Consider the following 113,417-nt stretch of genomic DNA (forward strand, 5'->3'; position numbering starts at 1 on the left):
CCGCCACCTCCACGCACGCCACTGCCAAAACCCGAATGACCTGAATGAAAAAGCATAGGTAATTTATACTCAGCAATTACTTCGTATAAATGATACGCCATTTTATCTTGTGGATAAAAACCTTGTACTGTCGGGTGAAATTTAAAGCCTTTCACACCATAATTTTCTATTAAATCACGAGCTTCTCTTGCTCCCATTCGTCCTTTGTGTGGGTCGATACTGGCGAAAGCAATCATCACATCATCATTTTTCAATGCTCCCTCGGCTACTTCGATATTGGGAATGCGTTTTTTACCAATTTCAAATTCAGCATCTATCGTAAACATGACCAAAGCCATATTATGCTCTCGATAATAATCGGCAGTTTCCTGAATTGTCGGACGTTTACTTGATTTAAAGTACTTTGCAAAAGCCTCGTCAAACTCCGAACGATAATCGTCGTGCGGTTGACAACAAGATACTTCTGCATGAGTATGTACATCTAGGGCAATTACTTTATTTATATCTATCATATTTTCAGCATATTATCATTTTTATTACAAAATTTTATTTATACTTTCCCTCTGTAAGAAGTATCAATCACTAAGTCTCCATTAGCGACTCTACTTACACAAGCACACATTTTTTTGTTTTGCTGTTTTTGTTTTTCACTAAAAAAGAAATCACGATGGTCAATAGCGCCTGTACATTCCAAAATATTTACTTGGCATAAACCACATTCTCCTTTTTGACAATCATACATAACATCAATACCAGCTTCTTCGAGTGCTTTTAGCATACTTTGATTTTCAGCAACTTCAATTTCACGGTTAAAGCGTGGCAACTTTACTTTAAATGTTTGAGGAGCAAAAAGTCCCGATGCACCAAAGGTTTCATACCTCAAATTAGTATTTTCAAAAGGACTGTTTTCCCATACTTTCCGAATGGCATTCATAAAACCCAATGGTCCACATAAGTACACGCCCGTGTTTTTATTGGTTAATTCAAAGATTCTATTTACATCATACAATCCATCAGTATCGCTAAAATGAAGATGCAAGTTGTTTTCTAAAACTGCTTTTAATCTATCTATATAAGGCATTTCGGCTGGATTTACTCCTACATAAATCATATTCACAGTCGCCAGACCTTTCTTTTTAATTTCTTCTGCCATTCCAACGAGTGGCGTAATTCCGATGCCTCCAGCAATTAATAAATAATTGCTTACTCCATAACTCAATTCAAAATGATTGGAAGGTTGTGATATTTTAATTTGGTTATCTACTTCCAACGTCCACATATATTTAGAGCCTCCTCTACTGGCTTCCAATCTTTTTACGGCTATGGTATAAGCACCATCGGTCGGTTGTGTTCCAATAAGTGAATAACTTCTTATTTCTGGTTTATCATTGATGATAACAGAAACATCAATGTGTGAACCCACCGTAAATGATAATGCGGCATCAATGGGTTTCAACGTAATTTGCCTTACATTGTTCGCTTTATCTTCAATAGCTGACACTTTAGCATCTATCCAGTTATTTCTAAACCTCATCGAATTTATTGATTTTTTTGTTGTTCAGCTTCTACCATTTTGTCAGTGATTCTCCTTGACCACATCGCTCCAGCATCAATATTCAAATTATAAAATTCACGATTGGGGTTTTCATTGATGGCAATTTGTTGTGCTTCGAGTATGAGTTCATCTTGAAAAAAGATTCTCGAAACACCATCTCTTAACTCTGTAGTATTACTTTGGTCTTTTACGTTATAGTTTCTGCTGAAAGCCCAAAAATACATACAAGTTTGGCTGGTCATTGGCGTAATGGTGTTCAACACATAGCCATTTACTCCTTGCGAACGGTCACCTTCGGGAGCACCCGTACCTGCAAGAGCGACGCCAACATCTATCGTAACTGTACAAGGAGCTTGAAAATTGATGATTTGCCATCTATCTACTTTTTCATCCGTTTTGATTTTCTTGTTAAGCTGACTTTTCCAAAATGGTGGCGGGTCAATGCCAAGCATCCATCTTGAAACAGTAGCAGTATTTTCATCGTGAAAAACATCAAAAGGAGCTTCCGTTACATGTTCATCACCAATACTTTCTGAATGCACAAAGGTTTCGTGCGTTAAATCCATCAAGTTATCAACCACCAAACGGTAGTTACATTTTACTTCAATCATTTTGCCATCGCCCGCCCAATCTGGGTCGTCGTTCCAATGCAAATCAGGAATTTTAGCGACATCAGCAAGTGCAGGATTGCCCATCCATACCCAAACGTATCTATATTTTTGAACTACGGGATAAGCTCTTACGCAAGCAGAAGGATTAATCGTTTCTTGCGAAGGCATGTGTGTGCAACGCCCATCGCTATTGTATTCCAAACCATGATAGCCACAAATGACAGTATCATTTTTCAGTTTTCCTTTTGATAATGGCAATAGTCTATGCCAACAAGCATCTTCTAAAGCAACGGGAGTTCCATCTTTTTTCCTGTATAATAAAATAGGCTTATTACATACTTTACGATGCAATAAGGTATTTTTTACTTCAAAATCCCATGCGGCGGCATACCACGCATTCATAGGAAAAGATTCATTGATGGTGAATGACTGCATTTTGATAAAATTAAAAAAACGTTTTTTAAATTAATGATTACGCTTACTAGTTTTCTAGCCTAAAATCAAATCGGTTTTTCTTTTATCTTTCAAGTATCAAAAGGCTTATCTTAAAATAAAAATCTCCTTCGTAAGACCTTACTTTTCTTGTCTTGATACAAGAAAAGTAACAAAAGAAAATCAAGAATTTATAAACTCGCTCCGCTCAAACAGTATAAATTCATTATCGGACTACAATAAAAATTATTTATTCAGATTAATTTTGAACTTTCCTATTCCACAAATCCAGCTTTTGCCTTACTGCCTGTTTTTACCCAAGTACGCAATTCGTCAAAAGCTTTTCCAGTTTGTTTTGGTGTAAAGTTGCAATGTCCTTGTCCGTTGGTATATTTTACGGTAAAGTACTGGTCTTTATGTTGTTGATGAACCATGTTTTCAAAATTCACAACACCATAAGTAGCAGGAATCAATTGGTCGTAAACGGTGTGCATCAAAACCGTTGGAACATTAATATTTCCTGAGCGGTCGTATTTTGAAAAAATCACATCAGGATTTGCCGTTGCTGGCAAACGTTCTGCTTTTTGATTGACCAATAAATTATCTGGAAAACCGCTGTACAAAGTATTCGTATTATCGAATGGATTCCCTTGTGCTTTTTGTGCGACATCTCTCAACACATTTTCATTGAAAAATAAAGAGAAAGGTAAATCGTCTAATTTCAAATCAAAACGTTTAGCAAAAGCAACCGCCAAAGCCGAGTCTTTTGCAATAATTGCCTTTTTGATACCCATTACTTTAGCCATCATTCGGTTCGGAGCTTGAGCTTGATAAGGTTTTGAAAGGTCGAATATTTCTGAAAGCGAAGCAACTACATTCGGGAACAAACCATTGAAAGTAGCGTACATATCAAATTCTTTTCTACACTGTAAATACGGGCGACTTGACAGCGGACAAAGTGGCAATGCTCCATTATAATTTTTACCAAGATTTTCAATGGTAGCCAAAGTAATGCCTCCGCCCATCGAATGACCGACCATAAAAGTTGAATCTGGTTGACCATATTTTGAAACAAAGTACTGACGAAGAGCTTCTGTATCATCAACACCTTGCGGTAACGCAAAACCTTGATACTGATAGTCGGAAGCAGCTACAGCAAAACCTCTTTCTAAAAATGGCTGCATTCGAGTTAAAAACTCTGGATTCTGACTTTGAAAAGGTCTCGTTCCCATAAATTCATAGCCATGAGCGTACATGACTAATTTCCCTTTCCAATTCTGAGGAAAAAGAATTCTATACTTCGCTTGATTGATTGAGCCAGAGTCAATCTTGGCGATATTTTGAGCCATTGCAAAATGAGCAATGAAGAGAAGAAAGAGTATTTTTTTCATGTTATTTTAGCTTTTAGCTTTAAGCTGTGAGCAATGAGCCTTGAGCTTCTGGTTTTAGATTTTCAGTAATGAGATTTTTGACTGTAAGCCATGAGCCTAAGTTTTTTAGTTTTAGTAGCCATAAGTATTTATTTCAGTTTTAAAACTCATAGCTCACGGCTCATTTCTCAAAGCTTATAGCTACACATCTATTTCGCCGTCATACGAATTGCACCATCCAATCGGATGACTTCTCCGTTTAGCATTTGATTTTCAATAATATGTTTTGCCAAAGACGCAAATTCTTCGGGTCTGCCTAATCTGGATGGAAAAGGTACTTGTTGCCCCAAAGAAATACGAATGTCTTCGGGCAAACCAGCCAATAATGGCGTTTCAAAAGTTCCCGGAGCGATAGTCATTACTCTGATACCAAAGCGAGCTAACTCACGGGCAATCGGTAAAGTCATGGCAACAATGCCACCTTTTGAAGCGGAATATCCAGCCTGACCAATTTGTCCATCAAAAGCCGCTACCGAAGCCGTTGAAATAATGATACCTCTTTCGCCACTTTCTTCGGTCGGATTGTTTTGTAAAACAGCCGAAACTAATCGAATGACGTTGAAAGTACCGATAAGATTTATCGTAATCGTTCTGGTAAAATTGGCTAAAGAATGTGGTCCATTTTTACCAATTACTCTTTCGCCCGGTCCGATACCCGCACAAGAAATAGCACCATGCAAAGCACCAAAAGTACTGATAGCGGTGTCGATAACATTTTGTACACTCGCTTCGTCAGCTACATCTGCTTGAACAAAACGAGCTTTTTTTCCTAAAGTACTTTCAGCCTCTTCACCAGCTTTGGCATTGATGTCGAGCAAAACAGCGTTTCCACCATTGTCAATCACCATTTTTGCCGTAGCCAAGCCCAAGCCAGAAGCTCCGCCCGTAACGATGAAAGTTTTATTTTGTATGTTCATGTTTTTAGAAAACTATGTTAGTGAACAAATTTTATCGTAATAAAACCTCACCCCCAACCCCCTCTCCTGCAAAGAGGGGGCTTTTTTAGCTCTCAAAGCTCCCCTCTCAGCAGGAGAGGGGGTTGGGGGTGAGGTCTTTATTCAAACAACCTTTTAACAATTTCAGCTCGATGTTTCAAAACTGCTCTTTGATTTAGCGAACCTTTGTCGGTAATTTCGCCTACTTCTATCGAAGGTGCTTCAATGGCTACCACAGCTTTTTCGATTCGAGTGGAACTTCCTGTGGCTGTTTTGTTGAGTTTGATTAATAGTTCATCAACAAATTCTTTTATTTTTTGATGTTGAAAAGCTTCTTCGTTGCTTAATTCCTCGCCAATCAAACTTCTACAAGCGTCTGCATTCAGAAATAAAATGATGCCGATATACTCTTTGTCCAAACCTGCAATCACCACATCTTGCACTACAGGCGAGCCAGTTGAAACAATTTTCGATTTCAAAACGCCCACATTTACCCAAGTACCCGTTGAAAGTTTAAAATCTTCGGCAATTCTGCCATCGAAAATCAAACCTTTATCAGGGCAATTTTCATCTACAAATTTTACAGCGTCGCCAGTTTTATAAAATCCTTCTTCATCAAATGCTTTTTGGGTCGCTTCTGGATTTCTCCAATAACCTTTTGTTACGTTGGGTGCTTTGTAACGCACTTCCATTTTATCGCCATCGGCTACCAATTTTACTGCTAAACCTGCAATCGGAACACCCAATAAACCCGAATAACTACCGCCCCAATTAGCGAAAAGAGCAGAAGGACCCGATTCTGTACAACCCAAACCCGTAATAATTGGTATTTTTTCACCAAGCGTTTCTATAGATAATTCTTCCATTTTGTTCCAAACAGGTTGAGCCAAACTTGCTCCTGCATAAAAACAAATATTTAATTTTTGAAAGAAAGTACTTCTTAAAGTTGGCTCTTTTTCAAAATAAGGAATCAACATTTCAAAACCTTTGGGAACATTGAAGTAAGCCGTTGGCGAAATTTCTCGTAGATTTTGTACCGTAATTTCTATACCTTTTGGCGTTGGTTTACCGTCGTCTATATAAAGCGTTCCGCCATTGTAGAGGATTAAACCAAAATTATGATTACTCCCAAAAGTATGATTCCACGGTAGCCAGTCGATAAAAACAGGGGCTTCTTCGCCCAAAAAAGGAAAAGCTTGTGTGATTTGCTGCAAATTCGCACAAAGCATTTGTTGCGTGTTGATTACGCCTTTGGGCAAACCCGTTGAACCAGAAGTAAACAATATTTTGGCAACGGAATCTTTATGGACTTTATCAAAAGCCAAATCAACTTCCTCGCTTGCAGGTGTGTTGATTAATTCCGAAAAATCAATTTCAATACTTGCCTCTACCGAAACGAGCTGAGTATTGGGAAATAAGTTTTTTGATAAGGCTAAAGCTTTTTCAAACGTTTTTCCATTTTGTGCAAAAACCAGACGAGGATTCATCAGTTCTAAGCAATGTTGTAATTTGCCTAAATCGTTTGAAACCAAAGAGTATGCAGGAGAAATTGGCGTGTAAGGAATGCCAATGTGCATGGCAGCCAAAGCCAATAAAGCGTGTTCAATACTGTTTTCAGATAAAATCACAATGGTTTCATCTGCTGAAAAATTGAGCTTCAACAAGTATTGAGCAATAGATTTTACTTGGTTCAGCGTAGCCGAATATGTTAGTTTTACCCACTTATTTTGTGCGTTTCTTCTTGCGATAAAAACTTCATCGGGTTTATTTTCAGCCCAATGCACTAATTTTTGAGTAATTTTTTCTGGAAATTCCTCTAATGCTTGTTCCAAATTCAGCAGAATAGAACCATCTTCCCGAATCGTCTTTTTTGTCGCTGTTGGTCCAAAATGGATGTTTTTAAACATTGTAATTAGATATGAATTTTGAATTAGTAATTATGAAATGGTTGTATAGATTGAAATGAGTAATTATGAAAGACTATTTCGGATTTGAGTTTTCTGATTTTGGATAAAATTCATTAAAAGAATTCGTTCGATAAATCCGACATCTGAAATCCAAAAACAACAATCGGTCATAATTCATAATTCAAATTTCATATCTAATTCTCACCTACCTTTTTCGCTCTTCCTTCCAGAAAATCGCCCAAACGTTTTTTGGCTTCTGGCGATGAAGCGGCAATCGTCGAAATCAAAGATTCCATCATCAAACCCTCTGAAGCACCAGAATCTACAATTCTTGGCAACACGTGCATCAAAGCATAATTGGTCATTTCGGCATTCAATGAAATCTTTTTTGCCAATTCAATTCCCTTTTCTAAACCTTTGTTTTCAGAAACTAAGTATTGTGAAAAACCCATTAAAATTCCTTCTTCGGCAGAAATTACTCTTCCCGTAAACATCATATCCGCCATGCGAGCCGCACCAATCAATTTGGGTAATCTCACCGACGCACCACCGCCGACAAAAATGCCTCTTTGACCTTCGGGCAAAGCGTAAAAAGTACTTTGTTCAGCCACTCGAATATGGCAAGCCGAAGCAATTTCCAAACCTCCACCTACGCAAGCACCATGAATTACCGCTACCACTGGCACAGTACCAAATTGGATTTTTTCTAAAGCACGATGCCACATTCGTGAATGTTGTAAACCTTCTACAATGTCTCTTTCACGCAATTCCGAAAGGTCTAAACCAGCACTAAAATGTTGTCCTTCGCCATAAAGCACTGCACATTTCACGCCTTTGGGAATGGCAGAAAAAACTGTTTCCAAACCCAAAATGAGTTCGTCATTAATAGCATTTCGCTTTTTAGGACGATTGATTTTTACTAAAAGTATTTCATCTTGCTGCTCAACAATCAGCGATTCAGGGATATTCATATTCAGTTAGTGATTTAGTGAATTGTGATTTATTTAGTTGTGAATTAGTGATTGAGTGAGTTAGTGATTTTTATTTTTTTTAAAATCATTCACTCATTCACAATTCACTCAATCACAATTAAAGAACTTTCCAAACCTGTATGCTTACGCTATCAGGGTTTCGGATGCCTTTACAGATAAAAATGGCGTTGTTCATCCATTCGTATTTTCCAGCAGGAGCATCGAATTTTGGTACTGCTCTGAAATAATAATCGTTTGGAGAAACACTTTCTCCTTTGGCAATTTTTGCAGCAATTTCAGGGGTTGCTACTCGTAAGCCTGTGTTTTTGATATAAATCGTTACACCATCCTCAGTTTGGATTTGGTAATGTGCTTCCAATTCGGCAACGCCATCTTTTCTTACAATTTGCCAGTCGGCACCGCCTTCTAAAATTTTGCCCTTGATACTTGGACCTTCAAAAGTTCCTCCAGTTATAGGAATAATTCTTCGTAAACCATGAGGTGTTTCACCAACCACAATAGCTGGTTTCAGCAATACTTTTAGTTCGCAAACAAAAGCTAAACCTGGTGCTTCGGGCTGATTGCCCTGAGCAAAAGTATTAAGATTCAAAAAAGTTATTAGAAGTGATGAAAAGATAGCTTTGTACATCTTGTTTAAATTGACATTCATAGTTTTTTAGCGAATTATCAATCAAAAATCTAAAATATACTTCGTTTAGTCCAATATTTATTTTTAATATTGTTATAAGAAAAACTTATTGGAAATGGAATTAAGACAATTAAAGTACTTTGTAGCAGTGGCGGAGGAATTACATTTTGGACGAGCATCGGAAAAATTACATGTTTCTCAGCCTGCTTTGAGCCAACAAATACAATTATTAGAAGACGAAATCGGCATAGATTTATTCATAAAAGTACAGAGAACACAATTCAGAAGAGTAGCTCTGACAGAAGCAGGCAACGCTTTTCTGAACGAAGCAAAACATATTTTGGAAAGTAGTAACAAGGCAATTGAAACTGCTCGACGAATAGGGAAACAACAAAAAGAAATTACTTTAGGCATTTACAGAATGATGATTCGTACTCGTGTGGTAGAAATTATGAAAGTATTTGCCACCAATTTTCCAGAAATAGAAATAAAATTGGTAGAACTTCCTACATTTTTAGCGGTACAAGATGCTTTGAATAATGAAAGTATAGATTTGGGCATTACACTTTTGCCTTTAAAACACAACAGTTTGGTAGAAACTCCTTTCAAAACGGGCTATTTAAAAGTAATGCTTTCAGAAAATCATCCATTGGCACAAGCCGAAAACCTTCGTTTGGCACAATTGAAAAATGAAAAATGGATTGAAATCAATAAATCTTTACACACGGTTTTTGAAGACATTGAGCAAATGTGCCGAAAAGCAGGTTTTAGTCGGGAGTCGTTTATTGTACAAGAAGTATCGTCGATTGAATTGTTGGGCGGTTTGGTAAGTTTGGGCGTAGGCATCGCTTTTGTACCTTCTTTTTATGATGCTTCCAGAGTACAAGGCGTAGTTTGCAAAGCTTTGGTCAATGCCGACGGCTCGCCATTTTTAGAAGTAGCTATTGCCCAAGCGATGTGTTATAAAGCAAGTAAAGTTTCTCCAACGGTTCAGGCTTTGACTGCTTTGGTGAAGGATTTATAAATTCCGAAATCAATTTCTTTTTCTACTCCTCTACTTCTCAATCCTAAAACCTTAATAATAATTTCTTAATCTCAGCTTTTTATCGTGTCAATTCAGCGCTTTGTCGTAATTTTGTATGTATTTTTTGTACAAAATAGTTGATTCATCAGTTTTTAATCAACTACAACAAGATGACTGAACAATTTCCGATTGTTGATGTCTATATCCAGCAATAATAATTACAATAATGCTAAACGTATCAAATGTATCACTCCGTTTTGGTAAACGGGTACTTTTTGAAGAAGTAAATATCAAATTTGTAGAAGGTAACTGCTATGGTCTCATCGGAGCCAACGGTGCTGGGAAATCTACTTTTTTAAAGATTCTATCTGGAGAAATCGAATCTCAAACAGGTTCAGTAACGATGAATCCCGGAGAACGTATGTCAATGTTAAAACAGAACCACTTTGAATATGAAGATGTACCTGTTTTACAAGCGGTTATCATGGGAAATAAGCGTCTTTATGATATTATGGTTGAAAAAGATGCCATTTATTTGAAGGAAGATTTTACAGAAGAAGATGGAAACCGTGCTGCTGACCTTGAAGCGGAATTTGCTGAAATGAATGGTTGGGAAGCAGAATCGGAAGCAGGACAATTGCTAAGTGGTTTGGGCATCAAAGAAGATTTGCATTATACTTTATTGAAAGACGTTTCGGGTTCTGAAAAAGTGAAAGTGCTTTTAGCACAAGCGTTGTTTGGTTCACCAGATATTTTGTTATTAGATGAGCCTACCAACAACTTAGACATTGAGTCTATCCTTTGGTTAGAAAACTTCTTGACAAACTTCAAAAATACCGTAATTGTTGTTTCTCACGACCGTCACTTCCTTGACAACGTTTGTACGCATATTGCCGATTTAGATTTCGGAAAAATTCAATTGTATGGTGGTACTTATACTTTCTGGTACGAATCATCACAATTAGCAGCTCGCCAACGTGCTGACCAAAACAAGAAAACGGACGAAAAACGTAAAGAATTAGAAGAATTCATTCGTCGTTTCTCTGCCAACGTAGCGAAGTCAAAACAAGCTACTTCTCGTCAGAAAATGTTGGATAAATTACAAGTTGAAGATATTAAGCCATCATCAAGACGTTATCCGTTTATCAACTTTAAGCCAGAACGTGAAGCAGGCGACCAATTATTATCAGTTGAAGGCTTATCAGTAAAAAATCCTGAAGGCGGTTACTTATTCAAAGACGTATCATTTACTTTAACAAAAGGCGATAAATTAGCAGTACTTTCTCGTGATTCTTTGGCTGTAAGTGCTTTGTTCGATGTTTTAATGGGCGAACGTACTGCCGATGAAGGAACATATAAATGGGGAGTAACCACAACCCAATCTTATTTACCTAACGACAATGCGAAGTATTTTGAAGATAGTTCTTTGAATTTAGTAGATTGGTTGCGTCAATATTCAACAGAAAAAGATGAATCATTTATTCGTGGATTCTTGGGAAGAATGTTATTCTCTGGTGATGAAGCTTTGAAAAAATGTACAGTAATTTCTGGGGGTGAAAAACAACGTTGTATGTTCTCAAGAATGATGCTTTCGGGCGCTAATGTTGCCATTTTTGATGAACCAACCAACCACTTAGACTTAGAATCAATTACCGCTTTGAACAACGGGATGGTTGATTTTACAGGAACTATTTTATTTACTTGTCATGACCACCAACTTACTCAGACAGTAGCCAACCGTATCCTTGAACTTGGTTCAAAAGGCTATTTAGACAAGTTGATGAACTTTGATGACTATATCACTGATGCAAAAGTAAAAGAGCAGAAAGAGAAAATATATTAATTGATGTCGGATTTCGGTTATCGGATTTCGGCAATTACAAATCAGTAGATTGTGGGTTCGAATCCCTACGAACCACAACAAAAAAGCCTTTTTGCAATATGTAGAATACCTCACTTACTTCGGTAAGTGAGGTATTTTTTACTTAATTTCTTATTCCTTCTAAATCAGTAAAAAAAATCCATTTTTAAACTATTAAAAATCAGAAACTTACAAAAAAGTTTAAATTTTTCTACTTTTTTGTTTTGGATTAGAAAAATAACCTACTACCTTTGCAGTCCCAAACAACGGGAAAAAGATTAAAACAACACGGTTTCGTAGCTCAATTGGATAGAGCACCTGACTACGGATCAGGAGGTTTGGGGTTCGAATCCCTACGAGACCACTCCCAAAAGCCTTTTTGCAATATGCAGAAAGGCTTTTTTTATTTGTTCCTTTTGATGAACCTTGATAGGAAGAATTAGAACTTAACATCTCTAGTAACCTAAATTCACCAAAAGAAAGTAGCTATTCTTTTCTAATTTATCGCCTTTTCAGAATTACCATTTACTATGTTTTTAATCTCCTCAATTCCCGTTTAATAGAAATTTGTTTACTCTTCATTTCACTTTACAAAAAAACTTCAAGATTAAGTTATATTTGTCTGCCATTTAATAATTCTTTATCTGCTTACTTTAAATTAGATTGGAGCTGAAAAATTAAAAATTTCTCCTCCAGATACTTTTTAAGTATTATATCTATCAAAATTAAACTCTTGCAAAGATTTTGTCAAAAAATGACTAAATTGGTTAAACCATCAAAGTAGAATAAATGCCACCCTTTAGGATGGCATTTGATTGAATTTCCATCAAGGAAAAAACTCTTGGTACACAGTGTATCGAGTTAAATCCTAGCGATGATGGGAAATATCACAAAGAAAGCGAATGAGGGGATGGATATTACCATCAACAATGGGTCTTCTGGTAAGGTTAACATTACACTTAACTAACTAGCAACATCAGAAAAACAAACAACAACTACAGACAAAGTAACGAAAGGGATTTCAGTACTCTCTAACATTTTCAAAGTTATTGATGTTCTTGTGAATTTATTCTGATGTTAAATTCCCTACCAAGTTAATAATTGGTAGGGTTATTTATTAAGAACTACTTGATAATACACTAATTACTAATATGACTGAAGAAGAAATTGTAAGATTTGAAGCTAATGGCTTTTTTATGAATGAAATGAGTATTGGTGAAAGTGGGAACAAAGTTCATAATTATAGGATTGCATTTTTCACGCCAAGAATTTTTAAATCACACTTAGAAAATAGGTTACTTGATTTTTTTTCCCAAAAGTCGAAGTCATATTTTTTGGATGAAATAAATATTCTCTTAGATTCAGTATATAATGAATCATTTTTAAAAAATGACGAAGAAGGAACATATAAAATTTGTTTAGAAACAAGTAAGTATTACGTTCAGCAGTTTATCGATGAACTTCCTGTGTTAGTAACCTCAAAGCATCAAGTTAATTCTGAAAATCAAAGAAATTCAATTTTTATAAGTTATTCCCATGCTGATAAAGATTATGTTACTTCGTTTAAGAGACATTTCGCAAACCTTATAAGAACACATGATTTGGATTTATGGGATGATTCAAAAATAAAGCCCGGGCAAAAATGGGAAGAAGAAATAAAGAAAGCCATGCAAAAAGCTAAGGTTGCAATCTTTGTTACAAGTGCTGATTTTTTTGCCTCAGACTTTATAGCTAACAAAGAGTTACCCGAACTTTTAAGAGCAGCAGAGGAAGAAGGTGCAAAAGTACTTAGCATCATTGTAAAACCTTGCGATTTCTCTAATACTCCACTAGGAATTTATCAGGCTATGAATAACCCAACACATACACTTCTACACATGAATGAATTACAACGAGAAGAACTTTGGGTTAATTTGGTAAGCGAAGTTCGAAAGATTTTAGAGTTATAAAAAGCCAATGATAGACACTGAGAATTATAGTTTGAATTAATAGATTTTACAACCATTTAAAACTCAACCAACATAATATGACTGACGAGGAAATTATTAAAAGCGAAGCACATGACTTTATCTTTCGTGATGAACCACGTCGTCACACCAAAAGTCACAGTGTTGAATTTATATCAGAAATAAATGGACATTATTTCAAAGAAGAGTTAGATATTCGACTATCATTTTTTACAACTGCTTTAAATAAAAGTATTTTCCTTAATGAGGTTAAAGATTTACTTCAAAAAAAACTGAATGGATTTGAAAACCCCAATTCACCCTATTCAATTCGTGCTGCTATAAACCTTCAAAAATCTTTATTTTTCGTAAGACAAATACTTGATGAGTTACCAACAATCTTAAAGAGTGGGAAAAGTAATTCAGAACAATCTATCCGGGATACAATTTTTGTAAGTTACTCCCATAATGACCGCAAATATGTAGATGATTTTAAACGTCATTTCAAAAACCTAGAAAGAACTCATGCTATTAACCTTTGGGATGATTCTAATATTAAACCAGGGCAAAAATGGGAGGATGAAATAAGAACGGCTATGGCTAAGGCTAAAATAGTAATTTTTGTTATTTCTGCTGATTTTTTTGCATCTGATTTTATAGCTAATAAAGAACTCCCAACACTATTAAAAAGAGCCGATGATGATGGAGCAACAATACTTAACTTATTCATAAAACCATGCGATATTACAGATTCTCCTCTTGCTTCAATTCAAGGATTGAATGCACCAAGTCACACAGTTTTGCAAATGTCAGAACTAGAGCGGGAGCAATTGTGGGCAAGTATGGTAACACAAGTACGAGAAAGATTATCATTATAAAATATAATTGTTTCACCAACAAATAATACATAAAACATAAGCAACTGAATTATAGCATTTTATATTATTTCATAAGGTTTCTCTGCGATACCACAAACAACAAAGCCTTTCTGCATATTGCAGAAAGGCTTTGTTGTTTTTCCAAAATCTCTACAAAAAATATACTCCCTCCCATCTCAAAATAAATCCAACGATAATAGTAACCAAACCAGCTTTCGTGGAGATTCTCAGTAAGTTATTCACAAAACTAAATAGCGTTTTTTTCTGTGTAGAAAATACACATACCGCATTCCAATCTATTTAGGCTTGGAAGTCCTCATTTCCAAAAAAGATTCCCAAATTAAAATCAATATCTATATGCTTACTAAATCTGTACACATCGCTTTATGTATTGTTTTACTTATTTCAATTTCATGTACCACAAAGCTTGTTGAAGAAATTACTCCTACTCAGAATATCGCTGGAACATGGAAATTTCAAAGTGCTAATGGCTCTGCAACTGTTGGTGGCAAAACAATAGATTTAACCGATGATTTATCAATCAGTGCCAATGAAGCTACTCAGCATATCACAAGAATAAGCACTTGGGTTTTTAGAGAAGGCGGCACGGGTACAATGGATGGCGTAAATTTCACTTATATAGTATCTGGAAAATCTCTCATAATTAGTAAGAATACAGAAAAATACATGCAATTAAGTGTTACATTAAAAGATGGGATATTAGAAATTAGTGAAGATGAAAATGGCTTGAAAACAATCATTGATGAGTTTAATAAATTACTTACAACTGATAAAATCACAAAATACTCCCGAACCTTACAGTACAAATCTCTACAGAGTATTCTAAGTACAAACGGAACGCCAGATTGTTTGCTTAAAACCTACACGAATATCAATGAATCTACTGTAAACGAATATACTCATACTTACAGTGATGAACATACACTGGCTGAATTGAATGTTAAAACCTTACGATTATCAGATAGTGCTGTATTTAATGTAAAATATACTTATTTGGAAAATAAGGCTAACCTTGGCTCTGATATAAAGCCTTATGTAACCATTCTTAGAAATAGCCAGCATTATTCTAAAGTATATTGTGATAAAAATGGAAGAGTAAATAAAAGAGAATATTATTATTCTGGACAGGATAATTTCCCTAGTGAGGTTGATAACGAGACTTATGATACGAATGGAAATAACATTAAAACCACTAAGTTTTTTTATGACGCTACTAATGGAGAGAAATTTGAGAGCCGTTTTACCATTTATGAAGCAGAGTACCTCAATGGAAATTACATTAAACTCTTTTATACCGACGAAAGTACAAGTAGATATTTAATCAATGAATTTACAACTTGGACATTCAATGCAATCAAAACGAAAGTCGTCTATCCATTTAATTATGGTAACCTTAGCTTTGGAGCAAATAATAAAAATCATCGAACAAAACTAATTTATTATGACCCATCAGGAACAGTAAGTACACAATCCGCAGTTGTTTATACTTTTGATAGCAAAGGCTATATTTTATCTAGCGAAGAGACTTTTACTGGAAGTAGTATAAAAAGACGAAATATTGATTATGTTTATCAATGCAAATAACCATCAAATTAAAAGCCTTGTTAATACCAATAGCAAGGCTTTTTCATTTCCAAATATCATAAGCAAACCTTGCAATTACACCCGTTACAACAATTAGAAAAAAGATTCTTACAAAAGAACTACCTTTTAATAAAGCTAATTTAGTGCCTATTACTGAACCGATAATGTTAGCAATACCTAAAGGAATGGCTACTTCAAAAAGTACATCGCCAGATGACATAAAGAAAATGATAGCTGGAATATTAGAAGCACAATTTAATATTTTGGCATAAGCAGAGGCATGAAGAAAATCTAAACCAAAAATTGATACAAAGGCAAAGATTAAAAAACTTCCCATACCGGGTCCAAAAAATCCGTCATAAAAACCTAAAATTGCACCCGTTAATAATCCGCCAATTAAAAACTTTTTGCCTATATATTTGGGCGTATGGTCTGTCCCTAAATCTTTTTTCAAAAAGGTATAAATTAGCACCAAGACTAATAATACTAGAATAATAGGTTTTAACACATTTTTATCCAAAGAAGTAACCAACCTCGCTCCCATCAAAGCAAATAATCCTGTGGCAATAATAGACGGAACCATTACCTTCCAATCTACTTTTACTTGTCGGATATATTGTGAAGCCGCTACCAAAGTGCCCGAAACAGATGCTAATTTATGCGTACCAATAATAGTAGGAATAGCATATTGTGGAAGAAAAATCAACAAAGCAGGTAATTGAATCAAACCTCCTCCGCCAACAATGGCGTCTATAAAACCCGCTAAAAAAGCAAAACAAGAAAGTAATAATAAAGTTTGAAGTGTAATATCGTGTATGGGCATTTATTAGGGTTTTGGTTTTTCATATTGTTGCCAGACAAATCTGTCATCAATATTAAGCATCTCTATTTCGAATGTCTTCAATATGGTCTATCAAATCATATCCTAGTTTAGGAATATATTCTCCAAGTATTGTATTTAGTTTTTTAATATCTTCTGGTTCAGCATTGGTCAATTCAGGATAATTATCAATCAAATGTGCGAGTACCACTTGCTCCAAAGTATCTAAAAACTTACTCTTATTAATAGGATTTTTAGGAATGAGTGCCTCAAATTTACTAAAGAACGCTCTAAAATCAGCTTTTTCTTCTTCAGTCTCTGGAGTATTCCTTAGGTTAGTTTGTCTCTCTATTTCAGCTTCTATATTGTAGTTTTTTTTAACAAATAAAATGAAATATTGTTCAAAGTCAAAGTCTTCATCTTGTAATACAGCAAGTACTTCTTCCTCTTTAGGACCATACCCACCCAAAGATTTCCTGATTTGTTGGATGTATTTTCCTTGCTCAGGGTAATGCTTTTTCAAAAAAGGGATAAACGAATGGAAGAACACACTAAAACGTCCTGATTTACCCTCTTGATGAGCTGTAATTTCAAATGAAACAAGGTTATCTCCGAATAGATTCTCAACGTTGATTTCGAAATTTGTGTAGGTAGTTTTTATGTTTGTAAAATTTAAAGGTCAATTTTCTTAAAATGGATGTATTCAAGGCCTATTTATATATTTTTACTTTTCTAGCATTAATTTTCACAACTCAAACTAAGTACCAAATGGTTAACAAGATTCTATGCGAAATAATGTAATTAAGTAATACAAAAATATATTTCTATATATTTTTATTTTAATTGGGAACTTGCTACTTTTGAAATATTCTATAAACTCGTAATAAGACCATATCATTTACCTTTTCTACTTATTATAATGACTGTATTTGAATTGCTATACCTAGAAAAAACATCCTATTTTCTCTTTCGCTCGAATTTCATTCAGCTATTTTCCCTTGTACCCTTGTATTTATTGCTTTTAGTTTTGCTAACCTATGATTTTCATGGGTAATTCCTTTTGCATCTTTTAATTTAATATTTATATCTCATGAAAAAACTAGTACTCCTCCTCTCGATGCTTGCATCCGCACCATTGTTTGCTCAGAAAGTAGATTTAGATCGCTTTCATTTTAATGTAGCCTATCAAGTGCTACCCAAAGAAAATGTTCCATTAGAGAAACGTACATTCGGTCTGCATGTAAAAAGCTCTGATTTATTATCAAAATATGTACCCGAATCTAGCATGTATGAACAAATCGGTATTGACGGCTGGAAAAAAGTTGAAAGTGACCCAACTGTTGGAATTGACTTTGTTTTGGAAGACTTTGTTTACAAAGGCGTAGAAGTAAAATCTGAAACTATCAATGATAAAGACAAAGATGGAAATATCAAAAGCTCTACTACATACTATTGGTTAGAAGCTAGATACAGTGCAAGAGGCTATGCCAAATACAAAGGACCATTTACTCCGATTAAAGAAGTCCCAAAAGTAGAAGAAGTAAAAACAGTCAATCGTTTTTTAGCTAATGCTGTAATCAACAAACCTACCGATAACAATTCTGGTGACGATCAACAGATTAATCTCAATAAAGAAATAATCCATACAACAAACAAAAAAACTGTTAGAGATGTAGCTGTTCAGGAATTTAATTCAAGCAAAGATGCCATCTATGAACAAACAGTTAGAAATTTTGTAAAGGGTTCTATCAATACTATCAATTATACCATTAACAAGAATTATGGTTTTCCTGTAATTAATACCAGAGATGTTTTGTGGATTTTAGATGCAAAAAGTGAGGAAGGGAAAACTCAAGCTGAGGCTATTGAAGCCGTTAAAGAATTGTTCAATGGGATGAAAGCCGATGTGCCAACAGATCAGCTTGCTCAAAATTTACAACCATTGATTGATTATTTCGAATCGTTAAAAACAAAGTATGCTGCCGACGACAAACCAAGTCGTAAAATCCGCTACTCAGCATATTTTAATCTTGCTAAAATTTACTATTATCTAGATAATCCTGATAAGGTTATCAAAGAAGCTGAAGGTTTAATCAAGAATGATTATGACCCCAAAGATGGGAAAAACCTTATTGAAGATGCTGTAAAGTTGAAAGATTTGTTCAATCAAACAAAATTCTCTTCTCGTCATAATCCAAGCCTCAAATAACTTTCGAACACTATTTATTAATAAGTTTTATTAATCCATCATTGCTTAAATCTTCTTGAAAAAGGAGGTGTAAGCTAAAAAAGATAAATTATGAAAAAGATTTTATTCCTAGTAAGTTTTTTATGTAGCATCGTCGGTATGGCTCAAGCTCAATTTTTTAAATTAGCCGGTGCAGAATCAAATAAAAAAATTGGATTAAGAGGTCCCGTTTCTCCAGTCGATCTTAGTTATGCTGACTATAAGTCTTATGCGTTAAAAACTAGTTTCAGCAGTGGTTTAGAAGCCTCTTTTAAAGCTAAAAACTTAGCTTATTCTGAGGGCTTTATCAATGAACATATTTCGGTTTTCGGATTAAAGAAAAAAGATAATGGAGACTTCACCATTACTTATAATCTAAAAAGGTATGAATTAGTTTTAAATGAAAGCTATCTTGAAGCAACTTATCAAAATGCCCCTGCATACTATATTGGTTTAGAATCTGAATTAACGATTCAAGATAAACAAGGGAAGGTAATTTACAAGAGATATAGTACTCCTAAAGTAAAAATGTATGTTACTGATGTTAAATATCCATACGACTTATTAGCTTATAATGTTGTGCTAGGAGATTTCTCTCAATTATTCAATGAATTTGAAAGCTATTACCTAAACAGCCCTAATATTAACCTTGAATATTTTGAAGTAAAAAAACGTAAGAAATCAAAGTCAACTTTCAATGTAGAAGAGTTTAACCAATCCACGCAAGTATTATCAATGTTACTTGATGTTGATAGAAACAACTGGTCTGGACTATTTGGAGAAGCACAAAAATATTGGAAACCATTGTTTGAATTTACTGATGAAGATGAAGATTTACAACAAGATATAAGATTCAATGCTTATTATAATTCAGCTTTGACCTCATTAATGCTTGGTAAATTTGATGAACTCGATAAATACTTGCCTGGAGTAAAACAGTATGACAAATCTTTTTTAGGAATGCGTGCCAATTTTAGTGCCCTTGAAAAAACAAAGCAAGAAATTAAGGATGCTCAAAATTCAGTAAAAGAAGTATCTAAAATTGAACCTGTAGCATCAGAACCTTTTGTATATGAATACAAAAAAACTCCCAATGCCTTCAAATATGCTGAATTAGAAAAAGCTGAAGTTACAGATGATGATAATAACAAAATTGCTGGAACAGTAAGAGTATTGAGTGATTTTCCGCAAATTGTTGATTTGAGAACTGAAAAAACTCGTTCAGGGTTAGGACAATTGACAGACCAATTAGGTTCTGATAAAAGTTCTGTTTGGATTTATATTGATGGAGAAAAGAAACCTAAAAGAACAAACCTGAAAAAGCTTTTTTCTATTAAAGATAAAGATGGTAAAGTATATTTAGTCGGAAAAACAGGGCAATCATCTAATATGTTAACGAGTATGAATCTAGTGAACAATAAACACTACGCTCTTTTCGACGAAGTAAAAGCTAGTAAAAAACTATCATTGTATCAAGAATTCTTTCCACAAGACAGCTATGCCTTCAAACGCCCACAAGATGAATCATTCTTTGTAGCACCTGAATTTATGGGCAGACGTAAAGCTTTGAAAGAATTCTTTGCTGACTGTCCTTCAATTGTAACAAAAATAGATCAAGGGGTTTATGACTTTAACAATAAAGAGACATACCTAAAATTATACAATGAATATACTGAGGCTTGTGGTAAATAACATCATGCAATAGTATAATCATTCTTTCATGAATAGAGCGTTTTAATTAGCTAAAAGGCCAGTTAAAACGCTCTATTTTTATGAATACTAATAAAAATTTAGTCTATATTATTTCTTGAATAATTCTATCTTAAAATCTTCCATCAAAGTAGCACCTACAATAAAAATTCAATTTCTAGCCTCTTCATTTCCCATTAATTTTTCCAAAAAATGTAATGATACTCCAAGAGCTATACGAAATCACTCAAAGTAAACTCTAATGCACTCAGAGTACTATACAAGACCAATTTGAGTGAACTCTAATGCGCTCAGAGTGCTATACAAGACCACTCTAAGTGAACTCTAATACACTCAGAGTGCTATACAAGACCACTCTAAGTGAACTCTAATGCACTCGGAGTGCTATACAAGACCACTCTAAGCGAACTCTAATGCACTCGGAGTGTTCTATAAGACCACTTTAAGTGAACTCTAGTGCACTCAGAGTGCTATACAAGACCACTCTAAGTAAACTCTAATGCACTCTGAGTGTTCTATAAGACAACTTTAAGTGAACTCTGGTACACATATGTGGACTAACAGAGGAGGGATCTTAGATATGAGACTAGCAGAGAATACAAATTACTTCTTGCTTGAAAAGTTAAAACCTACTGAAAGGAATAATTGGTCACCAATTAGGCTATCGTTGTTATCCTTTGAAAAAGCAAGGTCTAGGTTTACTAATTTCTTAATCACAACGCCAGCACCAAAAGTTGTAAAGCTGCGGTTGCCTTTTTCTTCAGATTCTAGAAATTTACCCATCCTCAAAAACAAAAAATCATTGTAGTTGTACTGCAAACCCAATGACCAAGTGATTTCTTTTAGCTCTTCGCTGAGTCCGCCAGGGGCATCTGAAAACGAAGCGACCATTCCAGATAAGGCCGAATCGTTGTAATGATTGCCAGTAGGTGTTGGTACCAATAGTTTATTGGCATCTACTGTAAAGCCAATTTTATTTTTAACATCCAACTTATAACTTGGTGCTATGCCTAATTTTAGGTTGGTCGGCAAAAAAGCTTCCTGTTTATTATAAAAATTAACTTTCCCGCCAATATTGGCAATATTAACACCGTAATTGAATGAGAACTTTTTAAAGACATCGGTATCAACATGCGCTAAACTGATATCAAAAGCAACATTATTCTTGGAAGGTATATCAACATTAATAGATGGTAACAAATCTATTCCATTTTCATGCATATACTTCACACCCACCGCCATTGATACTTTGTTTGATAAAAGTCTAGTATAATTCACTCCCCAACCCCAACTTTTAGATGAAAAATCAGTCGAAACTCCTGTATTAGTTACATAGCTAAAAGTACCATTTTGGAAAAGAGTAATATTACTAGATAATACACTTTTTTCACTCAACTGCCAATATCCGCCACCTCGCAAGATATACATATCACTTACAAGTTTAGGTAGCCACTTCGAACCTGTTAAAAAAAAACCGTTTCTATTGGGTGAATGTACCAACATGGCTGGGTTGAGATAGGTAGCTGTTTCGTCGGTAAAAAGAGCCATCCCTCCATAGCCCATTGAAACAGACATTGGGTCTATGTTGATCAGCATAAATTGGTGTAAAGCATCTGGAACAGAGGATCTTGTGCTTTGCGTTTGTGCTTTTATTGATTGTGTGAAACCAGCAATAAGCGTAAAAAGTAATAATGTTTTTTTCATGGTTAAATTTCTTACTCCTCCCTTGTCAAGATGATGATTCTTCAGAGAAACTCAATTTCGTCAACAGTCAGTTAGTAAGTTTTGTAGTGTTCATTAATTAGTGATAGACTTATTTGTTTTATTTTTTAAACTGTAAGGGCGTATCGCATACGACCTTTTACTAAACGAATAACAAGTAAATGACAAGGACGGATGCAATTCACCCCTACGTTTGTTTCATTTTTCTTTCCAAGTCTAAAGACGTGGAACAGCGGAGGCTAACGATAAGATATTCCCACGGTTATTCTATAATGCCTGCTTTTATTTAACTTTATTAAGCTTTATCGATTCTAGCTTATACCCTTGCAGTAATGCTCTAAGCCCGGTTTTGCATTGCAAATGCCAAGTCCTAAGGTAATAAAGCAAGACTCATTTCGATTGTTTAGTTTGTCTTAGCATGGCTATTATTATTACCTCATTTTTAATCAGTAAGGTCGTATCGTATACAACCTTGTGACGAATAAACAATAGAACGACAAGTATAATGATGGTAGGGGCGAATGGCATTCGTCCCTACCATCATTATCTAAACAGCAGGCTCTTGCTGAGATAAACAATGGAAACTTCCTTGTCCCCAAATAATATCTGTGGCATCTAAACCTATCACTGGACGGTCTTTGAAAAGCCCAGAAAGTATATCTAAAGCAATATCATCATTCTTACATTGATAAGTAGGAACAATCACACCAGCATTGGTAATCAAAAAATTAGCATAAGAACCCGGTGTTCTGAATTCATCAATCACCACTGCCGAAGGCATTGGCAACTCTACTACATTCAATTGCTTGCCATTTACCAAACGCATTTGTTTGAGCAACTGTAAATTATCATTCAAAACTTCGTAGTTATCATCATTTTTATCATACTCTACTGCCGCCACTACGGTATCGGCGTTCACAAAACGAACGGTATCGTCCACATGACCGTCTGTATCATCACCCACAATGCCATCATTTACCCAAAGTACTTGTTCTTGCCCATAATAATCGCACAAGTATTGTTCTATTTGAGCTTGATTCAAATGTGGATTTCTATTCGGATTCAACAAACACGAGCGACTGGTCAATACACTTCCTGCTCCGTTAAATTCTACCGAACCGCCTTCCATAATAATTCCGGGAGTAACAGCATTCAAACCACGATATGCTGCAATTTTCGTAGGCAAATTATTATCATCATCAAAAGGAGGATACTTTCCACCCCAAGCATTATAACCCCAATTTACAATCATACGTTGTTTGGTTTCAGGATTAATCAAAAATGCAGGGCCGTGGTCTCTACACCAAGCATCATTTGTTGGGTTGATTAGTATTTCAATTTGTGTTTCGTCAATACCATACTTGGGCAATTCATCCAAAATAAATGATTGTAATTTTTCATCATTTACATTCAAACAAACTTTTTCACCCTGAGTAATCGCCTTGATAAAATTGAAGTATTGAGGATACATTTTGGCTAATTTATCATCTTGCCAAGAGTGGTCGTTATGTGGGAAAGTAAGCCAAGTTGCTACGTGTGGATGCCATTCGGCAGGGAAAAAATATCCTTGAGATTTTGGAGTAAGCATTTTTAATTTGTTTAAGGTGCAAATATACTTAATTTGAAGAAGGATATTTTGATTTGAAGATTTGGAAATTTGAAGATTTGAAAATGGGTATTTAATTTAAAAACTAACTATGGTGTATTTCTCATTTCCAAATTAGCAACTCATCAAATTGATTAAGAGTATGTGTCATTTTCAAATTTCTAAATTACTTATGGAGTAAGTATCATTTTCAAATCTTCAAATTTTCAAATTAGAAAACAATCCCTCTTCTATTCACTTTCTTAATCGAAGCGATTTTCTTACTTTTTAGTCTCTCCATTTTAGAGGAAAAAGTTGGCTCGCTGGCTTTGCGTTTTTTAGGAACAAAAAGTGCTTTCTTGAGTAAATCATAGAATTTCTTTATCACAACAGATTTATTCCGTAATTGCGTTCGCTCTTCTTGCGACACAATGATTAATTCTCCTTCTGAATTAATCTGATTTTTTAGTTTTTCTTGTAGTGTATTTTTCTGAATTTCGTCTAATAAAACGGAATTGATTACATTGAATCGGAGTTCTACTTTAGTAGCAACTTTATTGACATTTTGTCCGCCCGCTCCGCCACTTCTTGAAGCTTGGAATTGGAATTCAGGACTAAAATCTTGTTTTAATAATTCGGCTAAAGACATATTTTTAATTGTGATTGAGTGAATTGTGAATTAGTGATTTAGAGACTTTAAGACTAAAGGACAAAAGAAGCAAGATTGAGTGTATTTTATTTAATTTTTTATTTCATTTATATTCACTTCCAGTCATGCGATAAGTAAACATCTTTTTTAACAAAATTGATTCCCGACATCTGATTGCTGAAACCTGATTACTCAAAGCTGACAGCTCAAGGCTCGAAGCTCATAGCTAAATATGCAAGAAACAAACATACGAAAAATAATTCATATCGATATGGACGCTTTCTATGCTTCTGTGGAGCAAAGAGACAATCCTGCTTTGCGAGGAAAACCTGTGGCTGTGGGTGGTTCTCGTGAGCGTGGCGTGGTGGCGGCCGCCAGTTATGAAGCTCGTAAGTTTGGCGTTCGTTCGGCGATGTCCTCAATGATGGCTGCTCGTAAATGTCCAAATTTAATTTTTGTAAAGCCTCGCTTTGAAAGTTATAAAACGGCTTCAAGACAAATTCGAGAGATTTTTGCAGAATATACTCATTTGATTGAACCACTTTCTTTAGACGAAGCCTATTTGGATGTTACAGAAAACCTGAAAGGCATCGCTTCAGCAACCGCAATCGCCAAAGAAATCAAAGAGAAAATCAAGGAAAGAACACAACTGACGGCATCCGCTGGAGTTTCTTACAATAAATTCTTAGCAAAATTAGCCTCAGATTATAAAAAACCTGATGGACTTTTTGTGATAAAACCCAATCAAGGAGAAAAGTTTGTGGAAGATTTAGAAGTATATCGTTTTCATGGCATCGGAAAAGTAACAGCCGAGAAAATGAACAAAATGAATATTTTCACGGGTTTAGATTTACGGCAATATGATGAAAGCGTCTTGACCAAACACTTCGGAAAGGCTGGGAAGTACTACTATAACATTGCCAGAGCCATTGATTTCAGACCAGTAAATACTGAAAGAATACGTAAATCTGTGGGTTCCGAAAATACTTTTTGGCGAGATTTAGAAACCAGAGTAGAATTAGAAGCTGGTTTAAAACCCATTATTGACGACGTTTGGAAATACTGCGACCGCACGCAAGTATATGGCAGAACCGTTCATTTAAAAGTAAAATTCAAAGACTTTCAAATCATTACCAGAAGTAGAACCACACTCTCTCCTATTTTTGATAGTTCATTCTTCGAAAAAATCGCTTTTGATTTACTTGAACAATTATATCCAATTCCTAAAGGAGTACGTCTCTTAGGTATTTCACTCTCCAATTTAGAATCTGCCGATGATATGATAGGGAAACAATTGACTTTAGAGTTTTAAGAAGTTCAATTGCATTTACATCAACAAAACCTCTTCCAAACACATCCATTCCACATTTAACACGCATTTTAATCTAAGAAATTTTCAATTTTTGTTTGAAAATTTCACAAAATTTATATATTTGTGATAAAATAGTATAGCTTATTTAAATACTTTTATCCAATATCCTCATTTATAAAATTAGCGTAAATCCTTACTTAATATAAATCTAAAATAGTCATAAAATAACGGTAAAAGTATTAAAATTATGCACGCAACTTACAACATCAAACCTACAGAAATTAATGATAGTTTATTGAAAACTATTAAAGACCTCTTTAAAAATGAAGAGCAACTAACAATTACTGTTACTTCTGAAAAGAAGCCTAAACCAAATGAAAATCATCAAGATGAGTCAGAAAAGGCTTACTTTAGTTCATTCGGCAGTTGGGAGGATGAAGTAAATACCGAATACCTCATTAAAAAAATATACTCCGACCGAAAAAGCAGACCTCGTGATATAGATTAAAGCTTTTTCTCTATATCAATCATTAAAAAACTATTATACAAATTTTAATACTTAAAGATATTGCGAGATTCTTCGAGAACCTCGCAATATCTTCTAAATTCCATCACACTTGAACATGATAATAAGACCCTATGGTAAATATTTAGCCATCCATACGGTGGCATAACCACAGTCTGGGTCGTTAATCACATGTTTCAATGCCTTAAAATGATGTTTTTCTAACAAGCTATGGTATTCGTCAGTATCTAAAGACGCATGAAATAGGTTTTCTCCACCACACATTCCCCAAGCTTCACCGTTTTCGGTACCAGAAGTAAACAGTAAAATACCATTAGGGTTTAGGTGTTTTTCAAAAAGCGTAAACATCAATGGTTGATCGGCGACCGGAAGATGGAAAAAGCTATGCCATGCAATGATGGCATCGAATTGTCTGTTTATGTCTAAATAACGCATATCTTGTAAAATAAACGTTGTTGTTGGGAAGTTTTCTTTGGCAATATCAAGTATCTTGCTACTGGCATCTACGCCAGTAACCTGTACGTTTTGATTAACTAAGTAGGCTAATATTGGTTTTCCGGTACCGCAACCCACATCTAAAACAGTGCCTTCAGCGGGTAATTGAGCTATTAAATCGTCTAGGTATTTTTTCTCCATTAATACCTCATCCCTATTTTCTGAAAACCAAGTAGCTATCTTGTTATAGACCTCGTAAACGTTTTTTGTTTCCCCTTTTTCCATACAACATCTTTTTAATGATTGACCAAGCATTACTAATGCAAGATAGTATAAAGCATTAAAAAACTTGGGGTTGGTATTTTCAGCCCTTCTTGACATCAATGCACCAACAAGATGAGTATCAGCACAATTTAGCTGTTGCCTTTACACACAGACATATTGAAAAACACTAGGCCAAGCTGGGCTAGTTGTGTTGCCAAATCGGGCGGTCAGTCATGGGAATTGACAAGCAACAGCTATTTGTTAACCACGTATTAATCATACGAGATAGTATAAAAACATTAATAAGCCCTACTATTAATTAGTAACCAATAGTAATTTTAAACAAAGTTATACCAAAGCTAGATACTAATGCAATGGTGCTAACTCGTTGCTGACTATCCAATGTATAAGTTATTTTATTAGAGAAGTCACCATTTATCACCGACTTAGGAATCATTTTAGAAGCAAACAGCGCAACAATCTGTCCATCACTGTATGACAATTTTAAAAACTGTGTATTTTCCGTGAATTTATACAAAGGATTTTCTACCGTAGTAAATTCTCCCAAACTACATATAGTTTCAATATTACTTTTGAATTGATACTTTGTCAACTGTCCATCACTCTGATACTCAAACTTTTCAAATGTTTTTGCCCATTGAGATGGGTTTGTATAATTAAGGGTTGTCAACTGTCCTTTATTATTATAAATCCACTGCATATATTTTTCTAATATAATTTCTGAGCCATCTGTATTGTATTCATATTCATACGATTGACTTCCATCGGCATAATCAGCACCTTTATAACTATATTTTTCAGTTTTGATTTGGTTTTTAGCATTTCTGGTAAATTCATAAGTTCTTACAAAATCCCTATTGGTAGAAGTATTTAGGCTTGTAATTGTATAAGAAGTTAAAAGATTGTCTTTCCAAGTGTAAGCATAGATATTGGGGTTTTTACTGCCATAAGTTTCGATTTTTACCGTTTTGGGGAGCGACGAGACTGTTGCTTGTGGTTCAATATCATCTGATTTTTTTGAAGAGCAACCTCCTAAAACTAAAATAGCAAGAAGCAATAGTGTAATGTTTTTGTAGCGTTGTAACATGATGGTAGATATTGTTGGTTAAAATGATTTTATAGTAGAAAAGCCTTTTGAATAACCATAGGGTACTCAAAAGGCTTTTGATATTAAATTTCAGAAACGATTATTTCTTATACGTAACCGACTTTACAGCTTCAATAGTACGAGCAACGCTTGGAAGAATAGCTTCTAACAAAGTTGGTGCGTAAGGAAGTGGTAAATCTAATGAGTTCACACGAATTACTGGTGCATCCATGAAATCAAAAGCCCAACGTTGTACGTTATAAGCGATTTCTGAAGATAAAGCAGCAATTGGGTTAGCTTCTTCAACTACTACACAACGGTTTGTTTTCTTTACAGAAGCAATAATTGTTTCGTAATCAATTGGTCTAACTGTTCTTAAGTCAATTACTTCAGCATTGATGCCTAATTTAGTTAATTCAGCTACTGCTGGCATTACTACTCTTGAAAGCATTTTACCGAAAGTAACGATTGTAACGTCTGTACCTTCTTTTACGATATGTGCTTTACCGATTGGAGTTAAGTATTCTCCATCTGGCACAAGACCTTTATCGCCATACATCAATTCAGATTCCATGAAAATAACTGGGTCGTTATCACGGATTGAAGATTTTAATAAACCTTTTGCATCAGCAGGATTTGAAGGAACTACAACTTTCAAACCAGGAGTATTAGCAAACCAGTTTTCAAAGTTAGATGAGTGTTGTGATGATAATTGACCTGCGTTTCCGGTTGGTCCACGGAAAACGATTGGACAAGAGTATTGTCCACCAGACATAGACATCATTTTGGCAGCCGAGTTGATTACTTGGTCGATGGCTACCAACGAGAAGTTAAAAGTCATAAACTCAACTACTGGACGCAAACCATTAGCGGCTGCACCAACAGCGATACCCGCAAAACCTAATTCTGCGATAGGTGTGTCAATCACACGGTCTGGACCAAATTCATCCAACATACCTTGTGATACTTTGTAAGCACCATTGTATTCGGCTACTTCTTCGCCCATCAAAAACACTGACTGGTCTCTACGCATTTCTTCGTTTAATGCTTCACGAAGCGCCTCTCTGAATTGTATTTCTCTCATTGGTTATTTTTATCGTGTTCAGGTTGAGAATCGCCGAAACGATTCTGTCTTCAAAATCTGCGTAAAATTAGATAACAAACCTCAGACTGCCAACGGCGAAATAGGTAAATTATCACTTAAATTGATTGAAATGATTTTTTAAAGGATTTGAAGAGTTATGAATGACGTTATGTTAATGGTCTTATCGGATTCCTTAATATCTCAGTCGGGTTACAAAATCCCTCAGTCGGGATGCGTAATATCTCGGTCGGGTTACAAAATCCCTCAGTTGGGATGCGTAATATCTCAGTCGGGTTACAAAATCCCTCAGTCGGGATGCGTAATCCCTCAGACGGGTTACAAAATCTCTCAGTCGGGATGCGTAATCTCTCAGTTGGGTTACAAAATCCCTAAATCAGGTAGCTTAATCTCTCAGACGAACTACAAGTTCCCAATGTAGGGAGAAAAAATTATTGATTGATTGGATATTTCGTAATAAATATTTAGTTTTAAACACAACTGAACTTAAAAATAACAGAACAAGGTCAGAGTCATGTGATACAATACCACTAACTTAAAAAAATTAGATGCCTAGCGGTTATACGTCGTTATAACCAAGCTAAGTGACTATGAAATGAGACAACCAAGAGAGCCCCCTACTTTATATTTTTGGAGAGTTAAACCCTAAGAGTATAAATTCCCTTATTATTAATATGGAGACCAGTGACCATTTCTAAACGGGGCGACACCGAAAAGCCAAATGAGTAGGGATTTTAATCAAAAAAAATGGAAAAGATAATAACTTTATTTTTAGTAATTCTTCTAACGAGTTTCTGTAATGCTCAATCTGTGATTGTTAGTGCTTCAGAACCTGATGCAAAAATTATTGTTGATGGTCAAAATTTAGGAACGGGTACTTTAAAAATTAAAATACCAAGAGAAACTTGCGTAAATGTAAAAATACAGAAAGTTGGTTTTCTAAAGTACGAGCAAGTTTATTGTTCTAAAAGAGGAAGCACCCCTCCTCCTAAACAACAATTTTTTGAAATGAAAAAGGATGATGCTGAAGAAGCTTCAATTAAGACAGACCAAGCGAACGTTGACTTTTCAGTTATTGTAAATGATAAATTTAATACTTCAGACGGCTGGAAACTTACAACACAAATTGTAACGGATTACTTTGACGCCATAGAAGTTAGTGATAAAGAAACCTCTTATTTACGGACAGCATGGAGTATTCAATCGTTTGAACAGAATACTATTAGAACAAGATTAATCATTAAATTAGCTAATTCTAGCCCTCTGACCTTCAAGGTAAAACTCGTTAGCGAGTATTCTGGCAATGCTGGAACAAGTGTCAAAGCAGATGAACAATTTAGAGAATGGGATAGGATATTAAGAAAGTATCAAAATATAATAAGTGACTTCAATACTCGTCTGGGAGGCAAATAAGAAAAGGCAGGTATTTTGAAACATAAGAAATTAGCCCATAATAAGCTAGTCCTTTTTTCTTACTTAAAGCCAGATAATACGACTATACATATTTTGTAATTTAGTTACAGATACTTTTCGCCCTTGTTGGTGATAAACTAGCAAGGGCGAAAAACTAAATATAAACCCTAATGAAAAAATTATTCTTTCTCTTTTTAAGCTTAATAGCATTTTCTTTTACCACTAATGCCCAAACTCGTTTCGGCATAAAAGGTGGTGTTAACTTCGCCAACCTTGCATTTTCTTCGGGAGGGATGTCTTCTAATCAGAATTCAATTACCACCGCTCAAATTGGAGTTACATTTGAATCAAGACTCTCTGACAGAATCATATTACGAAACGATGTGCTTTTTTCACAAAAAGGGGCGATTACGCCAAGTAATATAGCCGATTATAAAACCACCATAAATTACTTAGAAGTACCTTTTAATTTTTTATATGAGCCGACATACTACTCTTTCATAGGCGTTGGTCCTTATGTAGGTTATGCCATGACTGGAACAATTTTATCAAATGGACAATCATCTGACATTACATTCGGCGATGGTGAATTTAAAAGACTAGATTACGGTTTAAATTTAACTGTTGGCTATGAAGTCTTTGAAGGTTTGGTTTTAAGTGCTAATTATTCTCTGGGTTTAGCAAATATTATTGATAGTAACACAGCATCTTTTAAAAATAAAGTAATAGGAATCTCAGTTACAAAGTTTTTCAAAGGCAAATAGTGTTCAAAGCTGTTGAACTTATTTTTTGTTTTCGTAAGAAAATAAAAACATATTATGAAATACGCTCGCCTGACGTAGTGTTATACTACGTCAGAGCGTGTTTTAACGAATGTTACATTGCAAAAACAATAAGCTCGTTTGTTTAATCCAAACTATTTCACCTTATGCCGTAACTTCTATGAAACCTAGTACGCTATACTCATTACTTATCATATCCGTTCTTTCTGCATGTAAACCTGATTCAGTCATAACAGAAGAAACACCTGTTTCCATTATCACAGAGGAGATTTCTTTACCCGTCAAAGACGATATCCAATTGCCCCCCGTAGCTTTCACACCAGATATTGAGTCGCTTCGACAACAGGGAGATACCTCAACAATTAGAATGGTAGCACTCGGTGGTTCATTTCCATCTGGTAGTCGAAATGGAGGATTGTATAGAGAAGGTCAAATGACATCTATCCCACAGCTAATCGCCCATCAGATGCAACTTCAATCATTTATCTCTCCATTATTTGAAAAAGAACAAGGTAATGGAAGCGGTTATCTAATCTATGACCGAAAAGCTAGTCTGCCATCTTGGAAAAAAGTAACCAACCAAACCGCTATTATCTCACAGACGCCACTAGTATTCACGCCCTTCAAAGGAACCCATGTAGATAATATATCTTGGCCAGAAGGCCCCGGAACCAATTCGGATTCATCAAATAGCTATTTTTATTATCCTAAAGGCAAAGAGCCGTATTTCAGTTATCTATTTCGGTTTTATGCTGACAAAGGAACAAACGAAACTCCATTTAATTATTTTGCCTACACAATCCAAAAAAAAACACATCTGCTACTTCACTTTGAAGACCTAGATTCATGGATTGGCTGGGCATGCCATACTCAAAATTTTGCTATTCAGAATAGGTTACATGAAGGATACTTTTACCCAAAACACACATTTATTAGAAACTACACAAAAGTAGGGCTAAAAATGGTGTTATATAATATGCCTGATTTTCTTGATTTCCCATACTTTCATTTATATCAAGCAAATCAATTAATGCTTAAAAACAATACAACTGGGCAAGCATTGAGCGACAGTGCGCTATTAATTCCTAGGGATGGTATAAAAAAGGCATTTGCAAGTAATCAAAAAACTATTTTGCTGGATGAAGATGTAATTTCTGCGGATGAAGCCAAGCAATTCAGAATTATAATCAAGGATGTATTAAACACCAATACAACCGAGCATTTTGCCAAACTGTATAACCTACCCATTGTGGATATGTATAGCCTTTATAAAACGATTTTAGCGGGTAAATACCATACCGAAGATGGCTTGTTTATTGACCCATCGTTCCCTAATGGCAATTTCTTTTCGGAAGACGGAATACACCCCACTGCTATTGGTAGTGCAGTAATTGCCAATGAAACGATTAAAAAAATCAATGAAAGATATAATACCAAAATACCACTTATTAACGTATCTCAACTTGCGAAACGTTTATGATAAAAGCTGATAAGTAATGAATTCAACTAAGGATTTTCCGTAAAAATGAATAGTATATATGTATTAAAAATCAAAGAGATGGGAAAGAATATAATGTTTGTAATACTCAATATAGTTTGTTTTATCTTACTTCGATATTTAACCATTTTAATAATTTTTCTAATAGGAGGCTATGCCAGTAACCAGTTTATAGATTCTTATTGGTACTTCTTTCCCTCATATTTTTTACAGGTTCTTGTTTTAATTATTACAAATAAAACTAAGAACAAGCTACATTATATTGTTATCGGTATAATTAGTATTTTATATTTAGCTTCATGCTTACGGCTCATTCCAAGTGTTATTTTACCATATTAATAGCTTTAATAAAATGTAGCCTCAAACTTACCTTCTGAACAAGTCTTCAAAACATTGATAATAATTATTGGTTTGGAGAATAGAATAATTTTCACCTCTGATGTAATTAGTCTAGTACTTATGCCTTTTCACAAACTAAATCAAGTGAAGAAAAGCTTCACAAAAACACTTTCCAATTTCTTTCTATCCATTCTTTCTCACAAACAACTCAATTCAGAATTTTATTCTGTTTGACACTCCTATTTCAGCAAAAAACCAAACGAATCCTATCTCGAAGATAGGATTTTCCATCTTTTGATAAGCTATCCTATCTCAGAGATAGCTTCTTCAATCTTTTTGATAAGTTGTCCTATCTTAGAGATAGCTTCTTCCGTCATTTTAATAGGTCGTCCTATCTTGGAGATAGTTTCTTCCATCTTTTTGATAGGTTGTCCCGCCTTAGAGATAGTTTATTTTGTCCGTGAGCCGATTAATCTCATTATTCGGCTCATATTTTTACTATATTTGAGCCGAATACATATTTTAATCGGCTCATCATGTATAATTGGCAATTTGCTAACTGGACTCAATTTGAATAATCGTAACCAGAGATTAGTACAAAAAACATCTTGATTCAAACAGGCAGCGGACGAAGTACTAGCTATTATATTTATTTGGAGTGAGGATTCAATTTGACATTTGTTTCATTACGCCAAGTGAGGAAGCCTAATCAATGGTGAATAGTCTGTTTTCCACATATCAAGTTCAAATAACCTTCCTTTTTCATCAACATACAAAGAAGCTATTACCGTTACACCATCTTCATCTAAGAATACGTATTCACTAATTTGTCCACCAAACTGACCGTTTTCTGATACAATACCTTCAGGATATAAGCTAAGACTTCCCATTTTTCCATCATCCATTGAAGAAACTAACAAATTGGGTTTCCAGTCGTCAGAAATTGTCACAGGAGCATTTGCAATCAAGTACGCTAAAAGCATTTCTTCATTGGTTGTGGCTTTCCTTATATTCATAAACCTGTACTTAGGGTTATTGATTTTGTCTTCTTATTATTTTACTCCTATTTGAAATAGATTCTCTTTAATAAAGTTTTGCAATGTAACATTGCAGAATACAACGACGTAGTGAAACACTACACCGAGCGGAGTTGCTTAATCTCCCAGACGGATAAAAGACTCCTTGTTCCCGTATTTCTTTTTGTTTAGTCTAAACCAATAATTTAATTGGATAGATAATGTATTTGAAGTTACTTTGGTTGGATATGTTAAACCTGTAATAGGTGAAGTGTTCTTATCCCTTATATCAGAGATACCTAAGTTGTATTTTACATTCACCGAAATTGGCAATTTTAAATATGACTGCAAATTCAAGTCAGCAGCAGCCAGAAATCCCCAATTAAAAGAACTATAATTTACGATAGTCCCATTTTCACATTTACAAGAATCATTCCCTAAACTTTTCGTTGTTATATAGGGTGTAAGTATCTTTCCTAAAAATACGCCTGCTCCAAGAGACAGACTTCCAAATTTCAAATTTATGAATTTGAGTTTTGAATTGATGGTTAAATCCGTCTGAATAAATGGAAGAATAAAATCATCTTGATATAGCTGTGGATTACCGCCAAATGGATTGTAATATTTACTCGTACGACCAATAGTTACAAAATCGGTCTGTAGTTTAAACTTGTAGTTTGAATTAATATTTTTTACGACTCCAAGTCCAAAAATTGGTCTTATCAATGTTTGATTTGTAAACAATCTATTTGTTTTTCCATAGTAAGAAGTGATAACTCCAATTTCTGGACTAATTTCCCAACTTGATTCCATTTTATCTTGTGAGATACCTGTTGAACAACTTATTGTGAATAAGAGAATTATTGACAGAAGTAACCAGTTTTTTTTCATATAAAATATAGGTCAAAATGAGATTGATAAAAGAATTTTGGGAGGAAAAATTACTTCCAGTTTAGGTACTCATTAATGTTGTGTAGTAACTCAACTACAGAGTAGCTACGACCAATTTGGGAAATAATATATCCAACTGTTATATTTTATCATTAACAGCAAATATTATAAAATCATGTTGTTCATTGTTAATGTGTTCTTTTGTTAATTTTACTTGACTATTAATAAATAAATTTGGAATATGTGCATTACTATTTGTGATAATATCATCTAACAATTCCAATTCAAGCTCTGAAGGTTCATTTGAATAGTATGCAGTCAGTAATATTTTGTTTGCTTCGAGGTCAATGTCCATATATATTCTCTTGAGATTATTTGTTATTTTAAATGCCAAAAACCTGAGTATTGTTAAATACAACTCGAATTTCTTCTGTGCTTCTATCATAATAATTAATTTGAATATTTTGTTGAATTTAGATGAATTGAAACCACCAAACAAGTAAGTCCATTACTGGTCATTTCATCCGCTACGACCAGCCTGAGTTAATTTTATATTATCTTTTTAAGTCAGGCCTTTAGGTATTTTCTTTAAAAATGAGTAGTATATGATACCAGATAATCCCACTAAACTTATTAGAATTATTGATATTAATTGTGTGTAACTATTTTCTTCAGGTAAAAGTATAATAGCTGCACCTTCTAGGTATCTAATGTCAACAATATCGCCTATACTGTGATTTTCACAATAATTCCCCAAATTTGTGTTGAATAAATATTACCCTTGTCCTCAACTTTCATAAACCATTTAACTTTGGTTCCCAAACATGAGGCTGGTTTTTCAACAATTTTCATTTTAACTATTTTACCTTTTTCATAAACTTCTATTTGTCTAAATACTGATTTTATAAAAAAGAGTGGAAAAATAAAAATGATGATACCTGCAATGATATTTACTCTTCTCATTTTGAAATGGTTAAATTATTAACTTGTAGTAAGGTTTTCATTTATATCATCCAAACAAAATCCCCACACAATCCACCGCCACAGCAATATCCAAATCTCTAAAAGTATTGATTAAACATACCTTCTGAAAAGTAGCAAGGTCGCTTGCTTGGATGATTCTTTCTTTTACTAATCCTTTGTCTAATAATTGTTGTCGGCGAGTGCCTTTCAGCAGTGGTGTTGATGGGACAAACCATTGGCTTCCATCATAAAAAGCCAAACAAGCAATGGTGCAATCTGTTATCAAACCATTTTGTAGAATAATTACTTCATCGGCTTCGGGGTTTTGTTGAAGTAAATTGCCAAACACTTGTCTGTCAGCATATTTGTACGAGTAGTCAATGCTTGGAACAGCTACTACTTTTAGCTTAGTAATATTTTTAAAAGTATAAGGAGCAAAAGTAACTTCTTGGATTTCGCTTTCGTAAAGTACTCTACAACGCACAATTCCTTCACAAAAATCCGCAGGAATTTGGATGATTTCTTCCAAATTCACATAACTTTCTATTTGAAATAAAGCTTTTCTGGAAGCATTAAATCGCTGGTTGTGGTATTCGATATGCTGAAATTTTCCGTCTTTGATTTGTATGGTTTCTAATAATTGCATAGCTTGTAAACATCTGTTCGTCAATCAAACCCAAAGATATGAAACATCTGAATGATTTATTGTTACTCGGCGACCCACGTTTGTATGAAGTTTGTGAACCTGTTAGCAAAGAAGAATTGCCTTTGGTAAAAGAATGGGTAGCAGATTTGCACAATGTGATGGAAGAAATCAGAGCCAAGTACAATTTTGGCAGAGCCATCGCTGCCCCGCAATTGGGCATTATGAAAAGAGTAATTTACATGAATATTGATAAACCTGTGGTTTTTATCAATCCTGTTTTCGATAATATTAGTGAAGAAATGTTTGAAATGTGGGACGATTGTATGAGTTTTCCGAACCTTTTGGTAAAAGTAAAACGCCATAAATCGCTAACGATACATTATTTAAACGAACATTGGCTAGAACAATCTTGGCAAATGGAAGATGACCTTGCTGAACTTCTGCAACACGAATACGACCATCTAAATGGAGTACTTTGCACCATGCGAGCGGTTGATGATAAGGCTTTTAAGTATAGGATGTAGCTGTGAAGTGAGGAGTTTTGAATGCGGAGCGAGGAGTGTAAAACATTCAGCACTCCGCACTCAAAACTCTCAATTCCTAAAGTGTTGTATAATCAATAAACCCTTCGTCTCCAGGAGTATAGAAAGTATCTCCATTTGGAACGGCTAGTTCAGCTCCTTGTTTCAAACGTTCTACTAAATCTGGATTTGAAATAAATGAACGACCAAATGCAATTAAATCTGCTGCTCCAGAAGCTAAATCTGCCTCGGCACGAGCTACATCGTATCCACCAGAAAGTATTAATGTTCCTTTAAAAGCTTTACGAACATTATCAATTACCGTCTGAGGAACTGCTGGCGCACCCATTGACTCATGGTTTACCAAATGAGTATAAACAACGCCAATTTCATTTAATTTTTCAGCAATGTATTGATAGTCAGTATCAATTGTATCAAAAAACCCTACATCATTAAATACTCCATAAGGAGAAAGACGCACACCAACTTTGTCTTTTCCAATCGCTTCAACTGTTTGCGAAGCAATTTCTAATAAAAACTTAGCACGACCAGTAATATCACCACCATACTCATCTGTACGAATATTTGATTTTGTATTGATAAATTGATCAATCAAATAACCATTTGCTCCGTGGATTTCTACACCATCAAAACCTGCTTCAATAGCATTTTTTGCAGCTTGTACATATTCCGCAATCGTTAATTTGATTCCTTCAATAGTTAAAGCTAAAGGTGTTGGTTGTGCTTGCATTCCTTCAGTATCAGTCCACATTTGTCCTGCGGCAGCTATTGCCGAAGGTGCTACGATAGAAGCACCTGCTGGCATATTTGCTGGGTGAGCTACACGACCACAGTGCATCAATTGAATAAATATTTTTCCACCTTTTGCATGAACTGCTTCCGTTACGTTTTTCCAACCTGCAATTTGTTCTGGAGAAAAAATACCCGGAATACGAGCATAACCTAAACCATTTGGCGAAGGTGAAGTACCTTCTGTAATGATTAAGCCAGCTGAGGCACGTTGTGCATAATAAGTAGCAATTGATGGAGTTGGGATGTTTCCGATAGCTCTTGAGCGTGTCATTGGAGCTACAACAATATGATTGGCTAATTCAATGTTGCCAAGTTTGGCAGAAGAGAATAATTTAGAACTCATAATGATATTTTTAGATTGTTAACACATCGAAACTTTTCGATACGTTAACAATCTAAAAACGTTTAAGAAAGTTCCTGAAAGAAAGCTGAAAGTTTTTTAAAATTATCTCTGTTCAAAGAAATCTTATGAAACTTCCCTTCTTTTTTAGATGCTACTAATTCGCTTTCAATCAATATTGAAACATGATGTGAACAAGTAGATTGCGAAAGACCTATCAATTGTTGAACTTCTCCACAATACATTTCTCCTTTTTGAGATAATGTCAATAGAATTTTCAGACGATAACTATCAGCTATCGCATTCGTGGTTTTTTCAACAAAATGAGTAATCTCTTCTTGCATATTTTTTATTTGAGTAGCCTATGTAAAATAAAAACGATGTTCTTAGAAAAATTTAAAGCTCTGTATTTTAAATTCAAAATTCATAACTCATAATTCATCACTATTAATTTACTTCTGCCATGAAAATACCAGAAGTAGCATCTTGTTTGAACGATTTCATAATCCAACCTCCGCCAACTACGTCGTCACCTTCGTAGAAAACAGCCGCTTGTCCCGGTGCAATACCTGAAACTGCTTCGTGGAAATGAGCTTTTATTTTATTGCCTTCTTGCCAAATTGTAGCGGGTGTTCCAGCATCTTTGTAACGTACTTTTGTAATGGTTTCAATCGGATTATCAATAGAAGCGTATTTTGATAGATTCAATTGACCAACCACCATGCCGTCTCTTTCTAAATCTTTATCACGCCCCAACACTACTTCGTTAGTTTCTTTTCTGATTTCAGTCACAAAAGCTGGATAGCCCAAAGCGATGCCTAAGCCTTTTCTTTGTCCGATAGTATAAAATGGATAACCTTCGTGTTTTCCAAGAATTTTTCCGTCCGTGTCCAAAAAGTTTCCGCCTTTTACTCTTTCTTCCAAGCCTTCTACTCTTCGTTTGATAAAACCACGGTAATCGTTGTCAGGCACAAAACAGATTTCGTAGCTTTCAGATTTATTCACCAAGTCCATAAAACCTCTTTCTGTAGCCATTTCTCTGATTTTGGCTTTTGTCAAATGTCCTAAAGGTAATTTTGTACGAGCCAAACTTTCTTGCGAAACGCCCCAAAGTACATAGCTTTGGTCTTTCCAAGTATCTGCACCTTTTGAAATAATATGTCTGCCGTTTTCTTCACGGATATTGGCATAATGTCCAGTGGCAATAAATTCGCAATCTAATTTATCCGCTCTACGCAAAAGTGCATCCCATTTGATGTGCGTATTGCACATTACACAAGGGTTTGGCGTGCGCCCTTCGATGTATTCGCCCGTAAAGTAATCAATTACGGCATCACCGAATTCATTCCTAATATCTAAAATATAATGTGGAAAGCCCAAAGAAACGGCAACGTTTCGGGCATCGTTGATGGAGTCTAAAGAACAGCAACCTGTTTCTTTTTTTGTTCCGCCCGAAGAGGCATAATCCCAAGTTTTCATCGTCATTCCAACGACTTCATAACCTTCTTCGTGTAGCATTACTGCTGCTACCGAACTGTCGATACCGCCACTCATGGCGACTAAAATTCTTCCGTGTTTGCTCATTGCACTGCTCAGGTTCAAGGCCTGACGTTTAAAAATATTAAAAAATGTTATTCGTTACCTGTGTAACTGTTATCTGTGTACCCGTTAACTGATAACCATTAACCGAATAATGTTACAAATTTACAATAATATTCAACATCATTTCTGATTTTTTGGTTCTGGATAGAAAGCTTGGTAGTTTTGCATCAAGTTATTGGTGATTGGCAATTAGTGATTAGTTTTTCTAATATGTCATTTAATCAATTATAGAATTACTCATTTTGTACTTCCTAAAATCGAATAGCAAAATCTATTTTTAGCTATTACAATTTATCAAACAAAAGCTCAAGGCTGATGGCTCAGAGCTGACAGCTATAAAATTATGCTTAAAACAACTGTAAAAGTATCAATGTTAAATAACCTTTCTGACGCACGTTATTGCGCTGGAATGGGAGTTGATTTGTTAGGTTTTTCGATGGATGAACTTGACTTTGAAAAATTCAAAGAAATGCGTGGCTGGTTGGCTGGCGTGCAAGTGGTTGGAGAAACAGATTCAACAGATATATCAAAAATTATTGAATTAACTGAAAACTACCAACCGGACTATTTACAAGTAAGTGCTTGGGAGAATTTGGCTGAAATTCAAAGAATTGGTTTGCCAATTATTCTAAAAGTAGATTTTGCGACGGCAAATCTTCCTGCTTTGTTTCAAACTACGAAAGGAATGGTTGAGTACTTTTTATTGGAAAATTCTGACGAATTTGGCGTAATTGATGAAGCAACTTTAAGTCAAGTAGATGCTTGGTCGTTTCAATATCCAATCTTGTTAGGTTTTGGAGCGAAAGAATCAAATGTAAATGACCTTTTAGAACAAACCCAATTAAAAGGATTTGCCCTAAAAGGAAATGATGAAATCAGACCGGGTTTTGGCGATTTCGATGAATTAATGAATATTTTGGAAGTACTGGAAACAGATGATTAAGGTTTCATTGGAAATTTATCATCTCTATGATTACTTACTTTGAAAGATAGGTACACTCCCATACCTAATAACATGATGGATACAATTGCTAGCGCCATAATTGTAGATTTTTAAGGTTAATAAAGGTTTATTTCTGAAAATACATACGTTAAAACGTACTTATTAGATTTAGATTAACACCCGAAAATAATTGAAAGCTATTGATTTTCAACAATTTCCGCAGAAATTGTATCCATTAATTTATTAAACGGTAAATTTGAATCTAACCAATTGATTTTCAGCCCATCATTTTCCATTTTCCTAAAGTAAGTCATCTGCCTTTTTGCGAATTGATGAATGGCTATATTCAGCTTCTCAACCATTATTTCGTAAGAAATTTCTTCCTTTAAATATTGCGTAATAAACTTATACTCTAGTCCATAAAAAATAAGTTTTTCAGCAGGAATACCCTTCGATAAAAGTGTTTGTACTTCTTCTATCATTCCATTTTCTAAACGATAGATTAATCGTTTTGTAATTTTTTCTCTGCGAAGTTCTGTTGTTGGGTTTAAACCAAAAATTGTAGCTTTGGGAATTGCTTGTGGTGTAATTTTAAATGCAGGATTGTTCTTCAAAAAAAGATTTATTTCAATGGCTCTGATTAATCTTTTCTTGGTTGAAGTATCAGATTTTTCTGAATAAACACTCTGGTTTTCTTCAAAAATTCTCAATAATTCTTCGGTAGATTTTTCAAGTAATTGCTCTCTCAACTTCAAATCTATCGGAATTGAAGTAAATTCATAACCTTTCAAAACAGCATCTAAATACATGCCTGAACCTCCGCAAAGTATTGCTTTTTTGCCTCTTTGAATAATATCAGTGTAGGCTTTCTGAAAATCTTGTTGAAATTGATAGATGTGATAGCTTTCGCCAGCGTCGATGATGTCGATTAAATGATAAGGAATTTTCTTGCCATCAATGGTATATTCATCCAAATCTTTACCTGTACCAATATCCATTCCACGATATACTTGTCTGGAATCGGCACTGATGATTTCTCCATCAATCTGATGAGCCAATTGTACTGCTAAATGTGTTTTTCCACTTGCAGTTGGACCAAGAATAACGATGAGTGAAGACATTTTTTAGCAATGAGTCGTGAGCTTTGAGCCTAATGTTTTTCTTTATAAAAATAATTTCAAAATAATCTTTTGTCTTGCGTCTTGTTTCTCAAATCCTAAAGATTTGTTTTAGCAATGAGCTATTAGCATTGAGTTATGAGTTTAATTTTTTCTTTATAAAAAGTTAAGCACAAAAATCTTTTGCCTTGCCTCTTTTAGTCCTCAAATCTCCTCAAAATCTACATTAATAATCGCCAAATAGCTGAAAGGAAAATACCAAGAATAGCAAATGGTGTAAGTACTTTCCAAGTAAGATACATCAATTGGTCAACACGTAAACGAGGGAAAGTCCAACGAATCCACATTTGTACGAATACTCCTGCATACGATTTTGCAATTAACCAGAAAAATCCCCAAATCGCACCCGACCAAGTATTGGGTTCGCCAGAAGTCCAATCGGCTAATTTCAGAAAACCAATATTTGGGAAAGGCGTGTTCCAACTTCCTAAGAAAAGAATTGCACCTAAAATACTTACCAAAAGCATCATACCATACTCCGACAAAAAGACTAAAGCCCAACGCATACCAGAATATTCTGTGTGGAAACCTCCCACTAATTCAGATTCCGCTTCGGGTAAATCGAAAGGAGCTCTGTTACATTCAGCCAAAGTAGCAATAAAGAAGATAATATAAATTGGAAAGAAAAAGGGAACTCGAACAATATTCCAAGTTAAGAACCCTCCTACTTTAGAAACATCAATGTCTAAAAATTTTAAGCCAAACAAGTAATTGGTTTCTTCAGTATAAATTCCTTGTTGCAAACTGATTTCTTGCAGGTTAAGACTTTGAGAAATCATCGCTACGCAAATTACTGTCAAGCCCAAAGGTACTTCATAAGAAACAATTTGTGCCACAGAACGCATCGCACCAAACAATGAATACTTATTGTTGGAAGCCCAACCAGCCATTAAAATACCAATAATATCTATCGAAATCACAGCCAATAAGTAAAACAAACCAACTTCAGCTTGTGAACCTTGAAGATATTCGCTTGGTCCTAAAGGCAATACGGCGAATCCTGCAAAAATGGCTACGAAAATAATACAAGGGGCAATCAGGAAAAGACGCTTGTTAGCCAAAGCTGGCACAATGTCTTCTTTTTGAAGTAATTTTATTAAATCGGCAAGAACTTGTAGCAAACCATATTTCCCAACTTCCATCGGACCCAAACGGTCTTGCATGAAAGCTGATACTTTCCGTTCTGCATATACACCAACTACAACATTGGTCAATACTAAACCCAAACAAATCAGTAAGGCTATAAACATTTTTGAATATTCTTGGGTGAATTTGAAAATTTGAAGATTTGGAAATATCAGCATCCTGTCCATTTTCAAATCTTCAAATCAATTGATAATTATCCTACCAAAGTAGCAAGGGCAATTGTTGCTTTTTCTAAAGCTTGTTCGAAGTCTTCAATCAAGTCTTCTACAGCTTCTAAACCAACGGCTACTCTTACTAAACCATCTGTAATACCAACTTCTGCTCTTTGCTCTGCTGTTAATTTTGAGTGCGTTGTTGAAGCTGGATGCGTAATAATTGTTCTAGTATCACCTAAATTTGGAGAAATCGAAGCAATTGTAATGTGTTTCGACATCTCGTTTACCATTTCAAAACCTCCTTTTACATCAAAAGTAAGAATTGCACCACCCATTTTCATTTGCTTTTTAGCTAGTTCAAATTGTGGATGTGAAGCTAAAAACGGATATTTTACAAAATTTAATGCTGAATTATTCTCTAAAGCATGCGCTAATTTCAAGGCATTTTCAGAGTGTTTTTCCATGCGTAAATGGATTGTCTCTAAACTTTTTGATAAAACCCAAGCATTGAATGGAGACATTGATGGACCTGTATGGCGTGAAAAGAAGCGAATTTCTTTCACCAATTCCTCTCTACCACAAACTACTCCACCTAATACTCTTCCTTGTCCGTCGATATATTTTGTAGCTGAATGAATTACTAAATCTGCACCCCAATCGGCTGGTGTTTGGATAATTGGTGTTGCAAAACAGTTATCAACCGCTAAAATCAAATTATGTTTTGCTTTTAACTGACAAATCGCTTCAAGGTCAATTAAATCTAGTCCTGGATTTGAAGGACTTTCGCAGAATAAAAATTTAGTATTTTCTTGAATGGCCGCTTCCCAAGCTGCAAGATCATGACCATCCACAAAAGTGGTGCTAATGCCCCATTTAGGAAGAATTTTACTTAAAATTTGGATACAAGAACCAAAAAGCGCCTTTGAAGCAACAACATGATCACCCGATTTTAACAATGCTGCCATCGCTGCAAAGTTGGCAGCCATACCTGTAGCAAAGGCGATACCAGCTTCTGTGTTTTCAAGCATACACATTTTATCTACAAATTCATCCACGTTTGGATTCATGTAGCGAGAATAAATATTCCCTTCCATTTCATCAGCGAAAATGGCACGCCCTTGTTCTGCATCTTCAAAAGTAAAACTTGAAGTAAGATATAATGGAACAGAATGCTCACGATTTTGAGAACGTTCTGCTTGTATTCTGATGGCTTTAGTCTGTTTTTTCATCGTATTCCGCAGTAAAAAGAATTTCAAAAAGATAAAATATCAGCCTCTAAATGAATAGATTTTGATAAGAACCGCAAAGATAGAACAAAAAAGCTACCAAAACATAGATTTAATAGGCTAATGCTTGATGATAAACAATAAAACTGAGTGACGAATTTCGTTGTAAATACTCTAAACCCAAACCGAGATTAAAAGCAATTGTTCTTCAAAAAAAGCATTTACTCCAAGTACTATCTCCATTCCAAATAATAACACCAAGTATATTTAGCTTTTTTGTAAATAATACTAATCGTACCACCAACATCATCGACTGCGAACTTTATTGAAGGCTTGAAGCTTACTTCTGTTTTTTGAACATTGGGAAGAAATTTGCTCCTTAGTACTTTCTTTGCAATACCTTTTACTTCTTCTTTATCAATTGTTTTACTAGTCTTGATAATAACTTCTCTTAATTCACAAGCCTCTGGAATGAGTAGTAGAATATCTAAGTCAGCTTGGTTCTTGTTTTTAGGACTGATATTGATACTTTTAGAAATATAAGCCCCACAAACCAAACTGAGAGAATCATTACCTTCGTACAGGTTATTCATTGAAAAACTTTCGTCAGTATTTATTGCTTGCAAACCAAGTGTATTGTGTTGTAAGTTTCTGAGACTAAATCTTACAAAAGCTAAAGGTTTACCAACAGTCGAATCCATCAAGAATCCCTTTGTAACACAAGGATTTACATGAAATTGTGAAAATGTTGAATAGATAATAAAGAAATAAAAGATGCCAGTAAGGATTAGTTTCTGTTTCATGACATGATTGAGGTTTGTTAAAATCATGTCCAATATTAAGTTAGTGATTGGCGACAAAATGACAAATGTGCTGAATACAGCAGAAAATGGGATGAACATTCTCCATTTCTTTATCTATGAAATGAATAATACTTCCTATTCGAACATATTTAACAAGTAAAAAACAGAAACGATAAAATTCAACATTTCTTCAAAATTAAACATGACCTTTACCTCATGAAAATATTACTTATTGAAGACGAAAAAGAGATTTCTAACAGCATTAAAAGCTATCTTAAATCGAACGATATTATCTGTGAAGTAACGCACAAAGTTCAAGATGCTTTAGAGAAAATCGCTAGTTATGAATATGACTGTATTCTGTTAGATTTAATGTTGCCCGATGGCAATGGTTTTGAAGTTTTGAAAACATTGAAAAGATTAAATAAATCTGATGGTATCATTATCATTTCTGCCATCGAATCTTTAGATACTCGTTTAGAAGGTTTTAATTTAGGCGCAGATGATTTTCTGACCAAACCTTTTCATTTATCTGAATTGCTGGTAAGGATACATTCTTTGGTAAGGCGAAAAAACTTTAATGGCAATAACCTCATTAAATTCAACGAAATTGAAATTGATTTTTTTGCTAAAACAGTATCCGTCAATGATATAAAGATTGATTTCACCAAAAAAGAAATTGATTTATTACTTTATTTAATTGGTAATCATAAAAAGGTACTTTCTAAAAGTGCTTTAGCTGAACATCTTTCTGGCGACATGGCAGATATGCTCGACAACCACAATTTTGTGTATGCTCATATTAAAAATTTGAAGAAGAAATTAAACGAAGCTGGCTGTCAGGATTATATAAAATCTGTTTATGGCTTAGGATATAAATGGGAAGCATGAAAGGATTACTCCATAAAACCTTACTTTTTTATAGCATTTTCACAACAATTATTCTGTTGTCGAGCTACCCTTTTGTTTATTGGGCAATGGATAATCTTTATAAAGAAGATGTTGACGAAGCGATTTTCCAAAGAAAAGATGAATTTATTGCCTACAATTTACCAAGCCTCAAGATTGAGGATATTCAACAATGGAATCGTTTTAATAGAGATATTAAAATCTTGCCTGATACTGTTGCGAGCAAAGATTTCAATCATATTATTGAGCAAAAAAACTATGACGCTTTAGTTTCGGAATGGGAACCATATCGAATTTTATACACTAAAATTAAGATTCAAAATCAAGCGGCTGTACTAATGATTCAACTTAATTTGGTTGAGTCAGAAGATCTAATCGCTACGCTTGGGCGTTTTTATTTAGGTATTTTATTCGTTTTGCTGGCGGTTATTTTATTGTTTGCCAAATTCACTTCTAAGTATTTGTGGAAAAGCTTTTATGATACTTTACAAAAAATAGAGCAATTCAATATTGAAAAACATGATGCTCCTACTTTTCAACAATCTAATATCAAAGAATTTGAACAATTGAATAAAAGCCTAAAGAAACTCATCACGGCAAACATTCAATCTTATCAATCACAAAAGGAATTTATAGAAAATGCTGCGCATGAACTACAAACGCCTTTGGCAGTTTTTCAAGGTAAAATTGATACGCTTTTACAACTTTCGGATGTTACTCAGAAACAATTTGTGATACTGAGTTCGATGAACGATACCGTTTCTAAGTTAAATCGTTTGAACAAAAATCTTTTGTTACTTTCCAAAATCAATACTCCTCAATACAATGAAACTATTCATTTTAATTTGGCAGAATTGATTAAAAAACCTTTAGATTTCTTTACGGAACAAGCTATTGCCAAAAATATTAAAATCACACTAGAGATTGATGATACTGTAATGGTAAAGGCGAATCTTGTCCTTACAGAAATTTTAGTGAGTAATTTGTTCTTAAATGCTATTCGTCACAACGTCAATAAAGGTAATATTCACATTTCGCTCAGTAATCATACTTTAGTTTTTGCTAATGCTGGCATTCCTGAACCTTTGAATAATGACAAATTATTTACTCGTTTTTCAAAAGCAAATCCATCTTCTCAAGGCAATGGCTTAGGTTTAGCCATTATTAAAACCATTGCAGAACTCAATCAGTGGAATGTTACTTATACCTTTCAAAATAATCTGCATACTTTTTCTATAGTTTTCTGAAAACTCAAAATTTCTTCTAATTTGAATTATAGCTTTGCTTCAAATTAATATTAAAAACAATGAAGAAAATCCTTATATTATTTTGCTTTAGCATATTAAATTCCGTTGCATTTGCTCAAAAATCAGGAAGTATTGCAGGGAATTTAACCGCAAATCAAGAACCTATAGAATTTGCGACGATTACTTTATCTAAACTTCCAGATTCTACCAAAATCGTTTACTTCACTAGTTCGGATTCTTTGGGGCATTTTTCTTTTGAAAACATCAATCTAGGGAACTATTTGATGAAAGTAAGTTTGATTGGCTACAAAACAGCCATTCAGAACATTGATTTATCAGAACAAAATAGTCCTTATATTTTAAAAGATTTGAGGCTATCAACAGATGATAAACTTTTGAACGAAGTCGTAGTTACTTCTCAAAAGAAACTCATAGAAAAAACTACCGAAGGTTTCATCGTCAATGCTAATGCTAATATTACGCAATTGGGCGGAACAGCGACTGACCTTTTAAAAAATACGCCTACCGTATCTGTTGATGCTGAAGGAGCTATTACTTTAAGAGGAAAAACACCTTTGATTTTAATCAATGGTAGAAATTCAAATCTTACCAATACCGACCAAATTCCCGCAAGTAGTATTGAAAGTATTGAAATCATTAACAGTGCTTCGGCAAAATATGATGCCAATGCTGAAAGTGGAATTATCAATATCAAACTCAAAAAAAATACGCAAAATGGCACAAATGGAGCCATTGCTATTGGCGGTGGATTTGGGTCAAGAGAAAGAGCGAATAGTGCTTTGTTGATTAACCATAAAACTGATAAATGGAATATTGGCTTAGGTTATGATAATCGCTTTGCTGGTAGAACGAAACGTATCACCAGTAATCGAACAAATTTCAATTTACCCGATAAATATTATATCAATCAAGATAGAAATGATGAAAGAGTAGAGCGCTTGCAAAACCTAAAATTAAACTTAGATTTTGCACCAAATGAAAAAAACGCTTTCGCTTTTGAAGCCATCGGCAACCTTGAAGGACAAGACAATGATGAATTACTGAACAGTATCATACAGAAACAAAATAATAGTTTTAATACGGGTAATAATCGCCATTCATGGGAATATAAGCGTTCAAAAGTGGCTGAGTTTGCGTTGAATTACAATCATAAATACGATAATCCACAAAAATCTTTATCTGCAAGTATTACTTCTTCTATTGAAAATGGGAAGGAAAATACCGATATTTCAACACAAAATATCGACGAAAATGCGAATAATATCGGAGCGATTTTCTGGCAAAGAACACACAATTATGAAAACGGTGTTATTTCAAATGCCAAACTAGATTATACTTTGCCTATTTCTGAAAAAGGAATCTTAGAAACTGGTTACAAAGGGATTTTCCGTAGCATTAAAACTGATTTTGAAATGGCTGATAAACTTGAAAATAGCTACGTTATCAATCCTGCTTCTAGCAATATTTTTAACTTTAACGAACAAGTTCATGCGGTTTATGCGCTTTATCATTCATATTTCGGAACGGCTGAACAACCTAAAGTAAAGTATGAATTTGGGCTCAGAGCAGAACAAGTAAACAACAATGGCGAAACGCAAAACAACAGTACGCATTTCACAAACAATTATTTGAAGCTTTTTCCAACGGCTAATATCAGTTACTTTATCAATGCCGATGAGTTTTGGAAGCTTAGTTATGGTAAAAGAATTAACCGTCCGGGTTTGGGGCAATTAAATCCTTTTGTGGATATAACAGACGCATTGAATCCGCATAGTGGAAATCCGAATTTAAAGCCTGAAATTATTCATGCGGTAGAAATCAGTTATAATAAAGAATGGGATAAAGTTTCACTTTCATCAAATGTGTTTTACAGACATGCCAATAATACGATTAGGAACTTTTTCATCGCTCAAAATGATGGCTCAGTACTTAATTTGCCCAATAACATCGGAACTGCCGATAGCTATGGTTTAGAAAATATCTTTACCGCTAAACCAACGGATTTTTATGATTTAAACGCCAGTATTTCATTATTTCAACAAAAATTAAATGGAAGTAATGTATCAAGTGATGCTATCCAAAGCTCTTTTAACTGGTACGGAAAGTTAATCAATAATTTTGCGCTTAGTAAAGGTGGAAAATTACAAGTAATAGCCAATTATAATTCCGCAGCGACTACTCCGCAAGGTAGATTGATAGCCCTATACAATGTAGATTTAGGCTTTCAACAAAAACTCGGCAAAGGAAATACCCGATTGGGTTTAGTGGTAGTCGATGTTTTTAATACATTAAAAAGTGGTTCTAAAAATTTCACCAACGAATTTACAAGTTCACGTAGCCAAAAAGCTGATACAAGGGCAGTTATGCTTACTTTAGCTTATACTTTCAAAGCTGCTTTCAAAGAAAAACTATTAGATAATAAGTTTTCTAAAGAGTTTTAGTATTGTGTTATCACTAATTGGATACAAACTCCTACTTCTTGAAGTCTCCAATTTCGAGAAGTAGGAGTTTTAATTTCAGCAAATTTTCTTTTAGCCTAATCTCTCCTATTTTCCATTTCTTTTCCTTACTTTTGAATCATTAGACTCTCTTTATAAAATATTGTTTATCAATCTTGGCTTTATCAAAAAAGCCAATTGTTTAGTTTCTTCAGAAACTGAGCTGTTTTTGTATTTTCATATTTTATAAAGAATATCATGAATCAAATCATAAAGCTTGCCATTATTGGTGGCACAGGCAAATCAGGAAAATACCTTGTTCAACAATTACTTAATCAAGGTTTTCAATTCAAAATGCTTCTTCGGAATCCTGATAATTTTCACATTACAAGTCCACAAATTGAAATTGTTCAAGGCGATGCTAGAAACCCGGAAGCTGTCTTTAATCTTTTAAAAGATTGCCAAGCTGTTATCAGTACTATCGGACAACCAATAGGCGAAAGTTCTATCTTTGGAGATGCCAGTAGAAATGTTTTGCAGGCTATGGAACAGTTAGGGATTAACAGATATATCCTTTTAACAGGTTTAAATGTTGATACTCCATTCGACAAGAAAAGTCCCAAGACAAAATTTGGGACAGATTGGATGAAAGAAAATTATCCTAAAACTACTTTAGACAAACAACTAGAATATGAAATGTTGGTAAAAAGTGAGATAGATTGGACTTTGGTTAGGCTTCCTTTAATTGAACAAACGACGGAAAGAAGACAAGTAGATACCAGTTTAGAAGATTGTATTGGTGATAAAATCAGTGCTACAGATTTAGCAGATTTCCTCATCAAGCAATTATCAGATACTACTTTTATCCGAAAAGCTCCTTTTATTTTTGAGGTTTAAGTAGCAATATTTTCCTTATTTGATTTTATTAGGACAGATATATTTGTCCTAATAAAATCTATCTCAAAGATAAGACGACCTATTAAAATGATAGAAAAAGCTGTCTCAGAGATAAGACCATCTATCTAGGAAACAGAACAACCTATCAAAAACATAGAAAAACCTATCTCAGAGACAGGACAACCTATCAAAAAGATGGAAAATCCTATCTCTGAGATAGGATTCGTTTGGCTTTTTATTCAAAAATGAATCACAAACCAAATAATATTCTAAAATCAAGTTTTGACAACTTTTAAAAAGTTATCAAAACTCTTCGAGATGCTTTTCTAAATCCCGAAGGGATGTTAGGATTATAGCAAGGTTTGAAAGGTTGATTACAGAACACTGAAAGGGTGAAACAGCTTGGGAAGAGGAATTATATTTTTGGTAATTTTTAACGAAATTGAAATATATTAGCACAAGAGAATCTATACTTTATACAAAAATGGAGCATAAACCTGCCACACAAAGTACCCCTTTATTAACTGATGTATTGGTTATTTTACAAACAGCCAGACAAAAAGCATATACAGCCGTAAATACGGCTATGGTTCAAGCCTATTGGTTAATGGGCAAAAGAATTGTAGAAGAAGAACAGAAAGGAGAACAAAAGGCTACATATGGAGAGGCTTTACTTAAAAATCTGTCTGTGGCACTAACAGCAGAATTAGGAAAGGGGTTTTCTTATGCCAATCTTAGAAATTTCAGACAATTTTATCTTACTTTTCCTGATGCTGAGATTTGCTACGCAGTGTGTAGCAAATTAACATGGAGCCATAATCGCTTAATCATGCGTGTAGAAAACCCTGATGCAAGAAACTATTATTTACAAGAATGTTCCAACCAAAATTGGAGTACTCGTACTTTAGAACGAAACATTAATACATTTTACTACCAACGTTTACGGTCTTCACAGCAAAAACAAATTCAACAAACAACCGAAAAAACAGACCTAAACGATTTTATTAAAGACCCTTACGTTTTCGAGTTTTTGAATATACCAGAGCCAATTACTTCATCAGAAAAAAACATTGAAAGTGCCTTGATTGAAAATTTACAGGCTTTTCTACTAGAATTGGGAAAAGGTTTTTCATTTGTAGGGCGACAATTTAGAATCTCGACTGAAACAAGTCATTTTTTTATTGACCTAGTTTTTTATAATTACTTGCTAAAATGTTTTGTATTGTTTGACCTGAAAACGACCAAACTAAGCCACCAAGATACTGGACAAATGGATATGTATATCCGTATGTTTGATGACCTTAAAAAACAAGATAACGACAACCCAACCATTGGTATAATACTCTGTACTGAAAAAGATGAAACAGTAGTAAAATATAGTATTTTGAATGAACACAAGCAACTATTTGCCACCAAGTATATGCCATATTTACCTACAGAAGAGGAGCTAATCGCTGAAATAGTTCGTAAAAAACGAATGATTCAAGAAAGGGATGAGAGATTATAAAATTAAAATAGTTTTGTAGTACTCCCTTAGGGATTGTAATTATTAGGTTTGGCAAATTTAAAATTTGCCAAACCTAATAAAGTTTACTTCGCTCGTTCAATCGTAAATTGGACAAGTCCTGCAAGGGATTTTCTATAGATAGAATCTGGGAACGTTGAAAGAATATTTTGTGCTTCTTCAACGATGTTTTTCATTACTTTAGTAGCATATTCCAATCCGCCAGATTGTTTTACAAATGATATTACTTCTGCTACTTTTTTAGGATTATCCGATTCGTTTTTGATGATATTGATGATGTTACGCTTGGTACTCCAACTAGCTTGGTTCAAGGCGTAAATCAATGGAAGTGTCATTTTCTTTTCTTTAATATCAATGCCTAATGGTTTTCCGATTTCAGCATCTCCATAATCAAAAAGGTCGTCTTTAATTTGGAAAGCAATACCTACTTTCTCTCCGAACGAATGCGCTTTGGCAACGGTTGCTTCATCTGCACCTACAGAACTTGCACCAGCCGCACAGCAAGCAGCAATCAAAGTAGCTGTTTTTTGTCGGATAATTTCAAAGTAAACATCTTCAGTAATGTCTAAGCGACGAGCCTTTTCTATCTGTAATAATTCTCCTTCGGTTATCTCTTGAAAAGCGGTAGAAATGATTTTCAGGTTTTCGAAATCATTATGCTGAACAGAGAGTAAAAGTCCTCTAGTCAATAGATAATCTCCTACCAAAACAGCGATTTTGTTTTTCCAAAGGGCATTTACCGAGAAGAAGCCACGACGGTAATTAGAATCGTCCACCACGTCGTCATGCACTAAAGAAGCAGTGTGCAATAACTCGATTAAAGCGGCTCCACGATACGTTTTTTCAGTGATTGTACCACAAATACCAGCCGATAAAAATACAAACATCGGACGTAACTGTTTACCTTTTCTTTGGACAATATAATTCATTATCGTGTCCAAGAGCATCACCTTTGTTTTCATAAACTCCTTAAACTTTCCTTCGAAGGCATTCATTTCAGTAAGGATCGGAGCTTGTATTTCTTTGATAGATAAATTCATAATATTTTTAAATGGCTTGCAAATTACGCTTTTCTCTAAAAAAATGTATATTGCTTGAATTAATAACCTGAAATTATTTTTTTAGTTCGTTAATTGATGAATCGTTCGTTTCACAAAATTGTTCATTCTAAACGTTGACAGAGTATCTATAAAACAATATTTAACCATGAGTAAAATTTTAGTTTTGGCGGGTGGGTCAGTAAAAGGTGCGTATCAGGCAGGAGTTGTAAAAGCAGTTTTTGAAACAGGGTTTTCTCCTGATGCCATCTATGGTATCTCGGCAGGTAGTATGAATGCCTCTTATTTAATCAATAGTTTTGGCAGACAAAGTATCGAAAATGATGGTTATATCGACTTTAATCAGGCAACGAAAGATTTGAATGACTTTTGGGTTAATAATATTTACGCTCCAGAATGCTTGTCACTGAGACGTGGCACTTACGAACTAGGACTTAGCGCCATCCGTAGAAACTTTGAAGGTTTATTAGATACTACACCATTAAGAGAAATTCTGGACAATAACATTTCGATGAGGAATCTAAATGCCAGTCCTGTTCAATTAAAAGTTGGTGCTGTCGATATTATTAATGGAAATATCGTGTATGCCAATCCTTCTTATGATCATTTCTTAGACTATATCATGGCATCTTCAGCCATTCCAATTTTGATGCCCGTTGTGAATATCGGAGGACAAAACAATATGGCATTTTTAGATGGCGGTATGCGTGATGTAGCTCCTGTTAAAAAAGCCATTCAAGACGGTGCTACCGAAATCATTTGTGTGGCTTGCCATACTAGGAACATTGATGGTGGATACTTTCCTTATGGAAACCTTTTGGCTTTGGTAGATAGAGTAATGGACATTGCCGTAAACGAATGTTTGAATGCAGATTTAGATTGGGCAGAATTTAGAAATGAATGTTTACCCGCAGATGGTTCGCCAAGTGAATTTGGCATTTTGAAAGGACAATCCAGAATAAAGCTAAAAATCATTCGTCCACAGCACCATTTGAATATTGATATTCAAGCATTCAATAGAGACGACATCAAAAGAATGTTACTATTAGGCTATGAACAAGGAATGGAAGAAATGAGAGAATATAAGAAGTAGTTGTGAGTTTTGAGTTGTGAATTATATAAAAGCTCATTGTATTTATAAAGATTAGAGTGGCATTTCACTAAATGTAAGTCTCGTGTATAAAGATTGAAATGGCATATCACTAAATGTAATTGTCGTGTATAAAGATTGAGATGACATTTCACTAAATGTAAGTCTCGTGTATAAAGATTGAAATGACATTTCACTAAATGTAATTGTCGTGTATAAAGATTGAAGTGACTTAACACTAAATGTAAGTATAATAACGCTAAAATGGATTAACATAACGCCAAATTCAAATGCTATATATCAATAGTAATTACTATATTGACATAAGTAAATACAGCCATAATTTGTATTATATCAAGAAAACTTACTGTGTAATAAGTTTTTTGTAATTAGTGCATTTAATATTTTTGATTGAATTTGGGAATGGCATAGATTCATATAAAATCACTAACAGTACAATATCAATAGTACAACTAAAAATAGGAGTAACATAAAACAATACAAAACTTTCGCATATTGGGGAGTTAGTGACAAGTTTAGAAAACCGTTATCATCGACAGTTAAATGACAAAAAGAGCATCAACACTTCTAAAGGAAATAGTCGAAATGGAAACCTTGAGAATTAAAGACACATTTTCAGGACCAAGTTACCACGCTATTCAACATATTCTTAGACGGCTTGACTTTGTTATGCTTTTTTACAACGATGCTCCAGGCAAGACAGAACAAGAAGTAGAAGAACTTCGTGAATTTTACAATTATGGTTGGGCACCAGCATTAAAACCATTTTACAACGACATCGACATTAACACATTTGAGCCGTTCCCTGAAATGTATAAGGAAGCTATGAATTGGGCTGACGGTATAATTCAATTTTCCGGACATATTGCATTTCTAAATCAACTAGTAGAATATGAAAAAGCAGACTTGATTAAACTTGAGACTCCAAAGGAGAATGAGTTTTCGTTTAGTTATGTTGTTGAAAATGCAGGAATAGAGTATTATGACCGTAAAAGCAGAGACTTTTTCAGAGATATGATTGTTGAAAGAATGATTGAAGAGAAAAAGAAAAAAGACAATCTAAATGAAGAGGAAATAAAAATTAAGCTTAGAGAAATAATCAGAAATCCTAGCGGAAAATACATCAGCTATGACGCTACTCCAGAAATAGACGACTATTACAAGAAGAAAGGACACTATTTTGTACTTAGACTTCAAGGATATGATGAATTCGGTGAGAACGATATATTTGGAGGCATTGAATATTGGAAATATTTAGACCTTGTTGAGACGATTATAGGAGTTGCAATAATGCATACTGAAGCTTGTTTAGAACTAACTAAAATAAATCCGAAAGTAGATTTACACAATCTATTGACTTATACATTTTACAAAGACAAAACTCTCGACATTTATAAAAATTATTTTGGTACGTCACAAAGCGAAATGGAGCAAATATTTTCATGCATTACACTTAACAAAGAAAATTTTAGCTACTATTTAGATTATCCTGCGGCATCTCTACCAATGTATGTTCAAGTATCCGAGAATATGCTTGTAAGGATTGTTTCAGGCTGTCTAGGAAATCCTTTTGAGTTATTGAATAGAGAACTAAAACGAAAATTTGAAAAGGACTATTTTGAAGCAGTAAACAAAAGAGAAGACAGATTTAGAAACGAATTATTCCATTTATTTCCCTATGAAAAATTGATAAAAATACCGAAAGGAATTAACATTAATTTAAACGGCAAAAAAACAGATATTGATGCAGTCATATTTGACACTAAAACAATGACACTTGGTTTGTTTCAGCTAAAATGGCAAGACCCATTTAGAAAATCAATGAGAGAAAGATTTAGCCGTATCAGCAACTTATTTAACAAAGCAAGTGAATGGGTCGAAAAAGTTGAATATTGGTTGACTAATACTGACATCTCAAACATAATTGAAACTCTTGAATTAAGGAAATACACCAGAGAGGACGTTCACATTAACGAAGTTCATGTATTCGTATTATCACGAAACAATATAAATTTTACAAATGTTGACGGATTAGATGAAAGAGTAGCTTGGGGAACTTGGTATCAAATGATTGAATCTCAGGCAATCGTTAAGAGTTCATCCGACAATGTAATTAGAGACGCATTTATAAAGTTGAAGACTTTAAGTCCGAAAAATAGAATGAAAACCGAAAAAATTCCCGAATTACCAAGCTTTGAGACAACTTTCGGTAAATACAGAATTTACTATGACAAAGAGAATAAAACCAGCCATTAACACGGGTTTTGCGTCAGGTGGGGTGACGTGTAAACTTGGAGCTTTGTGTTCAAACTGGTCGTAGGTTAAGCGAAGCATTCCCTACAACCCTTACTGGTTCAAGTGTTAAGCAAAGCGTCACTTGGACTTTTAAATTATTTCAGTTTGAAACTGAAATAATTTAAAAGTCCAAGCCACAGGCTTGAACCAGTAAGTGCGACAGAAAGATGAGAGAAAATGTGTAAATTTGCAACTGAGATTCAAACCCGATTTATATGTTTAATACAATTGAAATAGACAGAACCAACCTGACAATTATGGGGGTGAAATTTTCAGACTTGCGAACATTAGATAGCACTGCCAATGCCATAGGAAGTAATATGTTTGAAGGCTTTCAACCAACAGCAAAAGGAATTGAAATTATACGTGACTATGTGACAGGGAAAATTTCATTAAGTGAAGTGGTGGCATTTGCTAAACAAAAAGCGTATGTCTAACTCATACAAATATATAGACCCAGACTATACTTACACTAATCCAAAATCAGGACTATTACGAAACCTACAAGACATTTCAGACTCTGATATTTTACTCTTCGTTGAGAGTGCTGCTGTAACAAAACGACTTCAAGAACTTTATGAAAATCCGATAAAGGTTAAGGGAGTAGGAAGTCTATTTGCAATTCACAAACTGCTTTTTCAAGACATATATGCTTGGGCAGGGAAAAAACGAAAAGTGGAAATAAGTAAAGACGGAAAACAGTTTTTCCCTACGACACATTTTGACAATGCTTTTCGATACATTGACTCACTAATAGCTGATTACAAAGCCATTCCTAAGAATAGTAAAAAACATTTAGCCCAGAAGTTAGCAGAAATTTTAGACAATGTAAATTACCTCCACCCATTTAGAGAAGGAAACGGACGAACACAAAGAGAGTTTTTAAGATTGTTGGCACTTGAAAAGGGATTAACCTTGAATCTCAACCCGCCAGACAATAAAAGTGTTTACGAGAGATATATGAAAGGGACAATTGAGGGTGATTTAGTAATATTGACTGAACTTATTTTTGAACTGATATAAATTGACAAATGTTGTGGAGAGCGGTATATGACAAGGATACCCTCGCTTGTCTAAGTGTTTTTCACTTAGACCTACAAATAAATGCAGTCTCTGACTGCAACCACATGGTAACAATTTAATATTTTATAAAAAGCAAGCCATTGCTCATGCCTAACGAGCAATTTCATTAAAAACATCCGCCACAACAAGTTTTATGAGACGCTAATAGAGTAAAGAACCTAATGAAAAACACATTACATTTTCAAATCATCGAACCTGATAAATCAATTACTGATTTTGTCTATTGTTTTTCTTCTTTGCAAAATTTTTCAAATCAACACGAAGCGGTGGTAATTCCTAATGGAAAAATTGATTTAATATTTTCAAAAACTAAAGAAAATCAAATCATTATTGCCTTATTAGGTTTAGAAACTAGACCCAAATACCCCAATCAAGAAGTCTCAAACTTTTTTTCAGTTAGCTTTAACCCACTTGCCATAGAATATCTCTTCAATCTTTCAACAGCCAACATCATAAATACTGGAACAATATTGCCTAGTGATTTTTGGGATTTCTGTATTGATGACATAAACGACTTTGAACGTTTCTGTAAAAAAATTACACAAAAAATACACAGCCTTTTACCTGATAAAATAGATGAACGCAAACGTAAATTATTTCAATTAATTTTTGAGTCAAATGGCGAAATACCTATCAAGGAACTTTCCGAAAAAGTGCTTTGGAGTCAACGACAAATCAATCGTTATTTCAATCAACAATTCGGACTTTCTTTAAAAACATATTGTAAAATACTTCGTTTTCAAGCCTCACTCCCTCATATACATAAAGGTGAACTATATCCGCAACTAAATTTCACCGACCAATCGCATTTTATTAAAGAAATCAAACAGCTTTCAGGCGTTTCACCAAAAGAATTACATAAAAATAAAAACTACCGTTTTTTACAATTTTTAGTCTGTGAGTAAGCATAATTTTACAGTCTAAATTTTAAAATCATGTTGTTACAAAATAAGCAAATAGCCATCATTGGCGGTGGTCCGGGTGGACTGACATTAGCAAGACTTTTACAACTTAAAGGTGTTAATGTAAAAGTGTATGAAAGAGATATTGATAAAAATGCAAGAGTACAAGGTTCACCTCTTGATCTGCATGACGATTCTGGTTTAGCAGCTTTACGAAAAGCCAACTTATTAGATGAATTCAAACAAAATTATCTAGTTGGTGCCGATAAAACTACCATTACGAATGCAATGGCAGAAGTAATTTTTAGCGACCACGAAACCGAACAAAGTGAAGATTTTGGACACGAACATTTCCGTCCTGAAATAGACCGAGGAGCATTACGGAAAATATTATTAGACTCATTGCAGCCTGAAAATATTGTTTGGGATAGTCACTTTTTATCGATGGAAAAACAAGGTGAAGGTTGGCTATTACATTTCAAAAATGAGAAAAATGCCTATGCAGATATTGTGATAGGTGCAGATGGAGCAAACTCAAAAATTAGACATTATATCACTGATATAAAACCTTTTTACTCTGGCATTACAATGCTTGAAGGTAATGTATATGAAGCTGAAAAATATGTCCCAAACATTTCTGCAATACTACGTGGAGGAAAAATAATGGCTTTTGGCAATGAAAAAGATATTTTGATGGGACAAAAAGCTAATGGTGAAATTGGATTTTACGCAAGTTTCAAAGCAGAAGAAAATTGGGCTATTAAAAGCGGTTTAGATTTTTCTGATAAATCACAAATACTTGAATGGTTTAAAACGACATATTCAGAATGGAGTAATGTTTGGCATGAGTTATTTGAAAATGCAACGACGCCCTTTATTCCACGACCAATCAATTGCATGCCATTAAACCAAACTTGGGAAGCTTTACCAAACGTGACAATCCTTGGTGATGCTGCTCACTTAATGCCACCTTTTGCTGGTGAAGGAGTAAATATGGCAATGCTTGACGCCTTAGAATTGAGTGAGCGTTTAACAACGAATCAACATAATTCTATACAAGATGCTATTTCTTTTTATGAAACAAATATGCGGAAGAGGGCTTCAAGAATGGCAAAAGAATCACTTGAAAATGGGGAACGAATGCACAGTGAAAATGCACTAACAACAATGACCACCTTTTTTAGTCAACAAGAATAAGAAAAAAATGCCGTTGCTAGTGAAAATACAAGCAACGGCAAAGAAATAATTCTAAATACTGCATTTCATTCCTAATTCAGCATTCAAAACTCACAACTCTTAATTACACCGACATAATATCTTTTTCCTTATCAGCAAATACTGCATCTACTTTAAGAATATAACTATCAGTCATTTTTTGAATGCGCTCCTCTCCTGCTTTCACAGCATCTTCAGAAACACCTTCGTTTTTCAATTTTTTAATTGAACTATTCGCATCTTGACGAACGTTTCTTACATTAATTTTCGCCGTTTCAATTTCCGCTTTTACTCTTTTTACTAAATCACGACGACGCTCTTCAGTAAGTGGAGGAATATTTAAACGGATAATTTCGCCATCGTTCATCGGCGTTAAACCAATATTTGAGTTACGAATTGCTTTTTCACATTCAGCAATCATTTTTTTCTCGAAAGGTTTAACAACAATTGTACGAGCATCAGGCGTATTGATTGATGCAGCTCCAGTAAGTGGAGTCATCATTCCATAATAATCTACTTGAATACCATCTAACATTGAAGGCGTTGCTTTTCCTGCACGAATTTTAGAAAGCTCAATTGCTAAGTGCTTGAGCGCTCCATCCATCGTTTCTTTGGCTGCATCAATGTAAAATTCTATTTCTTCCATTGTTTAATTTGGGATTTTCTATATTGATTACAAGGTTTTCGATTGAATTAGAAAATCTTCATCGGTTTACCTAAATCATTAACTAATTAAAGTTCCTACTTCTTCTCCTCTTGCTAAATCTACTAAGTTGTTACTTTTGTTCATATCAAATACAATGATTGGAACTTTGTTTTCTTGGCATAAAGTAAATGCCGTAGTATCCATAATTTTCAAACCTTTGCTGATTGCTTCTGCAAATGAAAGATTTGTATAACGAGTAGCAGTTGGATCTTTTTCTGGGTCGGCAGTGTAAACGCCATCTACTCTAGTTCCTTTTAATACCACATCTGCTTCGATTTCAATCGCACGCAAAGCCGCAGTAGAATCTGTTGTAAAATATGGGTTTCCAGTTCCAGCTCCGAAAATAACAATACGTCCCTTTTCTAAATGGCGCATCGCTCTACGACGAATAAATGGTTCACAAACAGCATCCATTTTGATAGCAGTTTGTAAACGAGTAAACATACCGTGTTTTTCTAAAGAACCTTGAATCGCCATGCCGTTGATAACAGTAGCGAGCATTCCCATATAATCTCCTTGAACACGGTCAATACCTGCTTTAGCTGCTGCTGCCCCACGAAAGATATTTCCTCCGCCAATCACAATGGCAATTTCAACGCCTAATTCTTTTACTTTCTTAATTTCAAGAGCGTATTGCTCTAAAATTGATGGGTCAATTACTTCACCATCTGAACTGAGGGCTTCGCCTGATAGTTTGAGAAGAATTCGTTTATACTTCGGTTTGTCCATGATTTAAGGTTTTTTTCGGAGGCAAAGATATACTTTTTTTTTATTTGGCGTGGAAAATTGTCGCTTATCAGGATAAAGACTTACTCAAATTCTATTAAAACCTGATTCTTTTCCACATTCTGTTTATTATTTACTTTAATGCTTTTTACTTTACCGTCGCCAGTAGCTTTCAAAACATTTTCCATTTTCATGGCTTCTAAAATCAATAATGAATCTCCTTTTTTAATGCTATCACCAACTTGTACTTGTATTAATACGATAAGCCCCGGCATGGGTGCTTTCAAATCATTTACTTTGGCATTGGCGGCGTCTGTCATTCCCAATTGTTCTAACAATATATCAAAACGGTCTTTTACGTTTACAACAAATTGCTTTTTGTTCAAACTAAGTAAAAACGTCTTTGCTTGATAATCAGCTTCTAGTACTTCAGCATTGTAAGAACGATTTTTATAGAGAATATGAAAATGATTTTTACGGATTTCAACAATGTCCCAGTCCAATGTTTGACCATCAATGATAGTGGCTGAATTATCAGCATGAATATTAAATGTTTGCTGGTTTACGATGGCTTTCAACATGAGAAATTTATTTAAGATTTGTTCACCAAATATACACCAATAAGAATAATACTCATGCCTAAATAATGCTGAAATAATATAGCTTCACCGTCTATCACTCCCCAAAGAATCGCAACGATTGGAATAAGATAAGTAACAGAACTTGCCAGCACGGCACTCGTCATCTGAATTAAACGATTGAAAAGTACCATCGCAATGGCTGAACCTAAAATACCCAGCAACATCGCAAAAACTAAGGCTTGAATAGCATTGGGTTCTTGTAATTTTGAAATGAAGTCGGTCGAAAATAATACGCCAGCAGCAATTGGTCCGATGGTCATGAAGATACATGAAGTAATCAAGAATGAGTCGATTCCCAAACCCGTCAAATATTTTTTAGTAATGTTCAGATTGATTCCATAAAGTAAAGTAGCGGCAATCACAAAAAGTGCATAGCCATTTACATGGAAACCAGTAGCACCCGCCAAAATCAATAAAATAGCACCAATAAAACCAAGTACAATACCAAAGCTTTGTCGCTTGGTGATTTTATTTCCAAAGAAGCCCGCACCAATAACCAAGGTAAACAAAGGCGTTGTAGAATTTAAAGCGCCAGAAACGCCACTATCAAGTTTTGAACCAGCCAACGAGAACAGGAAAGCTGGCAGAAGATTCCCTAATAAACCTACTAGTAAAAATACTTGGCTTTAGCAAAAGGGATTTTCTTGAAATTGATAATAAAGAATGGAAGAAAGAAACAAAAAGCCGAGAAAATACGAAGTGAACCGACTTGGGCGGGGTCAAAAACGACTAAACTTTTTTTGACTAAAATAAACGAACTCCCCCAAATGCCCGCTAAAAGTGCTAATAAGCCCCAAACAAGTAAAGGATTTTGAAGTTTCGTGGAGGTTGTTGTTGAAGTAGTAAGGGTTGTTTTCATAAAAAGATAACCCTTGCAAAATCAAGAAAGTTTCTTCAAATTTGAAGATAACCCTTTAGTGATAAGTAGTTTGTAGAAAAATTTAAAAAGGCGAAGTAAAATTCACATTTACTTCGCCTTCTTTTAAGCTTTTACGAGCAATTCTTCTTCGCCATAAAATATTGATACTTCGTTGAGAATTCCTAAAATTTCTTCATAGTCCATCGAAGTAACTAATCGCATTCGGAACTCTTTAAAATGTGATATTCCTTTGAAGTAATTAGAATAGTGTCTTCTCATTTCAACGATACCAACATGATTTCCTTTCCAACGAATACTAAAATCTAAGTGTTTTTTACAAACATCAATTCTATCTTGAATTGTTGGCGGAGCAAGATGTCCTCCCGTTTTCATAAAATGTTTGATTTCATTGAAAATCCAAGGATAACCAATGGATGCTCTTCCAATCATGATACCATCTACTCCATAACGATTTTTGTATTCAAGTGCTTTTTCTGGTGAATCAATATCTCCGTTACCAAAAATCGGAATTCTAATTCTTGGATTTTCTCTTACTTTGGCAATCAATCGCCAGTCGGCATCACCTTTATACATTTGTACTCTGGTTCTTCCATGAATCGTAAGCGCCTCGATACCAATATCTTGTAAACGTTCGGCTACATCTTCAATATTTTTAGTTGTATCGTCCCAACCCAAACGAGTTTTTACGGTTACTGGTAAATGTGTAGATTCTACAACAGCTTTTGTCATCAATACCATTTTAGGAATGTCTTGCAATAAAGCCGCACCAGCACCACGACAAGCCACTTGTTTAACTGGACAGCCATAATTGATGTCTATCAAATCTGGACCAGCCTTGGTAGCAATTTCTCCACAATTTCTCATGGTTTCTATATCCGAACCAAAAAGCTGAATACCAATCGGACGTTCGTATTCAAAAATATCTAATTTCTGAATGGATTTCGCTGCATCACGGATGAGCCCTTCAGAAGAAATAAATTCAGTGTACATTAAATCAGCACCATTTTCCTTACAAACTGCACGGAAGGGAGGATCTGAAACGTCTTCCATCGGAGCAAGTAGCAAAGGAAATTCACCTAATTCTATGTTTTTAATCTTGACCATTGTTCTTTTTCAATTATTCTCGGATGATTTTTTATACATCCTTTGAGTGAATATTAATTTAAACAGCTTTTTACTCTGTTTTTGATAATTGTCCACTGCTAATTTTTACGTAAATTTACAACCATTATGACAGAATTCGATACTTTTCGTCCACAAACTGAACGCCCCTTTATAGCCAAGCTAATGATTTTAGTGGGTTTGACCTTAATTTTCTTGTTTGTTGGCTCCACAATAGGACTTTTCGCTCTTTCAGCCATTACAGGAATGCCCATTACTGAAGCAGCTAATTTCCAACAACATCTTAACGATTATCCCAATACTTATCTTGGAATTATGGTTCTTCAGATGCTTTCAACACCGATAGCATTTATTGGTGCTTCCATGTTTTATTGGTCGGTTATCGAAAAACAAAGCATTCAAACTTTAAGTTTCCAAGCTACTAACTTACAAGTATTGATGCTTGTTGCTATTTTAGTAATTGGTTTTATGCCTTTTGATGCTGTTTTTATCGAACTGAATCAAAAAATGCAATTGCCTGCATCAATGAAAGGAGTTGAAGAATGGATGAGAACATCTGAAAAATCGATGGAGGGGCTCACTAAATTTTTGACTAATTTTAATAATCCAGCACAATTTGCCTTGGCAATTTTTGTTGTTGCAGTACTAGCTGGCGTTAGCGAAGAGTTATTATTCAGAGGCATTTTACAAAATCTAGCTTTAAAAGCTTTCAAAAATCCACATATAGCCATTTGGTTTGCGGCTTTTTGGTTTAGTTTTATTCATTTTCAATTTTTCGGTTTTATTCCAAGAATGTTATTAGGTGCCATGTTTGGCTATTTGTATTACTGGACACAAAACCTGTGGCTATCAATGTTTGCCCATTTTGTAAATAATGGCTTTACTTTGTTGATGGCTTATCTTTATCAAATGAAAGTAACTAAAACTGATATTGAACAAACAGAATCTGTACCTGTTGGCTTAGCATTGGTTTCATGTTTGTTTACTGTGTTATTACTCCGCTGGTTTTGGCAACACAGTATTTACAGAAGTGACGATTGATTTTATAGATGATAGTCTATAAAGAAATAGACAAACGAATCAGAATTCATCACCGCTACAGCGGATTGCTCATAATTCATAACTTTTACTTAATGAATGATTGGAAGAAAATTTACGAATCTGCAAATCCATTTAAAGCAGAATTAGCCAAAGCCTATTTGGAAGATGAACACCAAATCAATGCGGTTATCGTCAGTAAAAGAGATAGTTCTTATCTCATCGGGCTGTGTGAAGTATATGTTCACCAGAAAGATGCTGTTTTAGCCAAGTTTTTATTGGATAATGAAGGAGGATTGGAAGAAAGTAAAGAAATTGCATAAGTATCACTAATTAAAAAATAATCAATATGAATGAAAAACTACAAGGAATGTCGAATCTGAAACAAAGGGTAATTGCAGCGGTTGTGGCTGTTCCTTTTTTGATATTTTGCATTGTTTTTAGCGATTGGACTTTCTTTGGGCTTTTTGCTATTATTGCCATCTTAGCTCAACTTGAATTTTATAAATTATTGGGGCTAGACGGCGACGAACCTTTAACTTATTACGGTACCTTTTGTGGCTTTGTATTGGTTTCAGTTACTTTCCTCATCGAAAAAGGAATTATCCACGAAGCCAATTATTATATACTTTCACCTTTGATGGCTTTGATATTTTTTATCAAACTCTATAAAGCACAAGATGAAAAACCTTTTAAAAATATCGCTTATACTTTTTTAGGTGTTATTTATGTAGCATTGCCATTTGCCTTAATTATCATTTTGGCATTTTTAAATAGTACAAATTTTAGTTGGCAACGTCCTTTAGGTTGTTTATTTTTGTTATGGGCAAGCGATACAGGCGCTTATTTTGCTGGAACAAAGTTTGGCAGAACCAAGTTATTTGAAAGAGTATCACCCAAAAAATCTTGGGAAGGAAGTGTAGGTGGATTCTTAGCTTCCATGCTTGTTTCTTTTATTCTTTCAAAATACTTTACGGACCTTTTAACTTGGCAGTGGTTTGGTTGCGGTGCTATTATTGTAGTAGCGGGTACTTATGGAGATTTAGTAGAATCATTATTTAAAAGAAGTATCAAAATAAAAGACTCTGCTTCCACCATTCCGGGGCATGGTGGTTTTTTAGATAGATTCGATGGTTTGTTACTTTCTATTCCATTTATCATTACTTTTTTAAAGTTGTTTCCGTAAATTTAGCCTGAATTCTACTAGACTTACGAAACGTTAAAAACTGTTAAAGCAACACAAGATTATCATTTGAAAGCGTTAAATTGAGTAAGTTTACATAAAATTCATCATCTGAAAGTGAAACGATGCTATTAAAATTAAAATACATATTTACAATTGCTTTTATCATTTGTCTATCTCAATACAATAGCTTTGGACAAGGACAAGACAAATCCGTGATTTTTTCGGGTAGAGTTGTTGCCGACCGTAGTTCTGAGTTTCTACCGAATGCTTATGTTTTCAATCCACAGTCAGGAAGAGGTACTTTGACAGACGATTTTGGTAATTTTTCATTGTATGTATATCCTGGCGATAGCGTTGTATTTACTTATGTTGGCTATAAAAAGAAGTATTACATCATTCCAAGAACCAACGACCAAACTCAAGTAGCCACCATTTTTATGACTGAAGATTCTAAGATGTTGGCAGAAGTAAAAATTTATCCATACAGAACAGAAGATGAATTTAAAAAAGCATTTCTGGACATGAAATTGGATAATGAAGCAGGAAGAAAAGCTTTAGCGAAAAACCTTGAGCAATCGAAATTGAATGTATTGGCTTTAAGAGCGGGATTGAGTGGCGCAGGAAATTTCAAGAACTTTTCAGACCAAATGACTTTCTCAGCTGCTAATAGAAGCTTCGTGCAAAGTCCTTTAATGGCATTTACCAACCCTTTTGCTTGGGCAAATTTCATTAAGTCAATCAAAAATGGAGATTTAAAAAAGACTGAGTACAAAAAAGCGTATGAAGATGCTCCTTCTGAGGGAATTTCTCGTCAGAAATTCTTGAAAGAACAAAAAACTGGAAATTAGATTGAATGTTATTTTGCTTAGTTACATTTTCCAGTAATTTTCACAGCATTTATCAATTATAAAAACTTCCAGAAAAACAGTTTAAATAAACTGTTTTTTGGAAGTTTTTCATTTTTATAAACATATTTAACCACTTTGAATATTGGAGTTTATTACTGAATCATACCGAATTAGAATTACCGAAGTAGATGCCCACAGCAATCTGACGATTCCTGCATTAAACGGACTGTTTCAAGAAATGGCTTGGCGTCATTCAGTTGTTGCTAATGTTTCTGCCCCAGATTTGAGTGCCCAACATAATATTACTTGGGTGCTATCTCGCATGAAAATTTGGATTGAACAATTGCCATCTTATGACGAAACCGTTGTTGTAAAAACATACGTTCAAGAAATAGACAAGTATTTTTACTATCGTGATTTTAAAGTCTATAATGCCGCTGGCGTTGAAATAATTCGTGCCAATGCCTTGTTTGGCTTGATTGATATTGCTCGTCGTAGAATAACATCTGTGCCCGACTGGATGCGTGCCATCACTCCAACTTGTGGAAGCGAAAAGCCCGTACAAAAGGTTGCTGGTAAAATTTCACCCTTGACTACTGTTGAAACACAAAGAGCTTTCGATATTCGTTGGCATGATATTGATTCAAACCAACATGCAAATAATAATCGATATGTAGAATGGTTGATGGAAAGTGTTCCTACCAATGTGTTGAACGATGGAGTACTAAAAACTTTTGAAATTATTTTTAAGAACGAAAGTCTTTTCGGAGATAAAATCATCACACAAAGCCAAAGAGGAAAAGATGGGTTTATTCACAAAATGGTCAATCAAAACGGACTAGAATTGGTGACAGGTGAAACTGTTTGGACTTTGTAAGCTATCAGGAATCTGAACTTTGAGTCATTAGCGTTGGATTACCAAGGCTGATGACTCAAGACTACAAAGTAACAATTCCTAATTTTATTGCCTCCACAACAATTCCTACTCTTGTCTTTACTTTCATTTTATAGAAAGCTTGTTCTCGATAACCATCTACAGTTCTAGCACTACAACACATCAAATCTGCGATTTGATTGTAAGTAAGTTCTGTACAAGCATGACGAACAAATTCAAGTTCACGGTCGTTCAAACCTAATTCTTTGATGGGATTTTTAACTTTTTCAGGATTCAAGCTTTTCAATAATTTATCTGTAACGAATTCTGTGTAGTGAAATCCTTTATTAATAACATTATCTAAAGCCGTTCTAAGTTCAGAAGGTTTACAACCTTTCAGTAAATACCCTTTAGCACCATTTCTTAACATTCCGACAATCGCCTCCTCTTTATCGAACATCGAAAGTGCTAATACTTTTACTTCTGGATAATTATTTTTTAACCATAAAGCCGTTTCGTAGCCATCCATTTCAGGCATATTGATGTCTAGCAACACAACATCTGGAATCATTTTTAATTTAAAGTGGTGTATCAATTCTTTTCCGTTACCAACCTCGAACATCACTTCAAAAGTTTCCATTTTTTGGACTAAACCTGCCAAAGCATTAGCAAATAAAGTGTGGTCATCTACAATGGCGATTTTGTATTTCATCTTTCAAATCTTAGTGGTTTAAACAAGAGTTGTGAGCGGTACGCCGCAGCGGTGACGAATTTTGAGTAGTCGTCTCTACAGTTTAAGATATTAATAACGTAATTGTAATTTGTGTTTCTTTTCCAATTTCAGAACTAATCTGGCAAGTCCCTCCTATCAGTTTTACTCTTCTTTGAATATTTCTAAGTCCCGCCCCCGATTGATTGATTTCATTTTGCTGAATTCTTTCGATATCGAAACCTTTTCCATCATCTTTGATGGTAAGTTCAAAATTTTCGGGACTGTAACTTAAAAGTACTGTTAAATTTTGGGCTTTAGAATGCTTTAGAGCATTATTTAGAACCTCTTGGGCTACTCTAAATAAAACAATTTCTCGTTCATAACCAAGCGAATACTTTTCACCAATAATATTGATTTCAGTAGCAAAGCGTTTTGTTTTACGGATTCTAGCAATTTCGTGCGAGAGACTTTCTTCTAACCCAAATTGTTGTACAAAGTCGCCATCAAAGCTTTTTGTTAAAGCACGTAAATCATTGATAGACTGATTGATAATTTCGTTCGTTTGTTTGATATAACCATCCTTATCATCGCCTTCCTCTTCCATGACATTCAAATTAATTCTAGCCACAGAAAGCAACTGACCAATATTATCATGCAATTCTTGAGCAATATCCTGTAAAGTCTGGTTTTGGATTTCTAATTGAGATTTAAGAATCTCTTGTTCGTAAGCGATTTTAAGAGCTTGCTTTTCTTGACGGTGTTTTGCTTGGCGTTTTTGGAAGAGAAAAACAAAGGAAATAATAAAAGTAACTAGAATACCAAAAATGATAATCCCAACAATAAACGTAAGTAGAATTTCATAATTACTTCCCATGTTGGTCAGAGATTGTATTTTGTTTTACTAGAAATGCAACGATAAATGAGCTGTAGTAGATGTAGTTAGAGAAGTATCTTATATTCATTAAAATAGAAATAAGTATTTTATTCTGTTTAATATCAGAATCACTTACAAAATTTAGAGTTCCCAAAATAAAAATATTTGATATGCAGAAAATAATTAATCCAGAACTTATCCAAAATAAAGGATAATCTTTCAGCTCATTATGTGTTTGTATTTCCAATAAGTTCTTAAAAAAATAAATTGATAGAATAGAAAAAGAAAGTAATTCAATATTCATATAATATGAATTAAATGCTGGCAAAGGTTGAATCCACAAGCTTAGAACTAATCCTAAAACTATAAAAAAAGGTATTAAATTCAATAATATTTTATCCTTGATATCATAGTAATATGCATAGAATACCAAACAAAATTGGATAGGAGTAAAAATGTGGTAAACTATATAGTTGGACACACCATAAAATGCGATAATAGGTCCTAAAACTTCTGCAAAAATCGTACTTAACAATAGTAATAAGAATATCTTATTACTATTGTTAAGTGTTTTAATTTTTATTAACCCCACAAATATGCCGACTAATAAAACAAATATGTAAAAACAATATTTAATATCATTCAATTTCGTATAATATTTAAGTTCTTAAATCTATTCTAGTAGTTTGATAACAATATCAGGGATATGGTATATAATATCTTCCTGTAAGGTTTCTCCATTCTGCTTCAGTAAATAAGTCGCCTCCTCCACCCGGACAATTAATGGGACAAGGTCCTAATTGATCCTGTACTTCTAACTGTGGTGAATTATAAGGTACAGTTTTATCAATTAATAGCTTTCTATCTTTTTCGATTGTTACAATCATTGATAAGATATTTTTGCCTTGATACATTCTTAATCCAGGATATATTCTTACTAGCAAAGACCCTTTTCTATAGTTTGGTTTATTAACAGTATCTATGAGGCTATATTTTTTAAGAATTTTGTTGAAATCATACAAATCAAGAGCATAACTTCTTCTAAATAGAAATGCTGTTGAATCAGGCTTCTTTTGCATATAATCGTACAAAGCAGTAATCATATCCATAGATTCTTGTATAGGGGTATCTTGATCTGGGCTTTTGTAAGGATAATATGGTAGAAATTGAGAATTTCCTTGAAACTCTTCTTTATTTTTAGAGAATAAATATTTTTGGTATCCATACGTAAGCAATCCTCCAACAAACAATCCAATAAAAGCAGTAATTAGTGGGTTTTCAAATAGTTTTTTCATGATAATTTAAGCGGTTTATGTTTAACAATTGATTTAACTATTTGAAACTACTATTTAATCATCATTTACACAATAGGCATTTTTACTAAAACCATCAAAATCAACAAATTAAAGGCTTTTTCAGGTAAAATACCGTATTTCTACGCTATCAATACGGGGAAAATACGGGGTCATTTTTTAGTCTTTTTATACCTTTTTTGATACTAAAAAACTGATAGTTGAATCCTACTTATTTCCACCATGCTAAACCATTCCCCAAAATCTTATGTTAATTTTGAAGTGTTATTGAAAACCACCTCAATATTTCAAATAAATTAATGAGAAAAGAAGAAAAAAGCGGGCAAATATTTGATATACAAATCCTTAAAAGAATTTACAGTTTCCTTACTCCTTATCGCTTAAGGTTTTGGTCTTTGGTTGTCATCATCATGGTTTCGGCTTGTGTGGTACCGCTTAATCCATTGTTAATTCGCCATACCATTGATAATTATATTGTAGCTGGCAATTATCCGATGCTTGCTAACATGCTTTTGTTGATGATTGGAGTTTTACTCTTACAAGGTTTTCTGCAATTTGTTAGTGCTTATATGGCTGGTTGGTTAGGACAAACCGTTATTCGTGACATCCGTGTGCAACTATACGAGAAAATACTTTCACTTCGACTAAAGTTTTTTGATGATACGCCCATCGGTCGTTTGGTAACTCGTACTGTTTCGGATATTGAAACTCTTAATGATGTATTTTCAGAAGGTTTGGCGGCAATTGCTGGCGATATTCTGCAATTGGTTTTAATTACTGGCGTAATGTTTTGGACAGATTGGCGTTTGACTTTGATTTGTCTTTGTACCGTTCCGTTTATGGTGATTTCCACGTATTTGTTCAAAGAATATATTAAGAAAAGCTTTAATGAAGTACGTTTGGCAGTTGCCAATTTGAATTCCTTCGTGCAAGAACATATTACAGGAATGAACATTGTTCAAATCTTTAATTCCGAGAAATTAGAGTACGATAAATTCCTAAAAATCAACGAAGTACACCGTAATGCACATATTCGTTCTATTTGGGCATATTCTGTTTACTTTCCAGTTGCCGATGTAATTTTAGCTGCAGGAACGGGTTTGATTGTTTGGTTTGGTTCAAAACAAATTCTGACACACGATATGACTTTGGGGACACTCACGGCTTTTATCATGTTTATGAACTTGTTTTTTCGTCCGATTCGCTTTTTGGCAGACCGTTTTAATACGCTTCAAATGGGAATTGTTTCTACCGAAAGAATTATTAAATTGTTGGAATCCGACGAATATGTGGTGAACAACGGTACTTTTAAAGCCGATAAATTAAAAGGAAATGTGCGTTTTGAAAACGTTTGGTTTGCTTACAATGACGAAGAATATGTGTTGAAAGATATTTCTTTTGAAGTAAAACAAGGAGAAACCATTGCTTTAGTCGGAGCAACAGGCGCTGGGAAATCATCAACAATTAATTTATTAAGTCGTTTTTACGAAATTAATAAAGGTAAAATTTTTGTGGACGATGTCGATTTACAAGACTATGAATTAAATAGTTTGAGAAGTAAAATTGGCGTGGTTTTGCAAGATGTATTTTTGTTTTCTGACACGATTGAAAACAATATTACTTTAGGCGATAAAAGCATTACTAGACAAAAAATCATTGAAGCCGCAAAATTGGTTGGTGCGCATGATTTCATTGAACGCTTGCCTGATGGCTATGGTTACAATGTGATGGAAAGAGGTGCGACGCTTTCGGTTGGACAAAGACAATTGATTTCATTCGTAAGAGCGTTGGTTCACGACCCGAAAGTAATTGTGTTGGATGAAGCTACTTCGTCTGTCGATACAGAAACAGAAGAAATGATTCAGAATGCTATCGCTAAATTGATGAAAGGCAGAACGGCTATCGTGATTGCTCACAGACTTTCTACCATTCAGAATGCACACAAAATTTTGGTATTAGATAAAGGAGAAATCAAAGAAGAAGGTACACACGATGAGCTTTTAGAAAAAGATGGCTGGTATGCAAGTTTACATAGAATGCAGTTTGTAACGGCGTAGATTAGCTTTGAGATGTAAGCTTTGAGCAGTGAGCTTTTAAGTAAAATGAATTGCTAAATTTATTATCGTAATTTTTCAATAGGGCTTGACTTAAGTCCAGCCCTATTGAAAATAACATTAATATTTCACACGGAAATCTGAAATTTATATTCCAAAATCCACAAATCGGATTATCCTATAATCTTCTTTAAACTTGCCAAGATTACCACAATTCCAACCATAATCATCAAGGCTTTTACTGGCAATTTACTTGATAAACGTGCTGCAATTGGTGCTGCTACAATTCCGCCAAGTATTAATCCTAAAATTACTTGCCATTGCGAAAAGCCTATGACAAAAATAAAAGTCAACGAAGACGAAAGTGAAATAAAGAATTCAGCCAAGTTGACCGAACCAATGGTATATTTTGGATGACGACCCGAAGCAATCAAAGTAGAAGAAACAATGGGTCCCCAACCTCCACCGCCAATAGAATCCATCATTCCACCAAACCAAGCTAATGGCCCAATCATTTTAACATTTTTCTTTTGTTGGCGTTTTACCAAAGCTTTCTGAATAATTACAACACCCAGAATTAAAGTATAAACTGAAACCGCAGGTTTTACATAGTGCATATAACTTTCGGCTAAAGTAGAAAGTGCATAAGCACCCAAAACTGCCCCAATTACACCTGGAATTAATACGGCTTTAAATAATTTAGAGTTTACATTTCCAAATTTCAAGTGCATGTAACCTGAAACACCACTTGTAAAAATTTCAGAAGCGTGTACACTCATCGAAATAACCGCAGGAGAAACGCCAACATTCGCTAAAAAAGTAGAAGCTGTAACACCATAAGCCATTCCTAACGCTCCATCAATCATTTGAGCAATAAAACCACCTAGAATATAGTATAAAATATCTGAATTGATTTCCTGTAAGCCTGTAGTGATATTTTGAATGGTGAGATACGTAAAAACGAAATATCCTACTATCATTAAAGCCAAGGCATTGAAAAAGTGTATGGCTACTTCATAAATTGTTCTTTCTCGTTTCCAAATTTTAATAATTGCCTCCTCAAAAGGATTTTTAGAAGACTTCTTTTTTTCAACAACTGGTTCTAGTTGAGCCGGCGATTCTATTTCCATAAAAAATTAAATTCTTTGTTTCCTACAAAGTTAATAGAGTTAAATTAATCTACAAAACAAGTAGAGTAATTATTTTAAATTTAATCTTTAGTAAATAAATACTTATTTTGTTATTCAATAAAAATCATTCGAGATGAAGTGGATAACCCGTGAAAAACCCAAAATTGATAGAATTGCCTGTCCGTGGCTGATAAAGAAATATATAGACACTGAAGCTGAATTTATTTTTGTGCCTTTTGATGAAGTTATCACTCAAGCTACCTTGTTGAATGCAATTCCTTTTGATGTTCCGAATGTTGAATTATCGCACCAATTGGGTTTATGTACTTTTGATAGCTTGATTGAAAAATATGCAATTGAAGATGAAGCTATTCACACAATGGCGACAATTGTACGTGGAGCCGATACAGACAGACATGACCTTGCTCCACAATCAGCAGGTTTGTGGGCAATCGCTGCTGGAATGGCGCACAATATTCAAGACGACCATGAATTGCTAAAACAAGGAATGATAATTTATGATGGTTTATATAGTTGGGCGAAGTATCTGCAATCTGTAAAGCATTTCCAAAATCCTTTTGAAAACCTATTGGTCAACGTTTTTCAAAAAGTATTTCAACCTGATGCAAGAAATAATCGTAAAACGCCAACTTGGGCAAAGGAGTTGAAAGACATCATTCAAGATCAAATTGATACAAATCTTACTTTGAGTTTGAAAGAAATTTCTAAAGAATTGGAAGTAAACCCCGCTTATCTTTCCAGAGAATTTTCTAAATACTTTGAAGATTTATCATTTGGCGAATACATCCGAAAACTAAGAATTGAAAAGGCAATTGATTTAATGAGTACTTCAAATCATTCGTTAACAGAGATTGCCTATTTAACAGGCTTTTCCGACCAAAGTCATTTTACTCGTATTTTCAAAAAACATACAGGCGAAAATCCTTCTATTTTCAGAAAAAACATTTCTAAAAGTAAGTTTGATACAAAAAGTTAATTACGTTCTATTTTACAGAGGATTAATCTTGGAGTTTTGTAAAAGTTAAATTTTAATATTTTTACAATGCCAGCTTATTCACTTCAATCATTGATTTTATACTTTCTGAAATTAGGTACAACCGGCTTTGGTGGACCAGTTGCTTTGGTGGGTTATATGCAGAGAGATTTAGTAGAAGATAAAAAATGGATTAGTGAAGAGGAATTTAAAACAGGATTAGCTTTGGCACAACTTGCTCCAGGACCACTGGCAGCACAGTTAGGCATTTACTTAGGTTTTGTACATTACGGCATTATAGGAGCAAGTTTGTGTGGATTAGCTTTCGTTTTACCTTCTTTTATTATGGTAGTTTTGCTTGGCATTGCCTATCGTTTGTATGGAGGTTTATCGTGGATGCAAGCTGTTTTTTATGGCGTTGGAGCTTCTGTAATTGGAATTATTGTATTGAGTGCCTATAAATTAACCATTAAATCTATCGGCAAAATTTCATACAGTTCTTTTCGTGTGCATTGGCTGTTGTGGTTATTTTATATTATTGGAGTCGCTGTAACGGCTATTACCCAAAAAGAAGAAGTTTTACTTTTTATTGCAGCGGGCTTGGTATATATGTTGGTAAAAGCTCCGCCAGCTTGGTTAAAAAACAATCCTTCCCCAAAATCCTTACTGGTTTTAGGCTTTATTGCTGATACTTCTGAATCAAGTACTTTAACGAAATTGGCATTATTTTTTGCCAAAGCAGGTACTTTTGTTTTCGGTAGTGGTTTGGCTATTGTCCCTTTTCTTCATAGTGGTGTGGTATCGGAGTATCATTGGTTAGATGAGAAACAATTTGTAGATTCTGTGGCAGTAGCCATGATTACCCCCGGTCCTGTCGTGATTACCGTAAGTTTTATCGGATATTTAGTAGATGGTTTCTCAGGGGCTTCAGTTGCGGCAATAGCTACTTTTTTACCTTGCTATCTACTTACTGTTTTGCCCGCTCCTTATTTCAAACACTTCTCTAATAATCCATCTATCAAAGCTTTCGTACAAGGTATTACTGCGGCAGTGGTTGGAGCTTTGTTGGGAGCTGTAATCGTTATTGCTACTCAGAGTATCACAGATATAAGTACTTCAATTATTGCATTAACTACAGTTTTAGCATTAATTTATATCAAAAAATTACAAGAACCTTACATCATTGCTATTGCGGCTTTGATTGGGCTTATTTTAAAATCTATCTAAATGAACAGAAAACAATTTCTTCAAAATAGTTTGATTGAGCAAGTAAGCTCCTTCAAACTCTCTTTTTACCGCTTCTTTGAATGAAAGCGGTTTAGATAAATTGACAGATGTCAATAGTAGTTTTATTCAACAATGCCCAATTCCAAGATTTGTTTTGAGTCCTTAATCTAAAATAAACATACAAATTATTCCCAGAATGAAAACAAAAATTACCTTACTTATCTTATTGTTTTTTTTAACTAAAAATGCTTTCGCCCAACAAACTTCAGTCGAAAACTCATACCCAAAAGTAGCGGGCTATATGGGAATTTTGCATCCGCTAAATACTTGGTCTGCTGATGGTACGAGTACAGGAAACTTTGGGGCGATTTACACAATTGGTTTCCCGACAGGTATCAATATTCTGAAAAGTGATAAAATTGGCTTTAGCTTTGAATTTGTGCCAACGATTCGCTCTGAAAATGGCGTAAGTAAAATGAACAATTTTCTATTTCATCCGGGAGTAATGTTTCGTTTTAAACATGGACTTACTTTGGTGACACGAGCGGCTTTTGAGACAAGTGGAAGATATGGCTTTACGCCAGTACTTAATAAAGTAGTGAAGAAAAATAAACACTCTAATTATTTCATAGCAATACCTTTTCCTGTTCGTTTTGGAAACGACAGACCAACTACTTATACATTGGGCTTTCAGTTTGGAGTAGGCTTTTAAATTAAGAGTGATGAATTGTAAGGGGTGAATTATGAAGTCTAAATGCCAGTAATTAAATTACTTCGTTTATTTTACTGGTGCTTTTTATTGATATTTGTGAGCAAAAAGAATTCCTTTTTGCTCACAAATTATTAAGCCAATAATTTCAATGCTTCTTGAATATATGACAATCCTTTTTCAGAATATGTTAATGATAATGCAAACTGATGTCCATGTGCATCCATTTTCAACAAAGATTTTTTCAGAATATTGATTACTTTTTCAGCATCATGTTTTGTATGAAATTCTTCATACTGAAATTGTAAAAAAACAAGACACAAAGCATTTTCCATTGTTTGTACTTCGGGGTCAGTTTTGATTCTCTGTTTAAGGACAATCCTCTCAACTTTAGCAATTTCATCTAAGTCAAAACCAACATCAAGTAATATTTCTTTCGCTTTTAAGGCATGAAAAAGCCCCAAATCTTTACGCCAAGTTAAATACCCAACTCTTCCATCTGGATAACTTTCTCTAGCTATTTCCCAACGTCCAATATGCTGGCATCTCGAAGCAAGTAATAAAGCTTGGCTTGCTTCTGGTTCTAATTTGAGTACCCAATTGTACAATTGAATCGCCAAAAAATATTCTTGAGGATAGCTTTTTTCCTCCCACTCAAAAACATGTTTATCGGTTTTGTTATATTCATCAAATTTTTGAAAAGCATTTGCTAGTTTTTCCATTATCTTAAAATTGGTTAAGTAATTATCCAGATTTTTGGGTTATTAAAGTAAATCTCACAAATAAAAATTTACTAAACAATAAGGCTTTATCCTGATATTTTTAAAATTTCTGTGTAGGTATTCACATATTTGCCATAACACACTGGTAAAAAATGGGTTATCCAATAATTTACAAATATTAATAATTAATAAAATAGCATCTAATACTTATTTTCAGTAACTTAAGTGACGAAAATTCAACATAAATAAAACAATGCGTATAACAATGTAACTTTTTTTCATTAGTTTGCATTAAGATTGATTTGGAACACCACGCCAGTCAAGTCTTATTAAAACTGCTTTCAATTCGATATGAATAATTTCACTCCGCCAAATGAATTTATTACAATTCAAATTGAAGCCCTACAGGAAAACGATTTTGATCTCGTTCTTGATGTCGCTTCAAACATATTTGACTCTTCAGTCATTTGCCTCTCTTTTTTAGGGGTAAAAAGGCAATGGTATAGGTCGGATGATGATACTTCTTTCAATTTCGATTTCAATCTAAGTAGCTACTTAGTCCAATATCAATTCAGCAATTCTGATGATATTTTCAATATCAAGCATCCTCGAGAAGCCTTTTTTATAGAAAACGGTATAGCGTCTATCATTAGTAAAACATTGTATTTATCTAATGGCGCAATATTAGGGCATATTTCTTTACTCAACTCTTCGATTACTGAGCTTTCAGCCAAAGAACAAAAAATATTAAGAACGCTTTCCCAAAAAGCAATTGCATTAATAGAACAAAACCAGCTTAATTTAGAGGAACTCGTTTTTGAAAAAAACCAGTTAAAAGTATTACTAAGTACTACCAATGATTATATCTGGTGTATAGACAAAAATCTTAACCTAATTTCTGCCAACAAAACCTACATTGATACCATCAAAAAACATACTGGAAAAATACTAAAAGGTGGAAATTCATTTCTATTAAAAGATTATTATACAGATGAATTAATCGAGTTTTTTAAAGAACAAAGCCATAAGGCTTTGTTAGGAAATGCTTTTTCAGTAGATACTTATATTCCTGCCACTAAATGGTATAATGAGCAATGGATGGAAATATCATTCCAGCCAATTTATGAGAATGGACAAGTAGAAAAATTAGTTATTAATGCCAGAAATATTACTAAAAGGAAAAAAGACAAAGAGAAAATAAACAAAAGTAAAGAACAATACGAGTTACTTTTCCTTTCTAATCCACAACCCATGTGGATTTACGATATTGAAACCCTTGCCTTTTTAGAAATCAATAATGCAGCCATCAAACATTATGGTTATTCAAGAGAAGAGTTTTTACAAATGACACTTTTGGATATTAGACCAAAGGAAGATGCTTATAAATACCTCGACCATTCGAATCCAAACGATGAACTAGAGGCAAATCAGTACGAATGGAGGCATATCAAAAAAAATGGAGAAACAATTTTTGTACTGATAACCACACATGGTATAATTCATCATGGAAAAAGAGCTCGCCACGTACTCATTAATGATATAACAGAACAAAAACTTTATCTTCAACTTCTTGAAAATGAAAGAACCAATACGGCGGCACTCATCAATAGTACTGATGATTTGGTTTGGAGTATCGATGAAAACCAATGTTTAGTTACAGCCAACGATGCTTATTTAAACCTGATTGAACATTTTGGTGGCACTAGAATCAAACAAGGAGATTGTATCAATAATATCAAAGGATTTGATGATGAAGTAAATCTATACTGGAAATCACTTAATGAAAGAGTTTTATCAGGCGAAACCTTTACCCATGAATTGTATTCGCAAAATGTAGATTCTATCTGGGGTTCTTGGAGTGAAATCAGATTTAATCCCATCAAAGACGGCGATAAAATCAGAGGAGCAGCGATGTTTGCCAGAAATATCTCTAATCGCAAAGAAATTGAACTAGCACTTGAAACCAATCAAAGAATTTTACTAGAGACTAGCGAAGTAGCAAGAGTTGGTGGTTGGGAAATAGATTTAGTCAATCAAACGGTTTCATGGTCAAAAATCACTAAAGAAATTCATGAACTTCCACTAGATTACGATGTAAAAATAGATGAGATACTTCATTTTTATCGAGAAGGTGAAAACCGAGAAAGAATTAGAAAATTAATTGATACAGTAGTTGCTGAAGCGAAAGATTTTGATTTTGAAACCCCAATTATCACAGCAAAAGGCAATGAAAAATGGATTAGAGTAAAAGGTGGAGTAGCAACAATTGAAGGCAAATCGGTTAGGATTCATGGAATGATTCAGGATTTAGAAGATATTAAAAAGTTTGAAGTACTTCTAAAAGAAACAAGTGAAATTGGACGTGTAGGTGGTTGGCAGTATGATATTCCTACTAAAAAAGTTACGTGGGGCTCTATCACAAAAAAAATTCATGAAGTACCAATCGACTATGAACCTACGTTTGAAAGTAGCATGAGTTCCTATAAAGAAGGTGAAAGCAGAAATGCCATCATTGAAGCGGTGAACAATGCAATACATTCAGGAACACCATACGATTTAGAAGTACAAATCGTTACTGCTAAAGGAAAAGAAAGATGGGTAAGAGCTAAAGGAAGAGTAGAACTAGCCCAAGGAAAACCGATCAGATTGTATGGAATGATTCAGGATATTAACGACCAAAAGAAACATCTTGGAGAAATAGAAGCACAAAATAAACAACTCAGAGAAATTGCATGGATGCAGTCGCACGTTGTGAGGGCGCCAGTGGCACGTATCATGGGAATTATCAATTTATTAAACGATTTTGATAGTGTTGAACTAAGTAAGGAAGAACTTCTGCAAAATATTCTTGATTCTGCTTATGAACTTGATGGAATTATTCGAAAAATCAACAACACGATTAAAACAGATCACAACAATATTTTAATATGAAACTCAATTTATTAATAGTAGATGACGACAAAATGGTGCAAACGTTGCACTCGATTATAGCAAAAAAAAGTGGACTTACAGATTCTCCAATAAATTTTGCCGATGGACAACAAGCATTTGATTATATTATTAAAAACAATGGAGATGATGCCTATTTAATATTGCTCGACATCAATATGCCTGTAATGAATGGATGGGAATTGTTAGAAGCCTTGAAAAAACAAGCCCTGAAAAATCAAATTTTTGTGGTAATGGTAAGTTCTTCAATTGACCAACACGACCTCGACAAAGCAAGTACTTACGAACAAGTAATTTCTTATGTATCAAAGCCTTTGACTAAAGATATTCTGGAAGGATTAAAAGCCCAACAACAAGTAAAACCCTTTTTTGAGCATTAAAATTAGACTTCCAAGTCACAAAATGGAATTAATGAAAGTTTAATCTTTTATTAATTCCATTTTTTTTGAAATTTATTTTAAGTATTTATACTTATTTTAATTTTATTTTTTAGGACTAAAAATGTATTTATAAGCTTAAAAAAGGCTGTTATTTCTTATTTGTAGCTTGAAATTTAATACTACTTTTATATAAAAACATTGATTTCATCATTCCAAGGGCATTTTTACAGCCAAACACTTTATAAAAGTTCAAAAATATTTTTTGTTTTATCAATTTTCTCCATCCTACTATTTCAAGTAGCAATTAGCTATACTTCTTCTCACCTAAAAGATAATTTCACAAAATAGCCTATATTTTCTATCATATTTCATTAAAAAAAACTGTAAATAGCTAAAAACCAGTTAAAAACTTCAGCTTTCATCCTTCAAATCCATCATTTGGCAATCAAAATTTTTGGTTGCAACTTTCGTTATCTAAATACAATAAGTGTTTTTACTCACACTTATTACAAGGCTCAGTAAGATTTCATTTCCAATACTGAGACTTTCTGGAAAAGTAAATTCTGAAACAAAACATACAAAACTTAAACATTACATTGTCATGAAATCTAAATTTTTTTGGGCGGGCTTGTTACTGGTAGCAAGTTATGGTTCGTTCGCTCAGGAGGTTCCTTCAGGTGACCCTGGGTATAGCACAAGCAATTACAAACATCCTAATAAAGCAGCAGCGGCAGCTAAAAAAAATAAAAAAGGTTTTCCAATCAGTGAAAATGTCGCAATAAATAGGAATTACAAACAGGCAGGTACTCAAACAACCGAAAAGGGCTTGAGTATTATTAGAAACCAGCCAAAAGAAGAGTACTTAACTTGGCAAAACCCTAAAATGCCTTTTACTAAAAAAGTAGTAAAAGACGCTGAGTTGGCGAACGATACCATCAGAAAGAACGATACAACTATCGACTAATTTTCTGATTCCTTATCAAGCAACCTCCTTGTGAACGTTTTCAACAGACAATCATAAGGAGGTTTTTTATTTGACACAAAACAAAAATTGAACTATTTCGATTCAAATTAATACTTATCTAATATTAATGACCGTAAACTAAAAAATGAATTAACATTTGGGTTCGGCATACTAAATTACATGAGTAAATAGTTCTACACCACTCTATTTATACCTCAATAAACTTCTCTCATTACTTTATCTTATAAATTCAGATTAATTTAAGTTGTAACTCTTCCTTCAATCTCCCAAAAATCCTAAGTCTTATTTCAAAAAAAAAATAATTCTCTTTCATCCTTCACTTTTAGGCTTCTATCAAAAACACAGTAAAATATTGCCGAGCTTTTTATTTTTTATCTCTTTGTTAACAAACTTTTATGTAAGTTGTAATATCAATCAATCACGCTTTATATAATCCTTATATTTAAGAGTCCTTTTATTGATTCAATGGCATTAAAATAATCTGAATAAAAGTGAAGAGCACATCAAACAAAAATCAAACTATTGAAAAAAGCATTGATAATTCACCTGTAGCAATGTTTCAGTTGGTATTGTCTACTGATGGAAAAATATCATTCCCTTATGTTAGTAGGGATATTGAACACATATTTTTCGAGGCAGATAAAGCTACTTTTCAAAGCACTCCGTCTATCTACTTTGCATCTATATTCGAAGAAGATTATCAAAGTTTTTTCACCACTCTTGAAAATTCTCAAAAAGAGCAATCTAATTGGTTTTATGAATTCAGAATCAAACAGGACGAACATGATTTTCGTTGGATACGAGTATTGGCAAATCCAGAAGTAAATGTTGATGGCTCAATTATTTGGCATGGCTATTTCAAGGATATTTCTATTCGTAGAGCAACAGATGAGAGTTATAAAATGATAGAAAAACGCTTTAGCTCTATTATTGAAAACTTCACTGAAGGCTTTGCATTAGTGGATGTTGAAGGTACAATTTTAGAGATTAGTCCATCTGGTAAAAAAATATTGGGTTTCTACAACGACGAAAATACAAGTACAATTAAGAATAAATTAAATATCCATCCTGAAGATATTGCAACATTGGCTAATCTTTTCTTAGCTGTAATCGCTAATCCGACTCAAACGGAAAAGATGGAATTTAGAATTATTATGCCCGATGGTACTGAAAAATGGCTTGAAACTACTATTCACAACTTACTTGAAAATCAAGCTATAAAAACAGTTTTACTGAATTTTAGAGATATTAATGAACAAGTTTTGGCAAGAAAACAAAAAGAATTTGATGCCAAAAATTTAAAATCGTTGATTGATAATACCTCTGATATTGTATGGAGTGTAGATACGTCTTGTCGTTTAATTTCCTTTAATACTGCTTACGAAAAATTAGTTTTCGAGTACATCCAAGAAAATATTTTTCCGGGAAAAAATATCCTTGAAACGCTGACATTTAGCCCATCTCATTTAGCGCTATTTACTTCTTATTATAAAAGAGCATTTGAAGGAGAAACCTTTACTGTGCAATACAATATTTCTTATTTAAAAGATTTATGGAGAGAGGTTTCATTTTATCCAATTAAACTTGATGGTAAAGTAATAGGAACTGCCTGTTATGGCAAAGATATAACCGAAAGGAAACTTTACGAAGTTGCTTTACAAAAAACGAATGAACAATTATTGGCTGCACAAAATATAGCAAAGTTAGGCTATTGGGAAGTCGATTTGGTAGGAGAAAATCATTTCTGGTCGGATGAAATGTATCATATTTTTGAAATTGATTTTGCACAAAGTCCACTCAATTTAACTGATGCCTTTAACTATGTTCATGAAGATGATAGAGAAAAATTACTTGAACAGCATCAATTAATGATGACAGAAAACAAGTATTTAAATCTTGATTTTCGTTTAAAAATGCCTAATGGACAAATAAAATACTTGGTTATGAATGCCAAGCTCAACAAAGACGAAAATGGAAAAAATATTCAAATAAGAATTACTTCACAAGATATTACAGAAAAGAAAAAGGCAGAAAATGATGTTATCCAACGAGAAAATCGTTTGAAAGCTCTTATTGAAAAAAGTACTGAAGGTATCGCAATTGTAAATGCCAACAAAGAAATCATAGATATTAGCCCTGTCGGAAAAAAAATATTTGGGATCAACAGTATTGAAGAGTACGATAGGAATTCTGTTCATCCAGATGATTTAAAAGAGCTAGGTATCGTTTTTGAACAAGTTTATAAACAACCCGATTATTCCCCGACTGCAAGTTTTAGGTACATAAAACCAAATGGTGAAGTATTATGGATTGAAACCCACTTTAATAATCAGTTAGCAGAACCCTCTATTGAAGGTATTATCATGAATTTCATGGATATTACCAAAATAAAAATAGCCGAACAATTACTTAAAAGTGAACAGTATTTGTTGAGGACAATCATCGACAATTTGCCTCTAAATGTTTATGTAAAAGATTTAGCATCAAGAAAAACCTTAATCAATAAAGCTGAGCTTGAGTATTTAGGATTCAAAGACGAAAAAGAAGGGCTTGGCAAGAATGATTATGAAACATTCACCGCAGAGTATGCTAAAATATTTATTGAAGAAGATCAAACCGTTTTCAAAACAGGAAAAGCAATTATCAACAAAGAAACGTTGATTGAAGACCCAACAAAAAAACGGGTATGGTATTTATTATCTAAAATACCACTTGTTAATGAACAAGGTGAAATTGATAGATTAATTGGAATTAGTATTGATATTACTGAACAAAAACTTGCACAAGAACAACTCAGTGCAAGTGAATTAATGTTTAAAAATCTCGCTAAAAACGTACCGGGAGTGGTATATCAATTATGCGTTGAAGCTGATGGGACGACACATTTTCCGTATTTGAGTGCTAAAATTCAAGAAATATTTGGAATTGACTTTGATAGCAAGGAAAAAGATTTAGCCAAACATATTTATTCAGAAGATAAAATTACTTTTTTAAATTCTATTTATGTAGCAATGATTAGTAAAAGCAATTGGAGCTATGAAGGAAGAATACAAGCTGATAATGGTGAAATAAAATGGTTTCAAGGGATGTCTAGCCCGACAATTATGGGTGATAGAATAATTTTCAATGGAATTCTGATAGATATTTCCGAAAGAAAAAATGCAGAAGAATCTAAAAAACAGCTTCGCCAGCTAGAACTTTCATTGGAAAAGGAAAGAGAGATAAACTTGTTGAAATCTAGGTTTATTTCTTTTGCTTCGCATGAATTCAGAACTCCACTGGCTACGATTGTCACCAGTATTGACATTCTAGGAATTTACACCAATATGTTATCGGATGCTGAAGTCAAAGATAAATTAAAACATCATCTCAACAGAGTTACTTCACAAGCAAATAGGTTAACCGAAATGCTTTCGGATGTGATGTTATTGGAGAAATCAGCCAATGATAAAATTAATTTACAATTAGAGAACATTGATATTATATCTTTGATTAAAGAACTTAACAACCAATATTATAATGAAAGAAAAGACAACCGAAAATTAGAACTGATTTTGCCTACAGAAAGTAAAGAAATTTTTTCTGATGCTTCTTTGTTGAAGCACATTATCAATAATTTGATTGATAATGCTTTTAAATATTCTAAAGATGCACCAAACCCCAGTTTAATACTCGCAATTAACGACAAGGATTTTAAAATCATTATTCAAGATTATGGTATTGGTATTCCTTTAGAAGATCAACAGCATTTGTTTGAGATATTTTTCAGAGCCAATAATGTTTTAAATATCGACGGTACAGGCTTAGGATTGAACATTACAAAAGAATTTACTCAAAAACTTGGCGGAACGATTAGTTTCAAAAGTGAAGTAGGTAAAGGAACAGAATTTACTTTGGTATTTCCTAAGCATTATTCTTGAGTGCTAATGTTTAAATTAGCAAAAATATCATTTATTGGTGACAACAAAAGCGAATAATAGCAAACTCAACAAAATCAAAAAAATGATTAACTTGCTAAACAATTATCCCTGAATTCAAAAACTCCCCATGTCGGCAAAACGCAATCCCGCAATTCTATTTATTTTTATTACTATTCTTATTGATGTGTTAGGTATCGGAATCATTATTCCTGTTTTACCTAAATTATTACAAGAACTTACTGGTAAAGGACTTAGTGAAGCTTCACAATATTCTGGTTTTATGATGGCGGCTTATGCAGTTATGCAATTCATTTTTTCTCCGATTTTAGGTGGATTAAGTGATAAGTATGGTCGTCGTCCTATTATTCTAGGTTCGCTATTTGGTTTTGGATTAGATTATATTCTTTTGGGTTTTGCACCAACTATTGCATGGCTTTTTGCAGGAAGAATTATTGCAGGAATTACGGGAGCAAGCTTTACAACGGCTTCTGCTTACATTGCTGATATTTCAAATGATGAAAATCGGTCTAAAAACTTTGGAATGATTGGTGCAGCTTTTGGTATTGGGTTTATCATTGGACCAGTCATTGGTGGAGTATTAGGAGATATAGGTGCAAGAGTACCTTTTTTTGTAGCGGCAGGACTAACCCTTCTTAATTGGCTTTATGGTTATTTTGTATTACCAGAATCTTTGTCGCAAGATCATAGAAGAGATTTTGATTGGAAAAGAGCAAATCCAATAGGTTCATTAAAAAACTTAGGTCGTTATCCAGTTGTGTTAGGTTTGGTAGGTGCATTTTTCTGTCTTCAATTGGCAGGACAAACGCATCCAAGCACATGGTCGTATTTTACCATGAAAGAATTTAATTGGACATTGGCAGAAGTTGGATACTCACTTTCTTTTGTGGGTTTAGTAGTTGCCATTGTACAAGGGGGTTTAAATAGAATTATCAATCCAAAGTTAGGAGATAGAAACTCTGTTATGGTAGGATTGTTATTTTATGCCGCAGGTTTTGCTTTATTTGCTTTGGCTACAAAAGGATGGATGATGTATGCCTTTATGATTCCTTTTGGTTTGGGTGGTATTGCTGGTCCAGCTTTACAAAGTATTATTTCGAAACAAGTACCAGCCAATGAACAAGGGGAATTACAAGGAGGTTTGACAAGCTTACAAAGTGTTACTACTATATTCGGACCTTTGTTAGCTTCTAATTTATTTGCTTACTTTTCAGCAGATGATGCGCCAATATTCTTTCCTGGAGCAGCATTTATGATGGCAGCTTTCCTAACAATTATTGCTTTGGTAATAGCTTTAAAATCGTTTCCTAAAAACAAACTGGCAACAGAGGCAATTGAGAGTTAGTGAGTTGTGAATTTTGAGTTGTAAATTTTGAGTTGTGAATTAGTTAATTTGTTATGAATAAGGTTAAGCATTTTTTTAAATGAAGTTAATCAAAAGAAAAGAGTAATCTATTTTACTTTATTAAATCGACAACTCATTAAATCACTAATTCACAACTCACTCAATCACTAACTCAAAATTCACAACTCATCACTCAAAACTCATCACTCAAAACACTTCTCCATTCATCCTCCAAAATCACTGATTGTCATGATAGTGTTTTGTGGTAAAAATATTCCTTGCTACATTTCAAACATAATTAGATACAAATTGTATTTACGGAAAACCAAAACAATTAAAATCAATTCAAACATATTTAACACAAACATAAACATGAAATTTTCAAAAATGATAAGCGCTGCTTTGGTTGTTATGGTAACAACAGCAAGTGCTTTTGCACAAACAGCCGATGAAATTGTAACAAAACATATTGAGGCAATTGGAGGTGCAGAAAAATGGAAAGCATTGAAAAGCATAGAGATGAAAAATAAGTTTTCGGTGCAAGGCATGGATATTGAAAGTAAAACTGTAATTGTAGCTGGGAAATCTTTAAGAACGGATATTTCTGTAATGGGGCAAGAAATTGTTACGGTAGTAGATGGCGAAACAGGTTGGTCTATCAGACCTACTATGATGCAAGGAACTGGAGCACCAGAAGATATGCCATTAGCTATGGTAAGAGAGTCTCGTAAACAGTTAAATTTAGGAGGTTCATTGATTGGCTACAAAGAAAATGGTTCAACCTTAGAATTAGTAGGTACTGAAAAAATAGATGGTGCTGATGCTTACAAATTGAAATTGGTAGAAAAAAACGGAGAAGAAACTAATATTTATCTTTCAACTTCAACATATTATACTTTAAAAACAAGTGGAAAGCGTAAAGTTCAAGGACAAGAAATTGATGCTGAAGTGACATATTCAAACTTTAAACCAATAGAAGGTCTAATCTTTGCACATACGATGGAAACGCCTAGTCCGATGGGTGGAAGTATGACGATAGAAACAGAATCAATCAAATTGAATCCAAAGGTAGATGAAGCAATCTTCAAAAAGCCAGCGAAATAGATATTATTAAATAGACATAAAACGAGCCATTTTTCAGTGAAAAATGGCTCGTTTTATTATAAATAGCAAGACCGAATTATCGACAGCCCATTATTTTTGTACTTTAATATCAAGGCTAACTGTACCAGCCACACCCGCTACTACACTATTCACTTTGATAAGTCCTTTCTTGCCTCTACCATTCAAGAAAGCATAAACTTTACCAGCTTCAATCGCAATAAATTGCGGTGCAGTATTCGAGATACTTAAAGCTCCCAATGTTAAATCATCAGCCGTAGCAAAGTCAACCGCTGTTGGCGCCACTGCAAAATAAGTAGCAGAACCTCCGCCAGTATAAGAACCCGAACAATCTGTAGCAGTAGCAACAGTGCTTAAGCTAAAGCTTGCACTTCTAGCAGGATTCGACATCAAAGTTGATTTCACAGGCGAACCTACAGAAGCATACGTAATATCTACATACTTCATATTTGAATCTAAGTCACATACTTTATAAATATCACCCGTTGCAGAAGTTACTCTTGAACCTGCAGCATTCGACTGCGCTCCTAAAGTAATTGAAGGCCAAGAAGCAATCTGTGCTTGTGAAGAAACATTCACTACCAAAGTTCTACGAGTTACGTTAGCAGAAGTACTGTTGGCATCTGTTGAAGTATTGTCATACACATCAAAGTGAATATATACTTTTCCAGAAGTTGGTGAAACAGTGTATTCAACTGTTTGTGTTTGCTCGTCTTTATTTTTCAATTTAATTTCAAACAAAGGCGTTGCATTGGCTGGACGGTAATTCGCAGTAGTCTCAACAAATACTCTCAAGATACGTGGTTTCCCACCCGAAGCTGTTTTTTTAATTAATAAAGAAACGTTTACGTTATCGCCATTAGCCGCCACTACAGACGACGTAGCGTTGATAGTTGGGTCAGTAAAAGTAACATCTAGTCCACCCGTTGCAGCAGGCAAAGTATTGTCAACAGTTGTTGGTTGAATATCTGGCGTAACACCGCAAGCAGAAACCAAAGCCACTAAAAGGGCCAAAAATAAGTTAGAAAGTTTTTTCATGATTTTTGAAGAGTAAAATAAAAAGCAAGGATTATGTTTATGTATCTGATAAGAAAATCGTGCCATGACGCTTATCACAGCTTAAATAGAAACAGAAAGAGTATTGAAAATCAATATGTAACAAATAATCGTCGGCAATTTTCCTCAAATTTACGCACATCGGCTGGCTTTAGCAAACGAAGCACATCATCATGTGGTTAAGAAAAATAGGCTATTTTACCTTTCATGACTGAGCCTCAGTTAGTTTTAAGCGAAATCTGCCCACCAAAAATCACTACTTTTTTACGAAACACAAGCACAAAAAGGATAAAATTTTCCTCTTTTTACCCCAATTTTCCATATAAAAGAGGAAAATTTGTGTCTTTTTTATGGAAAGTTGCTTCTTCAAGTAGCAAAATTCCTTCTTTTTTGCGGAATATTGCGGTATTAACAAGAAAATTCCCTTCTTTTTTACGGATAATTGCGGTTTTAGGTAGGAGATTTGCTATTCTAATAACCAAATTTCTATCTCAGAATAGGAATACTCCTTCTTTTTTGCGGGAAATTGCGGTTTTTAACAGAATTGACTCAGTGTGATTAATCAAAAAATGGCATCAGGAATATGTTTTCTTGATGCCGTTTTTTTGTGCAATTAGTATAAATAAATAAATCCCGAAGGCGTGATACTATTAAATGTTTCACCCTTTCAGGGTTCTATAAACGATATTTCAATTTATTGCTATAATCCTGACATCCCTTCGGGATTTAAAGAGAGGCTTTATGGCTTTTAACGAAACCATTCCTAAGCTGTTTCCAATTTGGAGAAGCGTGGGGTTTTCTATTAGCAGGCGAATTAATTCGCTTGCTAATAGAAAAAAGTATAATTCAAAAACTTTTTATTAAATTAAAAATTAGTTTAACTAGCTTATCTACAAACCTTTATTTCATCTTTTCAGGCTTTTAAAGTATATTTATCTAACAAATTAAAACCCAAACTAAAACCTTGAAAGTACATGAAAAATCTTGTTCTTCTTATTATTTTATTCACTTGTTTCGCTTGTAATTCTACTGAAAAGCCAATTACCTCTGCCAATCCTCACGAAGCTTTTATCAAACAATATTTTGAGTATTTCAATCAACATGATTGGCAGAAAATGGCAAGTATGTATGCTGATACTGCTGATTTTAAAGACCCTTCTTTAGGACAAAGTATCGTAAAACAAACGCATGAACAAACTATTAAAAAATATAGCGAATTAAACCAAGCTTTTCCAGACCTTAAAGATTCTGTTACTAATATTTATCTCGCTGGCGAAAAACACATTGTTGTAGAATTTATTTCAAAAGGGACTGCTCCCGATAAATCTGCTTTTGTTTTACCCATCTGTACCATCTTCACGATTGAAAACGGAGTAATCACAAAGGATTTTACTTATTACGATAATTTCTGATTTCTACATTCATTTATAGCTCACCAAGTAACATATTTCCGAGTAACTTATTTTTTCGGTCTAAAACTGACCTGTTTTGTCTGCTTTTGGGTAAAACCACCTTGTTATCCTTATTGAATTTAGCCAAATTGTAGTGTTATCCAATTTAAAAAATCCTCTTCATCATGGCTAAGTTTTCTCTGTTACTCTTTATTAGTTTCTGTACTACTTTATGGAATAGTTTATTGGCACAATCAAAAATTGATAGCTTACTCCCTACTCGTGGTTTTTGTATTACAGCGCCAAAAGCACAAAAAGTGGATGATTTTGTCAAGTTTATTCAAGAAGAATTAGCACCCAGACAAGTAAATACACTCATCCTGCGAGTTGATTATAACTATCAATTTGAAAGTCATCCAGAACTCCGTGACCCCGAAGCACTTTCTAAAAAGGGTGTAAAGAAATTGGTTAGTGTTTGTAAGAAAAACAATATTCGTATCATTCCGCAAATCAATTTATTGGGACATCAGTCTTGGGCAGCTACTACCACAAATCTGCTAAAAGTATATCCTGAATTTGATGAAACACCAGCCGTAAAAATGCCAGAAAAATATGTTTGGCCCAATCCAGATGGTTTGTATTGTAAAAGTTATTGCCCGCTACATCCAACAGTGCATAAAGTAGTTTTTGCATTGATAGATGAAATCTGTGAAGTATTTGAAACAAATGCTTTCCATGCAGGAATGGATGAAGTATTTTATATTGGCGATGATAAATGTCCGAGATGTTCAGGAAGAGATAAAGCTGAATTATTTGCTGGAGAAGTGAATGAAATCAGAAATCATTTAGCGATAAAAAATAGAAAACTCTGGATTTGGGGAGACCGACTAATTGATGGAAAAACCACTGGAATAGGCATGTGGGAAGGTAGTTTTAACAATACACATAGGGCAATAGATTTAATTGCTAAAGACGTGACTATTTGTGATTGGCATTACGAACGCCCCGACCAAACGGCTGTTTATTTTGCCATGAAAGGTTTTGATGTAATTACTTGTCCGTGGAGAATGCCCAAATTTGCTGTGATTCAAACACAGGATATGCTTAAATTCAGACAATCGTCCACTGCTACGATGAAACCTCATTTTCAAGGAATGATGCAAACGGTTTGGTCGAGTGCGGAATCTTTTTTGGATGAGTTTTATGGAAGAAATCCCAACAAAACAGTAGAAGAAAATTCTTCCACAAACTGTTTTAAAGCCATGTTTACAGAAATTAATCAACTAATAAAGTAATCATTCAAAGCAAATGGAAAAGGCTAAACGTATTTTTTCAATAGATATATTCAGGGCATTGACAATGCTTTTAATGATTTTTGTAAACGACCTTTGGACATTGAAAAACGTTCCTCTGTGGCTGGAACATGCCGAGGCAAATCAAGATTTCTTGGGTTTATCGGATGTTATTTTTCCTTGCTTTTTATTTATTTTGGGTATGGCAATTCCTTTTGCCATTAAAAATCGCATCGCAAAAGGAGATACGCCTTTACAGTTAGTCAAACATATTATTACTCGTTCTATTGCCTTGTTAATCATGGGAGTTTTCACGGTGAATGTTCCCGAAATCAATGCCGAAGCAACAGGAATGAGTAGTGAAGTTTTTCAAATATTAATGGTGTTTGGCTTCTTTCTTATCTGGAATGTATATCCTAAAACAGACGCTATTAAAAGTAAAATCTTTTTAGGCTTACGAATTATTGGTGTACTTATTTTGCTAAGATTAGCCTACATTTTTAAGGCAGGAACAACTGATAATTTAATAGGAATGACACCACAATGGTGGGGAATTTTAGGGCTCATCGGTTGGACTTACCTTACAGCAGCCATTATTTACTTGTTTACTTATCAAAAAACTTCTTTATTGGTTTCCTCCTTTTTGTTTTTCAATCTTTTGACAATTGCTGGTCATGCTGGTTTATTACAAAAAATATGGGCTGGCGGTCCTTCTGATTGGATTTTAGCCAATGGGACTTTCTTTGCTTTTGCCTTTGCAGGTATTTTGGCAAGTATTTTATTGGAACAATTTTCAAAGCTTGAAAACCAATATCAATCGATTGGAAGATACCTATTGTTTGGTATTGTACTTATCATCTTGGGTTTTATTGCCCGAAATTTCTTTATTATTTCTAAAATACAAGCTACTCCTACTTGGGTTTTTCTGTGCAGTGGAATCGCTTTTATCTTTTTTGCGATAATTTACTTTTTGGTTGATGTTAAAGGAAAATCCGATTGGTTTAGTAGTATCAAAACGGCTGGTACAAGTACGCTTACTTGCTATTTAATTCCCTATTGGTATTATAGCATTGCGGAATTATCGGGAATTACTTTGCCTGATTTTCTTACTGATGGCATAGTAGGTTTAATCAAATCTTTAATTTACGCTTTTATTGTTATTGGAATCACGGCTTTGCTTGGTAAGCTAAATGTTAAACTGAAAATTTGAGATTTCTTTTACTCGGCTTGGAAAGCCTAGGTACGATTTGCGTTATGTCTTCAATTTATCTTTAATCAAAATCAGACTTTCTTCGTAGGACGCACCAACTGGAATTTCTGTTTCTTGAATAAAGATAGATTGTCGAGCAATTTTGCTTACTTTTTGATAAGCAATAATATAAGAACGATGAATCCTGACAAAGTACTTTTCAGGCAATATTTGTAGGACATCCGTCATGGTTTGGCGGCTCAAAAGTTTTTTGTTTTTCAAGTAAAAAGTAAGGTAATTTCCTTCGGCTTCGATATAGAGTAAATCTTCAAACAATACTTTTTCTTCTTCATAGCCTGTTTTGATGAAAACAAAATTTCGTTCATCAACTTCTTTACTTTCTTTTATAGACAAGGCCTTATTGCAAGCTTTGGTAAATCTTGCTAAAGAAAAAGGCTTTAATAAGTAATCAACAGCATCTAATTCAAAACCTTGCACGGCGTACTCTGAATACGCTGTTGTAAAAATTATCATGGGTACTTTTTGTAAGCAATGCACAAAGTCGATGCCCGAAATATCAGGCATTTTGATGTCCAAGAAAATCAAATCTACTTTATTATTTTGCAGATAAGGAATTGCCTCAAAAGCATCGGTAAAAGTTGCTTTTAATTCCAAAAAAGGAATTTTTGAAGCATGAAATTGAATTACTTCTAAGGCTTTTGGTTCATCGTCGATGGCTATGGCAATCATTTTAAATGGTGAGTTGTGAGTGATGAATTGTGAATGTTTTTTTGTACAATTGATTTTCTAAATAATAATTAACCTGATTATTGGACATTTTCTTTTAAAACCTTTTTCTAATTGTTGGCAACCCTTGCGGTTACTCATCCATTGTGTGTGGGCAACCGCAAGGGTTGCCACTACGGATTTTTTGGTGTAAAATATAAGAATCCGATACTAATCACTCCAAAATCTTTAAAAGATACCTAAAGTCAATGATACAAAATAATCTTGTTCAGATTGTTGAATTTCTAACGTATGTCTTTGAGGATATATCAATTCTAGTCGCTTTTGTACATTATCCAAACCTATTCCCGATTGTTTTTCGGTATCGTTTTCATTTTTAGGATGCAATGAATTATGTACTTTAAAATAAAGTTTTTGAGCATCAAAAGTAAGTGTAATGTAAATCCAAGATGGTTTTCTGAAACTGATGCCGTGTTTAAAAGCATTTTCTACAAAAGGATTCAACAACATGGGTGCAATATAAATCTCGTAGTCAAGCTGCTGAATATTTACCCTAATTTCAATATCATGCGATTCGTCTAAACGCATTCTTTGAATTTCGATAAAATTCTCTAAATATTCTATTTCCTTACTTAATGGAATACGTTCTTGGTGGTTTTCGTGCAACATAAAGCGCATCATATCGCCCAATTTTTGTATTCCGTTAGAAGTCTTTTCAGCATTTTCTTTCAACGCTACTGCGTATAGAGTATTCAGCGCATTAAATAAAAAGTGTGGATTAATCTGCGAACGTAAAGTAATGAGTTCAGCAGATTTTTGAAATACTTGTGTTTGTAGTTGTTTTTTCTCCTGAAAAAATAACCAACGAACCAATGCCGAAAAGAAACCTAGCAAATGTGGAAGAATTACAAGACCAAAGTAAAAGCCAGTATTCGCAATTCTGTACCAAAGTAAATAAAGAATGATGTTAAATAAACCATATACAAAAAGCCAAAGCATAGGAATGACAAGTTCATTCTTTTTTGAATAATTGATTTGTGCAAAATAAGGAATGACAATTTTGAAAGAAAGATGATGTAAACCGACAATCAAGAGTATTTGTGTCAGTCCAATTACTAAGCCCGTCAAACCAACAATCAAATTGGCAACCTCGCCAAAAAGTGTAAACAGAGAAATCGACGCTAGAGCTAAAAATAGAATTAAGTTATTCAAAAACTGTTGTTTGGGCTGGCGTTCTTTTTCAAATAAATCGGCAGTATAATAATATAATTGAGCAACGACTTCATAAAGTGCGATGATAATAATACTCGCAAAAGCATCCGTCAGTACATATAACTTTCTAAAAAGTGAAAACACTTTAAATCCAATGGGATTTCCATGAACGTCATATCGAAAACGCCAAAAGAGCTTATATTCTTTGTAAATAAAACAACTGGCTAGTAGCAAAACAACCACAAAAACCATCCATAAAACAGTTGAAATATCATAGTTTTTCTGTTTGATGGCAGGAAAGAAAAAGTAATGAAAAACAAACCAAGCCGCAGTAAAAAGTACTGCGGCAGCAATAGTCGGGAATATGTTATTAAGGTATTGGTCATAAGAAGCTAAGCCACTCCAAATGACATGATTGGGTAATGGAATTCGCTCAAGATATTCAATATCAACATCGAAATCATGGGCAATTCCAAAGAGCCTTCTTACTACATAAAAGATGACGGCAAAAAGAATAAAAAATACTTCGTAGGTTCTAAATTTTTCGTGTGAATTCATTGTCTTTTTTTCATCAAAGCTAGTATTGCTTAGAAATGTAAATTAAAAAATGTTTTGAACTAGCTAACATTTGGGTTGAAATTGAAAAAAGAGTAGATAAACTTGATAAAAAGGCTATATTGAGTGATTTTTTTACCCATTTCTCCTTACAAAACCCGCAAAAAAGGACAGAAAATAAAAAAATCTTCATTTTTATCAATGAAGTTTGTATTAGAAAAATACAACAGATTTTGCAGGTAATGCTTCAAAATTTTAATACAAAACGAATACCAAGCCAATTCATCGCCTAATCTATAGTACTTATCATGATGATTTAAAAACAGCTATTCTCATAAAATTCATTAGTGATAAAGCTTTATTTTGGCTTTTTTCATCTTAATATGTTGCCTAAATTCAGTAACACTTCTAGTAAAAAATACTCATTACTTACTAAAAATCAGTCGATAAGGGTAGTATAATCCGTAAAAATTCAACATTATTTCCTGAAATAGCTATTCATTGTTTTTTAAAGCCTGAAAAAAAATCTTTTTGAGGGCTATGGGCAATCTCTCTTTTCATGTCTTTTACAAGAAAGAGCTATTATAAATTTTCCTAGAAAATACTTTTTTTTTCCAAGTTGACTTGACAATTGTCAATGATTGTACTATTCTAATATTTAACATAATTTACAGGATGGTACATGATGGTTCAGGAAAGCCAAATGGGTTATTTTACAATAAATAATTTATAAAATACAATATAGGATTTTATAAAACATTTAAATCACTCTCTTAATATATACTAAATTTTGACAATGATGGAAGGAAACACGACATCTTTTAGCCTCACTGTGGAATCATATTTCCATACCTTTTCAGTAATTCTCTGAGCATTTTCAAGCAATTATTTCATTTAATCACATACAAGCAATCCATTTTATCTATGAAAAAACTGTACTTCTTCAGTAAAATTTCGAAATGTGTTAAAAACACACTATCCTACCAATTGGCTCATTAAAAGGCTTTTGTTAGTTTTTTCCAATAGAGGTATCTCCTTTTCAACGAAGATTCATAACCTTCATTTTGTTGCGTTGCGACGTATTTTAATTAGCATAAATCACAATTCCTATAATATACATAAACCATAAAGAATGATGTTTCAATACTCTTTCCGTTATTTTTTTGTCATACTGGGTGGCGTATTCACTTTACTTAGTAGCTGTACTAAAGAAGAGCTGGATATTTACAAACGCCCAGCAACCTTAGAGCCCCCAATTTATCAAACCCTTCAAAGTAAAGGCAATTTCACTTCGCTTTTGGGTGTGATTGATAAAAGTGGCTACCAACGTACTTTGAGTAGCGCTGGTTATTGGACTTTCTTTGCTCCAAATGACGATGCTTTCAAAACTTATTTTACAAGTACTGGACTTACGCTTGCAGCAATTGATTCGGTGAAAGCCAGAGAAATTGTACAAAGTATGTTAGTATTCAATGCTTTTGACCAAACTCGTTTGCCAGACTATCAGTCGCCATTAGGTTGGCAAGAAGCAAGAGCTTTCAGAAGAAAAACCGCTTATTATACAGGTTTTTATGATGAAACTACTTTTGAGGGAACAAAATTGAAAGCTGTTTCACTCAATCGTCCAAACAACAATTACATCGTTGGGGATAACAACAACAAACACATTTCATACTTCACTAGCGAATACTTCTCTGCGATTGGCTTAAGTGCTACAGATTACAATTACTTCTATCCAAATACTCCTTATACAGGTTTCAACGTGATGGAAGCAAAGGTCGTTAACGCTGATATTTTTGCCGAAAATGGAATGATTCATGAAATTGACCATGTATTAAATCCACAACCATCAATTGATGAGTTTTTACGTACCAAACCACAATACAGCGTTTTCAGAAATTTAATTGAAAAATACGCATCTACTTACGCTTTGAATGACCCAATGACTACAAAATACGCCAATTTAACAGGTAAAGGCGATAAAGTGTATGTAAAAACATTCAACAAACAAGCAAGTAGCGGTAAATTTTTAACATTCGCTCCAAACTGTGAAAACTTCTTGAAAAATGCCGAGAATGATTCTCAGTTAGATATGTGGACTGCATTTATTCCTACAAATGATGTTTTGACACAGTATATCAATAATGTATTGTTAGAAAACTATACTTCATTGGATGCCATGCCTCCGGGTATCATCATCGACCTTATCAATGCCCATTTGTTCCCAACTACAGTTTGGCCTTCAAAATTCAGAAACAGTTTCAATGCTTTGGGAGAAGAAGCTCGCTTTGATGCAAATGCAGATGTGGTTGAGAAAAAAGTATTGAGTAATGCGATGTTTTATGGTACCAACAGAGTACAGTCATCAAACCTGTTCGCTTCTGTTTATTCTAAAGCATATTTAGACCCTAAATTCAGTATAATGACTAGAATCTTGGATATGGACTGGAAGAACACCATTCTTAACCCAAGAGTAAATTATACTTTATTTATGATTAGCGATGAAGCATTTAAAGCTGCAGGTTATGATTATGACCCTTCAAAATTTGTATCAAACGTTGCCAACAGTGAATGGGGTTATACTCCACCTGGCTCTACAACTCGTACTCCTGGAACTTCAGTTTTGGCAAGTCTTCAAAGAATTGTAGCTACCAGTGTTATTTATACGCCACAAAATCAATTGAATAATTTATCAGGAAAAGGAGTAATTGATGCTATCAATGGTGAATATATCAAATTTGAAAACAATAAAGTATATTCAACAGGAACCAAAAATGCCCCAATTACAGTAACAGGTTCTAAAACGGCTACAAATGGTAAGGTTTATTATACAAATGGTTTGTTAAATTTTGCACCAAACAACACATCTATCGCCGACCCAATCGGAAAAGACCTTTCTGTGCTAGGTGCAACTGCTGATTTGCCTTATTATAATTTCTATCAATATCTTAAAAACTCAACAGCTTTCACTGCGGCGACATTTGCTATTAATGGCGTAAACGAAGGTAGTTTTTATACATTCTTCGTGCCAGACAATGCTGCGATACAAGCAGCAGTAAATGCTGGTGTTTTGCCAGGAACAGGTACAGGAGCAGTAAAAACACCAAACTTTAACCCGACAAGTTTACTTGACAAAAAGATTGTTGAAGATTTTATTAACTACCATATCCTGAACAAAAAAGTGGTTGCTACAGACGGAAAAGAATCTGGCGCCATGGAAACTTTATTGAAAGATGCGGTAGGAGATCCAGTAAAAATCTCTGTAATAAATGCGGTGGGTTCAATGCAATTGGCTGATGCTACTTCAAAAAAATCAAATGTTAGGGTTGATAAAAGTAATAACCTTTCTAACAGAGCAATGATTCATTTGATTGATGGATATCTAAAGGCTAATTAAATCTCAATCTTGGAAAACCAAGTGGATTTTTAGGTCACACAACTCGTTTAAAAATTTGCAAATAAGCCAATGAAAATTTTTACCAAATTACTAATCATAACGGGTGTATTGCTATTATGTCAACACATTTCAATAGCACAAACATCTACTTTACATACCGTTCGAGGCAAAATAGTTGACCTCAAAGATAGCTCTGCCGTGATAGGTGTTACGGTTGCTGAGCTTGACCGTGATAACCGTATCATTAAAGGTGTGAGTTCTGACGTAGAAGGTAACTTCGTTATCAGAGTTTCTAATGCTAATAATAGACTCTCGTTTTCGAGTATCGGTTATAAAACACAAAAAATTGACATCAAAGGAAAAAGCTCTTTGAAAATCTGGATGGAAGCTACCACTTCTGACCTTGACGAAGTAGTTGTTTCTGCAAGACCAACCGATAATGGTTTGATGTCTGTATCTGAAAGAAACACAACCATTGCAGTCGCTAAAATTGATGCTAAAATGGTTGAAGATATGCAAGGGACATCAATCGACCAAATGTTACAAGGTCGTTTGGCTGGGGTAGATATTACTGCCGCTTCTGGTGACCCAGGAACGGGGATGCAAATCAGAATTAGAGGTACATCATCTATCAACTCTTCTGTTGAGCCAATGATTGTAGTAGATGGTATGCCTTATGAAACATCTATTCCATCTGACTTCAACTTCGGTACTGCCGATGAAATGGGTTATGCTTCTTTATTGAACTTAGCTCCTTCTGATATTAAAAATATTGCGGTTTTGAAAGATGCAGCCGCTACAGCAATGTGGGGTTCAAGAGCTGCCAATGGTGTTGTGGTTATTAATACAAAAAGAGGAACAGTAGGTACGCCAAAAGTAACTTATACTTTTAAAGGTTCGGTTTCAAAACAACCAAATGCTATTCCAATGCTTTCAGGTGACCAATATTCAATGTTGATTCCAGAAGCATTTATGAACAGAAACGGTACTCCTTTGAATACGCAAACCGTAAAAGAATTCCAATACGACCCAAATGATCCATACTGGTATAATAACTATGGTCAAAATATTAACTGGGTAGATGCTATTACGCAATTAGGTTATTCGCAAGATCATGCTGTTTCAATTACGGGTGGTGGTGAAAAAGCGAAGTATTATGCTTCAACGGGATTCTTTAACCAAAAAGGTACAACAATTGGAACTGGACTTAGTCGTATCAATACTCGTATCAACCTTGACTACAACGTTTCTAACAGAATTCGTTTCAAGACCGACTTATCGTTTACTCACTCGGATAATGCAAGAAACTATGTTTCAGCTTTAACAGATAATAAAGACTTAATTCGTTCAGTAGCTTATAGCAAAATGCCTAACATGAGTATTTTTGAATACAATGATTTAGGGCAATTAACTGGCAATTACTTCTCGCCACTTACTAACATTCAGGGTACGTTTTCAAATACTTACAACCCTGTTGCGATGGTTAAATCTGCCAAAAACAACATCATTTCTGAAAGAATTATTCCACACTTTCAGGTGCAGTATGATTTAGTACCACAACAATGGGTTGCTACTTTTGATATTCAGTTTGATATTAATAACAACAAAACCAATTCATTCTTACCACAAGTAGCCACTGGACAAACATTCACTAGCCCTGCGGTAAACGTTGCAACAGATGGAGATGCGGATGGTTTTGCCGTTACTACAAAAACAAGTTTGATCTATACTCCAAAAATCAAAAATACCAAGCACGAATTAACCAGTTTGTGGGCTTTGAATACTTCTGATGTAAAGTCTGTTTGGCAAGAAGCTTATGTAACCAATACTGCATCTTCTGATTTAACAGATGTTACTAACCCTGCACGTTTAACGACGTCAAAGTTATCGTCGGGTGTTTCACAAACTCGTAATATCGGTTTATTGATGAATGTTCACTACGGATTTTTAGACCGTTATATTTTTGATGTGGGTATCAGAGGTGATGGAAACTCTCGTTTTGGACCAGCCTATCGTTATGGTTTATTCCCTTCTATTTCTTCTAAATGGATTATTTCTGATGAGCCTTTCATGAAAAGATTCGATAACCTTATCGAGCATTTAGGTTTAAGAATGAGTTATGGACAAAGTGGAAATGCACCACGTAAAGATTATTTATACTATGGTAGATTTAATACTTTAGGCTGGTCATACCTTGGTTCATCGGCTGTAGTTCCACAAACGATGCAATTGAATAACCTTCGTTGGGAACGTATTATTGGTAGAAACGTAGGTATTAACTTAATTACTCGTAACAGAAAATTAACGATAGATGCCGAATTCTACAAAAACAGTACAAAAGATTTATTCTTTGAAAACCTACAAATTCCAGCATTTACAGGTTTCAACACAGTTCAAATGAACGTTGGAACGATGGAAAACTCAGGTTGGGAGTTCAACTTAAACTTGATCGCTTACAAAACAAAAGATATAGCTGTTGATTTCAACATGAACATTGCTCATAACACAAACGTAATCCGTGAAATCTCAGATTTATATCCTCGTCAAGGTGGTATTGCTACACAAAACGGCACTTACATGACTTATATGCAAGTGAACAACCCATTTGGTTCTTTTTATGGATATCGTTATAAAGGAGTATATAAAGACAAAGCAGCTACTGTAGCACGAGGAAAAAATGGCGAGCCAATCGTTACACCTGATGCACAATCTGTTTATATGCGATTTAACTATCCACAAACAGATTATATTTTCCAACCGGGTGATGCAATGTATGAAGACATCAATAAAGATGGCAACATCAATTACATGGACTTAGTGTACTTAGGAAATAGTAACCCTGCTTTCACAGGTGGTTTTGGTGCAACTGCTTCTTACAAATCTTTCAAATTAACTACTTTCTTCAACTTCCGTAGCGATTACGATGTAGTAAATGCTACTAGAATGGGCACAACAAGTATGTTTGGTTTTGGAAACCAAAGTACTGAAGTGTTGTCTCGTTGGAGAAAAGAAGGTGATGAAACAATGGTGCCACGTGCTTTGTACAATACTGGTTATAACTGGTTAGGTTCAAGCAGATATGTGGAAGATGCTTCTTTCGTACGTTTCAGAACAGCTACTTTAAGCTACACATTCACTAAAAAAGCTTTGAAAGCATTGAATATTACAGCACTTAGAGCATACGCAACAGTAGAAAACTTAATGACTTGGACAAACTATAGCGGACAAGACCCAGAAGTACAAATGAGAGGTAGCGACCCATTCAGAGTAGCAACAGATAACTCAATGACTCCTCCAGCTAAAACTGTGACTTTTGGTTTAGTAGCGACTTTCTAAACGAAGCATTATCAAGATAGATACAACAATATAGATAATAGATACAATGTTGAAAAAAATATTTTATAACCTGATTTGTGTAAGCTCACTATTGATTGCAAGTTCTTGCGATAGTTGGTTGGCTTTGAGTCCACAAGACGGAATCGTGCAAAGCAGATTCTGGCAAAACAAAGAACAAGTAGAATCTGCTGTCGGTGGAATTTATGCATCTTTGATTGATGGATTACCTGAAAAAATGTTTATCCTCGGCGAAATCAGAGCCGATATGATTACCACTTCTTTCAGAATTTTGAGTAGTGAATTGGATATTATCAATAGTAATATTCTTCCTACCAATTATTTGACTGACTGGCGTGACTTCTACCGTATTATCAATTATAGTAATACAGTAATTGCCTTTGCTCCAAGTGTTTTAGACAAAGATAAAACTTATACCGAAGTAGCTTTGAAAGGCCATGTGGCAGAAGCAAAAGCCATGAGAGCTTGGATGTATTTCTATTTGGTAAGATTGTTCGGTGAAGTGCCTCTGAAATTATCGGCTACAAGTAGCGATGACGAAATTATTCCTATGGCAAAAGCTACTAAAGAGGAAGTATTGGCACAAATCGTAAAAGATTTGGAAGAAGCTGAAAAGGATATTCCAACTACTTATGGTAACAAAGAAAAAGACCATAGCAGAATTACAAAGCACATGATTAATACTTTGCAAGCGGATGTGTATTTATGGATGGAAAAACCAACTGAAGCCCTTGCTGCTACCAATAAAGTAATCAATAGCGCAAAATTTGGTTTAGTTTCAAATCAAGAAAGAAGTTTAGCATGGTTCAATACCATTAAAGCGGGGAATTCAAACGAAGGTATTTTTGAATTAGCACATGGTAGCGATTATACTATTCGCTTTATCAACTCGTCTTATCCTTTCTTTGCCATTTTTGGTTCGGGTGCATCAAGTTCTTTCAGAAGATATCAAGCAACTACTTATGTTACTGAAACTCTTTTCACAGAAGATATTATTGACCCTACCAATTATGATACTCGTGCTGATGATGCGTCTTTAAGTACTGCTACCAGTGTAATTACAAAGTATAACCGTCTTTCAGGCGATACTCCTTTCAACTTTATTGTGTATCGTTACGCTGATGTACTCTTGATGAAAGCAGAAGCTTTGGCATTGTTGAACAGAGGACAAGAAGCTTTAGACATTGTTTCACAAATTAGAAAAAGAGCTTGGGCAATTCCACAAACTGAAAAATCTCCAGACGCTAGTAATATTGACGGTACTGGTGGTGTATTAGAATATATTTTAGATGAACGTGCCAGAGAATTCGCTTTTGAAGGAAAACGCTGGTTTGATGTCCTCAGAAATGCTAAAAGAAGTAATTATAAACGTCTCGACTTATTGATTGAATTAACTGCAAGAAGTGTCCCTAGTGACAGACAACAATCGGCAATTGCTAAAATCAAAGATCCAAACAGCCATTATTTGCCAATTTATCAATACGAAATTCAAACAAATACGCTCTTGGTACAAAATCCATTTTATAAGTAAACAGCAAAATAGTACAGCAAATGGTTGATTGAATGTTTCTCAATATTCAACCATTCCAATTGTAGCATTCTATTTTTTAAAGATGATTTTGGAGACATAAAAAAAATAAACAAATGAAAAAGTTAATACAATCGCTCACATTACCATTACTTGGTCTTTTATTAGGACTAGGTATTATGAGCTGTTCGGATATAACTATTGTTGAAACCACCACAGGTGATGCCAACCTTTATAGTTATTTACAGAAGTATCCAGAGAAGTATTCTGATTTTACAAGCATTATTGATAAATCTGGTTATAACAGTTTCTTGGATGCTTATGGTGCTTACACAATGTTTGCTCCTAACAATACAGCCGTAAAAGCATATTTAACACAAATTGGAAAAACTGCTGACCAGCTTACGAAAGAGGAAGCACAGGGCATTGTAAAAATCCATGTGATTAGAGATACGCTTACCACGAACTCTTTCAAAGATGGTAAATTACCATTGGTTACCATGTATGGTCAGTACATTCTTTCTGGCGTAACAAACGGTACAAATGGTTCAAGCTATACTTTGAATCGCCAAGCAAACATTGTTGAATCGAACATCAGAACAGGTAACGGGATGTTGCATATTTTGGATGGCGTGTTAAAACCTGCTACCAAAACAATTGCTCAATTAACAGAGGCTAATCCTGATTATTCTATTTTCACACAGGCTTTAAAAGAAACAGGTTATTATGATTCTTTAAATACTGTTAATGAGAATTTAGATAAACGTTTTATGACTTTAGTGGCAGAATCAAATACTGTATTGGCACAAGCAGGATTTACAAATTATGCTCAACTGAAAGCAAGATATTCGAAATCAGGAAATCCTAAATTAAAATCTGATAGCCTTAATATTTTTGTTGCTTATCATATTTTAGATGGAGCAAAATATTTAGGAGATATTATTACTGCCACTTCACACATCACAAAAGTATCTACCGAACCTACCGTTGTAAGTTCAAAACTTGAAGGACAAACGGTATTATTGAACGATGATATTTTTAATGGCATCAGAGAAATGGGTGTTGAATTATCTCGTACTTTAAGTGACAACACTGCTACGAACGGTGTATTACATAGCACTTTAGGGCATTATGGTGTAAAATTACGTTTGCCGATTAGAATCGACTGGGATGTTTGCGATTTCCCTGAAATCAAAAAACTTTCTACTTATTATGGAAAGAGAACTTACGGTTTTCCAGTAGGAACAGTGTTAAATGATATTAAATGGGCTAATGCCAGCTTCCCTCCTACTTATGTGTATGCAGGTTCTGAAAATGCTGCCAAAAGAGATTATCTACAAGTACCAATGGGTGTACCAAGTAGAAATTTATGGTTAGAAATGAGAACACCTATCATTCCAAAAGGGAAATACAAAGTATGGATGTGCTACAGACGTCAACGTACTTCAAACAGTTTTACTATTACTTGTACTGGTGCAATTGATGGCGAAACGCTTACTCGTCCATTCCTATTTATTGACCAAGTTCCAAATTTATCTTCTGGTGAATTAGAATCATTAGGCTGGAAAAGATATATGTCGCCAGGAACTGACATCAATGCTGCTGGCCGTTTGCTTGGAACAATTGATATTAAAACAACTGACAGACACCTTTTCCGTTTGACAGCAATCAATGGTACGCACTCGCCAAACAACATCGATATGATTCAATTTATTCCTATCGACCAAAATCAGTTGAGTCCACGCCATTTACCAGATGGTACTTTAATCGCTGAATAATTGAAATCAGTCAGTTTTAAAACATTAAAAGAAATTCAAATGAAAATAAGATATTTATATTTTTTGCTCATTGCTCTTTGCGGCATTATCCTAGCGTCTTGTAAGACTTGGGACGACCGCTTGGTTTCAGAGAATGATGATCTAGGGAAATCATTATATGCTGAAATTAGCACACAAACCAATTTGAGTAAATTCAAAGAACTTTTAGAAAAATCAGGTTACGATAAAGTAATTTCTTCTTCTAAAAATTATACCGTTTGGGCGCCTACTAACGATGCCTTAGCTAATTTAAGCACAACCATTATCAATGACACCACTGCTTTAAAAGCATTTGTGGGTAATCATATTGCTTTACAAAGCCACGTGATGCCATCAACACAAACGTCTGAATTAGTAGGTTTATTAAATGGAAAATATGCAAGCTTCGGCAAAGATGTTTTTGCTACAGCAGCTATTACTTCTTCTAATAAATATGTTGGAAACGGTGTATTGCATGTTATTGGTAGCGCTGTACAAGTATTGCCTTCTCTTTGGGCTTATGTAAATGCTACACAAGCAACTTCATTACAAAGTAATGCTATCGTAAAGCTTACAACACTTGTATTTAATCCAAACACTGCGATTGTTGATAGTATCAGTGCTACAACAGGTCAGCCAGTATATCGTCCGGGAACAGGTTTTCAGTCGGTAAACTCTTTTACCGAAAAAGTATATGATTTGGGAGATGAGTCTAAACGTTATACTTATTTCTTATTACCAAATGATGTTTTCACACAAGAAGTAAATAAGTTATCGCCTTACTACAAAACTAGCACAACTGATAGTACTTACAGAAAAGCAGCTTTTGAAACCATTAAAGATTTAGTGATTGAAGGGGAATACTCACTTGAACAACTTCCAACTACTATCAAATCTAAATTTGATGTAAATTATACAATTGATAAATCTGCCATCACTCAAAGTTTCAAAGTAAGTAATGGAATTGTTCACGTATTAGGAAAAATCAACGTGAGTGTTAGTGAAAAGTTCAAGCCAATCATTATTCAAGGTGAAAATTATATTGCTAGAATGCCTACAACATCAAGTTTAGCTTCTACTGCCATCGCAACAAGAACCTTATTAAACCCATTAACCAACACAAGTTTCAAATCAGTTTTTGTGGTGGGGCATGCTAATGCAGGTTTTTGGTTGAGATATGTAGCTCCTGAAACTCCATCTATCAAATATAAAGTGTATTGGGTAGCAGTAAACGATTTGTATAATTCAAACACATCAACAGGCGAAACAGCAGGGTTTGTTATCAACCAAAAGTTAGCGATGGGTACTTTAAGCTCTGCGACTTTTGCTTACCCAGCGGCTGCCATGCCAGTGAAGAATTATACAGAACAATTGCTAGGAGAATATACTGTCGATGCTTATGGTACACTTAATATGTATCTGGTTGCCAATGGAACCAATGCCATGGCACTCGACTATATCAAACTTGTACCAGCTCTTTAGTTAGCTACATAATAATTTAACGATGATTCAAATGAAGTATTTCATACAAAATATACAAGCATTTCCCAAAACGACAGTTGCTTTAGCGTCTTTTTGTGGAATCATGATGTACGGCACTGCTGTACAGGCGCAAGAAACTAAAATTCAGGAAGTAGTAAAAATTCACCCGAAATATAATACCGAAATTACGGGTATTGTAATAAGTGCTTCTACAGGAAAACCTGTAACGGGCGCAAGGGTTTATTTTAAAAACATGACTTCTGCCATTACTGCTGAAGACGGAACTTTTAAACTAAGTGTCCCTAGTCCGAAAGTTTCAGTTTCTGTAGAATGTCCGGGCTATGAAAGTACTGAAGTAGCAGTTGCTAAACGTAATAAAATCACTATCACCATTCAAGACCAATCAGGACTTGAAAAATCTTTTGGATTACCTACTGGTACTTCAACAGGGAAACGTGTAGTGGGTGCAGCTAGTGCTTTGGCAATTCCTGATGCTTGGGCAAGAATTACTGATTCTCCAGATAGTTATTTACAAGGAAGAATCGCTGGTTTAAATGCTACTCGTTATTCAGGTACTACAAACGCAGGAAGCTTTACTACTTTGCGTGGTTTAAATTCTATCCAAGGAACAAACCGTCCTTTGTATGTGATTGACAATGTTATTTACGATGCTGGTATTTATGGCAGTTCATTGAATAACAATTACTTCGATAATCCATTAGCGTATATTGATGTAAGAGACATCAGTAATATTACTGTATTGAAAGACGCTTCAGCATCTGCAATTTATGGTACAAAAGCCGCTAATGGAGTTATCATGATTACGACTTCAAGAGCGAAAGAATTAGGAACAAAAATTGACTTCGCCATGTATGGTGGTGTGAACGCTGCTCCTAAGGATTTACCCGTAATGAATGCCAATAGTTATAGAAGTTATTTAACTGATATTCTTTCTTCGGCTGGTTATTCAAATGCGCAAATGGAAACATTGCCTTTTATGAATGATAGCAAGTCGAACCCTGATTATTATACTTATCATAACGATACAGACTGGCAGAAAAAAGTAATGGCAAGTAAACCGCTTACTAACATGTATTTACGTGTAACTGGTGGTGATAACATTGCAAAATATGCACTTTCGGTAAACTATTTAAGCAATAAAAATGGGGTTGCTGGTTCAACTTTAGAGAAATACAGTACTCGTTTCAATGCTGATATGAACTTAAGCCGTAAGCTTACAGCAGCAGCCAACTTAAGTTTCTCGTACAATGAAGCTGAAACCAAAGATTTTGGATTTGCCTCTAAAACGAATCCTCTTTATTTAGCCTTAATCAAAGCACCAATCTTAACAGATTATAGTGTTTCAAGTCAAGGGATTTTTTCTCCTTTCTTGGCAGATGAAGATATATTTTCAGTGGGTAACCCTGCTGTGGCTGCTACAAGCACTTTGGGTGGTAATAAAGCTTATCGCTTCTTTGGTGTGATTGATTTCCAATATGCGATTTCAAATGCTTTCAAACTAGGGACTAACATTGCAGTTACTTTCGATAAAGTCAAAGAAAACCGCTTTATTCCTAACTATGGTTTAGTAAGTGATACGCTTAAAAATGTGTTGGCATTAAACCAGTTGAGTTCACAAACAAAACGTTTGTTTAATGTATCAAATGAAACCTATTTAGCTTTCAATAAAACATTCAAAAACGTACATGATATTTCTGGTCGTTTGGGTTTACGTTTTATTAGCTCTAAAGTAGAACAAGACAAAATATTGGCTTATAACTCAGCAACCGACCAATTAATCAGTGTGAACAATGGTTCTGTTTTATACAACAACATTCAAGGTGGAATTGGTACTTATAACTGGTTGAATACTTATTTCAACTTAAATTATACTTATGCTGATAAATACTTCTTGGCTTTCACAATGGTAATGGATGCTTCTTCTCGTTTTGGGAAAGATGTTTCTACAAGCGATGCTGTCAGAATTGGCGGTACTCCTTTTGCAGTGATGCCTGCTGTATCGGCAGCTTGGTTGCTTTCTTCTGAACAATTCTTAGCGGATGGTCCTTTCGATTTATTAAAACTTCGTGTTTCAACAGGTCGTGTAGGAAATGATGACATCGGTAATTATGCTTCAAAACAATATTATGTTGGTCAAAACTTATTAGGTCTTCAAGGGATTGTCCGTGGAAACATTGCTAATCCAAACTTGAAATGGGAGAATATCTCTAAGTCTAATGCAGGTTTAGACATGAGCGTTCTTCACGAGCGTTTGGGTTTAAGTCTTGATGTATTCAGCAACAAAACTACAGACATGATTATCGCTGAGAAATTACCAACGGTAGCTGGTGTAGGTTATGTAATGACGAACAACGCTGCTATGAGTACTTCAGGTGTTGAAGCAAGTTTGAATATCAAATTATTAAACAAATCTGATTTGAAATGGGATTTAGGTGTAACCATCGCTAAATCAAAAACTAAATTAGATAAGTTACCAAACGCCAATGCCGACATCATTTCTAACTATGGTCTGGCTTCTTTCTTGACCCGTGTGGGTGAAAGTCCGAATGTATTCTTCGGTAATACTTCAAAAGGTGTTTATGCCTCGAATGCTGAGGCAACTGCTGAAGGTTTATCTTCAAGGTTGCCAGATGGTTCTTTGAAGCCCTTCCAAGGTGGTGATGTTAGATTCGAAGATTTGAATGGCGATAAAGTAATCGACGACCAAGACAGAAAGATTATCGGTAATCCTAATCCTGATTTCTACGGTGGTATTACTAACCGTATTATCTACAAAAACTGGACTTTAGATGCCCTTTGTAGCTTTGTTTCTGGCAACGAAGTATATAATTATACTCGTAGAAGTATCGAATCTGGCGCAAATTTCAATAATCAATCAGCTGCGATGGTTGCTCGTTGGAGAGGCGAAGGACAAATTACTGATATTCCAAGAGCTACTTATGGCGACCCAGTTCAAAATGCACGTTTCTCGAACAGATGGATTGAAGATGGTTCATATTTCAGATTAAAATCAGTTTCAGTGTCGTATAATTTCTCAATCGACAAAAGTATTTTGAAATATTTAACAGTATATGCTGCGGCAAATAACGTGTTGACTTTCACAAAATACCTTGGTTATGATCCAGAATTTAGTTCAACAAATGCAGTAGTAGGACAAGGCGTTGACAATACTTTAGAGCCTATCCAAAAATCATTTCACTTAGGGCTTAGAATTGGTTTATAATATCAAGCTAAAATCCCTCGGTCAACTGAAATTATTAATCGTTAAAATTATCGAAATAAGATGAAATCAATGTTTAGAAAAATAATCTTCAATCTAGCTGTACTTTCTTGTGTATGGGTTGGTAGTTCTTGTAAAGAAGTATTCGACCTCGACCCTGAAGAAGCACTCACTAGCCAACAAATGTATCGTGATATTTTCGATGCAGATGCTGCCATCATTGGCTTGTATGGTAAGTTTTCAACGCTTGCAAAACAATATGTAGTATTAAATGAACTTCGTGCAGATTTGCTAGATGTTACTGATAATGCCGACGTAGCCTTGCGTGAAATCAATAACCATAATGTTACAGAAAGTAATGCTTATGCGAACCCTCGTCCGTATTATGAATTAATTCTTAACTGTAACGACATCTTGAAGAACTTCAAGATGATGGTTGAAACCAACAAAATCAAAAGAACAGAATACAACCAACGTTATGCCGATGTAATTGCTTTAAGAAGCTGGATTTATTTACAATTAGCAATTCACTACAACAGTGTTCCATACATCACAGAATCAATTGAAAAAATTGGCGATGTATCAGCTATTGCTAGTAAGCCTGCTATTCCTTTAAAGGAAATGATTAAGCAACTTATTACGGACATGGAAACGATTCCAAGTGTATATCTTGACCCTTATACTTTAGATAATACTTTCGTTTCGAACAACGTGGATGGCTACTCTCCTACTACTTTCTTCATTAATAAAACTATTTTATTGGGAGATTTGTACTTGTGGGATAACCAATTTACCAAAGCGGCTACGATGTACAAATACATTATGACAACATCCGACCGCCTTGGTTTTGAAGCAACTGATATTAACGTTTGGTATCATTTATACAAAATCACTCGTGGGCAAATCAGCAGTGGTATGGGACCAATCGCAGTAAGTTATGATGCCAACATCAACGACGAAAACAGGTTGCTTGATAACAACAGCACTGGCTGGCGTTCAATCTTCGCACGTGACCGTTCTAATACTACTTATAATGGTTTATCGAATACTTCAAACATTTCTCGTGACCCAGAATGGCTTTGGTTATTACCTTTCGACAATAAGTTTCTACCTGAAAACCCATTTGTAGAATTGTTCTCGAATGTAGGTGGTAAATATTTGTTACAGCCTTCTCAGCAAGTACAAGATATGTGGAATTCGCAAACACAAACGAACAACTTCAACTTTGATGCTCGTGGAAAGATGTCTTACAAAACAGTCAATGGCAAACCAGTAGTCTATAAATACCTTTATAACTACTTGAATCCAAACTTGACGGGTTCTGTGATTTCTTTAGTAGGTAAAAGTTTGCAAGAAAAAAATGGTCGTTGGTTCTTGAACAGAGCAGCCAATGTACACTTGAAATTTGCTGAAGCTGCCAACCGTGAGGGACGTAGAAAGTTAGCTTTTGCTTTATTGAACAGCGGTGTAGCATCAGTGTATAACGGTACTTCAACCGATAAAACTAACTTGATGAATACTTTTGATGTTCCTCCATTCGACTTTGATGCTAGAAACGGCGATGCACCAGTACGTTATCGTTCGTCATGGCACTTAGCGACGGGTATCAGAGGTAGAGCCATGTTGAAAAATACAGAAGTAGTAGGCGATAGTACCATTGCCATCGAAAACTCTATCATCCAAGAAGGTGCTTTAGAATTAGCTTTTGAAGGACACCGTTGGGGCGATTTAGTAAGAGTAGCACTTCGTAGAGAGGACCCAACTTTCTTGGCAGACAAAGTGTATGATAAATTAAGAAAAGCCAACAACCCTAATGCAGCAGCCGTAAGAAGCAAACTGATGAACAAAGACAACTGGTTTTTACCATTCAAATTGCAATAATCGTATCAATCTTTTTATTACAAACACATCCGTTCTCTTTGGGCGGATGTGTTTTTTTTTGATGCCCACCAAGCTATCAAAAAGATAGAAAAACCTATCTCAGAGATAAGGCAACCCATCAAAAACAAGTAAAATCCCATCTCGGAGACAGGACTACCCATCAAAAAGATAAGAAAACCCATCTCGGAGATAGGACAAGCTATCAAAAACATAGGAAAACCTATCTCGGAGACAGAACAACTTATCAAAAAGATGGAAAATCCTATCTCGGAGATAGGATTCGTTTGGTTTTTCATCCAATAATGAATTGAAAACCAAATAATATTCTAAATTAGATTATCACTCATAGCATGACTTCAAGTCATGCCATGAGTAAAAATCCCGAAGGGATGTCAGGATTATAGCAATGTTTGAAAGGTCGTTTACAGAACCCTGAAAGGGTGAAACATCTGGAGTCTGTTCACCGAACTGTGTCAGTTTAAATTTGAGTCTGTTCACCGAACTGTGTCAGTTTAAATTTAAGTTTATTTTTTTACTTTTACTCAGACACACTTTATTATGGAGACTCCTGACAATTTTGA

The 113,417-nt window shown here is 34.4% G+C and carries 95 protein-coding genes and 1 tRNA gene (1 of these 96 cut by a window edge); 52 read left to right on the forward strand and 44 right to left on the reverse strand.

Annotated elements, in window-relative coordinates; all coding sequences use genetic code 11:
• The 8 genes from ABID42_RS09895 to ABID42_RS09930 form a co-directional block, all read right to left on the reverse strand.
• On the reverse strand, positions 1-512 hold the 5' portion of the coding sequence (locus ABID42_RS09895; protein ID WP_367283523.1) for an amidohydrolase family protein. It extends 355 nt beyond the left edge of the window; only the first 512 of its 867 coding nucleotides appear in the window; its start codon is at positions 510-512; its stop codon lies beyond the left edge, outside the window.
• Between the two features lie 38 nt (positions 513-550).
• A complete protein-coding gene (locus ABID42_RS09900) occupies positions 551-1,534 on the reverse strand; it encodes a PDR/VanB family oxidoreductase (RefSeq protein WP_367283524.1) in 984 nt (327 codons plus the stop codon).
• Between the two features lie 5 nt (positions 1,535-1,539).
• Entirely contained in the window at positions 1,540-2,601 is a 1,062-nt protein-coding gene (locus tag ABID42_RS09905) for an aromatic ring-hydroxylating dioxygenase subunit alpha (RefSeq protein WP_367283525.1), read from the reverse strand.
• A gap of 272 nt (positions 2,602-2,873) precedes the next feature.
• Complete coding sequence (locus ABID42_RS09910) at positions 2,874-3,989, reverse strand: alpha/beta hydrolase family protein (protein WP_367283526.1); 1,116 nt, start codon at positions 3,987-3,989, stop codon at positions 2,874-2,876.
• 188 nt (positions 3,990-4,177) lie between these two features.
• Complete coding sequence (locus ABID42_RS09915; protein ID WP_367283527.1) at positions 4,178-4,945, reverse strand: 3-hydroxyacyl-CoA dehydrogenase; 768 nt, start codon at positions 4,943-4,945, stop codon at positions 4,178-4,180.
• A 137-nt stretch (positions 4,946-5,082) separates the two neighbouring features.
• Positions 5,083-6,870 (reverse strand): feruloyl-CoA synthase, encoded by a 1,788-nt coding sequence (locus tag ABID42_RS09920; protein ID WP_367283528.1) that lies wholly within the window; start codon positions 6,868-6,870, stop codon positions 5,083-5,085.
• A gap of 194 nt (positions 6,871-7,064) precedes the next feature.
• Positions 7,065-7,841 carry a crotonase/enoyl-CoA hydratase family protein gene (locus ABID42_RS09925; RefSeq protein ID WP_367283529.1) on the reverse strand — a complete coding sequence of 259 codons (777 nt, stop codon included), beginning with the start codon at positions 7,839-7,841 and terminating at the stop codon, positions 7,065-7,067.
• 118 nt (positions 7,842-7,959) lie between these two features.
• Complete coding sequence (locus tag ABID42_RS09930; protein WP_367283530.1) at positions 7,960-8,490, reverse strand: DUF3237 domain-containing protein; 531 nt, start codon at positions 8,488-8,490, stop codon at positions 7,960-7,962.
• A 115-nt stretch (positions 8,491-8,605) separates the two neighbouring features.
• On the opposite strand from ABID42_RS09930, the gene ABID42_RS09935 reads away from it, so the two are divergent.
• From ABID42_RS09935 to ABID42_RS09960, 6 genes are all read left to right on the forward strand, one after another.
• Positions 8,606-9,514: a LysR family transcriptional regulator gene (locus tag ABID42_RS09935; RefSeq protein ID WP_367283531.1), complete on the forward strand. Its 909-nt coding sequence runs from the start codon at positions 8,606-8,608 to the stop codon at positions 9,512-9,514.
• Positions 9,515-9,740: 226 nt separating this feature from the next.
• Positions 9,741-11,357 carry an ABC-F family ATP-binding cassette domain-containing protein gene (locus ABID42_RS09940; RefSeq protein WP_367283532.1) on the forward strand — a complete coding sequence of 539 codons (1,617 nt, stop codon included), beginning with the start codon at positions 9,741-9,743 and terminating at the stop codon, positions 11,355-11,357.
• Positions 11,358-11,665: 308 nt separating this feature from the next.
• Positions 11,666-11,739 (forward strand) — tRNA-Arg (locus ABID42_RS09945).
• A gap of 787 nt (positions 11,740-12,526) precedes the next feature.
• The gene (locus ABID42_RS09950; protein ID WP_367283533.1) at positions 12,527-13,324 is read left to right on the forward strand and encodes a toll/interleukin-1 receptor domain-containing protein; all 798 of its coding nucleotides are present in this window, start codon (positions 12,527-12,529) and stop codon (positions 13,322-13,324) included.
• Positions 13,325-13,401: 77 nt separating this feature from the next.
• Entirely contained in the window at positions 13,402-14,199 is a 798-nt protein-coding gene (locus ABID42_RS09955) for a toll/interleukin-1 receptor domain-containing protein (RefSeq protein ID WP_367283534.1), read from the forward strand.
• A gap of 357 nt (positions 14,200-14,556) precedes the next feature.
• Positions 14,557-15,804 carry a hypothetical protein gene (locus tag ABID42_RS09960; RefSeq protein ID WP_367283535.1) on the forward strand — a complete coding sequence of 416 codons (1,248 nt, stop codon included), beginning with the start codon at positions 14,557-14,559 and terminating at the stop codon, positions 15,802-15,804.
• Positions 15,805-15,847: 43 nt separating this feature from the next.
• Here ABID42_RS09960 and ABID42_RS09965 read toward each other — a convergent pair whose 3' ends face one another.
• A complete protein-coding gene (locus ABID42_RS09965; protein WP_367283536.1) occupies positions 15,848-16,627 on the reverse strand; it encodes a sulfite exporter TauE/SafE family protein in 780 nt (259 codons plus the stop codon).
• Positions 16,628-16,679: 52 nt separating this feature from the next.
• Positions 16,680-17,147, reverse strand: coding sequence for a hypothetical protein (locus ABID42_RS09970; protein WP_367283537.1), 468 nt, complete (start codon positions 17,145-17,147; stop codon positions 16,680-16,682).
• 567 nt (positions 17,148-17,714) lie between these two features.
• Here ABID42_RS09970 and ABID42_RS09975 point away from each other — a divergent pair.
• Together ABID42_RS09975 and ABID42_RS09980 are read left to right on the forward strand one after the other, a co-directional pair.
• Positions 17,715-18,833, forward strand: a complete 1,119-nt coding sequence (locus ABID42_RS09975; RefSeq protein WP_367283538.1) for a hypothetical protein — start codon at positions 17,715-17,717, stop codon at positions 18,831-18,833.
• A gap of 90 nt (positions 18,834-18,923) precedes the next feature.
• Complete coding sequence (locus tag ABID42_RS09980) at positions 18,924-20,543, forward strand: hypothetical protein (RefSeq protein ID WP_367283539.1); 1,620 nt, start codon at positions 18,924-18,926, stop codon at positions 20,541-20,543.
• A gap of 621 nt (positions 20,544-21,164) precedes the next feature.
• On the opposite strand, the gene porV is transcribed toward ABID42_RS09980, so the two are convergent.
• The 3 genes from porV to arfB all read right to left on the reverse strand — a co-directional run bounded on the left by porV (position 21,165) and on the right by arfB (position 24,517).
• Positions 21,165-22,265 (reverse strand): type IX secretion system outer membrane channel protein PorV, encoded by a 1,101-nt coding sequence (porV, locus tag ABID42_RS09985; RefSeq protein ID WP_367283540.1) that lies wholly within the window; start codon positions 22,263-22,265, stop codon positions 21,165-21,167.
• A 565-nt stretch (positions 22,266-22,830) separates the two neighbouring features.
• A complete protein-coding gene (locus ABID42_RS09990; protein WP_367283541.1) occupies positions 22,831-23,871 on the reverse strand; it encodes an agmatine deiminase family protein in 1,041 nt (346 codons plus the stop codon).
• A 229-nt stretch (positions 23,872-24,100) separates the two neighbouring features.
• Positions 24,101-24,517, reverse strand: coding sequence for an alternative ribosome rescue aminoacyl-tRNA hydrolase ArfB (gene arfB / locus ABID42_RS09995; protein ID WP_367283542.1), 417 nt, complete (start codon positions 24,515-24,517; stop codon positions 24,101-24,103).
• A gap of 232 nt (positions 24,518-24,749) precedes the next feature.
• Between arfB and dinB the strand changes: the two genes are divergently transcribed.
• Both dinB and ABID42_RS10005 read left to right on the forward strand, forming a co-directional pair.
• Entirely contained in the window at positions 24,750-25,829 is a 1,080-nt protein-coding gene (gene dinB, locus ABID42_RS10000; RefSeq protein WP_367283543.1) for a DNA polymerase IV, read from the forward strand.
• A gap of 247 nt (positions 25,830-26,076) precedes the next feature.
• Positions 26,077-26,337: a hypothetical protein gene (locus ABID42_RS10005; RefSeq protein ID WP_323255384.1), complete on the forward strand. Its 261-nt coding sequence runs from the start codon at positions 26,077-26,079 to the stop codon at positions 26,335-26,337.
• 129 nt (positions 26,338-26,466) lie between these two features.
• On the opposite strand, the gene ABID42_RS10010 is transcribed toward ABID42_RS10005, so the two are convergent.
• From ABID42_RS10010 to ABID42_RS10020, 3 genes are all read right to left on the reverse strand, one after another.
• Positions 26,467-27,075 carry a class I SAM-dependent methyltransferase gene (locus ABID42_RS10010; protein ID WP_367283544.1) on the reverse strand — a complete coding sequence of 203 codons (609 nt, stop codon included), beginning with the start codon at positions 27,073-27,075 and terminating at the stop codon, positions 26,467-26,469.
• A 298-nt stretch (positions 27,076-27,373) separates the two neighbouring features.
• Entirely contained in the window at positions 27,374-28,162 is a 789-nt protein-coding gene (locus ABID42_RS10015; protein ID WP_367283545.1) for a hypothetical protein, read from the reverse strand.
• 100 nt (positions 28,163-28,262) lie between these two features.
• Entirely contained in the window at positions 28,263-29,246 is a 984-nt protein-coding gene (locus ABID42_RS10020; protein WP_323255376.1) for a pyruvate dehydrogenase complex E1 component subunit beta, read from the reverse strand.
• A gap of 765 nt (positions 29,247-30,011) precedes the next feature.
• Here ABID42_RS10020 and ABID42_RS10025 point away from each other — a divergent pair.
• Together ABID42_RS10025 and ABID42_RS10030 are read left to right on the forward strand one after the other, a co-directional pair.
• Positions 30,012-30,677, forward strand: a complete 666-nt coding sequence (locus tag ABID42_RS10025) for a hypothetical protein (protein WP_367283546.1) — start codon at positions 30,012-30,014, stop codon at positions 30,675-30,677.
• Between the two features lie 170 nt (positions 30,678-30,847).
• Entirely contained in the window at positions 30,848-31,441 is a 594-nt protein-coding gene (locus ABID42_RS10030; RefSeq protein ID WP_367283547.1) for a porin family protein, read from the forward strand.
• Between the two features lie 162 nt (positions 31,442-31,603).
• On the opposite strand, the gene ABID42_RS10035 is transcribed toward ABID42_RS10030, so the two are convergent.
• Positions 31,604-31,777, reverse strand: coding sequence for a hypothetical protein (locus ABID42_RS10035; protein WP_367283548.1), 174 nt, complete (start codon positions 31,775-31,777; stop codon positions 31,604-31,606).
• On the opposite strand from ABID42_RS10035, the gene ABID42_RS10040 reads away from it, so the two are divergent.
• Complete coding sequence (locus tag ABID42_RS10040; RefSeq protein ID WP_367283549.1) at positions 31,758-32,939, forward strand: hypothetical protein; 1,182 nt, start codon at positions 31,758-31,760, stop codon at positions 32,937-32,939. The two genes, ABID42_RS10035 and ABID42_RS10040, sit on opposite strands and share 20 nt — an antisense overlap.
• 1,043 nt (positions 32,940-33,982) lie before the next feature.
• Here the strand turns inward: ABID42_RS10040 and ABID42_RS10045 are convergent.
• The 5 genes from ABID42_RS10045 to ABID42_RS10065 all read right to left on the reverse strand — a co-directional run bounded on the left by ABID42_RS10045 (position 33,983) and on the right by ABID42_RS10065 (position 36,812).
• Complete coding sequence (locus ABID42_RS10045; protein WP_367283550.1) at positions 33,983-34,312, reverse strand: DUF6984 family protein; 330 nt, start codon at positions 34,310-34,312, stop codon at positions 33,983-33,985.
• Between the two features lie 138 nt (positions 34,313-34,450).
• Positions 34,451-35,203, reverse strand: a complete 753-nt coding sequence (locus tag ABID42_RS10050) for a hypothetical protein (RefSeq protein ID WP_367283551.1) — start codon at positions 35,201-35,203, stop codon at positions 34,451-34,453.
• 139 nt (positions 35,204-35,342) lie between these two features.
• Entirely contained in the window at positions 35,343-35,648 is a 306-nt protein-coding gene (locus ABID42_RS10055; RefSeq protein WP_367283552.1) for a MafI2 family immunity protein, read from the reverse strand.
• 281 nt (positions 35,649-35,929) lie between these two features.
• A complete protein-coding gene (locus ABID42_RS10060; protein ID WP_367283553.1) occupies positions 35,930-36,166 on the reverse strand; it encodes a hypothetical protein in 237 nt (78 codons plus the stop codon).
• A 46-nt stretch (positions 36,167-36,212) separates the two neighbouring features.
• Positions 36,213-36,812: an aminotransferase class IV gene (locus tag ABID42_RS10065; protein ID WP_367283554.1), complete on the reverse strand. Its 600-nt coding sequence runs from the start codon at positions 36,810-36,812 to the stop codon at positions 36,213-36,215.
• A 38-nt stretch (positions 36,813-36,850) separates the two neighbouring features.
• Here ABID42_RS10065 and ABID42_RS10070 point away from each other — a divergent pair, with 38 nt between their 5' ends.
• Positions 36,851-37,336: a peptide deformylase gene (locus ABID42_RS10070; protein ID WP_367283555.1), complete on the forward strand. Its 486-nt coding sequence runs from the start codon at positions 36,851-36,853 to the stop codon at positions 37,334-37,336.
• A 76-nt stretch (positions 37,337-37,412) separates the two neighbouring features.
• Here the strand turns inward: ABID42_RS10070 and ABID42_RS10075 are convergent, their stop codons facing one another.
• From ABID42_RS10075 to mnmA, 3 genes are all read right to left on the reverse strand, one after another.
• Positions 37,413-38,489, reverse strand: a complete 1,077-nt coding sequence (locus ABID42_RS10075) for an alkene reductase (RefSeq protein ID WP_367283556.1) — start codon at positions 38,487-38,489, stop codon at positions 37,413-37,415.
• A gap of 62 nt (positions 38,490-38,551) precedes the next feature.
• Entirely contained in the window at positions 38,552-38,830 is a 279-nt protein-coding gene (locus tag ABID42_RS10080; protein WP_367283557.1) for an ArsR/SmtB family transcription factor, read from the reverse strand.
• A 103-nt stretch (positions 38,831-38,933) separates the two neighbouring features.
• Positions 38,934-40,070 (reverse strand): tRNA 2-thiouridine(34) synthase MnmA, encoded by a 1,137-nt coding sequence (mnmA, locus tag ABID42_RS10085; RefSeq protein ID WP_184137272.1) that lies wholly within the window; start codon positions 40,068-40,070, stop codon positions 38,934-38,936.
• A 361-nt stretch (positions 40,071-40,431) separates the two neighbouring features.
• Between mnmA and ABID42_RS10090 the strand changes: the two genes are divergently transcribed.
• Positions 40,432-41,031, forward strand: coding sequence for a beta/alpha barrel domain-containing protein (locus tag ABID42_RS10090; RefSeq protein ID WP_323255357.1), 600 nt, complete (start codon positions 40,432-40,434; stop codon positions 41,029-41,031).
• Between the two features lie 197 nt (positions 41,032-41,228).
• On the opposite strand, the gene miaA is transcribed toward ABID42_RS10090, so the two are convergent.
• The 4 genes from miaA to ABID42_RS10110 form a co-directional block, all read right to left on the reverse strand.
• On the reverse strand, positions 41,229-42,152 hold the full coding sequence (miaA, locus tag ABID42_RS10095; protein ID WP_367283558.1) for a tRNA (adenosine(37)-N6)-dimethylallyltransferase MiaA: 924 nt from the start codon (positions 42,150-42,152) through the stop codon (positions 41,229-41,231).
• Positions 42,153-42,370: 218 nt separating this feature from the next.
• The gene (locus tag ABID42_RS10100) at positions 42,371-43,459 is read right to left on the reverse strand and encodes a complex I subunit 1/NuoH family protein (RefSeq protein ID WP_367283559.1); all 1,089 of its coding nucleotides are present in this window, start codon (positions 43,457-43,459) and stop codon (positions 42,371-42,373) included.
• A gap of 89 nt (positions 43,460-43,548) precedes the next feature.
• Entirely contained in the window at positions 43,549-44,739 is a 1,191-nt protein-coding gene (locus ABID42_RS10105; RefSeq protein WP_367283560.1) for a trans-sulfuration enzyme family protein, read from the reverse strand.
• A gap of 230 nt (positions 44,740-44,969) precedes the next feature.
• Positions 44,970-45,539: a hypothetical protein gene (locus ABID42_RS10110; RefSeq protein WP_367283561.1), complete on the reverse strand. Its 570-nt coding sequence runs from the start codon at positions 45,537-45,539 to the stop codon at positions 44,970-44,972.
• Between the two features lie 25 nt (positions 45,540-45,564).
• On the opposite strand from ABID42_RS10110, the gene ABID42_RS10115 reads away from it, so the two are divergent.
• From ABID42_RS10115 to ABID42_RS10140, 6 genes are all read left to right on the forward strand, one after another.
• The gene (locus ABID42_RS10115) at positions 45,565-45,699 is read left to right on the forward strand and encodes a hypothetical protein (protein WP_367283562.1); all 135 of its coding nucleotides are present in this window, start codon (positions 45,565-45,567) and stop codon (positions 45,697-45,699) included.
• 56 nt (positions 45,700-45,755) lie between these two features.
• Positions 45,756-46,430, forward strand: a complete 675-nt coding sequence (locus tag ABID42_RS10120; protein ID WP_367283563.1) for a response regulator transcription factor — start codon at positions 45,756-45,758, stop codon at positions 46,428-46,430.
• On the forward strand, positions 46,427-47,695 hold the full coding sequence (locus tag ABID42_RS10125; RefSeq protein ID WP_367283564.1) for a sensor histidine kinase: 1,269 nt from the start codon (positions 46,427-46,429) through the stop codon (positions 47,693-47,695). The genes ABID42_RS10120 and ABID42_RS10125 overlap by 4 nt, the downstream gene beginning before the upstream one ends.
• A gap of 59 nt (positions 47,696-47,754) precedes the next feature.
• Positions 47,755-50,157: a TonB-dependent receptor gene (locus ABID42_RS10130; protein WP_367283565.1), complete on the forward strand. Its 2,403-nt coding sequence runs from the start codon at positions 47,755-47,757 to the stop codon at positions 50,155-50,157.
• Between the two features lie 255 nt (positions 50,158-50,412).
• The gene (locus ABID42_RS10135; RefSeq protein WP_367283566.1) at positions 50,413-51,051 is read left to right on the forward strand and encodes an NAD(P)-dependent oxidoreductase; all 639 of its coding nucleotides are present in this window, start codon (positions 50,413-50,415) and stop codon (positions 51,049-51,051) included.
• A gap of 484 nt (positions 51,052-51,535) precedes the next feature.
• Positions 51,536-52,558 (forward strand): PDDEXK nuclease domain-containing protein, encoded by a 1,023-nt coding sequence (locus ABID42_RS10140; RefSeq protein WP_367283567.1) that lies wholly within the window; start codon positions 51,536-51,538, stop codon positions 52,556-52,558.
• Positions 52,559-52,641: 83 nt separating this feature from the next.
• Here ABID42_RS10140 and ABID42_RS10145 read toward each other — a convergent pair whose 3' ends face one another.
• Positions 52,642-53,616 carry a polyprenyl synthetase family protein gene (locus tag ABID42_RS10145; RefSeq protein WP_367283568.1) on the reverse strand — a complete coding sequence of 325 codons (975 nt, stop codon included), beginning with the start codon at positions 53,614-53,616 and terminating at the stop codon, positions 52,642-52,644.
• 166 nt (positions 53,617-53,782) lie between these two features.
• On the opposite strand from ABID42_RS10145, the gene ABID42_RS10150 reads away from it, so the two are divergent.
• The 6 genes from ABID42_RS10150 to ABID42_RS10175 all read left to right on the forward strand — a co-directional run bounded on the left by ABID42_RS10150 (position 53,783) and on the right by ABID42_RS10175 (position 60,222).
• A complete protein-coding gene (locus ABID42_RS10150; RefSeq protein ID WP_323255334.1) occupies positions 53,783-54,727 on the forward strand; it encodes a patatin-like phospholipase family protein in 945 nt (314 codons plus the stop codon).
• Between the two features lie 561 nt (positions 54,728-55,288).
• Complete coding sequence (locus ABID42_RS10155) at positions 55,289-57,001, forward strand: hypothetical protein (protein ID WP_367283569.1); 1,713 nt, start codon at positions 55,289-55,291, stop codon at positions 56,999-57,001.
• A 254-nt stretch (positions 57,002-57,255) separates the two neighbouring features.
• Positions 57,256-57,477 carry an antitoxin VbhA family protein gene (locus ABID42_RS10160; RefSeq protein WP_367283570.1) on the forward strand — a complete coding sequence of 74 codons (222 nt, stop codon included), beginning with the start codon at positions 57,256-57,258 and terminating at the stop codon, positions 57,475-57,477.
• Entirely contained in the window at positions 57,470-58,063 is a 594-nt protein-coding gene (locus tag ABID42_RS10165; RefSeq protein WP_367283571.1) for a Fic/DOC family protein, read from the forward strand. The genes ABID42_RS10160 and ABID42_RS10165 overlap by 8 nt, the downstream gene beginning before the upstream one ends.
• A 221-nt stretch (positions 58,064-58,284) precedes the next feature.
• Positions 58,285-59,028 carry a helix-turn-helix domain-containing protein gene (locus ABID42_RS10170; protein ID WP_367283572.1) on the forward strand — a complete coding sequence of 248 codons (744 nt, stop codon included), beginning with the start codon at positions 58,285-58,287 and terminating at the stop codon, positions 59,026-59,028.
• A gap of 30 nt (positions 59,029-59,058) precedes the next feature.
• The gene (locus ABID42_RS10175; protein ID WP_367283573.1) at positions 59,059-60,222 is read left to right on the forward strand and encodes an FAD-dependent oxidoreductase; all 1,164 of its coding nucleotides are present in this window, start codon (positions 59,059-59,061) and stop codon (positions 60,220-60,222) included.
• Between the two features lie 103 nt (positions 60,223-60,325).
• On the opposite strand, the gene frr is transcribed toward ABID42_RS10175, so the two are convergent.
• The 6 genes from frr to dusB form a co-directional block, all read right to left on the reverse strand.
• A complete protein-coding gene (gene frr, locus ABID42_RS10180; RefSeq protein ID WP_323255326.1) occupies positions 60,326-60,886 on the reverse strand; it encodes a ribosome recycling factor in 561 nt (186 codons plus the stop codon).
• Between the two features lie 78 nt (positions 60,887-60,964).
• Positions 60,965-61,675 carry a UMP kinase gene (gene pyrH / locus ABID42_RS10185; RefSeq protein WP_323698708.1) on the reverse strand — a complete coding sequence of 237 codons (711 nt, stop codon included), beginning with the start codon at positions 61,673-61,675 and terminating at the stop codon, positions 60,965-60,967.
• A gap of 80 nt (positions 61,676-61,755) precedes the next feature.
• On the reverse strand, positions 61,756-62,253 hold the full coding sequence (locus ABID42_RS10190; protein ID WP_367283574.1) for an acyl-CoA carboxylase biotin carboxyl carrier protein subunit: 498 nt from the start codon (positions 62,251-62,253) through the stop codon (positions 61,756-61,758).
• A gap of 11 nt (positions 62,254-62,264) precedes the next feature.
• Positions 62,265-62,879, reverse strand: coding sequence for a DMT family transporter (locus ABID42_RS10195; RefSeq protein ID WP_367283575.1), 615 nt, complete (start codon positions 62,877-62,879; stop codon positions 62,265-62,267).
• Between the two features lie 41 nt (positions 62,880-62,920).
• Positions 62,921-63,172, reverse strand: coding sequence for a hypothetical protein (locus ABID42_RS10200; RefSeq protein ID WP_367283576.1), 252 nt, complete (start codon positions 63,170-63,172; stop codon positions 62,921-62,923).
• 123 nt (positions 63,173-63,295) lie between these two features.
• Positions 63,296-64,297 (reverse strand): tRNA dihydrouridine synthase DusB, encoded by a 1,002-nt coding sequence (gene dusB, locus ABID42_RS10205; RefSeq protein ID WP_367283577.1) that lies wholly within the window; start codon positions 64,295-64,297, stop codon positions 63,296-63,298.
• Positions 64,298-64,423: 126 nt separating this feature from the next.
• On the opposite strand from dusB, the gene ABID42_RS10210 reads away from it, so the two are divergent.
• From ABID42_RS10210 to ABID42_RS10230, 5 genes are all read left to right on the forward strand, one after another.
• Entirely contained in the window at positions 64,424-65,356 is a 933-nt protein-coding gene (locus ABID42_RS10210) for a CPBP family intramembrane glutamic endopeptidase (protein WP_367283578.1), read from the forward strand.
• Between the two features lie 8 nt (positions 65,357-65,364).
• Positions 65,365-65,676, forward strand: coding sequence for a putative signal transducing protein (locus ABID42_RS10215; protein ID WP_367283579.1), 312 nt, complete (start codon positions 65,365-65,367; stop codon positions 65,674-65,676).
• A 26-nt stretch (positions 65,677-65,702) separates the two neighbouring features.
• Complete coding sequence (locus tag ABID42_RS10220; protein ID WP_323255312.1) at positions 65,703-66,539, forward strand: phosphatidate cytidylyltransferase; 837 nt, start codon at positions 65,703-65,705, stop codon at positions 66,537-66,539.
• A 122-nt stretch (positions 66,540-66,661) separates the two neighbouring features.
• Complete coding sequence (locus tag ABID42_RS10225) at positions 66,662-67,387, forward strand: carboxypeptidase-like regulatory domain-containing protein (protein WP_367283580.1); 726 nt, start codon at positions 66,662-66,664, stop codon at positions 67,385-67,387.
• 142 nt (positions 67,388-67,529) lie between these two features.
• Positions 67,530-68,264, forward strand: coding sequence for an acyl-[acyl-carrier-protein] thioesterase (locus tag ABID42_RS10230; protein WP_323255308.1), 735 nt, complete (start codon positions 67,530-67,532; stop codon positions 68,262-68,264).
• A gap of 61 nt (positions 68,265-68,325) precedes the next feature.
• Here ABID42_RS10230 and ABID42_RS10235 read toward each other — a convergent pair whose 3' ends face one another.
• The 3 genes from ABID42_RS10235 to ABID42_RS10245 form a co-directional block, all read right to left on the reverse strand.
• Positions 68,326-68,973 carry a response regulator gene (locus ABID42_RS10235; protein ID WP_367283581.1) on the reverse strand — a complete coding sequence of 216 codons (648 nt, stop codon included), beginning with the start codon at positions 68,971-68,973 and terminating at the stop codon, positions 68,326-68,328.
• Between the two features lie 82 nt (positions 68,974-69,055).
• Positions 69,056-69,847, reverse strand: a complete 792-nt coding sequence (locus ABID42_RS10240) for a sensor histidine kinase (RefSeq protein ID WP_367283582.1) — start codon at positions 69,845-69,847, stop codon at positions 69,056-69,058.
• Between the two features lie 698 nt (positions 69,848-70,545).
• A complete protein-coding gene (locus ABID42_RS10245) occupies positions 70,546-71,142 on the reverse strand; it encodes a hypothetical protein (RefSeq protein ID WP_367283583.1) in 597 nt (198 codons plus the stop codon).
• 317 nt (positions 71,143-71,459) lie between these two features.
• On the opposite strand from ABID42_RS10245, the gene ABID42_RS10250 reads away from it, so the two are divergent.
• A complete protein-coding gene (locus ABID42_RS10250; protein WP_367283584.1) occupies positions 71,460-73,217 on the forward strand; it encodes an ABC transporter ATP-binding protein in 1,758 nt (585 codons plus the stop codon).
• Positions 73,218-73,387: 170 nt separating this feature from the next.
• On the opposite strand, the gene ABID42_RS10255 is transcribed toward ABID42_RS10250, so the two are convergent.
• The gene (locus ABID42_RS10255) at positions 73,388-74,344 is read right to left on the reverse strand and encodes a sulfite exporter TauE/SafE family protein (protein WP_367283585.1); all 957 of its coding nucleotides are present in this window, start codon (positions 74,342-74,344) and stop codon (positions 73,388-73,390) included.
• Positions 74,345-74,477: 133 nt separating this feature from the next.
• On the opposite strand from ABID42_RS10255, the gene ABID42_RS10260 reads away from it, so the two are divergent.
• The 3 genes from ABID42_RS10260 to ABID42_RS10270 all read left to right on the forward strand — a co-directional run bounded on the left by ABID42_RS10260 (position 74,478) and on the right by ABID42_RS10270 (position 77,277).
• The gene (locus tag ABID42_RS10260) at positions 74,478-75,341 is read left to right on the forward strand and encodes a chromate resistance protein ChrB domain-containing protein (protein WP_323255292.1); all 864 of its coding nucleotides are present in this window, start codon (positions 74,478-74,480) and stop codon (positions 75,339-75,341) included.
• A gap of 66 nt (positions 75,342-75,407) precedes the next feature.
• Entirely contained in the window at positions 75,408-76,565 is a 1,158-nt protein-coding gene (locus ABID42_RS10265; RefSeq protein ID WP_367283586.1) for a chromate transporter, read from the forward strand.
• Between the two features lie 196 nt (positions 76,566-76,761).
• Positions 76,762-77,277: a hypothetical protein gene (locus ABID42_RS10270; RefSeq protein WP_367283587.1), complete on the forward strand. Its 516-nt coding sequence runs from the start codon at positions 76,762-76,764 to the stop codon at positions 77,275-77,277.
• A 131-nt stretch (positions 77,278-77,408) separates the two neighbouring features.
• Here ABID42_RS10270 and ABID42_RS10275 read toward each other — a convergent pair whose 3' ends face one another.
• Complete coding sequence (locus tag ABID42_RS10275; RefSeq protein ID WP_367283588.1) at positions 77,409-77,996, reverse strand: DUF4202 domain-containing protein; 588 nt, start codon at positions 77,994-77,996, stop codon at positions 77,409-77,411.
• Positions 77,997-78,347: 351 nt separating this feature from the next.
• Here ABID42_RS10275 and ABID42_RS10280 point away from each other — a divergent pair, with 351 nt between their 5' ends.
• The 6 genes from ABID42_RS10280 to ABID42_RS10305 all read left to right on the forward strand — a co-directional run bounded on the left by ABID42_RS10280 (position 78,348) and on the right by ABID42_RS10305 (position 88,697).
• Complete coding sequence (locus ABID42_RS10280; protein WP_367283589.1) at positions 78,348-80,927, forward strand: PAS domain S-box protein; 2,580 nt, start codon at positions 78,348-78,350, stop codon at positions 80,925-80,927.
• Positions 80,924-81,325 (forward strand): response regulator, encoded by a 402-nt coding sequence (locus tag ABID42_RS10285; RefSeq protein ID WP_367283590.1) that lies wholly within the window; start codon positions 80,924-80,926, stop codon positions 81,323-81,325. The genes ABID42_RS10280 and ABID42_RS10285 overlap by 4 nt, the downstream gene beginning before the upstream one ends.
• A 601-nt stretch (positions 81,326-81,926) precedes the next feature.
• Entirely contained in the window at positions 81,927-82,289 is a 363-nt protein-coding gene (locus ABID42_RS10290) for a hypothetical protein (protein ID WP_367283591.1), read from the forward strand.
• Positions 82,290-82,801: 512 nt separating this feature from the next.
• The gene (locus ABID42_RS10295) at positions 82,802-86,230 is read left to right on the forward strand and encodes a sensor histidine kinase (protein ID WP_367283592.1); all 3,429 of its coding nucleotides are present in this window, start codon (positions 82,802-82,804) and stop codon (positions 86,228-86,230) included.
• Between the two features lie 127 nt (positions 86,231-86,357).
• A complete protein-coding gene (locus ABID42_RS10300; protein WP_367283593.1) occupies positions 86,358-87,593 on the forward strand; it encodes a TCR/Tet family MFS transporter in 1,236 nt (411 codons plus the stop codon).
• Positions 87,594-87,965: 372 nt separating this feature from the next.
• Positions 87,966-88,697, forward strand: a complete 732-nt coding sequence (locus ABID42_RS10305) for an outer membrane lipoprotein-sorting protein (protein ID WP_367283594.1) — start codon at positions 87,966-87,968, stop codon at positions 88,695-88,697.
• Positions 88,698-88,787: 90 nt separating this feature from the next.
• Here the strand turns inward: ABID42_RS10305 and ABID42_RS10310 are convergent, their stop codons facing one another.
• Complete coding sequence (locus ABID42_RS10310) at positions 88,788-89,753, reverse strand: hypothetical protein (RefSeq protein ID WP_323255270.1); 966 nt, start codon at positions 89,751-89,753, stop codon at positions 88,788-88,790.
• A gap of 992 nt (positions 89,754-90,745) precedes the next feature.
• On the opposite strand from ABID42_RS10310, the gene ABID42_RS10315 reads away from it, so the two are divergent.
• The 3 genes from ABID42_RS10315 to ABID42_RS10325 all read left to right on the forward strand — a co-directional run bounded on the left by ABID42_RS10315 (position 90,746) and on the right by ABID42_RS10325 (position 93,664).
• On the forward strand, positions 90,746-91,183 hold the full coding sequence (locus ABID42_RS10315) for a nuclear transport factor 2 family protein (protein WP_367283595.1): 438 nt from the start codon (positions 90,746-90,748) through the stop codon (positions 91,181-91,183).
• A 164-nt stretch (positions 91,184-91,347) separates the two neighbouring features.
• Complete coding sequence (locus tag ABID42_RS10320; RefSeq protein ID WP_367283596.1) at positions 91,348-92,457, forward strand: family 20 glycosylhydrolase; 1,110 nt, start codon at positions 91,348-91,350, stop codon at positions 92,455-92,457.
• A 13-nt stretch (positions 92,458-92,470) separates the two neighbouring features.
• Positions 92,471-93,664: a DUF5009 domain-containing protein gene (locus ABID42_RS10325; protein ID WP_367283597.1), complete on the forward strand. Its 1,194-nt coding sequence runs from the start codon at positions 92,471-92,473 to the stop codon at positions 93,662-93,664.
• Positions 93,665-93,706: 42 nt separating this feature from the next.
• On the opposite strand, the gene ABID42_RS10330 is transcribed toward ABID42_RS10325, so the two are convergent.
• Together ABID42_RS10330 and ABID42_RS10335 are read right to left on the reverse strand one after the other, a co-directional pair.
• A complete protein-coding gene (locus ABID42_RS10330) occupies positions 93,707-94,393 on the reverse strand; it encodes a LytR/AlgR family response regulator transcription factor (protein ID WP_367283598.1) in 687 nt (228 codons plus the stop codon).
• A 225-nt stretch (positions 94,394-94,618) separates the two neighbouring features.
• Positions 94,619-96,160 (reverse strand): sensor histidine kinase, encoded by a 1,542-nt coding sequence (locus ABID42_RS10335; protein ID WP_367283599.1) that lies wholly within the window; start codon positions 96,158-96,160, stop codon positions 94,619-94,621.
• 1,129 nt (positions 96,161-97,289) lie between these two features.
• On the opposite strand from ABID42_RS10335, the gene ABID42_RS10340 reads away from it, so the two are divergent.
• The 7 genes from ABID42_RS10340 (at position 97,290) to ABID42_RS10370 (ending at position 112,836) form a co-directional block, all read left to right on the forward strand.
• The gene (locus ABID42_RS10340; protein ID WP_367283600.1) at positions 97,290-99,554 is read left to right on the forward strand and encodes a fasciclin domain-containing protein; all 2,265 of its coding nucleotides are present in this window, start codon (positions 97,290-97,292) and stop codon (positions 99,552-99,554) included.
• Between the two features lie 69 nt (positions 99,555-99,623).
• Positions 99,624-102,890, forward strand: coding sequence for a SusC/RagA family TonB-linked outer membrane protein (locus tag ABID42_RS10345; RefSeq protein WP_367283601.1), 3,267 nt, complete (start codon positions 99,624-99,626; stop codon positions 102,888-102,890).
• Between the two features lie 46 nt (positions 102,891-102,936).
• Positions 102,937-104,439: a RagB/SusD family nutrient uptake outer membrane protein gene (locus tag ABID42_RS10350; RefSeq protein WP_367283602.1), complete on the forward strand. Its 1,503-nt coding sequence runs from the start codon at positions 102,937-102,939 to the stop codon at positions 104,437-104,439.
• Positions 104,440-104,552: 113 nt separating this feature from the next.
• On the forward strand, positions 104,553-106,214 hold the full coding sequence (locus tag ABID42_RS10355) for a fasciclin domain-containing protein (RefSeq protein ID WP_367283603.1): 1,662 nt from the start codon (positions 104,553-104,555) through the stop codon (positions 106,212-106,214).
• A 39-nt stretch (positions 106,215-106,253) separates the two neighbouring features.
• Complete coding sequence (locus tag ABID42_RS10360) at positions 106,254-107,714, forward strand: fasciclin domain-containing protein (protein ID WP_367283604.1); 1,461 nt, start codon at positions 106,254-106,256, stop codon at positions 107,712-107,714.
• 31 nt (positions 107,715-107,745) lie between these two features.
• Positions 107,746-110,958 (forward strand): SusC/RagA family TonB-linked outer membrane protein, encoded by a 3,213-nt coding sequence (locus ABID42_RS10365; RefSeq protein WP_367283605.1) that lies wholly within the window; start codon positions 107,746-107,748, stop codon positions 110,956-110,958.
• 69 nt (positions 110,959-111,027) lie between these two features.
• On the forward strand, positions 111,028-112,836 hold the full coding sequence (locus ABID42_RS10370; RefSeq protein WP_367283606.1) for a RagB/SusD family nutrient uptake outer membrane protein: 1,809 nt from the start codon (positions 111,028-111,030) through the stop codon (positions 112,834-112,836).
• The last annotated feature ends 581 nt before the right edge of the window (positions 112,837-113,417 follow it).

This window comes from Arcicella rosea, assembly GCF_040543805.1.
Taxonomy (GTDB): domain Bacteria; phylum Bacteroidota; class Bacteroidia; order Cytophagales; family Spirosomataceae; genus Arcicella; species Arcicella rosea.

Excerpts from the sequence above, each read along its gene's own strand:
- ABID42_RS09900 (WP_367283524.1), bottom strand. The coding sequence starts at position 1,534 with ATGAGGTTTAGAAATAACTGGATAGATGCTAAAGTGTCAGCTATTGAA.
- ABID42_RS10070 (WP_367283555.1), top strand. The coding sequence starts at position 36,851 with ATGAAACATCTGAATGATTTATTGTTACTCGGCGACCCACGTTTGTAT.
- ABID42_RS10155 (WP_367283569.1), top strand. The coding sequence starts at position 55,289 with ATGACAAAAAGAGCATCAACACTTCTAAAGGAAATAGTCGAAATGGAA.
- ABID42_RS10320 (WP_367283596.1), top strand. The coding sequence starts at position 91,348 with ATGGCTAAGTTTTCTCTGTTACTCTTTATTAGTTTCTGTACTACTTTA.
- ABID42_RS10250 (WP_367283584.1), top strand. The coding sequence starts at position 71,460 with ATGAGAAAAGAAGAAAAAAGCGGGCAAATATTTGATATACAAATCCTT.
- ABID42_RS10055 (WP_367283552.1), bottom strand. The coding sequence starts at position 35,648 with ATGATAGAAGCACAGAAGAAATTCGAGTTGTATTTAACAATACTCAGG.
- ABID42_RS09960 (WP_367283535.1), top strand. The coding sequence starts at position 14,557 with ATGCTTACTAAATCTGTACACATCGCTTTATGTATTGTTTTACTTATT.
- ABID42_RS10310 (WP_323255270.1), bottom strand. The coding sequence starts at position 89,753 with ATGAAAAAACTTTCTAACTTATTTTTGGCCCTTTTAGTGGCTTTGGTT.
- ABID42_RS10235 (WP_367283581.1), bottom strand. The coding sequence starts at position 68,973 with ATGAAATACAAAATCGCCATTGTAGATGACCACACTTTATTTGCTAAT.
- ABID42_RS10335 (WP_367283599.1), bottom strand. The coding sequence starts at position 96,160 with ATGAATTCACACGAAAAATTTAGAACCTACGAAGTATTTTTTATTCTT.
- ABID42_RS09980 (WP_367283539.1), top strand. The coding sequence starts at position 18,924 with ATGAAAAAGATTTTATTCCTAGTAAGTTTTTTATGTAGCATCGTCGGT.
- ABID42_RS10255 (WP_367283585.1), bottom strand. The coding sequence starts at position 74,344 with ATGGAAATAGAATCGCCGGCTCAACTAGAACCAGTTGTTGAAAAAAAG.
- ABID42_RS10190 (WP_367283574.1), bottom strand. The coding sequence starts at position 62,253 with ATGTTGAAAGCCATCGTAAACCAGCAAACATTTAATATTCATGCTGAT.
- ABID42_RS10020 (WP_323255376.1), bottom strand. The coding sequence starts at position 29,246 with ATGAGAGAAATACAATTCAGAGAGGCGCTTCGTGAAGCATTAAACGAA.
- ABID42_RS10240 (WP_367283582.1), bottom strand. The coding sequence starts at position 69,847 with ATGGGAAGTAATTATGAAATTCTACTTACGTTTATTGTTGGGATTATC.
- ABID42_RS10280 (WP_367283589.1), top strand. The coding sequence starts at position 78,348 with ATGAATAATTTCACTCCGCCAAATGAATTTATTACAATTCAAATTGAA.
- ABID42_RS10150 (WP_323255334.1), top strand. The coding sequence starts at position 53,783 with ATGAGTAAAATTTTAGTTTTGGCGGGTGGGTCAGTAAAAGGTGCGTAT.
- arfB (WP_367283542.1), bottom strand. The coding sequence starts at position 24,517 with ATGTCTTTAGCCGAATTATTAAAACAAGATTTTAGTCCTGAATTCCAA.
- ABID42_RS10135 (WP_367283566.1), top strand. The coding sequence starts at position 50,413 with ATGAATCAAATCATAAAGCTTGCCATTATTGGTGGCACAGGCAAATCA.
- ABID42_RS09925 (WP_367283529.1), bottom strand. The coding sequence starts at position 7,841 with ATGAATATCCCTGAATCGCTGATTGTTGAGCAGCAAGATGAAATACTT.
- porV (WP_367283540.1), bottom strand. The coding sequence starts at position 22,265 with ATGAAAAAAACATTATTACTTTTTACGCTTATTGCTGGTTTCACACAA.
- ABID42_RS09930 (WP_367283530.1), bottom strand. The coding sequence starts at position 8,490 with ATGTACAAAGCTATCTTTTCATCACTTCTAATAACTTTTTTGAATCTT.
- dusB (WP_367283577.1), bottom strand. The coding sequence starts at position 64,297 with ATGGTCAAGATTAAAAACATAGAATTAGGTGAATTTCCTTTGCTACTT.
- ABID42_RS10265 (WP_367283586.1), top strand. The coding sequence starts at position 75,408 with ATGCCAGCTTATTCACTTCAATCATTGATTTTATACTTTCTGAAATTA.
- ABID42_RS10200 (WP_367283576.1), bottom strand. The coding sequence starts at position 63,172 with ATGAAAACAACCCTTACTACTTCAACAACAACCTCCACGAAACTTCAA.
- ABID42_RS10075 (WP_367283556.1), bottom strand. The coding sequence starts at position 38,489 with ATGAGTTCTAAATTATTCTCTTCTGCCAAACTTGGCAACATTGAATTA.
- ABID42_RS10285 (WP_367283590.1), top strand. The coding sequence starts at position 80,924 with ATGAAACTCAATTTATTAATAGTAGATGACGACAAAATGGTGCAAACG.
- frr (WP_323255326.1), bottom strand. The coding sequence starts at position 60,886 with ATGGAAGAAATAGAATTTTACATTGATGCAGCCAAAGAAACGATGGAT.
- ABID42_RS10030 (WP_367283547.1), top strand. The coding sequence starts at position 30,848 with ATGAAAAAATTATTCTTTCTCTTTTTAAGCTTAATAGCATTTTCTTTT.
- ABID42_RS10315 (WP_367283595.1), top strand. The coding sequence starts at position 90,746 with ATGAAAAATCTTGTTCTTCTTATTATTTTATTCACTTGTTTCGCTTGT.
- ABID42_RS10220 (WP_323255312.1), top strand. The coding sequence starts at position 65,703 with ATGAATGAAAAACTACAAGGAATGTCGAATCTGAAACAAAGGGTAATT.
- ABID42_RS10345 (WP_367283601.1), top strand. The coding sequence starts at position 99,624 with ATGAAAATTTTTACCAAATTACTAATCATAACGGGTGTATTGCTATTA.
- ABID42_RS10360 (WP_367283604.1), top strand. The coding sequence starts at position 106,254 with ATGAAAATAAGATATTTATATTTTTTGCTCATTGCTCTTTGCGGCATT.
- ABID42_RS10060 (WP_367283553.1), bottom strand. The coding sequence starts at position 36,166 with ATGAGAAGAGTAAATATCATTGCAGGTATCATCATTTTTATTTTTCCA.
- ABID42_RS09965 (WP_367283536.1), bottom strand. The coding sequence starts at position 16,627 with ATGCCCATACACGATATTACACTTCAAACTTTATTATTACTTTCTTGT.
- ABID42_RS10165 (WP_367283571.1), top strand. The coding sequence starts at position 57,470 with ATGTCTAACTCATACAAATATATAGACCCAGACTATACTTACACTAAT.
- miaA (WP_367283558.1), bottom strand. The coding sequence starts at position 42,152 with ATGTCTTCACTCATCGTTATTCTTGGTCCAACTGCAAGTGGAAAAACA.
- ABID42_RS09920 (WP_367283528.1), bottom strand. The coding sequence starts at position 6,870 with ATGTTTAAAAACATCCATTTTGGACCAACAGCGACAAAAAAGACGATT.
- ABID42_RS10160 (WP_367283570.1), top strand. The coding sequence starts at position 57,256 with ATGTTTAATACAATTGAAATAGACAGAACCAACCTGACAATTATGGGG.
- ABID42_RS10370 (WP_367283606.1), top strand. The coding sequence starts at position 111,028 with ATGTTTAGAAAAATAATCTTCAATCTAGCTGTACTTTCTTGTGTATGG.
- ABID42_RS10175 (WP_367283573.1), top strand. The coding sequence starts at position 59,059 with ATGTTGTTACAAAATAAGCAAATAGCCATCATTGGCGGTGGTCCGGGT.
- ABID42_RS10010 (WP_367283544.1), bottom strand. The coding sequence starts at position 27,075 with ATGGAAAAAGGGGAAACAAAAAACGTTTACGAGGTCTATAACAAGATA.
- ABID42_RS10045 (WP_367283550.1), bottom strand. The coding sequence starts at position 34,312 with ATGAATATAAGGAAAGCCACAACCAATGAAGAAATGCTTTTAGCGTAC.
- ABID42_RS10100 (WP_367283559.1), bottom strand. The coding sequence starts at position 43,459 with ATGTTTATAGCCTTACTGATTTGTTTGGGTTTAGTATTGACCAATGTT.
- ABID42_RS09950 (WP_367283533.1), top strand. The coding sequence starts at position 12,527 with ATGACTGAAGAAGAAATTGTAAGATTTGAAGCTAATGGCTTTTTTATG.
- ABID42_RS10005 (WP_323255384.1), top strand. The coding sequence starts at position 26,077 with ATGCACGCAACTTACAACATCAAACCTACAGAAATTAATGATAGTTTA.
- ABID42_RS10365 (WP_367283605.1), top strand. The coding sequence starts at position 107,746 with ATGAAGTATTTCATACAAAATATACAAGCATTTCCCAAAACGACAGTT.
- ABID42_RS10290 (WP_367283591.1), top strand. The coding sequence starts at position 81,927 with ATGAAATCTAAATTTTTTTGGGCGGGCTTGTTACTGGTAGCAAGTTAT.
- ABID42_RS10110 (WP_367283561.1), bottom strand. The coding sequence starts at position 45,539 with ATGAAACAGAAACTAATCCTTACTGGCATCTTTTATTTCTTTATTATC.
- ABID42_RS10325 (WP_367283597.1), top strand. The coding sequence starts at position 92,471 with ATGGAAAAGGCTAAACGTATTTTTTCAATAGATATATTCAGGGCATTG.
- ABID42_RS09910 (WP_367283526.1), bottom strand. The coding sequence starts at position 3,989 with ATGAAAAAAATACTCTTTCTTCTCTTCATTGCTCATTTTGCAATGGCT.
- ABID42_RS09955 (WP_367283534.1), top strand. The coding sequence starts at position 13,402 with ATGACTGACGAGGAAATTATTAAAAGCGAAGCACATGACTTTATCTTT.
- ABID42_RS10275 (WP_367283588.1), bottom strand. The coding sequence starts at position 77,996 with ATGGAAAAACTAGCAAATGCTTTTCAAAAATTTGATGAATATAACAAA.
- ABID42_RS10305 (WP_367283594.1), top strand. The coding sequence starts at position 87,966 with ATGAAATTTTCAAAAATGATAAGCGCTGCTTTGGTTGTTATGGTAACA.
- ABID42_RS10120 (WP_367283563.1), top strand. The coding sequence starts at position 45,756 with ATGAAAATATTACTTATTGAAGACGAAAAAGAGATTTCTAACAGCATT.
- ABID42_RS09905 (WP_367283525.1), bottom strand. The coding sequence starts at position 2,601 with ATGCAGTCATTCACCATCAATGAATCTTTTCCTATGAATGCGTGGTAT.
- ABID42_RS10225 (WP_367283580.1), top strand. The coding sequence starts at position 66,662 with ATGCTATTAAAATTAAAATACATATTTACAATTGCTTTTATCATTTGT.
- ABID42_RS10260 (WP_323255292.1), top strand. The coding sequence starts at position 74,478 with ATGAAGTGGATAACCCGTGAAAAACCCAAAATTGATAGAATTGCCTGT.
- dinB (WP_367283543.1), top strand. The coding sequence starts at position 24,750 with ATGCAAGAAACAAACATACGAAAAATAATTCATATCGATATGGACGCT.
- ABID42_RS10215 (WP_367283579.1), top strand. The coding sequence starts at position 65,365 with ATGATAGTCTATAAAGAAATAGACAAACGAATCAGAATTCATCACCGC.
- ABID42_RS10340 (WP_367283600.1), top strand. The coding sequence starts at position 97,290 with ATGATGTTTCAATACTCTTTCCGTTATTTTTTTGTCATACTGGGTGGC.
- ABID42_RS10245 (WP_367283583.1), bottom strand. The coding sequence starts at position 71,142 with ATGAAAAAACTATTTGAAAACCCACTAATTACTGCTTTTATTGGATTG.
- ABID42_RS10125 (WP_367283564.1), top strand. The coding sequence starts at position 46,427 with ATGAAAGGATTACTCCATAAAACCTTACTTTTTTATAGCATTTTCACA.
- ABID42_RS10080 (WP_367283557.1), bottom strand. The coding sequence starts at position 38,830 with ATGCAAGAAGAGATTACTCATTTTGTTGAAAAAACCACGAATGCGATA.
- ABID42_RS09915 (WP_367283527.1), bottom strand. The coding sequence starts at position 4,945 with ATGAACATACAAAATAAAACTTTCATCGTTACGGGCGGAGCTTCTGGC.
- ABID42_RS09975 (WP_367283538.1), top strand. The coding sequence starts at position 17,715 with ATGAAAAAACTAGTACTCCTCCTCTCGATGCTTGCATCCGCACCATTG.
- ABID42_RS09940 (WP_367283532.1), top strand. The coding sequence starts at position 9,741 with ATGCTAAACGTATCAAATGTATCACTCCGTTTTGGTAAACGGGTACTT.
- ABID42_RS10065 (WP_367283554.1), bottom strand. The coding sequence starts at position 36,812 with ATGCAATTATTAGAAACCATACAAATCAAAGACGGAAAATTTCAGCAT.
- ABID42_RS10270 (WP_367283587.1), top strand. The coding sequence starts at position 76,762 with ATGAAAACAAAAATTACCTTACTTATCTTATTGTTTTTTTTAACTAAA.
- ABID42_RS10140 (WP_367283567.1), top strand. The coding sequence starts at position 51,536 with ATGGAGCATAAACCTGCCACACAAAGTACCCCTTTATTAACTGATGTA.
- ABID42_RS10130 (WP_367283565.1), top strand. The coding sequence starts at position 47,755 with ATGAAGAAAATCCTTATATTATTTTGCTTTAGCATATTAAATTCCGTT.
- ABID42_RS10145 (WP_367283568.1), bottom strand. The coding sequence starts at position 53,616 with ATGAATTTATCTATCAAAGAAATACAAGCTCCGATCCTTACTGAAATG.
- ABID42_RS10050 (WP_367283551.1), bottom strand. The coding sequence starts at position 35,203 with ATGAAAAAAAACTGGTTACTTCTGTCAATAATTCTCTTATTCACAATA.
- ABID42_RS10015 (WP_367283545.1), bottom strand. The coding sequence starts at position 28,162 with ATGTTACAACGCTACAAAAACATTACACTATTGCTTCTTGCTATTTTA.
- ABID42_RS10090 (WP_323255357.1), top strand. The coding sequence starts at position 40,432 with ATGCTTAAAACAACTGTAAAAGTATCAATGTTAAATAACCTTTCTGAC.
- ABID42_RS10210 (WP_367283578.1), top strand. The coding sequence starts at position 64,424 with ATGACAGAATTCGATACTTTTCGTCCACAAACTGAACGCCCCTTTATA.
- ABID42_RS10330 (WP_367283598.1), bottom strand. The coding sequence starts at position 94,393 with ATGATTGCCATAGCCATCGACGATGAACCAAAAGCCTTAGAAGTAATT.
- ABID42_RS09935 (WP_367283531.1), top strand. The coding sequence starts at position 8,606 with ATGGAATTAAGACAATTAAAGTACTTTGTAGCAGTGGCGGAGGAATTA.
- ABID42_RS10115 (WP_367283562.1), top strand. The coding sequence starts at position 45,565 with ATGTCCAATATTAAGTTAGTGATTGGCGACAAAATGACAAATGTGCTG.
- ABID42_RS10105 (WP_367283560.1), bottom strand. The coding sequence starts at position 44,739 with ATGAAAAAACAGACTAAAGCCATCAGAATACAAGCAGAACGTTCTCAA.
- pyrH (WP_323698708.1), bottom strand. The coding sequence starts at position 61,675 with ATGGACAAACCGAAGTATAAACGAATTCTTCTCAAACTATCAGGCGAA.
- ABID42_RS09990 (WP_367283541.1), bottom strand. The coding sequence starts at position 23,871 with ATGCTTACTCCAAAATCTCAAGGATATTTTTTCCCTGCCGAATGGCAT.
- ABID42_RS10170 (WP_367283572.1), top strand. The coding sequence starts at position 58,285 with ATGAAAAACACATTACATTTTCAAATCATCGAACCTGATAAATCAATT.
- mnmA (WP_184137272.1), bottom strand. The coding sequence starts at position 40,070 with ATGAGCAAACACGGAAGAATTTTAGTCGCCATGAGTGGCGGTATCGAC.
- ABID42_RS10025 (WP_367283546.1), top strand. The coding sequence starts at position 30,012 with ATGGAAAAGATAATAACTTTATTTTTAGTAATTCTTCTAACGAGTTTC.
- ABID42_RS10350 (WP_367283602.1), top strand. The coding sequence starts at position 102,937 with ATGTTGAAAAAAATATTTTATAACCTGATTTGTGTAAGCTCACTATTG.
- ABID42_RS10355 (WP_367283603.1), top strand. The coding sequence starts at position 104,553 with ATGAAAAAGTTAATACAATCGCTCACATTACCATTACTTGGTCTTTTA.
- ABID42_RS10300 (WP_367283593.1), top strand. The coding sequence starts at position 86,358 with ATGTCGGCAAAACGCAATCCCGCAATTCTATTTATTTTTATTACTATT.